At 69.6% G+C, this 115,343-nt stretch carries 90 protein-coding genes and 7 pseudogenes (1 of these 97 running past the window's edge); 50 read left to right on the top strand and 47 right to left on the bottom strand.

From position 1 onward, the window contains the following. Nucleotides 1-57 precede the first annotated feature (57 nt). Nucleotides 58-885 carry an SDR family NAD(P)-dependent oxidoreductase gene (locus QF035_RS03445; protein WP_307518039.1) on the bottom strand — a complete coding sequence of 276 codons (828 nt, stop codon included), beginning with the start codon at nt 883-885 and terminating at the stop codon, nt 58-60. A gap of 306 nt (nt 886-1,191) precedes the next feature. On the opposite strand from QF035_RS03445, the gene QF035_RS03440 reads away from it, so the two are divergent. Next, nucleotides 1,192-1,974 (top strand): helix-turn-helix transcriptional regulator, encoded by a 783-nt coding sequence (locus tag QF035_RS03440; protein ID WP_444968428.1) that lies wholly within the window; start codon nt 1,192-1,194, stop codon nt 1,972-1,974. Nucleotides 1,975-2,004: 30 nt separating this feature from the next. On the opposite strand, the gene QF035_RS03435 is transcribed toward QF035_RS03440, so the two are convergent. From QF035_RS03435 to QF035_RS03410, 6 genes and pseudogenes are all read right to left on the bottom strand, one after another. After that, nucleotides 2,005-2,745 carry a sigma factor gene (locus tag QF035_RS03435; protein WP_307518038.1) on the bottom strand — a complete coding sequence of 247 codons (741 nt, stop codon included), beginning with the start codon at nt 2,743-2,745 and terminating at the stop codon, nt 2,005-2,007. A 58-nt stretch (nt 2,746-2,803) separates the two neighbouring features. Beyond that, nucleotides 2,804-3,679: pseudogene (locus QF035_RS03430) on the bottom strand (FAD-binding protein); the annotation flags it as partial. After that, nucleotides 3,571-4,170, bottom strand: coding sequence for an SDR family NAD(P)-dependent oxidoreductase (locus QF035_RS03425; RefSeq protein WP_373466601.1), 600 nt, complete (start codon nt 4,168-4,170; stop codon nt 3,571-3,573). The pseudogene QF035_RS03430 and the gene QF035_RS03425, both read right to left, overlap by 109 nt. A 91-nt stretch (nt 4,171-4,261) precedes the next feature. After that, nucleotides 4,262-4,944: pseudogene (locus QF035_RS03420) on the bottom strand (acyl-CoA dehydrogenase family protein); the annotation flags it as partial. 395 nt (nt 4,945-5,339) lie between these two features. After that, entirely contained in the window at nt 5,340-8,633 is a 3,294-nt protein-coding gene (locus tag QF035_RS03415; protein ID WP_307518037.1) for a GH92 family glycosyl hydrolase, read from the bottom strand. A 447-nt stretch (nt 8,634-9,080) separates the two neighbouring features. Next, complete coding sequence (locus QF035_RS03410) at nt 9,081-10,031, bottom strand: NAD(P)-dependent alcohol dehydrogenase (protein ID WP_307518035.1); 951 nt, start codon at nt 10,029-10,031, stop codon at nt 9,081-9,083. A 131-nt stretch (nt 10,032-10,162) separates the two neighbouring features. On the opposite strand from QF035_RS03410, the gene QF035_RS03405 reads away from it, so the two are divergent. The 3 genes from QF035_RS03405 to QF035_RS03395 all read left to right on the top strand — a co-directional run bounded on the left by QF035_RS03405 (nt 10,163) and on the right by QF035_RS03395 (nt 12,924). After that, nucleotides 10,163-11,035: a helix-turn-helix transcriptional regulator gene (locus QF035_RS03405; RefSeq protein WP_307518034.1), complete on the top strand. Its 873-nt coding sequence runs from the start codon at nt 10,163-10,165 to the stop codon at nt 11,033-11,035. A 445-nt stretch (nt 11,036-11,480) separates the two neighbouring features. After that, complete coding sequence (locus QF035_RS03400) at nt 11,481-11,615, top strand: hypothetical protein (RefSeq protein ID WP_307532040.1); 135 nt, start codon at nt 11,481-11,483, stop codon at nt 11,613-11,615. Nucleotides 11,616-11,919: 304 nt separating this feature from the next. Next, nucleotides 11,920-12,924 carry an MFS transporter gene (locus QF035_RS03395; RefSeq protein ID WP_307518032.1) on the top strand — a complete coding sequence of 335 codons (1,005 nt, stop codon included), beginning with the start codon at nt 11,920-11,922 and terminating at the stop codon, nt 12,922-12,924. 147 nt (nt 12,925-13,071) lie between these two features. On the opposite strand, the gene QF035_RS03390 is transcribed toward QF035_RS03395, so the two are convergent. Beyond that, nucleotides 13,072-13,911, bottom strand: coding sequence for a helix-turn-helix domain-containing protein (locus tag QF035_RS03390; RefSeq protein ID WP_307518031.1), 840 nt, complete (start codon nt 13,909-13,911; stop codon nt 13,072-13,074). Nucleotides 13,912-14,024: 113 nt separating this feature from the next. Between QF035_RS03390 and QF035_RS03385 the strand changes: the two genes are divergently transcribed. Both QF035_RS03385 and QF035_RS03380 read left to right on the top strand, forming a co-directional pair. Further along, nucleotides 14,025-14,621 (top strand): NADPH-dependent FMN reductase, encoded by a 597-nt coding sequence (locus tag QF035_RS03385; protein WP_307518030.1) that lies wholly within the window; start codon nt 14,025-14,027, stop codon nt 14,619-14,621. A 435-nt stretch (nt 14,622-15,056) separates the two neighbouring features. After that, nucleotides 15,057-15,671 carry a glyoxalase gene (locus QF035_RS03380; protein ID WP_307518029.1) on the top strand — a complete coding sequence of 205 codons (615 nt, stop codon included), beginning with the start codon at nt 15,057-15,059 and terminating at the stop codon, nt 15,669-15,671. A gap of 36 nt (nt 15,672-15,707) precedes the next feature. Here QF035_RS03380 and nhaA read toward each other — a convergent pair whose 3' ends face one another. From nhaA to QF035_RS03360, 3 genes are all read right to left on the bottom strand, one after another. Then, the gene (gene nhaA, locus QF035_RS03375) at nt 15,708-17,606 is read right to left on the bottom strand and encodes a Na+/H+ antiporter NhaA (protein WP_307530868.1); all 1,899 of its coding nucleotides are present in this window, start codon (nt 17,604-17,606) and stop codon (nt 15,708-15,710) included. Nucleotides 17,607-17,681: 75 nt separating this feature from the next. Continuing rightward, nucleotides 17,682-18,581 (bottom strand): SGNH/GDSL hydrolase family protein, encoded by a 900-nt coding sequence (locus QF035_RS55640; protein ID WP_373466600.1) that lies wholly within the window; start codon nt 18,579-18,581, stop codon nt 17,682-17,684. A gap of 606 nt (nt 18,582-19,187) precedes the next feature. After that, nucleotides 19,188-19,976: an SAM-dependent methyltransferase gene (locus QF035_RS03360; protein WP_307518025.1), complete on the bottom strand. Its 789-nt coding sequence runs from the start codon at nt 19,974-19,976 to the stop codon at nt 19,188-19,190. Nucleotides 19,977-20,177: 201 nt separating this feature from the next. Here QF035_RS03360 and QF035_RS03355 point away from each other — a divergent pair. After that, nucleotides 20,178-20,375 (top strand): annotated as a pseudogene (locus QF035_RS03355) (helix-turn-helix domain-containing protein); the annotation flags it as partial. Nucleotides 20,376-20,610: 235 nt separating this feature from the next. Here QF035_RS03355 and QF035_RS03350 read toward each other — a convergent pair. Further along, complete coding sequence (locus tag QF035_RS03350) at nt 20,611-21,804, bottom strand: RNA-guided endonuclease InsQ/TnpB family protein (protein ID WP_307518024.1); 1,194 nt, start codon at nt 21,802-21,804, stop codon at nt 20,611-20,613. A 152-nt stretch (nt 21,805-21,956) separates the two neighbouring features. Between QF035_RS03350 and QF035_RS03345 the strand changes: the two genes are divergently transcribed. The 10 genes from QF035_RS03345 (at nt 21,957) to QF035_RS03300 (ending at nt 32,761) form a co-directional block, all read left to right on the top strand. Then, nucleotides 21,957-22,220, top strand: coding sequence for a hypothetical protein (locus tag QF035_RS03345; RefSeq protein WP_307518022.1), 264 nt, complete (start codon nt 21,957-21,959; stop codon nt 22,218-22,220). Nucleotides 22,221-22,689: 469 nt separating this feature from the next. Then, nucleotides 22,690-23,988 (top strand): extracellular solute-binding protein, encoded by a 1,299-nt coding sequence (locus QF035_RS03340; protein ID WP_307518021.1) that lies wholly within the window; start codon nt 22,690-22,692, stop codon nt 23,986-23,988. A 7-nt stretch (nt 23,989-23,995) separates the two neighbouring features. Further along, nucleotides 23,996-24,916 (top strand): carbohydrate ABC transporter permease, encoded by a 921-nt coding sequence (locus tag QF035_RS03335; protein WP_307518019.1) that lies wholly within the window; start codon nt 23,996-23,998, stop codon nt 24,914-24,916. Further along, complete coding sequence (locus tag QF035_RS03330) at nt 24,913-25,794, top strand: carbohydrate ABC transporter permease (protein WP_307518018.1); 882 nt, start codon at nt 24,913-24,915, stop codon at nt 25,792-25,794. The genes QF035_RS03335 and QF035_RS03330 overlap by 4 nt, the downstream gene beginning before the upstream one ends. A 5-nt stretch (nt 25,795-25,799) precedes the next feature. After that, on the top strand, nt 25,800-27,218 hold the full coding sequence (locus tag QF035_RS03325; protein WP_307518016.1) for a carboxylesterase family protein: 1,419 nt from the start codon (nt 25,800-25,802) through the stop codon (nt 27,216-27,218). Between the two features lie 8 nt (nt 27,219-27,226). Continuing rightward, entirely contained in the window at nt 27,227-28,357 is a 1,131-nt protein-coding gene (locus QF035_RS03320; protein ID WP_307530866.1) for an ROK family transcriptional regulator, read from the top strand. A gap of 76 nt (nt 28,358-28,433) precedes the next feature. Further along, nucleotides 28,434-29,978 carry a GMC oxidoreductase gene (locus QF035_RS03315; RefSeq protein ID WP_307518015.1) on the top strand — a complete coding sequence of 515 codons (1,545 nt, stop codon included), beginning with the start codon at nt 28,434-28,436 and terminating at the stop codon, nt 29,976-29,978. Beyond that, nucleotides 29,975-30,583 carry a nucleoside deaminase gene (locus QF035_RS03310; protein WP_307518014.1) on the top strand — a complete coding sequence of 203 codons (609 nt, stop codon included), beginning with the start codon at nt 29,975-29,977 and terminating at the stop codon, nt 30,581-30,583. Before QF035_RS03315 ends, QF035_RS03310 begins: the two co-directional genes overlap by 4 nt. A gap of 28 nt (nt 30,584-30,611) precedes the next feature. Continuing rightward, on the top strand, nt 30,612-31,556 hold the full coding sequence (locus QF035_RS03305; protein ID WP_307518012.1) for a sugar phosphate isomerase/epimerase family protein: 945 nt from the start codon (nt 30,612-30,614) through the stop codon (nt 31,554-31,556). A gap of 140 nt (nt 31,557-31,696) precedes the next feature. Next, nucleotides 31,697-32,761, top strand: coding sequence for an isopenicillin N synthase family dioxygenase (locus tag QF035_RS03300; RefSeq protein ID WP_307518010.1), 1,065 nt, complete (start codon nt 31,697-31,699; stop codon nt 32,759-32,761). Between the two features lie 33 nt (nt 32,762-32,794). Here QF035_RS03300 and QF035_RS03295 read toward each other — a convergent pair whose 3' ends face one another. Continuing rightward, complete coding sequence (locus QF035_RS03295; protein WP_307518008.1) at nt 32,795-34,135, bottom strand: mucin-1; 1,341 nt, start codon at nt 34,133-34,135, stop codon at nt 32,795-32,797. A gap of 181 nt (nt 34,136-34,316) precedes the next feature. On the opposite strand from QF035_RS03295, the gene QF035_RS03290 reads away from it, so the two are divergent. The 5 genes and pseudogenes from QF035_RS03290 to QF035_RS56215 all read left to right on the top strand — a co-directional run. After that, entirely contained in the window at nt 34,317-35,336 is a 1,020-nt protein-coding gene (locus tag QF035_RS03290; protein ID WP_307518007.1) for a LacI family DNA-binding transcriptional regulator, read from the top strand. Nucleotides 35,337-35,416: 80 nt separating this feature from the next. Continuing rightward, the gene (locus tag QF035_RS03285) at nt 35,417-36,757 is read left to right on the top strand and encodes an ABC transporter substrate-binding protein (RefSeq protein ID WP_307518006.1); all 1,341 of its coding nucleotides are present in this window, start codon (nt 35,417-35,419) and stop codon (nt 36,755-36,757) included. Nucleotides 36,758-36,821: 64 nt separating this feature from the next. Beyond that, nucleotides 36,822-37,829: a carbohydrate ABC transporter permease gene (locus QF035_RS03280; protein WP_307518004.1), complete on the top strand. Its 1,008-nt coding sequence runs from the start codon at nt 36,822-36,824 to the stop codon at nt 37,827-37,829. A gap of 2 nt (nt 37,830-37,831) precedes the next feature. Beyond that, nucleotides 37,832-38,686, top strand: a complete 855-nt coding sequence (locus tag QF035_RS03275) for a carbohydrate ABC transporter permease (protein ID WP_307518003.1) — start codon at nt 37,832-37,834, stop codon at nt 38,684-38,686. A 54-nt stretch (nt 38,687-38,740) separates the two neighbouring features. Next, nucleotides 38,741-38,928 (top strand): annotated as a pseudogene (locus tag QF035_RS56215) (IS256 family transposase); the annotation flags it as partial. Between the two features lie 8 nt (nt 38,929-38,936). On the opposite strand, the gene QF035_RS03265 reads toward QF035_RS56215, so the two are convergent. The 7 genes from QF035_RS03265 to QF035_RS03235 form a co-directional block, all read right to left on the bottom strand. Further along, entirely contained in the window at nt 38,937-39,314 is a 378-nt protein-coding gene (locus QF035_RS03265) for a hypothetical protein (RefSeq protein WP_307518002.1), read from the bottom strand. A 44-nt stretch (nt 39,315-39,358) separates the two neighbouring features. Further along, a complete protein-coding gene (locus tag QF035_RS03260) occupies nt 39,359-40,081 on the bottom strand; it encodes a DUF4389 domain-containing protein (protein ID WP_307518001.1) in 723 nt (240 codons plus the stop codon). A 105-nt stretch (nt 40,082-40,186) separates the two neighbouring features. Then, a complete protein-coding gene (locus tag QF035_RS03255; protein WP_307530864.1) occupies nt 40,187-41,269 on the bottom strand; it encodes an AI-2E family transporter in 1,083 nt (360 codons plus the stop codon). Between the two features lie 266 nt (nt 41,270-41,535). After that, nucleotides 41,536-42,567: a LacI family DNA-binding transcriptional regulator gene (locus QF035_RS03250; protein ID WP_307518000.1), complete on the bottom strand. Its 1,032-nt coding sequence runs from the start codon at nt 42,565-42,567 to the stop codon at nt 41,536-41,538. A 68-nt stretch (nt 42,568-42,635) separates the two neighbouring features. Then, nucleotides 42,636-43,472, bottom strand: a complete 837-nt coding sequence (locus QF035_RS03245) for an ATP-binding cassette domain-containing protein (RefSeq protein WP_307517999.1) — start codon at nt 43,470-43,472, stop codon at nt 42,636-42,638. Beyond that, on the bottom strand, nt 43,469-44,464 hold the full coding sequence (locus QF035_RS03240; protein ID WP_307517997.1) for an ABC transporter permease: 996 nt from the start codon (nt 44,462-44,464) through the stop codon (nt 43,469-43,471). Before QF035_RS03240 ends, QF035_RS03245 begins: the two co-directional genes overlap by 4 nt. A 176-nt stretch (nt 44,465-44,640) precedes the next feature. Then, nucleotides 44,641-45,657 carry a sugar ABC transporter substrate-binding protein gene (locus QF035_RS03235; protein WP_307517996.1) on the bottom strand — a complete coding sequence of 339 codons (1,017 nt, stop codon included), beginning with the start codon at nt 45,655-45,657 and terminating at the stop codon, nt 44,641-44,643. A 247-nt stretch (nt 45,658-45,904) separates the two neighbouring features. On the opposite strand from QF035_RS03235, the gene QF035_RS03230 reads away from it, so the two are divergent. Together QF035_RS03230 and QF035_RS03225 are read left to right on the top strand one after the other, a co-directional pair. After that, entirely contained in the window at nt 45,905-46,867 is a 963-nt protein-coding gene (locus QF035_RS03230; protein ID WP_307517995.1) for a carbohydrate kinase family protein, read from the top strand. Nucleotides 46,868-47,377: 510 nt separating this feature from the next. Further along, complete coding sequence (locus tag QF035_RS03225; RefSeq protein ID WP_307517993.1) at nt 47,378-47,680, top strand: putative quinol monooxygenase; 303 nt, start codon at nt 47,378-47,380, stop codon at nt 47,678-47,680. Nucleotides 47,681-47,875: 195 nt separating this feature from the next. Here the strand turns inward: QF035_RS03225 and QF035_RS03220 are convergent, their stop codons facing one another. After that, complete coding sequence (locus tag QF035_RS03220) at nt 47,876-48,688, bottom strand: LLM class flavin-dependent oxidoreductase (protein ID WP_307517992.1); 813 nt, start codon at nt 48,686-48,688, stop codon at nt 47,876-47,878. After that, complete coding sequence (locus QF035_RS03215) at nt 48,685-49,536, bottom strand: alpha/beta fold hydrolase (RefSeq protein WP_307517990.1); 852 nt, start codon at nt 49,534-49,536, stop codon at nt 48,685-48,687. The genes QF035_RS03220 and QF035_RS03215 overlap by 4 nt, the downstream gene beginning before the upstream one ends. A 96-nt stretch (nt 49,537-49,632) precedes the next feature. Between QF035_RS03215 and QF035_RS03210 the strand changes: the two genes are divergently transcribed. From QF035_RS03210 to QF035_RS03190, 5 genes are all read left to right on the top strand, one after another. After that, on the top strand, nt 49,633-50,535 hold the full coding sequence (locus QF035_RS03210) for a LysR family transcriptional regulator (RefSeq protein WP_307517988.1): 903 nt from the start codon (nt 49,633-49,635) through the stop codon (nt 50,533-50,535). A gap of 296 nt (nt 50,536-50,831) precedes the next feature. Continuing rightward, complete coding sequence (locus tag QF035_RS03205) at nt 50,832-53,600, top strand: PQQ-dependent sugar dehydrogenase (protein WP_307517987.1); 2,769 nt, start codon at nt 50,832-50,834, stop codon at nt 53,598-53,600. Between the two features lie 17 nt (nt 53,601-53,617). Continuing rightward, complete coding sequence (locus QF035_RS03200; RefSeq protein WP_307517986.1) at nt 53,618-55,387, top strand: lectin; 1,770 nt, start codon at nt 53,618-53,620, stop codon at nt 55,385-55,387. A gap of 234 nt (nt 55,388-55,621) precedes the next feature. Beyond that, the gene (locus tag QF035_RS03195; RefSeq protein WP_307517985.1) at nt 55,622-56,698 is read left to right on the top strand and encodes a hypothetical protein; all 1,077 of its coding nucleotides are present in this window, start codon (nt 55,622-55,624) and stop codon (nt 56,696-56,698) included. Nucleotides 56,699-56,718: 20 nt separating this feature from the next. Beyond that, nucleotides 56,719-57,828 (top strand): hypothetical protein, encoded by a 1,110-nt coding sequence (locus QF035_RS03190; protein WP_307530862.1) that lies wholly within the window; start codon nt 56,719-56,721, stop codon nt 57,826-57,828. Between the two features lie 124 nt (nt 57,829-57,952). Here the strand turns inward: QF035_RS03190 and QF035_RS03185 are convergent, their stop codons facing one another. From QF035_RS03185 to QF035_RS03150, 8 genes are all read right to left on the bottom strand, one after another. Then, nucleotides 57,953-59,815: a hypothetical protein gene (locus QF035_RS03185; protein ID WP_307517984.1), complete on the bottom strand. Its 1,863-nt coding sequence runs from the start codon at nt 59,813-59,815 to the stop codon at nt 57,953-57,955. Beyond that, nucleotides 59,808-65,093 (bottom strand): hypothetical protein, encoded by a 5,286-nt coding sequence (locus tag QF035_RS03180; protein WP_307517983.1) that lies wholly within the window; start codon nt 65,091-65,093, stop codon nt 59,808-59,810. Before QF035_RS03180 ends, QF035_RS03185 begins: the two co-directional genes overlap by 8 nt. Beyond that, nucleotides 65,090-68,374 (bottom strand): hypothetical protein, encoded by a 3,285-nt coding sequence (locus tag QF035_RS03175; protein WP_307517981.1) that lies wholly within the window; start codon nt 68,372-68,374, stop codon nt 65,090-65,092. Before QF035_RS03175 ends, QF035_RS03180 begins: the two co-directional genes overlap by 4 nt. Further along, a complete protein-coding gene (locus tag QF035_RS03170; protein ID WP_307517980.1) occupies nt 68,371-69,567 on the bottom strand; it encodes a Kelch repeat-containing protein in 1,197 nt (398 codons plus the stop codon). Before QF035_RS03170 ends, QF035_RS03175 begins: the two co-directional genes overlap by 4 nt. A 145-nt stretch (nt 69,568-69,712) precedes the next feature. Continuing rightward, the gene (locus QF035_RS03165; protein ID WP_307517978.1) at nt 69,713-74,359 is read right to left on the bottom strand and encodes a DUF6603 domain-containing protein; all 4,647 of its coding nucleotides are present in this window, start codon (nt 74,357-74,359) and stop codon (nt 69,713-69,715) included. Continuing rightward, nucleotides 74,359-75,957: a hypothetical protein gene (locus tag QF035_RS03160; protein ID WP_307517976.1), complete on the bottom strand. Its 1,599-nt coding sequence runs from the start codon at nt 75,955-75,957 to the stop codon at nt 74,359-74,361. Before QF035_RS03160 ends, QF035_RS03165 begins: the two co-directional genes overlap by 1 nt. A 9-nt stretch (nt 75,958-75,966) precedes the next feature. Then, entirely contained in the window at nt 75,967-77,145 is a 1,179-nt protein-coding gene (locus QF035_RS03155) for a hypothetical protein (RefSeq protein WP_307517975.1), read from the bottom strand. 296 nt (nt 77,146-77,441) lie between these two features. After that, entirely contained in the window at nt 77,442-80,396 is a 2,955-nt protein-coding gene (locus QF035_RS03150) for an AfsR/SARP family transcriptional regulator (protein WP_307517974.1), read from the bottom strand. Between the two features lie 283 nt (nt 80,397-80,679). Here QF035_RS03150 and QF035_RS03145 point away from each other — a divergent pair, with 283 nt between their 5' ends. Further along, nucleotides 80,680-81,456 (top strand): IclR family transcriptional regulator, encoded by a 777-nt coding sequence (locus QF035_RS03145; RefSeq protein WP_307517972.1) that lies wholly within the window; start codon nt 80,680-80,682, stop codon nt 81,454-81,456. Nucleotides 81,457-81,581: 125 nt separating this feature from the next. Here the strand turns inward: QF035_RS03145 and QF035_RS03140 are convergent, their stop codons facing one another. Further along, on the bottom strand, nt 81,582-82,394 hold the full coding sequence (locus QF035_RS03140; RefSeq protein ID WP_307517970.1) for an acyl carrier protein: 813 nt from the start codon (nt 82,392-82,394) through the stop codon (nt 81,582-81,584). A gap of 741 nt (nt 82,395-83,135) precedes the next feature. On the opposite strand from QF035_RS03140, the gene QF035_RS03135 reads away from it, so the two are divergent. Further along, on the top strand, nt 83,136-83,531 hold the full coding sequence (locus tag QF035_RS03135) for a VOC family protein (protein ID WP_307517969.1): 396 nt from the start codon (nt 83,136-83,138) through the stop codon (nt 83,529-83,531). A gap of 443 nt (nt 83,532-83,974) precedes the next feature. Here QF035_RS03135 and QF035_RS03130 read toward each other — a convergent pair whose 3' ends face one another. Next, nucleotides 83,975-84,472: a peptidylprolyl isomerase gene (locus tag QF035_RS03130; protein WP_307517967.1), complete on the bottom strand. Its 498-nt coding sequence runs from the start codon at nt 84,470-84,472 to the stop codon at nt 83,975-83,977. A 455-nt stretch (nt 84,473-84,927) separates the two neighbouring features. Here QF035_RS03130 and QF035_RS56210 point away from each other — a divergent pair. After that, nucleotides 84,928-85,118, top strand: a pseudogene (locus QF035_RS56210) (hypothetical protein); the annotation flags it as partial. An 86-nt stretch (nt 85,119-85,204) separates the two neighbouring features. Here QF035_RS56210 and QF035_RS03125 read toward each other — a convergent pair. Continuing rightward, on the bottom strand, nt 85,205-86,116 hold the full coding sequence (locus QF035_RS03125; RefSeq protein WP_307517966.1) for a LysR family transcriptional regulator: 912 nt from the start codon (nt 86,114-86,116) through the stop codon (nt 85,205-85,207). Between the two features lie 286 nt (nt 86,117-86,402). On the opposite strand from QF035_RS03125, the gene QF035_RS03120 reads away from it, so the two are divergent. From QF035_RS03120 to QF035_RS03105, 4 genes are all read left to right on the top strand, one after another. Then, on the top strand, nt 86,403-87,035 hold the full coding sequence (locus QF035_RS03120; RefSeq protein WP_307517965.1) for an NADPH-dependent F420 reductase: 633 nt from the start codon (nt 86,403-86,405) through the stop codon (nt 87,033-87,035). Nucleotides 87,036-87,087: 52 nt separating this feature from the next. Continuing rightward, a complete protein-coding gene (locus QF035_RS03115) occupies nt 87,088-88,023 on the top strand; it encodes an SDR family oxidoreductase (RefSeq protein WP_307517964.1) in 936 nt (311 codons plus the stop codon). 81 nt (nt 88,024-88,104) lie between these two features. Next, a complete protein-coding gene (locus QF035_RS03110; protein WP_307530860.1) occupies nt 88,105-88,764 on the top strand; it encodes an NADPH-dependent F420 reductase in 660 nt (219 codons plus the stop codon). 31 nt (nt 88,765-88,795) lie between these two features. Beyond that, nucleotides 88,796-88,915 carry a hypothetical protein gene (locus QF035_RS03105; protein ID WP_373466920.1) on the top strand — a complete coding sequence of 40 codons (120 nt, stop codon included), beginning with the start codon at nt 88,796-88,798 and terminating at the stop codon, nt 88,913-88,915. Between the two features lie 89 nt (nt 88,916-89,004). Here the strand turns inward: QF035_RS03105 and QF035_RS03100 are convergent, their stop codons facing one another. Further along, nucleotides 89,005-90,021, bottom strand: coding sequence for a LacI family DNA-binding transcriptional regulator (locus tag QF035_RS03100; protein WP_307517962.1), 1,017 nt, complete (start codon nt 90,019-90,021; stop codon nt 89,005-89,007). 285 nt (nt 90,022-90,306) lie between these two features. Here QF035_RS03100 and QF035_RS03095 point away from each other — a divergent pair, with 285 nt between their 5' ends. The 5 genes from QF035_RS03095 to QF035_RS03075 all read left to right on the top strand — a co-directional run bounded on the left by QF035_RS03095 (nt 90,307) and on the right by QF035_RS03075 (nt 96,345). Then, nucleotides 90,307-91,620 carry an extracellular solute-binding protein gene (locus QF035_RS03095; protein WP_307517960.1) on the top strand — a complete coding sequence of 438 codons (1,314 nt, stop codon included), beginning with the start codon at nt 90,307-90,309 and terminating at the stop codon, nt 91,618-91,620. Between the two features lie 110 nt (nt 91,621-91,730). Next, complete coding sequence (locus tag QF035_RS03090) at nt 91,731-92,726, top strand: carbohydrate ABC transporter permease (RefSeq protein ID WP_307517958.1); 996 nt, start codon at nt 91,731-91,733, stop codon at nt 92,724-92,726. Between the two features lie 13 nt (nt 92,727-92,739). Further along, a complete protein-coding gene (locus QF035_RS03085) occupies nt 92,740-93,681 on the top strand; it encodes a carbohydrate ABC transporter permease (RefSeq protein ID WP_307517956.1) in 942 nt (313 codons plus the stop codon). 90 nt (nt 93,682-93,771) lie between these two features. Beyond that, complete coding sequence (locus tag QF035_RS03080) at nt 93,772-95,232, top strand: GH1 family beta-glucosidase (RefSeq protein ID WP_307517955.1); 1,461 nt, start codon at nt 93,772-93,774, stop codon at nt 95,230-95,232. A 366-nt stretch (nt 95,233-95,598) separates the two neighbouring features. After that, the gene (locus QF035_RS03075) at nt 95,599-96,345 is read left to right on the top strand and encodes a TSUP family transporter (protein WP_373466919.1); all 747 of its coding nucleotides are present in this window, start codon (nt 95,599-95,601) and stop codon (nt 96,343-96,345) included. Nucleotides 96,346-96,832: 487 nt separating this feature from the next. Here QF035_RS03075 and QF035_RS55635 read toward each other — a convergent pair whose 3' ends face one another. The 3 genes and pseudogenes from QF035_RS55635 to QF035_RS03065 all read right to left on the bottom strand — a co-directional run bounded on the left by QF035_RS55635 (nt 96,833) and on the right by QF035_RS03065 (nt 98,451). After that, nucleotides 96,833-96,922, bottom strand: coding sequence for a hypothetical protein (locus tag QF035_RS55635; RefSeq protein ID WP_373466918.1), 90 nt, complete (start codon nt 96,920-96,922; stop codon nt 96,833-96,835). 82 nt (nt 96,923-97,004) lie between these two features. Beyond that, nucleotides 97,005-97,571, bottom strand: a pseudogene (locus QF035_RS03070) (SDR family NAD(P)-dependent oxidoreductase); the annotation flags it as partial. Nucleotides 97,572-97,584: 13 nt separating this feature from the next. Beyond that, nucleotides 97,585-98,451: an SDR family oxidoreductase gene (locus QF035_RS03065; RefSeq protein WP_307517951.1), complete on the bottom strand. Its 867-nt coding sequence runs from the start codon at nt 98,449-98,451 to the stop codon at nt 97,585-97,587. Nucleotides 98,452-98,542: 91 nt separating this feature from the next. Here QF035_RS03065 and QF035_RS03060 point away from each other — a divergent pair, with 91 nt between their 5' ends. Then, nucleotides 98,543-99,139 carry a TetR/AcrR family transcriptional regulator gene (locus QF035_RS03060; RefSeq protein ID WP_307517950.1) on the top strand — a complete coding sequence of 199 codons (597 nt, stop codon included), beginning with the start codon at nt 98,543-98,545 and terminating at the stop codon, nt 99,137-99,139. Nucleotides 99,140-99,227: 88 nt separating this feature from the next. On the opposite strand, the gene QF035_RS03055 is transcribed toward QF035_RS03060, so the two are convergent. From QF035_RS03055 to QF035_RS03040, 4 genes are all read right to left on the bottom strand, one after another. Next, complete coding sequence (locus QF035_RS03055; RefSeq protein ID WP_307517949.1) at nt 99,228-99,428, bottom strand: hypothetical protein; 201 nt, start codon at nt 99,426-99,428, stop codon at nt 99,228-99,230. Between the two features lie 602 nt (nt 99,429-100,030). Next, the gene (locus QF035_RS03050; protein WP_307517948.1) at nt 100,031-100,528 is read right to left on the bottom strand and encodes a peptidylprolyl isomerase; all 498 of its coding nucleotides are present in this window, start codon (nt 100,526-100,528) and stop codon (nt 100,031-100,033) included. A 252-nt stretch (nt 100,529-100,780) separates the two neighbouring features. Next, nucleotides 100,781-102,058 carry a prolyl oligopeptidase family serine peptidase gene (locus QF035_RS03045; protein WP_307517947.1) on the bottom strand — a complete coding sequence of 426 codons (1,278 nt, stop codon included), beginning with the start codon at nt 102,056-102,058 and terminating at the stop codon, nt 100,781-100,783. Between the two features lie 831 nt (nt 102,059-102,889). Continuing rightward, nucleotides 102,890-103,735: an oxidoreductase gene (locus QF035_RS03040; RefSeq protein WP_307517946.1), complete on the bottom strand. Its 846-nt coding sequence runs from the start codon at nt 103,733-103,735 to the stop codon at nt 102,890-102,892. Nucleotides 103,736-103,841: 106 nt separating this feature from the next. On the opposite strand from QF035_RS03040, the gene QF035_RS03035 reads away from it, so the two are divergent. Beyond that, nucleotides 103,842-104,756, top strand: coding sequence for a LysR family transcriptional regulator (locus tag QF035_RS03035; protein ID WP_307517945.1), 915 nt, complete (start codon nt 103,842-103,844; stop codon nt 104,754-104,756). 94 nt (nt 104,757-104,850) lie between these two features. On the opposite strand, the pseudogene QF035_RS03030 reads toward QF035_RS03035, so the two are convergent. The 4 genes and pseudogenes from QF035_RS03030 to QF035_RS03015 all read right to left on the bottom strand — a co-directional run. Continuing rightward, nucleotides 104,851-105,327: pseudogene (locus QF035_RS03030) on the bottom strand (SDR family oxidoreductase); the annotation flags it as partial. A 374-nt stretch (nt 105,328-105,701) separates the two neighbouring features. Continuing rightward, nucleotides 105,702-106,388 (bottom strand): polysaccharide deacetylase family protein, encoded by a 687-nt coding sequence (locus QF035_RS03025; protein ID WP_307517944.1) that lies wholly within the window; start codon nt 106,386-106,388, stop codon nt 105,702-105,704. Further along, entirely contained in the window at nt 106,385-107,056 is a 672-nt protein-coding gene (locus QF035_RS03020; protein ID WP_307517943.1) for a glycoside hydrolase family 11 protein, read from the bottom strand. The genes QF035_RS03025 and QF035_RS03020 overlap by 4 nt, the downstream gene beginning before the upstream one ends. Nucleotides 107,057-107,205: 149 nt before the next feature. After that, nucleotides 107,206-107,517, bottom strand: coding sequence for a hypothetical protein (locus tag QF035_RS03015; protein ID WP_307517942.1), 312 nt, complete (start codon nt 107,515-107,517; stop codon nt 107,206-107,208). 115 nt (nt 107,518-107,632) lie between these two features. Between QF035_RS03015 and QF035_RS03010 the strand changes: the two genes are divergently transcribed. Next, nucleotides 107,633-107,980, top strand: coding sequence for a cytochrome ubiquinol oxidase subunit I (locus QF035_RS03010; protein WP_307517941.1), 348 nt, complete (start codon nt 107,633-107,635; stop codon nt 107,978-107,980). Between the two features lie 297 nt (nt 107,981-108,277). On the opposite strand, the gene QF035_RS03005 is transcribed toward QF035_RS03010, so the two are convergent. Beyond that, complete coding sequence (locus tag QF035_RS03005) at nt 108,278-108,487, bottom strand: hypothetical protein (protein ID WP_307517940.1); 210 nt, start codon at nt 108,485-108,487, stop codon at nt 108,278-108,280. A 380-nt stretch (nt 108,488-108,867) separates the two neighbouring features. Here QF035_RS03005 and QF035_RS03000 point away from each other — a divergent pair, with 380 nt between their 5' ends. Together QF035_RS03000 and QF035_RS02995 are read left to right on the top strand one after the other, a co-directional pair. Continuing rightward, nucleotides 108,868-110,466, top strand: coding sequence for a hypothetical protein (locus QF035_RS03000; protein WP_307517939.1), 1,599 nt, complete (start codon nt 108,868-108,870; stop codon nt 110,464-110,466). Nucleotides 110,467-110,639: 173 nt separating this feature from the next. Continuing rightward, complete coding sequence (locus QF035_RS02995; protein ID WP_307517937.1) at nt 110,640-110,882, top strand: hypothetical protein; 243 nt, start codon at nt 110,640-110,642, stop codon at nt 110,880-110,882. Between the two features lie 201 nt (nt 110,883-111,083). Here QF035_RS02995 and QF035_RS02990 read toward each other — a convergent pair whose 3' ends face one another. Further along, nucleotides 111,084-111,242, bottom strand: a complete 159-nt coding sequence (locus QF035_RS02990) for a hypothetical protein (protein WP_307517936.1) — start codon at nt 111,240-111,242, stop codon at nt 111,084-111,086. Nucleotides 111,243-111,415: 173 nt separating this feature from the next. Between QF035_RS02990 and QF035_RS02985 the strand changes: the two genes are divergently transcribed. The 4 genes in view from QF035_RS02985 to QF035_RS02970 are tightly spaced (at most 51 nt apart) and all read left to right on the top strand, a layout consistent with a single transcriptional unit that may run on beyond the window. Then, complete coding sequence (locus QF035_RS02985; protein ID WP_307517935.1) at nt 111,416-112,135, top strand: GntR family transcriptional regulator; 720 nt, start codon at nt 111,416-111,418, stop codon at nt 112,133-112,135. After that, nucleotides 112,132-113,145, top strand: a complete 1,014-nt coding sequence (locus tag QF035_RS02980) for an ADP-ribosylglycohydrolase family protein (protein ID WP_307517934.1) — start codon at nt 112,132-112,134, stop codon at nt 113,143-113,145. Before QF035_RS02985 ends, QF035_RS02980 begins: the two co-directional genes overlap by 4 nt. Before the next feature lie 51 nt (nt 113,146-113,196). Next, entirely contained in the window at nt 113,197-114,669 is a 1,473-nt protein-coding gene (locus QF035_RS02975) for a purine-cytosine permease family protein (protein WP_307517932.1), read from the top strand. Beyond that, nucleotides 114,666-115,343, top strand: partial view of a PfkB family carbohydrate kinase gene (locus QF035_RS02970; protein ID WP_307517930.1) — the 5' portion only. 288 nt of this gene lie beyond the right edge of the window; the window shows 678 of its 966 coding nt (coding positions 1-678); it begins with the start codon at nt 114,666-114,668; the stop codon falls past the right edge of the window. Before QF035_RS02975 ends, QF035_RS02970 begins: the two co-directional genes overlap by 4 nt.

Genomic DNA, 115,343 nt, shown 5'->3' with positions numbered 1-115,343 from the left:
ACACCGCCGGGCCCGTCAGAAGAGGGGCCCGGCTCGTGCGTCGGTGGTGTGGGACGGTCAGGCCCGTTCGCCCACGGGGACGCGCGGGAAGGACTCCCAGCGCTCGAGTTCGGCCAGGCGGGAGCGGAGCGAGGCCCGGATGTGTTCGAAGGCGTCCGCGCCTACGGCCAGGCGCAGGGGCGGCTCGTCCAGTTCCGCGACCGCCATGATGGCGTCCGCGACGGTGTCGGGGTCGCCGAACGCCTCGGGCGGCAGCGCGGAGAAGTCGGTGAGGAACTGTCCGACGGTCGGCAGGTAGACGTCGTTCGGGGCGATGACCTGGAGGCTGGTGGAGAACTCGGTGGCGTAGGTGCCCGGTTCGATGATGGTGACCTTGACGCCGGTGGGGGCCAGTTCGTGGGCGAGGGCCTCGCTGATCAGTTCCACGGCGCCCTTGGATGCCGAGTAGAGGCCCGAGGAGAGCCAGGCGAACTGGCCGATGAGCGAGGAGGTCTGCAGGATCCGGCCTCGGGCGGCCCGCAGGGCGGGGAGGGTGGCGCGCAGAACGGCGAGGTTGGCCAGCACGTTGGTGTCGAAGATCGCGCGCGCCGCGTCCGCGTCGACCTGTTCGACGGCGCCGAACAGTCCGTAGCCGGCGTTGTTCACCAGGACGTCCAGGCCTCCTGCGGAACGCACGGCCTCGGCCAGGACGTCCTGTGCGTCGGGTGCGGTGATGTCGAGGGTGTCCGGGGTGACCTGTCCGTGCGGGGCGCTCTCGGCGAGTTCGGCGAGCCGGTCGCGGCGCCGGCCGACGGCGATCACGTGGGCGCCGCCGGCGAGTGCGCGTTCGGCGACCAGGCGGCCGAAGCCGGAGGTCGCGCCGGTGATGAGCCAGGTGGAAGGCATGGCGGAGACTTTCTGTGGTGGGCCGTGCGTCACGTGTACGGCCCGGTGGACGGGACGGGAGCCCCGCTCTCCAGCCAACCGCCGGCACAGGCGTGTGGCGGCCATGGGATTGGCCCGCTGCTTCCTGGGATCCGCAGGGCCACCTTCACCGGGACACGGCGGGCGGGCACCGGCGACCATGGGGTCATGGAGCGCAACGAGGGACTCGGTGATTTCCTGCGCGCCCGGCGCGCGGCACTGGACCCGTAGCAGTTCGGTATCCGTGACGCGGCCCCGGGCAGGGTCCCCGGGCTGCGCAGGGAGGAAGTGGCCGCGCTGGCGGGCGTCAGCGTGGACTACTACACGCGCCTGGAACAGGGCAGACCCATCACACCCTCTGAAGCCGTCCTGGACGCCCTCGGGGACGCTCTGCAGCTCGATCCGGCGGAACGCAGCTATCTGCACGCGGTGGCGCGCCGACCGGCCACGAGCCGGCGCCGCACACCCCGTACCGTGCAGAAGGTACGTCCCGGGGTGCATGCGCTGCTCGCGCGTCTCGGGGACACCCCGGCCTTCGTACTGGGGCGCCGCACCGACATCCTGGCGAGCAACCGGATGGCCCGCGCCCTGCTCGCCGACTTCGGCGCGATGCCGGTCCGGGACCGGAACGCCGTGCGCTGGGTCATCCTCGACGAGGCCGCGCGGTCGCTCTTCGCACAGGACTGGGAGAAGTCCGCCTCCATGTTCGTGGGGACGCTGCGGATGGATGCCGCCCACCACCCCGACGACACACGCACCGCCGAACTGGTGGGGGAGCTGTCCATGAAGAGCGACCGCTTCCTGCGCTGGTGGGCCGGACAGAAGGTCGTCGAGCCCAGCCACGGCACCAAGACCCTCCACCACCCGATCGCCGGCCGCCTCACCCTCCGCACCGAGGCACTGACCTTCCCCGGCGACCCCGACCAGACGCTGTTCACATTCCTCGCCGACCCCGGATCACCGTCGGACGAGGCCCTGACAGTGCTCTCCGCGTGGGCCGCCGACCATGCCCGCGCCGCTCGCTCGACACCCGACACCTCGGAGACACCGAGGGCAACACCGTACGGGTGACGCAGACAGCCGTCGCCGACGAGGAGTCGCTCAGTTCCCTCGACCGGGGCCGCCACCGTCCCGTGCCCGGTTCCAGGAGCGGAGCTTGTCCGGGTTGAGGGTGACCCAGACCTGTACGACATGGCGAGCGTCGATGTCGAGGCTGATGACGACGGCGACCTGGCGGTCGTAGCGCACAACGATTCCGGTGCGGCCGTTGACCGAGTGGGTGTGCAAGGTGATGCGTGGGCGCAGGGCGACCAGGGCCAACAGGCTGCGGGCGACGTGCAGGTTGCCGTGGACGGGCCCCGTCGGCGCGCGGACCTTGCCGCCGCCGTCGAAGAACGCCGTCACGTCGGGTGCCAGCAGAGAGGCGTGAAGAGGCGCGTCCTCGGTGACGCAAGCCTGCCGGACGGTATGGACCACGGCGTCGTGCTGCCGCGGTGTGGTGGGACGCGAGTGCATTGCCCGCAGACTGTGCCGCGCGCGGTCGGCCGGTTCGGCGTACTCCGGTTCTGTGCGTCCCGCGATGTCCACGGCCGTGGACATCGAATCCGGCGCGTTCGGCCGAGCCTGGCAGCAGATGCTGCCCACGACCTCCTCGAGCCAGGCCCGAGGAGTCGTGATCCGCGCCCGCGCCGCGCTGGCCAGCTCGTACCACCGCCGGTAGGTCTCGGCGATGACATCCTCCGCCTCAGAGCGGCTGCCGAGCATCCCGTGCGCGACGTCCAGGAGATGCCGCCGTTCGTCGAGCAGATCGGCGATCGACACCGAATCACCTGCATCGTTCATACGGCGTTCTCCACTCGCACGGCACCGCACGGAACAGGCGACTGCTCCGATCGGTCGGTCACTCCACGAGCTTGCCTTCGGTGGACACCTCTTCCATCACGGCTGCGATCTCGTCCGGGACGGGTGCGATGCTTTCGTGTGTGATTCCCGTCTTCGGGGACCAGACGAGGTTGACCTGCAGTGCCGGATCCATGTCCGGGTAGTCGCTGCGGTTGTGGCAGCCCCGGGTTTCCCGGCGCTCGATCGCCGCTTCGATCGTGGCGCGAGCGGCGAGCGCCGCGGACTTGAGGTCGAAGGCGTGCGCGAGATCCTGGAAGCCGGCGATGTCCGGGTGGATCCCGACGTTCTCCGTGCGCGCGTCGATCTCGGCCAGCTCTGCCAGACCGGTGCGCAGTCCTTCCTCGTCGCGGACGACACCGGCGTGCTCGGTCATGGTGTTGCGGTTGGCGCGCTGCAGGGCACGGACGTTCTCGGGGCCGTCCGCGGCGAGCAGGCCGTCGATCTCGAGCCGGGCCTCGGCCTCCGCGGCCGCCGACCGTGGCTGTGCCGTCAGCCCCTTCGAGTAGGCGGCCGCGGCCTGTCCTGCGATACGGCCGAAGACCAGCAGTTCGATGAGGCTGTTGCCACCGAGGCGATTGGCGCCGTGCAGGCCACTGGAGGCCTCGCCGATGGCGTACAGGCCGCGTACGTCGGTGCTGTGCTCGTCGGGACTGACCCACACCCCGCCCATCGAGTAGTGAGCGGTCGGCGCGATCTCGATCGGATCGCGGGTGATGTCCAGCATCTGCAGGTCCAGCAGCGTCTGGTGGACCCTCGGCAGACGGCTCATGATCGTCTGCCGGGGCAGGTGGGACACGTCGAGCCACACACCGCCCTTGGACGTGCCGCGGCCTTCCCTGATCTCCGTGTAGGAAACGTCAGCGAGGCGACTCCGCCCTTGCCGGCGGCGTACGCGGCTTGCCCTATCTGCCCGTCGTACGCGGCGATGGAGGACGTACAGACGATGATTCCGCGGTCGCCGTCGACGGGTTCGTTGCCCGCCATCACCGCCGCGGCGTTGCTCAGGACGTTGAAGGTCTCTACGAGGTTGATGTCGACCACGCGGCGGAACTGGTCGAGCGGGAGCAGTCCTCGGCTGCCGATGATCCGACCGGGTGTGGCCACCCCGGCACAGTTGACGGCCACGCGCAGCGTGCCGAGTTCAGCGGCCGTGGCGAACGCCGCCCGCACCTCGGACGCGTCCGTGACGTCGGCCGCTACGAAATGTGCGCGCTTGCCGAGGTGGTCGGCGAACTCGCGGCCCGCTCCGGTGGGCAGGTCCAGAACCACCACGGTGGCTCCCTCGAAATGCAGCCGCCCGACCACGGCACGCCCGAGGCCGGAAGCACCGCCGGAGACGACGGCTACGGCATCGCGATACTGCACGGCAGTTCTCCTCACATGTACGCATCGTGGATTGGTGTCTCGGACATGAGGGTTGGCGTCCGGACATGAGGGGTTGGCGTCGCGGCGGTGGTCAGCGTGTGGGATCCGCGAGTTGGCGGCTGATCACCAGGCGCTGGATCTGGTTGGTGCCTTCGAAGATCTGCGTGATCTTCGCTTCCCGCATGAACCGTTCCACCGGGTGGTCGAGCACGTATCCCGCGCCGCCGAGGACCTGCACCGCGTCGGTCGTGACCGCCATCGCAGTGTCGGTCGCGATCAGCTTGGCCACACTGGCTTGCCGGGTGTACGGCCGGCCGTTGTCCTTGCGACGTGCGGCGACCAGGTAGGTCGCGCGCGCGGCTTCGGTCCTGGCGGCCATGTCGGCCAGCAGGAATCCGACGCCTTGGTGCTCGATGACCGGGCGCCCGAACGTCTGGCGCTCCCGGGCGTATTCGATCGCGTAGTCCAGAGCGGCCTGCGCGATACCGACGGCGACCGCGGCGATGCCGAGCCTGCCCGCGTCGAGAGCCGACAGAGCGATCTGCAGTCCTTGGCCAGGAGCGCCGACGAGTCTGTCCTCGGGGATGACCACTCCCTCGAAGTGCATCTCAGTAGTGGTCGAGCTGCGCAGACCCATCTTGCGTTCCGGTGTGCCTGCGACAAGCCCTGCCGTGCCGGCGTCGACGTGGAAGCAGGAGATGCCCCCGCTCGCGTCGGGGAGGTCCGCAGGAACACGGTGTAGAAGTCGGCCTGACCACCGTGCGTGACCCTGGCCCCACCCTGAGCAGCACCGACGCTGACGCGGTCGACAGAACCATCCCACCGGCACTGAGCGCCGCGACCACCGCGGCCATGGCGCCTCGGCGCCGTAACTTACCTCTCATACCTGCCTCCTGATCAAAGCCGACTGTGCACTGCTCCGCTGAGCGTGCACGTGTACCGCTCGCCCGTCTTCCCGCCGTGTCCCTTCTCGTGGTCCGGGCCCGGTGGGGTGTGCATCGCGCCGGTTCTCAGAGAGTGGCTTGCGCTGCTGCGGCATGGCATGAGTAACCACTACTCAACCGCCCCGACACAGGAAAAGCCCCCCCACCTCCGCTCCGGCCGACAGGCTGGAGCGGAGGCGGATGGGGGGCTGGGGAGGGCTTCCGACGGCTGTCTGCGCAAGCCGCTTACGACAGCGTGATCGCGTACACCTCGATCCGCGGATCGTCCGGGAGCGTCAACGAGCGCATCTCCTTGGCGTCGTCCAGCTCGACGGAAGTGCCGAACAGCCGTACCGGTGGCCCGTCGACGCCTTGGCCGGCCTTGATCCGGTGTGGCATGTCGAGGACGACGGTGGTGCCGTCGGGGGCCTGGCCGGCCCAGTCGCCGACCTTGAGCGGGACCTCGGAGCTGCTGCCGTCGGTGTACCGGACGGTCAGCGCGGTCGTCACCGGCCCGTTGTGCGATGCCGCCACCAGGCGCAGGGTGCCGTGGCTGCGGCCGGGCAGCAGCAGCGTCTGGCCGCGGGCCTCGACGAAGTTCGCCGCGGTCCCCGTCGGATCCGGTGCCTCGTACGTCACGCCGTCCCAGGTGACAGGACCGGCGGCCGGAAGGAGACCGGCGTCGTAACTCCAGCCGGATCCGTCGAAGTCACCCTGGCCGGGATTGTCCGTGGTGGCCGTCCCGTCGTGCGCCATGTCCCCGCTCAGGTCCACCGCACACTGCTTGTCCGTGGCTGTCGCACACTTCGCGGCCGGGCGTACCTCGACGGTGGCTTCCCGGGTGACTCGACCCGCTCCCTCCGCCTCGACCGTGAAGCGCACCGGGTAGGAACCTGCGGCGGTGCCGGGAGGCACGGTCACCTTCACGGACACCGTCTTCTGCACGGGCAGGTGCTGGGACCGGATCCGCAGCGGTGAGCGCGGAGTTGTCGTCACCTGCCAGCCGGTGGGCGCCTTGGCCGTCACAGACGCCCGCAGTTCACCAGGGGCCTGGCCGAGGACATCCAGGGTCAGGTGGGCGGTCTGAGCCGTGTCGCCGACCGGGACGACATCGGAGGAGCTCCGCAGGGACGCGTCCAGGTGCCGTCGGCCGTCCGCGTCCGCCTGGTTGACCGACGGCGGCTGGGCACCCGCACCGGTACCCCAGTCCGACGGCTTCGTACCGAGCCGGTGGACCAGGGTGCCGCCGTGCGACACCTTGTCCCAGTCCAGCCAGGTGCGCCGTACGTCGCGGCCGTCCAACGACACATCCTGTACGTACCGGTTGGTGTCGCTCGCCCCCGGCGCCTTGATCGTCAGCGTGCCGCCCTGCCGCTTCCCGTACCGGCCGATCGTGATGGCCGCGGAGTCGAACTGCGGGCTGGACAGCGCGAGGAAGTCGCCGCCGCTCATCGTCGGGTAGAGGCCGAGCGAGGAGAACACGTACCAGGCCGACATGGTGCCCAGGTCGTCGTTGCCGGTCATGCCGTCGGGCCCGTTGGTGAACAGCGTCATCGCGGCCCGCACCACGGTCGCCGTCTTCGCCGGCGCGCCCGCCCACAGGTACATGTAAGGCGCGTGGAGATCGGGCTCGTTGTTGGGGTTGTAGGTCGGCTTGCCGTAGTAGTCGTACGGCTGAGAGATCCAGTCCTTGCGTGCCGTGCCCGCCGGGTCGGTGAGCAGCTTGTCGTAGACGAAGAAGGAGTCGAGCCGCTTCTCCGTGGCCTTCCGGCCGCCCATGAGCCCGACAAGACCGGCGGGGTCCTGCGGCACGAGCCACTGGTACTGGTACGCGCCGCCCTCGTGGAACTGGTGGCCCGCTTCGACCGGGTCGTACGGCGTCATCCACGTCCCCGAGGTCGTACGGGGCCGGAACTGGCCGATCGAGGAGTCCCACAGGTTGCGGTACCACTGGCCGCGGGCCGCGAACATCCGTGCGTCGGAGCCGTGCCCGAGCCCCTTGGCCATCAGGGCCAGTGACGCGTCCGCCGCCGAGTACTCCAGGGTCGCCGAAGCCGGGTGGGTGCAGTCGTTGTCGCCGCCCTTGTCCGCGCAGTCCTTCTTCAGCTCCAGACCGGAGGGGACGTAGCCGCGCTCGCTGTACTGGTCCACGGCGGAGCGGCCGTTGTACGGGGAGTCGGCGGGCGGGGTACTGGTCGCGTTCTTCTTCAGCAGCGCGTAGGCCTCGTCCTCGTGCCCGGCCAGCATGCCCTTCGACCATGCCTCGACGAGGAACGGCGTCACGGGGTCGCCGGTCATGATGTTGGTCTCGCTGTTGGCGAGGGCCCACCGGGGCAGCCACCCGCCGTCCTTGCCGATCGCGAGGACCGACAGCGCCACATCCCGGGCGACACGTGGCTCCACCATCTCCAGCAGCTGGTTCTGCGGCCGGTAGGTGTCCCACAGTGAGAGGTTCTGATACGGCGTGAAGTCGGATGCGGTGTGCACCGAGCCGTCGAACCCCGTGTAGCGGCCGTCGACGTCACCGGCCAGGTTCGGGTGCAACTGCGCGTGGTACAGGGCGCTGTAGAACACCTTCTGCCGTTCCGGAGCCCCGCCGCCGACCTTGATCGAGGAGAGCTGCTTCTCCCAGGTGGCACGCAGCGCGGCGCGCGTGGCGTCGAAGTCGTACGAGTCCCCGGTCTCCTCGGCGAGGTTCTTCCGGGCACCGTCCATGCCGGTGTACGACAGGCCCACCTTCACGACGGCGTCCCGGTCGTCGGTCGCGTCGAAGGTCACCCAGGCGCCGTTGCTGCCCTCTCCTTCGGCATCTCGCGTGCCCGGCTCGGGTGTTGAACCGCGCCAGGTGCCGTGATCCTTGAAGGGCCGGTCGAACGTGGCGGTGAAGTAGACGGTGTGCTTGTCCTTCCCGGCACAGAACCCTCCGGCACGCACCCGCCCCTCCACCGTGCGGTCCCCGACCACGTGCACCTCGGAGTCGAACACGTTCTGGTTGGCCTTGCCGGTGTTGAACAGCACGTTCGCCGCGCCGGTGGCCGGGAAGGTGTAGCGCTGCCAGCCCGTGCGCTTCGTGGCGGTCAGCTCGGCCTCGATGTCGTACGTCGACAGGCCGACCCGGTAGTAGCCGGGGGTGGCTTCCTCGTCGTCGTGCGAGTACTTGGAGCGGTACGTGTCCGGGTTCACGCTGTCGACCGCGCCGGTCGTCGGCATGATGGGCAGCTCCCCGGAGACACCGCAGCCGACTCCGGAGAGGTGGGTCTGGCTGAACCCGTGGATCTTGTCCTGCTGGTAGTCGTACCCGCCCTGCCCACCGGTGTCCGGGCTGACCTGGACCATGCCGAACGGGGCGGCGGCCCCGGGGAAGGTGTTCCCGAAGTTCTGGGTGCCGATGAAGGGATTCACCAGTGCGGCGGGGTCGGAGACCGGCTCCGCGGCGGCCGCGACGGGCGGAAGCACACCCCCGAACAGCAGGCCTGGAATGAGCAGGCTGACGCCCGCGGCGATTGCGCGGGCCGTGATCCGTCTGACGGACAGCCGCATCGGGCAGACCTCCTTGACAACGTTGTCTCGGCTGGACAGACCGAGAACCTGCCATGCCGACCGGATCGCTGTCAATGGTCCAAACGCCGGTGTGCGCGGTTGAGTTCGTCTGCCCGTGGGCGTATGCGGACGCTCGGGACGACGTGCCTCGCCCTCCTGCAGATGCAGATGCAGATGCGGGTGAGGCGAGCGGCCGGCGCTCCGTCCGGGTGATGTGGGGCTGTGCGGCGCCGGCGGCCGCGACGGGTTGGCGGTGGGTGGATGGGGCGTATCGACGGATCCGGCGCCCGACGCTGCGGCCATGGCGGCGCTCGAACGCGAGCGTGACAGGCTGACCGAGCGCGTCGACGTCCTGGCCCGCAACCGGGACGTGATCGGCGGCTACCTCGCCGACGAGTGGCCAAGTCCCCGGACGGTTGCGCGCCGTTCTCCACGAGAGCGACGGAGCTACGCGGACACCGCGACCACGTGCTTGCCGACGACGCCGCCGCGCTCGAACGCCTTGTGCGCAGCCGCGATGTCCGTGAGCGGGTACACGCTGTCGATCACCGGGCGCAGCGCAACTGACGTGACTTTGTCGGCCAGGTCGCGCAGTACGGCGGTGTCGGGGTTGGCGCTGAAGGTGCGGACGCGGCGGGAACCGTACACACTCGACGCGGCGATCGCGGCCAGGGCCGACGCGGAGAGTCCTACGGTGACCATCCGGCCGCCGGCCGCCAACCGGCTCCGGTAGCAGTTCAGTTCCGTACCGACCGTGTCGACGATGACGTCGAAGGGGCCGATCGCGTCCGAGGTGGTCGAGCCGTAGTCGAGGACCTCGTCGGCGCCGAGGCCGGTGAGGACCGGAGCGTGGCGGTCGCGGGCGAGTGCCGTCACGTGGCAGCCCAGCGCGTGGGCCAGTTGGACGACGGCCGTGCCGACCCCGCCCGCCGCGCCCCGGACGAGGACCCGTTCCCCCTTCACCGCGTGCACGGAGTCCCGCAGCGCGAGAAGCGCCGTCGCGCCCGTGACGACCAGGGAGGCCGCGTCGACCGACGAGACCCCGGCCGGGACGAGCGAGATGCGGCCGGCAGGGACCACGACGTACTCGGCGGCTCCAGCGGTTACGTGCCGCTTACGGGGATGCACCATGCCCCACACCCGGTCCCCGGCCCGGTAGCCCTCGACATCCGCGCCGGTCTCGACGACGACGCCCGCGAAGTCCAGCCCCGCCCCGAGCGGGAAGCGGCGGCCGGAGACCATCTTCAACTCCCCGGCGCGGACGATCACATCATGCCCGTTCACGCTGGACGCCTCGACCGACACCAGGACCTCGCCCGCACCGGGAGCGGGCCGGGCGACCTCGTTGACCCGCAGGACATCCGCTGCACCGTAACTCGTGATCTGGGCGGCCTTCATGGCAGTGGTCCTTCCGTGGTCGGCTGGTGTGAGTCCGATCCTTCCTCGGACTGCCCGCATCATGGTCGTTCGCCTTTTCCTGGGACTGGCAGACCCACCATCCCCGGCCGCGCCCGCGCCATACTGACTCCGTGACCGACGACTCCCTCGACGCCCTCGCCGTGACCGACGATCCCCGGCGCGAACTCGCCGAGTTCCTGCGAACCCGCCGCACTCGCCTACGTCCACAGGACGTTGGCCTGGAACCGGGCCCGAGGCGGCGTGTTGCCGGGCTGCGACGGGAGGAGTTGGCCCTGCTGGCCGGAGTCAGCTCGGACTACTACCAGCGCATGGAGCAGGGACGCGACGTACACCCCTCCGAGCAGGTCCTGGACGCCCTGGCGCGCGCCCTGAACTTCACCGCCGAGGAGTCCCGGCATCTGCACGGCCTCGCCGCCGCCGCGCGCACGCCCGCCCGTCGGCCGCGCGAACACGCGCCGGAGGAGGTGCCGCCCACCACGCTGCGGCTGCTGCACACCATGCCCGCGCCCGCGTTGGTCGTCGGCCGCTTCCTGGACGTGCTGGCCTGGAGCCCGCTGGCCGGGGCCCTGCTGGGCGAGTTCACCGAGCGGCCGCGGGCGGAACGCAACCTGCTCGCACTGCTGCTGCACCCGGAGGCAGACCAGACCTGCCCGGAGCGGGCAGCCACCGTCGCCGAGCTGACCGCGATGCTCCGCGCGCAGGTCGCCGCCCATCCGGGCCATCCGCGCGCCGCGGAACTGGTAGGTGAACTCGCAGTCCACAGCGGCGAGTTCGCCACACTGTGGGCCCGCCACGACGTGGAGGAGACGACCCGTGGCCGGATGTGCGTCAACCACCCGCTGGTCGGAGAACTGAACCTGGACTGGGACGCGTACCCGCTGCCCGGTGATCCCGGTCCGATGCTGATCGTCTACACCGCCGAAGACGGCGGCCCCGACGCCGAACGACTCCAACTGCTCGCCGGCCTGCTGGGCACCCGCTGAAACGAAACCCCCGCGCCCTGCATCCGTAGCGACGGCCCAGGCGGCCTCAACCGTCCGATCGCCCGGTGGGCGCAATCCCTGAGTGCTGACAACCCTGGATATCGCCAAGGGCCTCGAAGCGCAGCCCGGGGAACTCTTGAATCCTGTCGCGCGGGAAGAGCGCAGGAAGTCCGCCTCGTATGGGCATCTGGAGACTGCCTCTGCCTCCCTGGCGGTGGGCAGCTGGGAGACACCTCGTGCGGTCTGACGTGGCCCTGACGTTGTTCAGTGGGCTCTGGTACAGATCTTGGACAGCGGTCGCGGAGCGTCATCGCGTTATTCGATTGTGGTGGGTCGCTCCTCCGTGAGACGGCGTGCGCCGTGCCACCGAACAACCGCTACTGACGCCGCCCGACTGCCCGGAATTACCGGCTTCGCCCACGGACTCACCACTGACCTGGAAGCCGTGATCGCCGGACTCACCGTGCACTGGTGCTCCGGCGGCACCGAGGGCGCCGTGAACCGCATCAAAAAGATCAAGCGGCAACTCTACGGTCGAGCCGGGTTCGAGCTGCTCCGCAAGATGATCCTGCTCCAGTAACGGCTACAACTCATCTGGCAGTTGCGGCGTGTGCACCGCACGATGACTGAAGACGCCGAACACTTTCTGCACTGAAATGGGCCGTCGCGAAGCTCCCCGTTCTCGCGTTGTGCGAAAGGCTGATCCAGGTGCCCGTACCCGGTGCTTCCTACCGAGCCCTGATGACTCGTGAACTGCTGCTCTGGGGCGTGGTCGCCTTCGCCAGCAAGGTTCCGGTGGCCATGGCACCGCTGGCCTTGATGTTCCTCGCCCGAGAGCATCCGGCCGGCTACACCCTCGGTGCAGGTCTGGCTCCGTGTACGTCGTGGGCGAGGTGGTCGGCGCGTCCCTGCTCGGAGTCCGCTTGCGCCGCAACCGCATGAAACAGCAACTGTCGGCCGGGCTGCTGACTGGGGCTCTTGCCTTCTGCGGTCTGTCGCTTGCGGGACCGGCACCTGCCTGCGTACTGATCGTCCTGGCCTTCCTGGCCGGCGCCGCACCGGCCGCCTGTCCCGGCGGCATCCGCACCATGCTGACCCAGCTCGTGACCGACGGTGCGGTGCCCCGCGCACTGAGCGCCGAGACCACCTTGACTCAGATCACCTGGGCAGCGGCGCCCGCTCTGGTGGTCTTCCTGGCGCTCCAGGTCCACGCAGGAGCCCCTCTCCTGCTGGGCGCGCTGTGCGCGGCCGCCGCGTCAATCCTGCTGCTCCGGCTTCCCACCGAACCTCAACAGCCCCCACCCGCCGAACGTGCAGCAGCGCCATTGACACAGATCTGGCTTCTCGGCTGGCCCGTCTACCTCACCAGCGCGGCTTCCATGGCAATGCTCGCCGCCGCGGAACTGGTCCTGCCCGCCTTCCTCGAACAGCGGCAGGTCGCGGTCGGATGGTCAGGCCCACTCCTCGTAGCTTTCGCGCTGGCCAGCGCCGCCGGAGCCTTCTGCTACGGCCTGCGGCTCTGGCCAGGATCCGTACAAACCCAGAGTCTGGTGCTGCTGGTCGCCATGGCCGGGTGCCTTTTGCTGATCACCGTCCTGCCCGGTGCGTCGGGCATCACCGTAGGCTTTCTCCTCGCCGGCGTCTTCCAGTCCGGCGTGATGATCACCCGTAACCTCAGCCTTCGCGAACAGCTGCCCTCGCACATGCATGCCGCTGCGTACTCCGTCCTGTACGCCCTCGGAGGCTTGGGCTACAGCCTCGCCGCGGCCCTGGCCGCCGTGGCACTGGACTTGGGGAATCCTTCAGCCGCGATCATTGGCGGAGTCGCCATCACGCTGCTCTTCGCCACTGCCAGTGCGATGGCCGAGAAGCGAAGCTACAGGCATTAAGCGGTCCCATCGCTCCTCAACTCCTCCATTCGAACAACGCGGTGACGCTCCGCGACCGCTGTCCAAGATCTGTGCCAGAGCCCGATGAACAACGTCAGGGCCAGTCTGACGATCTGCCGGCCCGTCGAGCACCTCGCCCGCCACACGTCAGGAGATGGCCCGCAGCGTGCCGTGCCGGCTTCTGCGGCGGAGTTCTTCGACGGCCTCGGCGGTCTCGTCGTCCGAGGGGAGAAGGACGGTCAACTGCTGCGCATCAGTGGGGAGTTCGAGTGTCTCCCGCAGCAGCCGGAGCTCGCATCCGGATGGATGGCTGAGCCGGAGGACTCCGCGTCGCGGAACGACGTGCCGGTTCAGGCGCCGGGTCAGGTCGGGGCCGGCAAGGGGTGCGAGTTCCGCGGTGAGCCACTCGGAGTTCTCGACGGACGGGGCGAGCCACAGGTCGAATGCCTGCTCGTCGGCGACGTCGTCCCAGTCGGTGAAGAAGGTGCGGGCGCGGGGGTCGGCGAAGACGTAGCGGGTGAGGTTCGGGGCTTCGGTGTCGAGCAGTCCGCTGCCGTTGGTCACCAACTGGTACGCGGAGGTGTGGGCGAGGATGTCACCCAGCCGGTTGGTCACCACGGCGATGCCTGGTTCGAGGAGGCGGAGTGTCTGCCGAACGGCGTCGCGCACCTGCCGGGGCGGGGGTGCTGGTCGGGTGTGGGCCGTGCATTCTCCGCCTGTGATCTTCGTGAGGTAGCGCAGGTGGGTGCGTTCGGTGGGGGAGAGGCTGAGGGCGTCGGCGAGAGCGTTCACCACTGCCACCGAGGGGTTGCGGTCACGGCCCTGCTCGATGCGGGTCAGGTATTCGACGCTGATGCCGGCGCGCGCCGCGAGATCCGTGCGGCGGAGCCCCGGTGAGCGGCGGCGGCCTCGGTCCGGGAGGCCGAGTGTCTCCGGCTGGACACTGTCGCGCTTGCTCCGGATGAAGTCTCCCAACGGCGTACCCATGTCTCGAAGGATAGGCCGGGCCGGACCGGTCGCGGCGGGCTCAGGGTGGCCCTGCGGGGGCCAGCCTGAGCCCGGCCTGGCTGTGGCCGAGGGCAGCCCCGATGGTGGTGGGCATGGAGAACAACACACACAAGCTGGTGGTCATCGTCGCGAGCGTCCGCGAAGGGCGATTCGGTCCGGTGGCGGCGTCCTGGTTGGCTGAACAGGCCGAGTCGCACGGCGGTTTCGACGTCGATGTCGTCGATCTGGCCGACGTCGAGATCCCGCTGTCCCTGCCCGCGGCATCACCGAAGTACGCCGGCGACGACTACCCTCGCCCGGCCGGGATGCGGCCCCTGACCACCGCACTGGAGAGCGCGGACGCGTTCGTCGTGGTCACACCCGAGTACAACCACAGCTACCCCGCCTCCTTGAAGTCGGCCATCGACTGGCACTTCACCCAGTGGACGGCCAAGCCTGTCGCGTTCGTCAGCTACGGGGGCGCGGCGGGCGGCCGCCACGCTGTCCTGCACCTGGAGAACGTGCTGACGGAACTGCATGCGGTGACGATCCGCGACGGTCTCGCCTTCCCCAACTACTTCACGGCATGGAAGGACGGCCGTCCGCTCGACCCCGAGACCCCCGGATACGCCAAGACGCTGCTCGACCAGCTGGCCTGGTGGGCGGGTGCGCTCAAGTCGGCACGCGAGGCCACCCCTTACCCGGCCTGAGCGCGGCGACGATGCGCACGCCGACGTGGGGTGCCACCTCCTGGGCCTTGGGCAGGCCGGCGCGCACATGCAGATGAGCTCGTCGGCGATCCCTGGGAGACGTCGTCGGCGAAAAGGGCCTGCAGACCGCAGGCAGCCGACCGTGCGTAATCCGACACCGTGCTCGCGCTGCGAGGCTCCGACACCGTGCTCGCACGGCAAGGCCCCGCGGCAACATTCGGCCGCGCAACACGCAGGACCGCCGCGCACTGATTGACCCGCCCACCCGTTGGTGGCCCGGCCTAGAACCCGCGAAATGGCGCTGGTCGGGACACTGGCGCCCGGTCGGGCAATCCCGTGTGCTCTCCCTGCTGCCCCATGCGTGGGACCAAACGTGGCAACACCGGTCAGGATTCAAGAAGCGCCGGTCACGGATGCGCAGCTAGCGTGAATGTCATGACCTCAATCGATTTCCTCACCCTCGAGGTGGCCGACCCCGCGGCTGCCGAGCGTTTCTACACGGATGCCTTCGGGCTGGGCAAACAGGTACGGCTGCGGGCCTCGGAGGAGCCGACGTCCGGCTTCCGCGGGTTCACGGTGTCGCTCGTGGTCTCCCAGCCGTCGATCGTCAACGGATTCTTCGGCGCCGCCCTGGCCGCCGGTGCCACCGAGCTGAAGCCCGCCAAGAAGTCGTTGTGGGGCTACGGCGGCGTCGTACAGGCCCCGGACGGGACGATCTGGCAGCTCGCAAGCTCGTCGAAGAAGGACAGCGGCCCGGACAGTCGGCACATCGATGAGATCGTTGTCCTGCTGGGTGTCTCGGACATGGCCGCGACCAAGCAGTTCTACGTCGACCGCGGCCTCACGGTCGCGAAGAGCTTCGGGAGCAAGTACGTCGAGTTCGACGGTTCGGCGAGTGCCATCAAGCTGTCGCTGTACGGACGTCGCGGCCTGGCCAAGGTCGCCGGAGTCACGCCGGAGGGCAGCGGGTCCCACCGTCTGACCATCGGTGGCGGCGCCGAGGCCTTCACCGACCCGGACGGGTTCGCGTGGGAGCCCGTGGCGGCATGAGGTTCCACCCGTGTCCGGCCGCCGCGGAACCGGACGTCAGCTCTCCTGACCCGCTCCCGTGAGAGCCGCTCGTGCGCGCGCGGCGCGTACGGCCGCGGACAGGGTGGCGATGTCGTAGGCGCCGTGATGGCGACGGCCGTTGACGAAGAACGTCGGAGTACCGGACACCCCGCTGAGGTCGGCGGACTCCACGTCCGCGGCAACTCGGGCGGCGCCCGTACCGGCATTCAGGTCCGCGCTGAAGCGGTCGATGTCGAGACCGACCTCCTCGGCGTAACGGAGCAGATCCTCCGGCCGCAGTTCTCCCTGATGACGCATCATCTGCGCGTGCATCTCCCAGTAGCGGTTCTGGCGGGCGGCGGCTTCGGCGGCTTCCGCGGCGAGCTGGGCGCCCGGGTGCACGTCGGTGAGCGGCAGATGCCGCCATACGTAGCGCACGTCGCCGAAGTCGGCGAGCAGCTCGCGCACCACGGGCTCGGCCAACCCGCAGTAGGGGCACTCGAAGTCCCCGTACTCCAGCAGCGTCACGGGTGCGTCGAGGGGACCGCGTACATGGTCGCGGTCCATGTCGACGGGATCGCTGAGGTCGACGATCGTGCGGCCGGTGCCGAGCAGGGCTCGGGCACGGGAGGGCCGCGGAAGGGCGCCGATCACTGCGGTGACCAGCCAGGTGAGGAGGAAGGCGCAGAGGACGGCGGCCAGGATGCCGATCTTCGCTTGTTCCAGTACGTCCCCGTCGAAGGCGAGAGTGGCGATCAGCAAGGACACGGTGAAGCCCACCCCGGCCAGGGTGCCGCCCGCCGTGATGGCGCCCCAGCCGACCGGTGGGTGCAGGCGCCCTCCGCTGAGGCGTGTCGTGAGCCAGGTCGCGCCGATGATGCCGAGCGGCTTGCCGAGGACATAGCCGAGCAGGATGCCGAGGGTGACCGGTGAAGTGAAGGCGTGGGCCAGCTGGCCGGCGCTGAGAGTGATGCCCGCGTTGGCGAGGGCGAACAGCGGCACGATCACATAGCTCGTCCAAGGGTGCAGCATCCGCTGGAGGCGGTCGTTGGGGGAGAGCGTCGAGGCGATCTGACGTCGCACCGAGCGCCCGAGTTCGGGGGTCGGCTGTTCACGGAAGCGTCTGAACAGCCTGCTGGCCTGTTCCAGGTCGCGGCGTTCCGCCGGCCGGGCATAGGTGAGCAGACCCATGGCGAGGCCGGTCACCACCGGGTCCACCCCGGACTTCAGGAGTGCCACCCAGATCGCCGTGCCCAGCAGCGCGTACAGGGCGGGGATTCGCATGCCGAGGGTGCGTCGCACCAGCAGGACGACGGCGAAGAGCGCGAGCGCGGTCAGCAGCGACGGCAGGGAGACGGCTCCGCTGTAGGCGAAGGCGATGACGGCCAAAGCCAGGAAGTCGTCGACGACGGCGACCGTGAGGATGAAGACCCGAAGGCTGCCGGGCAGCCGGCTCCCGAAGACGGCGAGCATGCCCAGCGCGAAGGCCGTGTCCGTCGACATGGCGGCACCCCAGCCGTGCACGGAGTCCTCGCCCGCGTTGACGGACAGGTAGATCGCGACGGGTACGAGCATGCCGCTGAGCCCGGCGAGCAGCGGCAGGGTGATCCGTCGGCGCTCCCGCAGCTCGCCCATGTCGAACTCGCGTCGTGCCTCCAGGCCGACGACGAAGAAGAACAACGTCATCAGCCCGCTGTTCAGCCACTCGCGCAGGTCCAGCGACACAGAGCTCGATCCGATACGGACCGACAACTCGGTTCCCCACAGCGCCTCGTACGAACCGGCGGCGATGTTGGCCCAGACGAGGGCGGCGAGGGCGCCGACGAGCAGCACCGAGGCACTGCCGGTCTCCGTCCGCAGGAAGGCACTCAGGGGGCCGCGCGTGTCCTGGCCGCAGAGGGTCTGTCCCGACGGGGGTGAGGTCTCAGGTGGCACGGTCACCCCACAAGTCTGACCCCACTCAGGATTCGGCACCCGGCGAAGTGCGGACGGCCGCCACCGCCTGCGCCGTCAGTGGTGTGCGGTCGACGAGAGGAGCATCGGCAGGGAGACGTAGTCGGCGAGTGCCCGCTGGCCGGCGATATTGGCGTGGACTCCGTCGCCGGTGTCGTAGGCCGGGTTGATGCTGTTCGGCTTGAGCGGGTCCTTGAGCACCTGGTCGAAGTCCATCACGCCGTCGCAGGTTCCGTCGCAGGAGTTCCGCTTCTTGACGTGGCTGCCGACGGTGTGACGGTCGAGGTTGTTCTGATCGGTGTACCCGGGCCGCGACGTGACGGGCGTGACGTAGACCTTGATCCCAGCCGCGTGCAGGCGCTGGAACACCTCCCGGTAGCTGCGCAGGATCCGAGTGGCGTCGCAGCCGTTGGCGAGGTCGTTCGTGCCGTAGTAGTAGAGGACTCCGGTCACACCGTGCAGGTCGAGCACATCACGGTCCAGCCTGGCCGCCGCGTCGAGACCCTGCACCCCGGCGGGAGTGCCCGGGCACTCGGCGGAACTCGTCGTGCCGGCGATGCCCGCGTTGGCGACTGCGAGTTGCCGGGTGCGGGGGAGCTCGGCGGTGACGCGGCGGGCGACGTGGTCCGTCCAGCGAAGATCGGGTCCGTCCGGTGTGCAACCTGGCCCGCAGTCGGTGCTGCGGTCCCGTCGACCACCGAACTCCCGAACACGACGATGGTGCCCCTGACGGCGGGGTTGTCCACGTCGACGGCGCTGACCAGGTACGTGGAGTCGACTGTCTGCGTGTACGCGGAGCCGCTCGCCTCGGCCGTGTGGTCGCCCGACCCGGGCGGAGTGAGGTAGTTGGAGCGGAAGGCGTTGGCGTGCCGCCCCGGGGTGACCGTGCCGGACATGGACAGGGAGACCGCGACGTCGTCCTGAGCGCGGGTCTCCAGGTCCGTGGCGTCGCTCCACACCTCGCCACCGGGCGGAACGACCACCTCGCGCCGGCCGTCGAGGGTGACGGCATGGACGGCACCGTCGATCGCCGGTCCGCCCTTGCCGTCTGTGCTGCTTCGGCCGACGGTGGCGGCGTCGACGGTGAGCGGTGTTCTGCCGAAGGTGTTCTGGATCCGGACCCGCAGTGCGCCTCCGCCCTGACTGAGATGGGTGATCATGCGAACGGACTGGTCACGCAGGGGAGTCGGGGCGAGTTCCTGCTGGGGCTGGGCCCAGGACGTGAACCATCCGTGCTCGGCCGGCCCTGCCGAGGACCGGTCGCCCGAGGCGGACGCGGTGGTGGCGGAAACCGCCGAGCCGGACGCCACGAGCGTCAGGGTCAGCGCTACTGCGGCGCGCCGCAGCGAGGACGGACGGAAAGGATGCACGGGGGTCCCTTCGACGTCGTACGGCCCGGCCTGCCCGAGCCGTCCTTGCTCGTTGACCAGCGGGAGTGTGCCGTCGGTGCGCCTGGGGCTGTGCCGGTCACGTCGAAGCCGCCGGCGCCCCGGCGAGAGCTCGCCGCGCCTTCCCTGCGGTACCGCCGATCGCGGGGCCGGTCCACGCCGGAGACCCCGCGATTCACGAAGTGCGGGCCACTCCCACGTAGATGCCGCTGCCTTCGACTTCCTGCTCCTTGTCCGAGGGAGCCCACTCCGTCGCGGTGACCAGACCCGGCGGAACGAGGTCGAGGCCGTCGAAGAAGCGCTCCACCTCCGCACGGGTGCGGAAGCCGAGCCGGATCCCGCCCTTGGCGTACTCGGCGGTGACCTGTGCGGCAAGTTCGGGATAGAGGTCGGAAGCGGCGTGCGAAAGCACCAGATAGCTGCCCGGCGGCAGCGTGGCGACCAGATCGCGGACGATGGCGTGCGCGTCCTGCTCGTCGGGGACGAAATGCATCAGCGCGATCAGCGACAGCGCGATCGGGCGGCTGAAGTCCAGAATGCGCTGGGCATGCTCGACGATCCCCTGCGGCTGCCGGACATCGGCCTCGATGTAGTCGGTGACTCCTCCGGGCAGACTGACCAGCAACGCCTCGGCATGACGCAGGACGATCGGGTCGTTGTCGGCGTAGACGACCTTCGCCGTCGGCACGATGCCCTGAACGATCTGATGGAGGTTGGGCTCGGTGGGGATCCCTGTCCCGATGTCCAGGAACTGGTCAATGCCCTGCGTGGCGAGCCAGGCAGCCGCTCGGTGCATGAACTGGCGGTTCTGCCGCGCCGCGTCCCTGGCCTCGGGCGGCAGTTGTTCACCCACGGCCTCGTCGACCGGATAGTTGTCCTTGCCACCCAGCAGCCAGTCGTAGACCCGCGCGGGATGCGCCTTGTCGGTGACGATCTGTGAGAACCGCTGTGGGCCGGTCGGCATGACCACTCCGTCGTGTCCGTCGCTTCCAGTGAAAGGTTCAGGCCGAGTACTGATGGCCCTCGTGGAGTAGATCATGTGATCCGCGCGAGACGGAAGAGCGTTGCAGCGCCCGTGGGACCGGTCGAGGCCGGTCCGGGGCCGCCCCCTGGGCACCCTGAGCGGCAGCCAAGATCGTCGCCCAACGAGCTCGTGCCGCGGTGAGCCGTGGGAGCCGGTGCGAAGCACAAGCACGTCTTCGTCGACCGGCTGCCGGCCACCCTGGTGAATCTGCGCCATGGCACCACCCACGACGTGCTCGCCTGCCGGCTCGGCGTGGACCGCTGCACCGTCACGCGTGCCATCGGCGAAGTGCGACCCCTGCTCGCACGGCGGGGCTGCACCGTCGTGCCGGGTTCACGGACGCCGAGGGGCGGTGCTGTCCTGCAGCCCGGTCCGGCCGGGCAACTGCGCCGCCAGGTCGGGCCCCGTCGAGGGATCTCTGCCGCTGCGGCGTCCGCGCCGCGTCCGATGTGCGCTACGTCTCATCCGCCGGCTGTGACACGGGATGCGCGGCCGGTGTCTCCATGCCGAGTCCATCACTCGAGGAGACACAGGGAGACATGTTGACGCTCTCCCCTCTGAAGGGGGGAGATTCTTACGGCTCGCGCCGTGAGACTTCCTGTTTCATCGCCGACTGCCCGCCCGGAGTACTCCGTTGGGGTCTCACGCCAGCTCCGCAGGCTGCAACCGCCCGTCCGGCGGCCAGAAGGTTCTTCGCTGCGTTCACGTCCCGGTCGTGGGTCGTGCCGCGGTCGCACGTCCAGGTGCGGACGTTCAGCGGCATCTTGTCCTGCACGGTGCCGCAGGCGGAGCACAGCCTGGACGAGGGGAACCACCGGTCCACGGCGATCACCTCGCGCCCGTACCAGGCGGCTTTGTACTCCAGCATCCTCCGGAACTGCGACCAGGCGGCATCGCTGATCGCACGGGCCAGGGTCCGGTTTTTGACCATGGTGCGCACGGTCAGGTCCTCGATCACGAGCGTTTGGTTTTCGCGCACGAGCCGGGTGGTCAGTTTGTGCAGGCCGTCCCGTCTGCGGTCGGCGATCCGGGCATGGATCCTGGCGACCTTGTGTCGGGCCTTGTTCCGGTTCGCCGAACCCCTGGTCTTCTTCGCGAGGTTCCGCTGAGCCTTCGCCAGGCGAACGCGGTCCTTGCGCTCGTGGCGCGGGTTGGTGACCTTCTCCCCGGTGGACAGGGTCAGCAGGTGGTCCAGGCCCACATCGATACCGACCGCGTTGTCGTTGGCCCGCAGCGGCGTGACGGACGGGTCGTCACACAGCAGCGAGACGAACCAGCGGCCCGCAGCGTCCTGCGACACCGTCACCGTCGAGGGCTTCGCTCCCTCGGGGAGGGGACGGGACCACACGATGTCCAGCGGTTCAGGCATCTTCGCCAGTGTCAGCTTCCCGTCACGGAACCGGAAACCGGACGTGGTGTACTCCGCCGACTTCCTCGACTTCCGCCTGGACTTGAAGTGCGGGTACCTGGCCCGCTTGCCGAAGAAGTTGGTGAACGCCGTCTGCAAGTGCCGCAGCGTCTGCTGGAGGGGAACCGAGGAGACCTCGTTGAGGTAGGCCAGTTCTTCGGTCTTCTTCCATGCCGTCAGCATCGCGGAAGTGGCGTTGTAGTTGACCCGTTCCTGACGCGTCCACGCCTCTGTACGGGCGGCGAGCGCCAGGTTGTAGACCTTGCGCACGCATCCGAAGGTGCGCGACAGCTCAGCCGCCTGCGCATCACTCGGACAGAAGCGGTACTTGAACGCCCGCTTCACGTGGTTCACGGTCACTCTCACAAACTAGCGGGTTCACAAGTAGGGGAAAAACCTGCTGGTGAGGGCACTGCGATCCGCTCTGATGGCGAATCCCAGCTCGTTGCCCTGCTCCGCAGGAGTCCGTTTCCTCCCCGCCCTGAAGGGCGGAGTATCCACGGAGGAATCCGATGAACGGGGATGTTCTGCCGGTCGTCGGCGCCGACAAGGTGCTCCGCTACATGGCCGGCAGCATCGACAAGGCAGGCGGCACCTTCAGCAGGGAGCCCACGACGGTCAACGGCAACCCCGGCCTCATCCTGCGACTGGGCGGAGTGATCGACGGCGTACTGGCCTTCACGGTGGAGAACGCCCGCGTCACCGCCCTTTACTACGTCCGCAACCCTGAAAAGCTCACCCGCGTCGAGTCGGAAACCCCGCTCACCTCCCGCTGACGCACTCGGTCGCTGCACTTGGGGCCCGACGCGCCCGACAGCGGCGCGTTCTGCGATGGACGGGCGGGCAGGCATGGACCTGTTCGTGTGCCGCAGTTGCCGCATACGCCTCTCCGGAGAACGCTGCTCTCTCTTCCCAGTGAGGTCCGCTCGGATGCTCCCTGGTGGATTGAACACCGAGGTGCCGTCAGCGAAGCGTCCGTGCCGTCATGCCGCAGCCTGAGCCCGCCGAAGTCGGTCGGGCGAGTGGACGGCGGTTGCGACAGAGCGTGACAAATCGATTTCGCTACAAGTTCCGAAATTATTCGGGGCGGCCTCCGGCATGCCGTCGAAACACACCATTCATACGGTCACTCATTATCGGCCGCATAGGACCCATCGGTCGCATTGGGTCCATCAGGCTGAAAAGGCTGCTTTCACCAGAAAGCACATCACTGTCCTCAGCGCCTTCATGTGACAGGAGCCCCGAGTGTCCAACCTCTCCAGACGCGATGCCCTACGGCTGACCGGCGGCATCGCTCTCCTCGGCAGCTTCGCCCTGACGGGCTGTGGCCGCAGTGACGACACCACCGCGAAAGCCGGCGCGGAGCCCATCGCCAGCTCCCCGGCCACAGGCACCGTCAGTGTCTGGGCCGCCCAGGGCGATGCGGACGTGCTCGACAAGGTCATCAAGCCCTTCAAGGCGGCGAACCCTGACCTCGACGTGAAGTTCACGCTGATCCCGAACGCCGACTACTACACCAAACTCCAGTCGGCGATCGCGGCGGGCAAGGGGCCCGATGTCGCCCAGTTCTTTCCCGAGTCGCAGGCGCAGTTCCTGGATCCGTCGATACTCCGGCCCGTTCCGGACGGGCTCGTCGACCCGGACAGCTTCTTCAGGAGCCTGTGGGATGCCGGTGTGGTCAAGGACGTCGCCTACACGGTGCCCTGGTACGCGTACACCTACGCGCTCGTCTACCGCTCCGACCTGGCCAAGAAGGCGGGCGTCGAGGCGCCGAAGACATGGGACGAGATGGTGCCGTTCTTCAAGGCGCTTCAGAGCGCCGGAGCCGCGCACGGCCTCGGGGCCGACATCGGCTGGGACATCTTCAACGGCCAGGACGCCGCGATGTACGCCTGGCAGGCGGGCCGTTCGCTGCTGTCCTCGGGCGGGGAGTGGACGCTCGACACTCCGGCGATGGTCGACGCGATCACGTACAACGCGTCGTTCTACACCTCGGGGACCGCTGACACCGCCGGGCCCGGGTTCCTCGACTCGCAGCCGTACTTCGTGTCCGGCAAGACGGCCACGATGATCACTGGCCCATGGGTCATCGGCCAGCTCGACGCCGCCGCGAAGAAGGACGGCTGGACGGCGTCCCACGTAGCCACGGCGCCGCTGCCGGCGGGGACGTCGGGCAGCGTCTCCTTCTCCGCGGGCGGCAGTTGGGGGGTGCTTGCCGACACCGACAACGCGGACGCGTCGTGGAAGCTCATCCGGTACATATCGAGCCCGAGCACGCAGGTGTCGCAGTACAAGGCGTACAGCTCGCTGCCTGCGGTCGTCTCCGCCTGGAAGGACTCCGCCATCGCGGGCCAGCCGCTGCTGGACGCCTTCTTGACGCAGCTGAAGAACACCAGGGCGTTCCCGCAGGTCAGTACCTGGCCGCAGGTCGCGACCCGGCTGGGCAAGGAGATGGAAGCGGTGGCCAAGGGCGAGGAGACCGCCGCGAAGGCCGCCGCGAACCTCCAGACGTACGCCGAGAGCCTCGGCACGGGCACGGAGTGATCCGCGGATGACCGTCACCGTCCTCCAGAAGGTGCCTCGCAGAACGCGTCGTCCTCGGGGCGCCCGTCGAACGGCTGTGGGTTGGCTGTTCCTGGCGCCGTTCACCGTCGTGTTCCTGGTCTACACGGCGATTCCCACCGTCGCCGCGCTCGGGTTCAGCCTCACCGACCTGCGGGGCGCGGATCTGCGTCATCCGTTCGCGGTGGACTTCACGGGACTGGACAACTATCTCCGACTGTTCCAGGACCAGATCTTCCTGCGGGACATCCTCAACACCGCGGTCTTCGTGGCCGTCGGCGTGCCACTGACGATGGGGATCGGGCTCGCGCTGGCTCTCGCGCTGAACTCCGGCATCCGCCGGCTGCGCGGCGCGTTCCGCACGGTCTTCTTCGCCCCGGTTGTCACGAACGTCGTAGCGGTCGCCCTGATCTGGCAGTACGCCTTCAACGCGGGCGGCACCGTCAACAAAACGCTCGGTGCTGTCGGCTTCGCGGGGCCGAACTGGCTGGACGACCCGAACCTGACCATGCCCGTGGTCATCCTGCTCGGCGTCTGGCGGAACTTCGGCATCGCGATGGTGCTGTTCCTCGCCGGCCTGCAGGCGATTCCGCAGAACGTGTACGAGGCCGCCTCCCTCGACGGGGCCGGCCGATGGCGGCAGTTGAGGCACATCACCCTGCCGCTGCTGCGGCCCACCACCCTCATGGTGTCGGTGCTGCTGACCGTCTTCTACCTCCAGATGTTCGACGAGCCGTACCTGCTCACCAACGGCGGCCCGCTGGGCTCCACCGAATCGGTGGCGCTGTACACCTACCACCAGTTCGGGGCCGGCGAGTTCGGGATGTCCTCGGCGGCGTCCTTCGTGACGCTCGTGCTCGTGATGCTGGTGAGCGTCGTCCAGTTCCGGCTGCTGAGGCCCCGCACATGACCGCCCTCGCCGCGTTGGAGAACGCCGACATGACCACCGACCGGATCGCGGTGCGCCGCCGGTCCGTCTCCCGGCCCCTGCTGTACGGCGCGCTCGTGCTGTGCGCGCTGCTCACGATGCTTCCGTTCGTCTGGGTGATCAGCGGCTCGTTGCGCAGTCTCGACGAGATCCGCTCCGACCCCGGTGCCTGGGTCCCTCAGCACCTCACCTTCGACAACTTCGAGCGGCTGTTCACCACACAGGGCTTCGGCCGGTTCCTGGTCAACAGCGTCGTGGTCGCGGTCATGGTGGTGGTCGGCAACATCGTGGCGGCGTCGGCCGCCGGCTACGCACTCGCCAAGCTCGACTTCGCCGGCAGGCGGATCGCGTTCGCCGCGGTGATGGGCGCGATGATGATGCCGCTCACCTCGGTGTTCGTCACGCAGTTCGTGATCACGGTCGACCTGGGCCTGGCGGACACCCTCACCGGTGTCGCGCTGCCGAGCGTGGCGCTGCCGTTGTCGGTCTTCATCATGCGGCAGTACGCGATGTCGATCCCAGACGAACTGCTCGAAGCGGCCCGGATCGACGGCGCAGGGGAGTTCCGGATCTTCTTCGGGATCTTCCTCCCGCTGGCCGGACCCGCTGTCGCCACGATCACGATCATGTCGTTCCTCAGTTCGTGGAACAACTTCCTCTGGCCGCTCATCGTCGCCCAGAGCATGTCCAGTTACACACTGCCGGTGGGCCTGGCCGCCACCAGCCAGGCCGCGGCGCACGTCACCGACTACGGTCTGCTGCTCGCCGGGGCGATCGTCGTGATGCTGCCGGTGCTGGTGCTCTTCCTGTTCCTGCAGCGCTACTTCGTGCAGGGCGTCGCCGGAACGGGAATGCGGTGACCCCCATGGACTCGTTCGACGCGCGCGGCGAGCGAAACGAGATGAGGATCCGCCCGGCCGAAGTCCGGGAGACCGTCACCGTCCGCGCGCCGGCGGGCACGATCATCGGCCGTCGCACCGGCTCGGTTCGGCGCTTCCTCGGTATTCCGTACGCCGAAGCTCCCACCGGTGCACGGCGGTTCGCAGCGCCGGCCCGCCGCGGCCGGTTCACGGAGCCGTTCGACGCGTCCCGGCACGGTGCCACCGCGCAGCGCGTGCCGCTGTTCGCCACGACCACAGTGCCGGAGCCGTCGGTGCCGGGCGACGACGTGCTGAACCTAGGGATCGTCGCGCCTGACGCCGACGACGACCGCGAGCCCTTCCCGGTTCTGGTGTGGATCCACGGCGGCGCCTTCCTGGCGGGGAGCCCGGCCAGTCCGTGGTACGACGGCCGTGCCTTCGCCCGCGACGGGGTCGTCTGCGTCACCGTCGGCTACCGGCTGGGCGTCGACGGATTCGCCGTACTGGACGGCGTTCCAGCGAACCTCGGGATGCGCGACCTGCTGCTCGCGCTCGACTGGGTGCAGGACAACATCGCCGCTTTCGGCGGCGATCCGGACCGGGTCACCGTCGCCGGTCAGTCGGCCGGGGGTGCGGCGGTCCTAGCGCTGCTCTCGTCGCCCGCGGGCAGCGGCCGTTTCCACCGTGCGGCCAGCCTGTCCGGTGGCACCTTCGCGGCAGACGGGGACGCGGCACGCGACTTCCTCGGACGGCTCGCGCACCGGCTCGGTGTGCCGCCGACGCGAGCCGGATTCGCCGGCCGCGCCGTGGAGCACATCCAGCGCTGCGTCATCGACCTGCGGGACGAACAGGGCGACGACCTGCCCGCGCTCGGCCTGTTCGTCGGCGACGACATTCTGCCTGCGCCCATCGCCGACGGACTCACCCGGCACGGGCACGCCGTACCGCTGCTGCTCGGCGCCACGGGCGACGAATTCGACGGCGACGCCACCATCCGCACGGCAGGCACCCGCGAGGCAGGCACCCGGGTGACGGACACCCTCTTCCGCGCCGCCTGCCCGCGGGTCGCGGCCTCCCGCCGCGACGCCGCCGCCGGCACCTGGCTGTACTCCTTCGAATGGCCCTCCCCGGTGCTCGGCGGCGCCACGCACTGCATCGACATCCCGTTCTTCTTCGACGTGCTCGACGCACCCGGAGTCGGTGAAGCGCTCGGGCCGAACCCGCCAGGGGAGCTGGCCGCACTGACCCACACCGATCTGGTCAGGTTCGTACGTGGCCAGGAGCCGGCCTGGGCCAGGGCGACCGGGACACTCGGCGACGCGGCTCGCGAATACGGCCGTCCCGGCGCGGCGCTCACCGCCGACACCACGGGCTTGTTCGATCCGGTGGTACCGGCGGTGTCCGGGGTGGCGGAGGCGTGCTGATGTCCGGAATGAACCAGAGCGCCGTCCGACGCATCAACACCTCGGTCATCCTGCGCGCACTGGCGGTGTCGGCCGGGCCGATCACGCTGACCGAGCTCGCCGAGCAGGTCGGCCTCTCCCGCCGCACCATCGAGGTCGTCCTGGACTCGCTCGTCGAGGCGGGCTGGGTGACCGAACTGGACCGCGTGCCGACCAGCGGCTGTGCCGGGCGCCCGGCCCGCCGGTACGAACTGCGGGCCGAACACGCGCTGCTGGCGGCCGTGCGCATCACCACCCTGGACGCGTCCGCGGTCGTCGCCGACGTACGCGGCCGTGTCGTCGGCCGGGCGCATCGGCCGCTGCGCGCCTACCAGGATCCGCAGTCCACGCTCGACGACGCGGCGGCACTGGTGCTGGAGGCGTTCGACGACGCGGGCGGGTCGGCGAACCGTCTTCGGGCCGGTGCTGTCGCGAGCGGTGGCGCGATCGACGACGACGGGGTCGTACGACGCCTGGTGCACACGACGCGCTGGGAAGGCGTGAACCTCCCCGAGGAACTCGCGCGGCGGGTCCCGATGCCCTGGTTCGCTGACAACGACACCAACCTCGGTGCCCTCGCGGAGCGTTGGCGGGGCGTGGCCGACGATCACGACAACGTCGTATGGGCGATACTCGGGAACCGGACCGGCCTGGGCATCCTCATCCGAGGTGCCGTGCACAGGGGGCTCGACGGTGCCGCGGGCGAGATCGTCGAAGCGGCGTCGATGCCGACCGGCTCGGTGGAGAACCGCCCGGTGGCAGGGCTCACCTCCCCGGAACCGGATCGACGCAGGGTTGCGCTCGACCGCTTCGACGCGGCTCGTGCCGGTGATGCGACAGCGCTCGCCGAGGTGGACGAATTCGTGGAGAACATCGCGTCGATCCTCACGACCCTGTCGTGGACGGTCGCGCCGTCGCTCATCGTGCTCGGCGGCGGTCTGGAGGACGCGGCCGATGTGCTGCTGCCCCGCGTGCGCAAGGCGATGCACGACGCCCGCACCCCCGCGGTCGAGCTGCGTGCCACGTGTCTGGGGCGCGACGCCGACCTCATCGGCGCCGTCAAGCTGGCACTCGATTCGATGGACACGCAGCTGTTCGGCCCGCTCGCCCCGAGCGCGTGAACGCTCACCACCAGCAGAAGCAGGACAGCGTGGCAGACGTCAGTACCAGGCAGCAGTACAGGACAGGAGTCCCCCTTTGACCGGCACCACTCGCACCAACGTCCTCGTCGTGGGCAGCGGCATCATGGGATCAGTCGTGGCCAGACTGCTGCGCGACACCGATCCGGCGCTGGACATCACCATGGTCGAGGGTGGCAGCGCGATCGGCGAGGTCCCCGGCCTGCACCTGCACGACGTCGACGATCCGGCTCTCTGGTCGCGCTACAACGAACGGGTCGGCACCGGCATCCAAGGCATGTACACCGGCGCCGAGGTGGTGCGCGATGCCGCGGGCAGCCTCGACGATCTGACACCCGGCATGTTCCACGCGCTCGCCTTCGGCGAGGACGCCGAGGCGATGCCCGCGACAGCGCTCGCGTGGAACGCCGGCGGCATGGGCGTGCACTGGACCGCCGCGACGCCCTGGCCCGCCGGGGACGAGGTGTTCGACTTCGGCGACCCGGCCCGCTGGGCGACGGACCTGGACACCGCGCGCCGGTTGCTCGCGGTCACCCCGTCCGCGATCGGTCCGACCGACGTCGGCCGGATCGTGCTCGACGTACTGCGTCGGCGCTTCGACGGCATCGGACCGGACGACCGGCGGCCGCAGTCGATGCCCATGGCCGTCACCACGCCGGCATCGGGCCCCATGCCGCGCACGGCTCCGGGGACGATCTTCCCCGCGATGGCGACCGGCGAGGACCCGGCCTTCACCCTGCTGACCGGTACCCTCGCGACCGCTCTCATCGTCTCGGACGGCCGGGTCGCCGGCGCCCGGCTGCGTCGCATCGCCGACGGCGGCGAGTCGCAACTCCTCGCGGATGCCGTGGTGGTGTGCGCCGACGCGCTGCGCACCCCGCAATTGCTGTTCGCCTCGGGCATCCGGCCCGAGGCGCTGGGCCGCTACCTCAACGAGCACGCGTTCATCACCGCCCGGGTGCTGCTCGACCCCGACCGGTTCGGCATCGATCTCGACGACCTGCCTCTGCCGCGTGTCGGCGAGTTCAGCACCGATTCGCTCTGGCTGCCCCAGAACGGAGCGGCGCAGCCGTTCCACGGCCAGATCATGAACCGAACGTACGTGGACGAGGACGGCCGCCCCCTCGCCCACTCCGTGGGCCTCTCGCTGTACGTGCCTGTCGAGTCGCGCCCCGAGAACCGGCTGGTGTTCTCGCCGACCGAGACCGACCTCGCGGGGATGCCCCGGATCGGTGTCGAGTTCGGCTACTCCGACGCCGACCGAGCGCTGCTCGGCCGGGCACTTGACGAAATCCAGTCGATTGCCGAGGAATTCGGCCCCTTCGATCCCGCGACGGAGCGTGCGCTGCTCCCGCCCGGCTCGTCGTTGCACCTGACCGGCACCGTCCGTTCCGGCCCGGTCGACGACGGCACCAGCGTGTGCGGCCCGGACGGCCGGGTGTGGGGCTACGACAACCTGTACCTCGCCGGCAACGGCGTGATCCCCACCGCGATGGCCGCCAACGTCACCCTGACCGGCGCGGTGACGGCCGTACGGGCCGCCCGGGCCGTCGCCGTACGGACCGCCGCGCTCGCCACGCACCGAGAGGAGGTCCGATCATGATCGACATCGCAAAGGAATACCGGGTGGTGCTCCCGACGTGGATCGACGACGAACTGGCCGCCGTCCCCGCTGCCATTCCGGCCCGTGACGACCGGATGCGCCTCGTGCACCGGCTGGCCGACCGCAACTGGCGTGAGGGCAATGGCGGTCCGTTCGCGGCACTCGTCGCCGAGCGGGACACCGGCCGGATCGTCTCGGTCGGCGTGAACGTCGTACTCGCCTCCGGTGTCTCCAGCGCGCACGCCGAGGTCGTCGCCCTCGGACTGGCCCAGACGACGACGGGCGGCTGGGATCTCGGTGGTGACGGAATGCCGGCGCACGAGCTGGTGGTGAACTGGCGTCCGTGCATCCAGTGCTACGGCGCGGCGATGTGGTCCGGGGTGCGCGGCCTCGTGGTCGCCGGCGAGGGCCCGGAACTGGAGGAGATCACCACGTTCGACGAGGGCCCGCTCGGCGCGGACTGGGCCGGGCAGTTCCAGGCACGCGGCATCGAGGTCGTGCGGGACGTGCTCCGGGACGAGGCGCTCGCGGTGTTCCGCGGCTACCGGGAGGCCGTCGACGCCGACGGCATCGTCGTCTACAACGCGCGCGCAGGCGCCGAATGATTCCGCCGATCCGAATGGAGAGACTCCCGTGGCACCACGCTTCGCCACCGACGTCGTGACCTTCTACCACCCCGGTTTCTGGGGCCTCGAATCCGCGGACGCCTTTCGCGACTGGGCCGTCAAGAACCCCGGGCGCTTCTGGGACCGGACGATGGACGCGTTGGCCGAGGCGGGTGTCACCGGCATCGAGCTGACCTTCGCGCCGGGCGACATCGACTCGGTCCTGCGCGCGTTCGGCGACGCGCCGTCGTTCCGCCATGAGTTGCAGGCCCGCGGCCTGTCCGTCGTGAGCGCCTTCATCGCCGAGAGCGAATGCCCCGACTGGCGGGACAGCGACAGCCTGCCCGCGATAGTCGCCGACGCCGAGCGACGCGCGGCCTTCCTCGCCGACGTGGGCGCCGGACTTCTCGTCGCCGGGCTGCCCATGCGTGCGACGTCGGGGACGCGCCCGCCCTTCTTCGTCGACGCCGCGTACATGACCCGGATGGCAGACATCGCCCACATCGTCGGTGAGGCCGTCGCACAGCACGGTGTGAAGCTCGCCTTCCACACCGAGTCCAACAGCACCCTCTGGTACGAGAGGGACATCGACCTGTTCATGGCTCTGACCGATCCACGCTACGTGTGGCTGTGTCCCGACTCCTGCCACATCGCACTCGGGGGAGGCGACCCCGTCGCCGTCGCGCGTCGCCACTCCCAACGCATCGCACTGGCGCACTGGAAGGACGCGGTCAAGCCGATCGACATCGAACTCACCATCGACGAAACGGTCTTCGCCCAACAGCAGCCCTACATGACCGAACTGGGTACGGGCATCGTGGACTGGAGAGGATGGGCCGCCGCGATGTCAATGACTCCCGGCGCCGACATCGTGCTCATCGAGCTGGACGAGGCCGCTGATCCCGTCGCCGCGCTTCGGACAGGGACGGCCGTGGTGAAGGGGATACGGGCAGACGCCGGGCTTCTCTCCTGAGCCGGTTGGCCGTCGCTCTGAGCGGTGGCTCCCGGAGGAAGCGGATGCCGCGCGACCTGCTCCGCCCGAAACTGGGCAGGGAACACGGGCCGGTCGGCGGCCCTTCGCCAAATGATCACAGTCTGGAAGGACGCACGACAGTGAAGTCTCACATTGCCACCTCCACGCCCATGTTCACCGTGCCGGCCGTCGACATCTCCCCCTACGTCGGAGACGGTACGGACGAGGAGCGGGGGCATGTGGCACGGCTGATCGACGCCGCGTGTGCTGAGGTGGGGTTCATCCAGATCCTCGGGCACGGCATTCCGCAGCCGGCGTTCGACGGTCTGAAGGGGGCCATGGACGCGTTCTTCGCGCTGCCGCTGGAGGCGAAGAAGGCGTACCGCGTCGACGGCGCCAACCGCGGTTACAGCCCGCCGAAGAGCGAGTCGCTGAGCCTGAGCCTGGGACTTGAGTCGGCCTCGCGGATGAACGATTTCTTCGAGGCCTTCAACGTCGGTGTCGAGGCGCGTTCCTTCCCGCCCGAACTCGGCCTTTCCGAGGACGACTTCGGGATCAACGTGTGGCCGGACACCGAGGCCTTCACGCCGCGGGTGGAGGCCTACTTCGGTCACGCCTCGCGGGTGGCACGCACGCTGACGCGGATCTTCGCGGACGCCCTCGGTCTGGCACCGGACTTCTTCGAGGCACTCACCGGACACTCCATCGACGTGCTCCGCATGAACAACTACGCCCTGCCCGAAGGCACCGTGGACCTGGACGGCGAGCTGATGGGTATGGGCGAACACACCGACTACGGGATCGTCACCGTGCTGTGGGCCGACCAGGTCCCCGGGCTCCAGGTGCTCGACCGCCACGGCACCTGGCACGACGTGACGCCCGCGGACGGCGCGCTGCTCGTCAACCTCGGCGATCTCACGGCCCTCCTGACCAACGACCGGTGGATGTCGACGCTGCACCGCGTCAAGCCCCCCGTCGTCGACGGGACGATCCTGCGGCGCCGCTCGGCCGCCTTCTTCCACGACGGGAACCCGGACGCGGTCATCGAGACGCTGCCCGCCCTACTCGACGCGGACCACGGTCTCGCCTACGAACCGGTCACCGTCCGAGAGCACATCAGGGCCAAGCTGAACGGCTCGCGGAAGGGCAAGAAGAACGTGGCCGCGGTCCGAGAGGCCGCACGCGCTCGGGCCGCCACCGAGTGAACGGCCCAACGCCCAGCAGTCGACGCGGGTCACTCAAGGGCCGGGCCAGATGGCCGAGGCGTCGTCGCGGTGGGGGTCGGGCAGGCGGATCGGGCGTATGGGGATCGTACGGCTGTGTCCTTCGGTCACGGCTGTCCACGGGGTGGAGTGCCCGGAGTAGCACAGGGCCGTGAGGGCGAAGACGTTGTCGGCGTACACCTCGACGTATTCGCCGATGGTGAGAATGCGGAGAGTGGCGGCCGGTTCGGTCAGGACGGTCTCGCCGAGGCGGATGCCGCCGGGGCCGGTGACCCAGAGGTTCTTGCCGTCGCAGCCGACGGAGAGGGCGGGGCGGTCGTCGTCCGGGGTGTCGGTGCGGAGGGTGATCTCGACGGGCCCGGTGATGCCGATGTCACCGACCGCGTGGAGGGCGGGCCGGTCGGTCTCCTCGCCGAGCCAGGCGTTCAGGCCGGTCCACCATTCCAGGCGGGGCGCCGAATCCTCCCGTACGACAAGGGACTTGGGCTGGGCCAGCATGCCGCGGCAGCGCTCCCCGGTGTCGGTGAGGCCCACCTGACGGGGCGTGGTGTGCACGACGACCCGGGAACCGTCGGGCGCGCCGACGACACGGGGGGCGTACGAGCCGGTCGGGCCGAGGGGGCCGCGGCGGGTCCAGGGGCCGCGCAGGCGGGGGGCGGTCCACGCCTCGAAGCCGCGGGTGGCGCCGATGGAGCCGAGCAACAGCCAGCTGCCGTCGTCGAGGCGTTCCAGGACCGGGCACTCCAACTCGTCGACGTCCCCGGGTGAGACGAGCGGCGGGTGGACCGTCCAGTGCTCCAGGTCGCTCGACGTGGCCAGCGCCACGCAGCCGCTGACCTCCACCGGCAGCGAGGCGTCGCTCGCGCAGACGGCCATCACCCAGCCCTCGCCCTCGTCGTCGCGTACGACGAACGGGTCGCGCCAGCCCATGCGTTCACCGGTGCGGTACCAGCGCGGGTCCGCCTCGACGACCGGACCGGTGCCGTGGCGCCGCCAGCCCGTGCCGTCGGTGCGGTCGGAGTACGCGAGGCCGACGGACTGCAGCGGCCAGCCGTCCGCCGTCAGCCCGCTCACCCCCGTGTAGAACATGGCCATCCCGCTGCCGTGCCGGAACGGGTGCATGGTCCACACGGCCTGCTGGTCGAATCGGCCGGGCAGCCCGTTGCCGAAGGCGGTGCCCTGGGGCTGCCAGCGGACCAGGTCGGCGGAGGTCGCCCGGCCGTAGGAGGTCTCCATCCGCAGGTGGTCGAACTCCGCTGTCCAGGGCCCCTGCAGGTGCAGCACCGTGTACGTGCCGTCCTCGTCGCGCAGCAGGGCGAAGTCGTTCACGCAGAGGCCGGGCGGGGCGTATCGCATGCACAGTTCCTGTCGGCTCACAGCGCCCAAACGCATGCGCTGACCATTGACCAAAGCGGTATCTCTTGGGAATCGGCCCAAGTAAATCTGAACGCAAACGCTTGCGCAACAGCGAGGTCAGGTTTACGGTCACGTCACTCGCAGATCACACCGCCGTGAAATCAACGGGAGGAACTGAGCCGTGACGGCCAGCATCAACGACGTCGCCCGCGCCGCCGGCGTCTCCGCGTCCACCGTGTCCCGCGCCCTGCGCGGCCGGGCGGGCGTCTCCGACGAGGTGCGGGACCGGATCGCGGCCGTCGCCGCACAGCTCGGCTACACCGCGTCCCGCTCCGCCTCCAGCCTGGCCAGCGGCCGCACCTTCACCATCGGGGTCGTCGTCCCGTACGTGGGCCGCTGGTTCTTCGGCACCGTGCTCGACGCGGCGGAGCAGGTGTTCAGCGCCGCCGGGTACGACGTCCTGTTGTACAACCTGGGCACACCCGAGACCCGCAAGCGCTTCTTCACGAAGCTGCCGGTCCGCAAGCGGGTGGACGCGGTGCTGTCGCTGCTCATCCCCGACGAGGGGGAGTCCGCGGCGCTGCGCTCCCTCGGAGTGCCGCTGGCCAGCACGGTCGGCGTCGCCCGGCCCGGCTTCACCGTGGTCGGCATCGACGACCGGGCCGGTGCGGAGAGCGCCGTACGGCATCTGGTGAACCTCGGCCACCGCCGCATCGGCACGATCAGCGGATCCAGCGGGCCGCTGCACTGGACCACGCCCATCGAGCGCCGCCGGGGCTATCTCGACGTGCTGACCGAGGCCGGGATCGAGCACGACCCGGCCCTGGAGGCGGACGGCGACTACACCCTCGAGGGCGGCGAGCGGGCGATGACCGAGTTGCTGGCCGCCTCCCGGCCGCCGACCGCCGTGTTCGCGCAGTCCGACGAGATGGCGATGGGCGCGCTCCGGGCCCTGCGCCGCCACCGGCTGAGGGTCCCGGACGACGTGTCCGTCGTCGGCTTCGACGACCACGAACTCGCCGACGTGGTCGGACTGACCACGGTCGCCCAGCCGGTCGCGGGCCAGGGCGCCGAGGCCGCCCGGCTGCTGCTGCGCCAGCTCGACGAACCCGGTGCCGAACACCCCGGTCATGTCCAGATGCCCATCCGCCTGGTCCTGCGCGAGACCACCGCCCCACCCCGTCCGCGCGGACCTCAGTAGCACCCCCTGAGCCCCACACCCCCCACGCCTCGAAGCGCTCCCACACCTCGAACCCACGCCACAGCACGGAGGCACAGACCATGAGCTCGACCAACAGAAGGCACCGCCGCACGGCCTGTACGGGCCTGGCCCTGCTCCCTCTCGTGGCACTGGCCGCCTGTGGCGGGGGCAGCGGCACCGACGCCTCGGCGGACGCCGGCAGCGGCAAGGGCACCATCAGCGTCTGGGCCCACCAGGGCCAGAAGAGCGAGGACGCCGCCGTGCAGGCCGCGGTGAAGTCCTTCAACTCCTCGCAGAGCGACATCAAGGTCGAGCTGAAGCTGATACCCGGCAACGACTACACCAAGACCATCACCGCCACCAGCGCCTCCGAGCTGCCGGACGTGATGGAGTTCGACGGCCCGACCATGGCGAACTTCGTCTACAACAAGAAGCTCGCCCCCGTCGACGACTACGTCTCCGCCAAGACGATGTCCAACGCCACCGACGCGAGCAAGTCCCAGGGAGCGATCGGCGGCAAGCACTACGGCCTGGGCATGTACGACTCGGGCCTGGGGATCTACGGCAACAAGAAGCTGCTGGACGCGGCCGGCGTGAAGTACCCGACCAGCCTGTCCGACGACTGGACGGCCGAGCAGTTCACCGCCGCGCTCAAGGCGTTGAAGGCCAAGGACTCCGACGGCAAGACCCTCGACATCCAAGAGGGCAACGGCCTGGCCACCGAGTGGGGGACCTACGGCTTCGCCCCCGTCGTCTGGTCGGCCGGCGGTTCGCTGATCAAGGGCGACAAGGCGGAAGGCGCCCTCGACACGCCGGCCGTCGTCTCGGCGCTGAAGACCGTCCAGTCCTGGAAGACGTACGTCGACCCCAACACCGACGGCAACGCCTTCGCCAAGGACCGCGTTGCCCTGAGCTGGGTCGGCCACTGGATGTACCCCACCTACGGCAAGGCGCTCGGCGACGACCTCGTCGTCCTTCCGCTGCCCGACTTCGGCAACGGTCCCAAGACCGGCCAGGGCTCCTGGGCGTGGGGCATCGGCGCCGACACCAAGAACGCCAAGGCCGCCGGTGCCTTCATGGACTACCTGCTCAACGACGCCAACGTCACCGCGATGACGACGGCCAACGGCGCCCCGCCCGCCACGAAGACCGCGCTCGCCGCGAGCCCCCTGTACAAGGAGGGCGGCCCGCTCCAGCTCTTCGCCGACCAGCTCGCCAAGCCCTGCGGCGACAGCGACATCACCAAGTCCTGCGTCGCCGTCACCCGCCCGGTGACCGCCGGATACCCCACCATCACCGCCAAGTTCAGCGAGGCCCTCAACTCGATCTACGGCGGAGCCGACCCGAAGAGCGCCCTGGAGAAGGCCGCCCGCGCCATCGACCAGGACTTCTCCGACAACGCCGGCTACAAGATCCCGTAGGACCATCGGCCAGGGGCGGGACGGTACAGACCGCGCCCGCCCCCGCCGGGAACAGGACCCATCCGTGACCTCCGTCGAACCGGCGCACGCCGCGCCCCACGCCCGGGAGAAGGCCCCACCCGTGACCGCCGCCAAGCCCGCGCGTCCGGTGCGTCCGGCGCGTTCCGTGCGCAAGAACCGCGACTGGCTGCACGGCCTGCTCATGTCCACGCCCGCCGTCGCCGGACTCATCGCCTTCGTGGGCATCCCGTTCGGCTACGCCGTCGTCCTCTCCTTCTACAACGTCCGCCTCGGCTCCCCGCTCGCGCCCACCTTCTTCGGTCTGGAGCAGTACCGACGGCTGTTCACCGACCCCGACCTGTCCGGCCCCTTCCTGCGGGCCCTGCTGAACAACCTGACCTTCGCCGTGGTCGTCGTACCGGTCCAGACGGCCCTGGCGCTGGGGCTGGCGATCCTGCTGAACCGCAAGCTCAAGGCGATCGGCCTGTTCCGGTCCCTCTTCTTCATGCCGGTCGTCTTCCCGATGGCGCTGGTCGCCGTGATCTGGCGGCTCATCCTCGCCCGCAGCGACCAGGGCATGCTCAACTCCGCCCTGCACGCTGTCAGTTTCGGCAACTGGGGAGCCTTCGACTGGCTCGGCGACTCCGCCACCGCGATGGCCTCGATCATCGTGCTGTCCATCTGGCAGGGCGTCGGCTTCCAGATGGTCATCCTCCTCGCCGGCCTCCAGCAGATACCGGGTGAGCTCTACGAGGCCGCGGATCTCGACCGCGCGAGCCGCTGGCAGCAGTTTCGCCACATCACACTGCCCGGCATCCGCGGCACCCTCGTCTTCGTCGCCATGCTCACCTCGGTGCTCTCCTTCCGCGTCTTCGACCAGGTCTACGTCCTCGTCAAGGGCGGCGGCCTCAACGAGGACGCCGGCCGCACCGTGATGTACCAGGCCGTCACCACCGCCTTCGACCAGAACAACGTCGGCCAGGCAGCCGCGATCACCGTCGTCTTCTTCCTGATCGTCGTCGCCCTGACCCTCATCCAGCGCCGCGTCGTCCGGCCCGACAACGAGGACTGACCATGAGCACCCACACGGGCCTCACCCGCACACCCCTGCGCCGCGTCCTCGACTACGCCGTCCTCGGCGTACTGGCGTTCATCTTCGTGCTGCCCGTCCTCTACCTGTTGATAGGCAGCCTCAAGCCGTCCGACGAAGTGCTGAACGGCCTGTCCGGCTTCCTGCCCACGCACCTGTCCTTCGACAACTACTCCAACGTCCTGAGCAGCCTCAACTCCGACAGCACCGGCTACTTCTGGCGCTTCATGGGCATCTCGCTGCTGCTCGCGTTCGTGGTGGTGACGGGTGGACTGTTCGTCAACTCGATGGCGGCGTACGGGCTGTCACGGCTGAAGTGGCGCGGCCGCAACGCCGTCTTCACCCTCATCCTGCTGCTGATGCTGGTCCCGTTCGAGTCGGTGGCCGTCCCGCTCTTCTACATGTTCAACGACCAGCGCAACACGCTCTTCATCCAGGCGATCCCGTTCATCGCCAACGCCTTCTCCGTCTACCAGTTCCACACCTTCTTCCGCTCGATCCCGCCGAGCATCGAGGAAGCCGCCCGCATCGACGGCGCGGGCCCCTGGCGCACCTTCTTCGCCATCATCGTCCCCATGTCGAAGCCGGCCTTCGCATCCGTGGCGATCCTCACCTTCCTCACCCAGTGGGGCTCCTTCCTCTGGCCCGTCCTGATGGTCTCCGACCCCTCGGTACGCCCGCTGCCCCTGGAGATGAGCGTCTTCCAGGCCCAACTCCCGCCGGACTGGGGTCAGATCCTCGCCTTCGGCGTCCTCCTGGTCCTGCCCGTACTGATCGTCTTCGCGTTCTTCCAACGCTGGTTCGTCCAGGGAGTCGCCAGCTCGGCCGTCAAGGGCTGAGGGCTTTTGCTGACGGGAGGGACGTGCACGAGGAGAATCCCCTGGCCTCGTGGCCCGTTGCCGGAGCAGTTCCTCGGCAACTCGGGCGGCCTCTCCCCGGCGACGGTCACCCGGCTGTCCCAGCAGAGCAGGCTGACCATGCCGCGTTCATGGATCGTGACCTCGCGGAGGTCGACCACGTGTACGTGCGGGCCGACGGCATTCACCTCAACGTCCGCCTGGAGCAGGCCAAGGTTTGCGTATGCTGCCGTCACTGGATCCAACGGGCAGCAGCCTCGTAGGTAGTGGCTGGGGTGCTGTTGAAGGCGATGGCCGCGTCGGGTGCGTGCCGCCGAATCAGGTTGACTACTTGCTCGAGGAGTTCAGCTTGATCGTCTGAGTGCCGCAGGCCACCGCCGACGGTGACGCACTCCCACGGATGGGCTCGTAGCGCATTCCCGACGACCGCTTCCACGTCGTCACTTCCATCAAGACCGATGAGGCAGGTCTCGAAGCCCACGTCGTGTTCGGCGAACTTGGCCAGTCCCTCCTCGATCGCCTTGGCTGCCGGCTCGGGATCCCACGGCCCGGGCACTCGATACGGATCGAGCCCGATGACGAGGACGCGGGGTGAAGCAGTGGTGTCCATGTCTGGACGATACGTGCCGAACGGAATCGGTTCCCCCGGTGGATTCAGCTCTTCGTCATCGGGGAGGCCGGCGGCGCGGGCGGCGGTGAGTCCGGCTGGGGGATCGGCGTGGACTCCTGTCCGCCCATGTCGAGGCGGAACGGCGGGTACTGGTCGGTCATCAGCGCGGCATAGGCGATCACGCGCGCCACCCACCGGGCGAGGCCCATGAGGAAGTCGAAGAGGTGCCGCGGGTACCGGGCGGTGAACAGCAGGATGACCACGGCGACGAAGGAGAGGAAGGGCATCAGCCCGCCGCCCCGCCAGCCGTGCCCGTCGCCCCAGCCCCCGCCCCATCCCCAGCCACCCGCGAACATCGCGACGACGATGTACTGCGGGATCGCCAGCAGCCACCACTTCACCAGGACCAGGCCACGCGAGAGGCGCGCGGGGTAGGCGACGTCGAAACGCGCCGGGTAGTCCGGCACATCCGCGAGGGTGAACGGCGGGTACCGGTCGGTGCCGAGCGCCGTGTGGGCGTAGTAGCTGACCCGCCAGTTCCATCGCAGTACGCCGACACTGAAGTCGAAGAGGGACCGGGGATACCGGGCGGTGAACAGAATGGCGAAGAACGCGATCACCGTGACGAGGACGAACCCGATCCACAGGAAGAACAGCACGATGTAGTGCGGGATGGCGAGGAGCCACTTCACCAGCCACAGCCATCTGGAGAGCCGGGCATCGACGGATGCCTCGATACGCACGGGCGACGCGGTGACAGGAACCATGGGAGGCAACTCCTTTCGCTTGCAGATTCGCAAGCGAGGTGGAGCACCGCGACCTGGGAGGGGCCGTTCGCGCGCCCGGCCACGGCCGTCGGCCCGACCGGCAGGTCACCCTTCGGGCACTGGCTCTGGCTCCTGCGACGGCTCGCTGAGCTGCTCGCGCACGTAGTTCCACACCACCGCGATCAGCGCGGCGATCGGTACGGCGAGCAGACTGCCCACGATGCCGGCCAGACTGCCGCCCAATGTCACCGCCAGCAGGATCACGGCCGCATGGAGGCCGAGCCCACGACTCTGGATCATCGGCTGGAACACGTTCCCCTCGAGCTGCTGCACCGCGATGATGATGGCCAGCACGATCAACGCGTCCGTCAGACCGTTGAAGACCAACGCGATGAGGACGGCGACGAAACCGGCGAACAGGGCGCCGATGATCGGCACGAACGCGGAGACGAACGTCAGCACCGCCAACGGGAGCACCAGCGGCACCCCCACAACCCACAGGCCCAGGCCGATCAGAACGGCGTCGAGCAGGCCGACGGCCGCCTGGGAACGTACGAAGGAGCCCAGGGTCGCCCAGCCACGAGCGGCCACGGTGGGGATGTCGGTGGCGAGCCGGCCGGGCAGTTGACGGGCGAGCCACGGCAGGAAGCGCGGGCCGTCCTTGAGGAAGAAGAACATCAGGAAGAGCGCCAGCACGGCGGTGACCACGCCGTTGACGATGGTGCTCACTCCCGTGATCACGGTGGTGACCATGCTGCCGAGGCCGTCCTGAGCGCGGGCGACCGCGCTGTCCATGGCCTTGGTGATGTCGTCGTCGCCGATGTTCAAAGGCGGCCCGGAGGCCCAGTCACGCAGCTTCTGGATGCCCTCGACCACGCCGTCGGTCAGCTCACCGGACTGGGACGCCACCGGTACGGCGATCAGCGCCACGACACCGCCTGCGACGAGGAGGGACAGCACGGTCACCGCCGACGCGGCGAGAGCGGGCTTCCACCCGTGACGACGCAGAAAACGAGCCAGGGGCCAGGTCAGTGTGGTCAGCAGCAGGCCGACGACGAGCGGCCACACCACCGACCACATCCGGCCCAGAAGCCATAGAGACACCGCGAGCATCGCGAATATCAGCAGCAACTCCGCAGAAAAACGTGCCGATGTGCGCAGCGCGGCACGGGCCTTCGTGGAACTCATGGTGGCAGTCACGGAGGCACCCTATTGGCACGGCTGCCGGCCGGAGGACCTGGGCTGTCGAACCCACCGGTCGGCGAGGCACCAGCAATGACTGCATGACCACCGCGGTCAGGCGTCGCCTTCTCCCTTTGCGACATGGACCGCGTCGGCTGGGCCGACAAGGTCGCCTTCGGCGGAACGGTCCCGCACCTTGGCCCCGCCTGTGCCGCATGCGTGCCCTCCACGTGCCTACGGGCGCGCCCGTACGCGGACGGAGGCGGTCCCGGTCAAGCCCCGTGCGTGCCGGGCGCGGTCTGTTCGCCCGAGCCGCGGACGATCAGTCGGGTGGGGACGGTGATGGTGCGGGCGCGAGTGCGGTCGCCGTCGAGTCGGGTCAGCGCGGTGGTCGCGGCTGCTCTGCCGAGTTCTTCCGCGTCCTGGGCGACGACGGTCAGGGCCGGTTCGAGTGCCTCGGCGAGCGAGACGTCGTCGAAGGCGACGACGGCGACGTCCTTGCGCTTGCTGCGGGCCAGTTCGGCGACGATGCCCAGCGCCATGATGTTGTTGCCGGCGAACAGGGCGGTGGGGGGATCGGCCAGGCCGAGGAGTTGGGCGGTCGCGGCCTCGGCACCTTGCTGGTCGTGGGCGTTGGCGACGAGCGAGCGGTCGTAGGGAATGTCGGCCTCCTGCAGAGCCAAGCGGTACCCGGCCAGGCGCTCGCGGCGGGTGTACAGCTTCACGGGCAGGTCGCCGAGGAAGCCGATGCGCCGGTGGCCGTGGGCAACGAGGTGGGCGACACCGTCATGCGCTCCCGCGCGGTTGGAGCTGACGATGCTGTCCGTGGCGAGGCCGACTCCGGGTCGGTCGAGGAAGACCACGGGCAGTCCCGCCGTACGGTGGGACTTGAGGTGGGAGTGGTCGGCGCCGACGGACGGCACGACGATCAGGATGCTGACGCGGCGGGCGAGGAACTTGTCCGTCAGGGCGCGTTCGCGGTCGGGGCCGTCCGCGGAGGAGCCCATGAGCAGCGTCAGTCCGCGTTCGATGACGGTGTCCTCGATTGCGCGGGCCACCGCCCCGAAGAAGGGGTTGGCGAGGTCGGGGATGACCAGGCCGATGGTGGTGTCGGGGCCGCCGACTCGGATGTTGCGTGCCATGAGGTTCGGCTGGAAACCGAGTTTGGCGACGGCGGCGAGCACCTGCTCCCTGGTCCGGGCCGAGGCGGGCCCGTCCTCGTTGAGGACGCGGGAGACCGTTTTGGCGCTGACGCCCACTTCTCGGGCCACGTCGGCCAGGGTGGGGCGGCGGATCGCTGCCATGGGGGACCGTTTCTTGTGGGCTCGCCGGTTCCGGCCGCGACAGACGGCCGGAACCCGGGAGCGCTGAGTCAGTGGGCTTGGACTCCAGCAGCCTTTGCGGCCTTGGAATCCGCTACGACAGTATCTCCGGCCTCGTCGATGCTGAGTGCGCCGGTCATGATGGCGACGACCTCCGCCATGGAGTAGTCGGAGGGCTTGATCACGGCGGCGCGCCGGCCGAGACGGTGGACGTGGATCCGGTCGGCTATCTCGAAGACGTGCGGCATGTTGTGGCTGATGAGGACGACCGGCATGCCCTTGTCGCGGACGCGGCGGATGAGGTCCAGAACCTGCCCGGACTCCTTGACGCCCAGGGCGGCGGTGGGTTCGTCCATGACGACGACACTGCTGGCCCAGGCGACGGACCGGGCGACCGCCACGGCCTGCCGCTGTCCGCCGGAGAGCGTCTCGACCGACTGCGTCAGCGAGCGCAGACCGATCTTCAGGTCGGCCATGTGCTCGGCGGCCTCCTGGCGCATGCGCTTCTTGTCCAGCATGCGGAAGACACTGCCGAGGACACCGGGGCGGCGCAGCTCGCGCCCGAGGAACACGTTCGACGCGATGTCCATGGAGGCGGCCACTGCGAGGTCCTGATACACCGTCTCGATGCCGTGGGCGCGAGCACTTTGCGGACCGGAGAAGGTGATGGGCTCCCCGTTGAGCCGTATCTCGCCCGCGTCGGGGATCAACGCGCCGGTGAGGGCCTTGATCAGGCTGGTCTTGCCGGCTCCGTTGTCGCCGATGACGGCGAGGACCTCGCCGGGCAGCAGATCGAAGTCGGCGCCGTCGATGGCGGTGACCTGGCCGTACCGCTTGAACAGACCGCGGGCCTGCAGCACGGGCGTGGGGGAGGAGGTGGCGGTCATCGGGCCTTCTTCCGGGAGAGCTGGTCGACGGTCACCGCGAGGATCACCAGGACTCCGGTGATCAGGGTCTGGTAGATGGAGGCGACGCCCATCAGTTGCAGGCCGTTGCGGAACACGCCGACGATGAGGACGCCGATGAAGGTGCCCAGGACCGAGCCGCGTCCGCCGAAGAGGCTGGTGCCGCCGAGGACCACGGCGGTGATGCTGTCGAGGTTGTCGGTCTGGCCGGCCTGGGGGTCGCCGACGCCGGTGCGGGAGATGAGCAGCAGGGCGGCGATGCCGTACAGCAGGCCGGCCACGGTGTAGACGCCGATGGTCAGCCGGGAGGTGCGGATGCCGTTCAGCCGAGCCGCTTCCGGGCTGTTGCCCAGCGCGTAGACGTGCTGGCCCCAGCCGGTGCTGCTCAGCGCGTACGCGAGGAGGAGGAACAGGGCGATGGTGACCAGCGAACCGTAGGTGATGTCGGTGTTGCCGAGCGGGAAGGTCTGCCCGAGGGCCGTCAGCGGGCCCGGCAGGCTGCTGACGGTCTGCTCCTCGGAGTAGATGTGGGTCAGCGCGAACGCCACGTTGAGCATGCCGAGGGTGACGATGAACGGCGGCAGCGGGATCTTCTGCACCAGCAGTCCGTTGACCAGGCCGAAGCCGCCGCAGACGACTATGCCCAGAGCGATGGCGGCGAGCGGGGGCAGGGAGCCCTCGGCTGCCATCTTGGCGATCACGATGCTGCCGAAAGCCATCACGGCACCGCACGACAGGTCGATGCCCGCCGTGAGGATGATCAGGGTCTGTCCGATGGCGAGGGTGCCGACGACCATGACCTGCTGCACGATCAGGGAGAAGTTCCCGCCGGTGAGGAACTGGTCGGTCGAGAGGGAGAAGAAGGCGCAGGCCAGGAGGAGGGCGACCAGCGGGCCGGTGGTCGGTGCCGTGAGCAGTCTGCGGGCCGTCGTCGGCGCTTTGAGCTCGGCGTACGGCGTGGTCGTGGCTGTCATGCGAAGTCCTTGTCGGAAGACAGTGGTCGTTGTCCTTACCGGTCGGAGGACAAGAGGACGAGCGGGCGGCCGTCACCCGGTCGGGGAGGGAGGGACGGCCGCCCCGCTGAGGGGGACGTACGTATCAGGCGTACGGATCAGGCATACTGATCAGACGTACGGATCAGGAGGACGGCTCAGCCCCAGCAGTTCTCCAGGCCGTACGCGGTGTCCTTGGACGTGACCCCGTCCTGCGCCTTGTCGGTGATCAGCGTGACGCCGGTGTCGGTGTAACCGGACGCCTTCTTGCCGTCCTTGGCGAACGTCACGACAGCCTTGACGCCCTCGGCGGCCATCTTCAGCGGGTACTGCTGCGACGTCGCGGCGATCTTGCCGTCCTTGACGGCCTTGGTCCCGGTGCAGCCTCCGTCGACGGAGACGATCAGGACGTCCTTCTCCCGGCCCTTGGCCTTCAGAGCGGTGTACGCGCCCAGGGCCGCGGGCTCGTTGATGGTGTAGACGACGTTGATGCCCGGTTCCTTCTGGAGGCAGTTCTCCATCGCGGTCTGGCCCTTGGCCTGGTCGCCGCCGGTGTCCTGGGCGCACACGACGTCCTTGTCGGTGGCGCCGAAGCCCTTCAGGAAACCGTTGTGCCGCTGGACGCCGACGGAGACGCCCGGCGCGAGGTCGAGGGCGGCTATCTTCGCCGACTTGCCCTTCATGGCGGCCTTGGCGTACTCGCCGATCAGCTCGCCGGCCTTGAGGTTGTCAGTGGCGAAGAGGGCGTCGACTGCGCTCTCCGGTTCGGTCGGGGTGTCCAGGGCGATGACCAGGACACCCTTGGCGCGGGCCTTCTCGATCGCGGGCACGATCGCCTTGGAGTCGCTCGGGGTGATCAGGATGCCCTTCACACCGGCGGCGACCATGTTCTCGATGGCGGTGACCTGTCCGGCGTTGTCTCCGTCGAACTTGCCTGCGGCAGTGGACAGTTGGGCGCCGTTCTCCTTGGCGGCCTTCTCCGCGCCCTCCTTCATCTTCACGAAGAACGGGTTGGTGTCGGTCTTGGTGATCAGACCGACCTTGACGCTGCCCGATCCGGAGCTCGCGGTGTCCGATCCGGATCCGGATCCACAGGCGGTCAGGGCGAGGGCTGCGACACCCGTGCAGGCGGTGACTCTGAGCAGGGAGGACGGCAGACGAGAGATGCGTGACATGAACGACTCCTGCGGGATTGCGGGCGATCGGCCGGCATCGGGGCATGCCGTCCCTCGGTGTCATCGTTGACTTATGTCATCGTTGACACTGCTTGGCGAGGATGATGGACTCCGGTCCCCGGCAACGTCAATGCCTTGTACCCGTCACAAATCGGCAACGCCCGCGGCCATCGCCTGCCCGAAGCCTTTCGGCGGCTGCCCGGGACGTGCCCGTTTCTGCCCGTGCCTTCCGAGAGAAGAGCAGCCCATGAGCCCGCGTCGGATCACCGTCCTGGGGGAGTGCGTCGCGGACGCCTTCGCCGAACCGGCAAACGCCTCGAACGAGCTCGCCCTGCGGGTGCTGCCCGGCGGCGGACCTGCGAATACGGCGGTGGCCCTGGCCCGGCTGGACACGCCGGCCCGCTTCCTCGCACGTCTGTCCGGCGATGTGTTCGGCCGCCTGTTCCGGGCCCACCTGGAGGCGTCCGGCGTCGACCTGTCGTACGCCGTCGCCGCCGCCGAGCCCAGCACGCTGGCCGTGGCGGAGCTGGATGCCACCGGGCAGGCCGCGTTCTCCTTCCACGCGCAGAACACGGCCGACTGGCAGTGGACTTCGGGGGAACTGGCGAGGGTGGATCTGTCCGGAACGGCATGTGTGCACACCGGGTCGCTGGCGCTGGTCCGTGAGCCCGGCGGGGCAGTGGTGGAGGAGTTCCTGGATGCTGCCGCTCCGCGGGCCACCATCAGCATCGATCCCAACGTCCGGCCGCTGCTGGTGCACCCCGAGATCTACCGCGCAAGGCTGGCGCACTGGTGCGGCCTCGCCGACATCCTGCGGCTGAGCGAGGACGACCTGGAACTGCTGCTGCCGGGCACGCCGCCGGAGCGGGCGTGCGACATCTGGCACGCCGCTGGAGCGCGGCTCGTCGTGATCACGCTCGGAGCCGACGGCGCCCTGGCCTCGCTCGACGGCGAACGGCTGCGGGTGCCCGCGGTGGCGACAGAAGTGGTCGACACAGTGGGCGCGGGGGACTCCTTCAGCGCCGGGCTGCTGCACCACCTCGGCAACCGCGGACTCCTCGGCGGCCGACTGACGGACCTCGGTGTCGACGATGTCGCGGAAGCCTGCCGGTTCGGCACTCAGGTCGCCGCTCTGACCTGCTCGGTCGCCGGCCCCAACCCGCCGTGGCAGAGCCAGTTGGAGCAGCTCACGAACGCCGACGGCGCCTGATGGGTGGGTGGGCGGCGCCGGGCAATTCCGGTCGAACCGTTGACGCGTCGGCCGGAATGCGCTCATCATCGGGCCCACTCGATGTCATCGATGACGCCCTTGGTAGGCGATGTGGACGACGACGCCGACCAGGGCGTCACTTCTCGGTCCGTAGGCGCCGGGGCAGCAGGCACCGTTGCGCGGACGGCCGCGGCACAGGAGACCCTCATGAGACCTGGACGTGTATCCCGGCATGTCCGCATCCGTCCACCGGTGGCGGTGGCGACGTTCCGCGCCCCGTCCTCCACACCTCTCGCCCCGTAGGCCGTAGCGTCCGCCACCCCGCTGCGCTCCGCGTCGACGGCAAACTCGTCCGCAGTGCAACCGGCGACGTGGGCTTCAACACCCGCCAGCCAGGTAGTGCGAGTCCTCGCCGAGAAGGGCTCGGCGAAGCCGGCCAAGGCCGTCGTCCGGAACCTTGACTCCGCCCATGACTGACGCCCCACCCACGACCGACAAGGACACCAGACCGTGAAGAAGACCCTGCTCGCCGAGTTCACCGCCCGCGAGGGAACGGAGGGCGAAGTCGCCCGCCTGATCGGGGACTACGCCCGGACGGTGCGCGAGGAAGAAGGCAACCTCGCCTTCGACGTCTACACCAGGGCGGCCAACCCGCGCGCCTTCTGGATCTTCGAGGTGTACCGGGACGAGGACGCCTTCCAGGCGCACCTGAACGCCCCGTACGGAGGCCCTTTCAACACGGCCCTCACCCCGCTGATCGAAGAGGACGCCTCCGTGCTGACGTTCCTCGATCCGCTGGCCACGAATCCGTAGCGGGCCGTTGGCCTGGGCCACCTGAAGCAGCTCCCGTAGTGCCAGTCGAAGCGGCTCCACGGCTCGCGAGGTTTCAGTCCCATGAGGGGGAGGCGCCGCAACGGAGTTTGACAGGAGCCGCCGGCATCGAGGGCTCCCACCCTGCCGTTTTCGAGGACGAACCCTGAGCCGCAGTCGAACAACGCGACCGCGTCATCACGCCGCTGGGCCGTCGCGAAGCAGGCCGCGCACGGTGTCGAGCCGTACCCCCGGTTCCAGTTCCGGCAGCCACCACGTCGCGCCGGCCTTCGCGTACGGTTCGGGATCGACACCGAGCGGCAGACCGACGGCGATGTCGTACGCGGCCATCTCGCCGTGGCGCAGTTGGGTGAGGGTGCCGACGGCCTCGGCGAGTTGGTCCGGGTGCTCGAGATTCGCCGGAAAGAAGCCGTCGAGCCGGGCGGCCCGGCGGATCGGCTTTGCGTTGCCCGGGAATCCGGCGGCCCACACCGGCACGCCGGGCCGCTGAACCGGCCGCGGGAGGAACGCGATGTCGTCGACGGTGTAGTGCTCGCCGCGGTGGCGCACCGGCTCGCCGGACCAGGCGGCGGCCAGGATCGCCAAGGACTCGTCGAGCATCTGCCAGCGCCGCCGGTCGTCGAGCTGCTCACCGGTCCTGGACAGCTCGCCGGCGAACCGGTCGCTGCCGAGGCCGACGCCGAGGGTGAGGCGGCCGTCGCTGAGCCGGTCCAGTGTCGCGGTCTCCCGCGCGACCTTGGCCGGCCGTCGACGGGCGAGGGGTGACACCATCGGGCCGAGCCGGAGCCGCTCGGTCGCGGTCGTGATCGCCGCCAGCGCGATCCACGGGTCGGCGACCTGTCGGACCGGCGCCCGCCAGCACAGCTGATCCCATACGAAGCAACCGTCCCACCCGGCTTCCTCCGCGTCGGCTGCGAGACGCGCAACCACCCGGCGGTCCGCGAGGTCGTCGAAGAGGGGCAGCCAGAGTGCGGACCGCAGCCGGTTCATGGGCGGGCTCCTGCCGTGTGCCGCACCAGGGCCGACACGAAGTCGTCCCACACCGGCCTCGGCAGGTCGTGTCCGGCCCCCTTGAGGACCAGCAGCTCCGCACCGGGGATCGCGTCGCGCAACGCCTCGCCGTGCGGCAGCGGCAGGAACGGGTCGTGGTCGCCGTGGACCACGAGCGTCGGCGCCGCGATGTCGCCGAAGCCGCCTCGGGCCGGACCATCGGGCTCGATGGCGTAGTGGTTGACCAGAGTCGACGCGTAGTTCCTGGCGCGCGCCACGTCCCGTTCGACCAACGCGCGGATCGCGGCCTCGTCGAAGTAGGGCGAGCCACCGGCGAACGCCATCGCGCCGGCGACCACGTACTCGACGACCGCGGCCGCGTCGGAGGAATCCGGCTCGGCCGGCATGGCCAGGTCCCTCGGCGGCGGCAGGTCGTCGGCCCCGGTCGAGGTCGAGACGAACGTCAGCGATGCGACCCGGTCGGGATGGTCCACCCCGAGGATGAGTCCGCTCCCGCCGAACATCGACTGACAGACCACGTGGGCGCGTTCGATGCCCAGGGCGTCCTGGATGCCGAGCACGTCGAGGGTCAGGTCGTTGAACGAGTACGCCGGCTGTCCAGTCGGGTAGCAGGTCGACCGGCCGGTGTCCCGATGGTCGTACCGGATCACGTGCCGGCCACGGGCGGCGATCTGTTCGCACAGTTCGGCGTCCCACCAGAGCATCGAGGCGGCCGCCCCGGCGACCAGCACGATCGCCGGGGCCGCGCGGTCACCGAAGGGCTCCACGCACAGCTCGACGCCGTTGATCTCGAGGAGTTGTTCGCCGTGAGATTGATGTGAGGTCATGTCTGTCACGCTAGAGCGCATGAATCCATTGCGAAAAGCGATGGTTTTCGATCAATTTGATCGCTCGCGGCGATTGTGGTCGCTACGGTGGAGCGTGTGACCGACGTCGAGCTGCGCCATCTGACGGCCTTGGCCGCCATCGCCGAGGAGGGCTCGTTCGGCCGGGCGGCCGCCCGCCTCGGGTACACCCAGTCAACGGTGAGCCAGCAGATCGCCGTGTTGGAGAGGGCCCTCGGCGGTGCGGTGTTCGACCGGCCGGGTGGTCCCAAGCGAGTGCGGCTCACCCCGCTCGGCTCCGTGGTCCTGGACCACGGTCGTGAACTGCTGGCGAAGGCGGAGGCACTGGCCCACGCCGTGGACCGGTTCAAGGCGGGGGACGGACGGATCGACATCGGCACGTTCCAGAGCGTGTCCAACGTGATCCTGCCGTCGGTCGTACGCCGGCTGCGGGACGAGCACCCCGGCTGCGACATCAGGTTGTCCGAGGAGGAGCCGGAGCAGCCGCAGATCGGCGACCTCGATCTGCTGTTCTACGACGGCCGCGTCGACGGGGACGTCGAGCACCGCAAACTGCTCGACGATCCGTACCTGCTGGTGGCAGGCGCCGACGCCTTCCCCGAAGGCCCGGTCCCGCTGGAACTGCTCGACGGTGCACCGATGGTGGCCTGGCCGCTGACCTGCGACCAGCCCGCGATGGAGCAGGCGGTCGCCCGCAGCGGCGCCAGTCCACAGGTCGTGTTCCGCAGCGCGGTCAACGACACCCTGCTGTCGATGGTGCGAGCGGGCCTGGGATCGGCGGTGCTGCCCTGGCTCGCCATCCGCGGCGCCGACGTCCCGTCCGACGACAGGCTCCGCATCCACGAGCTACGGCCTTCCCTGCCGCCGCGGGAGATCTACCTGCACTGGCGGGCCGGACGTACCCTCTCACCACTTGCCGCCCGGGCCATCGAGATCGCCGTCGAAGTCGCGGCCGAGCTCGCGCCGCCGGCCAGTGCTTGATGCCTGCTGGCGTTCCAACTTTGTCCCGCGCGTGGAAAAAGCATCGAGATCTTGTGTGAAACGGGTTACGGAGCTCAACAAAGCTCGCTAACTTCCTTGAAATGAACCGGTCATAGAGCCGCGGCCGGTCATGACGGCGCGACGGCGCGCGCCTGTGCACTGCTTGGCAGCCCGACGAGGGCTGCCGTCATCCCACCCCACTTTGGGAGACCTCTGTGCGCAACAAACCGCTCAGACACAGACGTGTCCGTTACCTGCTGACTGCCGTGGCCTGCGCTTTCGGCTGTCTGCTGCCCATGCCTCAGGCCGCCGCCCAGCAGGCGGATCCGGCCTCCGGGTCCAAAGCGGCCGCCGTCGAGTTCCAGCAGGTCACGCTCGCCAAGGGTGTGGCCGAGACGGGCGAGCCCATGACCCTGGCGGTGCTGCCGGACCGTTCGGTCCTGCACACCTCCCGTGATGGCACGGTCCGGTTGACGAACGCCGCGGGGACCACGGCCGTCGCGGGCAGGCTGGACGTATACAGCCACGACGAGGAAGGCCTGCAAGGCGTCGCCGTGGACCCCGGCTTCGCGTCCAACCGGTTCGTCTACCTCTACTACGCCCCCAAACTCAGCACTCCGGCCGGTGACGCCCCCTCCGACGGGACGGCCTCCGACTTCGCCCCCTTCGACGGGGTCAACCGGCTCTCCCGGTTCGTGCTGAAGACCGACGGCACCCTGGACCTCGGCAGCGAGAAGAAGATCCTCGACGTGCCGGCCTCCCGCGGCATCTGCTGCCACGTGGGCGGCGACATCGACTTCGACGCGGCCGGAAACCTGTACCTGTCCACCGGCGACGACACCAACCCGTTCGCGTCGGACAGCTACACCCCGATCGACGAGCGTTCCAGCCGCAACCCCGCCTTCGACGCCCAGCGTTCCTCGGCCAACACCAACGACCTGCGCGGCAAGGTCCTGCGGATCAAGGTCAACGCGGACGGGTCGTACTCGATCCCGAGCGGCAACCTCTTCCCGTCCGGTACCGCGAAGACCCGCCCCGAGATCTATGCGATGGGCTTCCGCAACCCCTTCCGTATGAGCGTCGACAAGGCCACAGGCATTGTCTACCTCGGCGACTACGGCCCCGACGCCGGCACCGCCAGCCCCACGCGCGGACCCGGCGGGCAGGTGGAGTTCAACCGGATCACCAAGGCCGGCAACTTCGGCTGGCCGTACTGCACCGGCGACAACGACGCCTACATCGACTACAACTTCGCCACCGGCGCCTCCGGTGCCGCCTTCAACTGCGCGGCGCCCACGAACAGTTCACCGAACAACACCGGCCTCACCGGCCTGCCTCCCGTCCAGCCCGCCTGGATCCCCTACGACGGCGGATCCGTACCGGAGTTCGGCAACGGCTCGGAGTCCCCGATGGGCGGCCCGGTCTACCGCTACGACCCCGCCTCCACCTCCGAGGTCAAGTTCCCGCAGGAGTACGACGGAGACTACTTCGCCGGGGAGTTCGGCCGCCGCTGGATCAAGCGCATCGAGTCCGGGACCGACGGCACCGTACAGTCCATCAACCCCTTCCCCTGGAGCGGCACCCAGGTGATGGACATGACCTTCGGCCCCGACGGCGCCCTGTACGTCCTCGACTACGGCACCGGCTACTTCAGCGGCGACGAGAACTCCGCCCTGTACCGCATCGAGCACGTCACCGACGGGCTCGCCCCGACCGCACAGGCGAAGGCCGATGTCACCTCGGGCAAGGCGCCCCTGGCTGTCTCGTTCTCCTCGGCCGGCAGCACCGACCCGGACGGCGGTGCCCTGAGCTACGCCTGGACCTTCGGCGACGGGGCAACCTCCACCACCGCCAACCCCTCCCACACCTACGCGACCAACGGCCAGTACACGGCCACGCTCAAGGTCACGGACACCACCGGCAAGTCCGCGACAGCCTCCGTGCAGATCACGGTGGGGAACACCGCGCCGACGGTGAAGCTCGACCTGCCCTCGGACGGAAGCATCTACGACTTCGGCGACGCCATCCCGTTCAAGGTGACGGTGACCGACCCCGAGGACGGCACGATCGACTGCTCCAAAGTGAAGGTCACCTTCATCGTCGGACACGACAGCCACGGCCATCCGCAGACCTCGACCACCGGGTGCAACGGCACGCTCCAGACCCTGGCGGACGGCGAACACGACCCCAACGCCAACATCTTCGGCGTGATCGACGCCGAGTACACCGACAAGGGCGCCGGCGGCCAGCCCGCGCTCACCACACACGACCAGCACGTCGCCCAGCCCAGCCACCGGCAGGGCGAGCACTACGGCGCCTCCGCCGGTGTCGACGTCATCTCCCACGGTCCCGCACACGGCGGGAAGACCGTCGGCAACATCGAGAACGGCGACTGGATCTCCTTCCAGCCGTACGCCCTCGGCAACGCGACACAGTTCACCGCCCGGGTCTCCTCGGCGGGCGCGGGCGGCACCATAGAGGTCCGCGCCGGATCCACGACCGGCACCCTGCTCGGCACGGCGACCGTGCCGGTGACCGGCGGGTGGGAGACCTTCCAGGACGTGACGGCCGGCCTGAGCAACCAGCCCAGCGGCTCCACCTCCCTCTACCTCGTCTTCAAGGGCGGCAGCGGCGCGCTCTTCGACGTGGACGAGTTCTCCTTCACCACCTCGGGCGGCACAACTCGCTCGGGTGAGGTGAAGGGCGTGAACGGCAAGTGCCTGGACATCGACAACGCCCAGACCACCGACGGTACGAAGGTGCAGATCTGGACGTGCAATGGATCCGGTGCCCAGAAGTGGACGGTCTCCGGCGACGGAACACTGCGGGCTCTGGGCAAGTGCCTGGACGTGTCCGACGCAGGCACCGCGGACGGTACGAGGATCCAGCTCTGGACCTGCAACGGTTCGGGCGCGCAGACCTGGGCGGCCCAGGCCGACGGCACGGTCCGTAACCCGCAGTCCGGCAAATGCCTGGACGCCTCGGGCGGCACCTGGAACGACGGAACCGCGGTCCATCTGTGGACCTGCCACGCCAACGCCAACCAGAAATGGACCCTGCCGTAGGAGGGAGGAGACCGACCATGCGTACTTACCTGAAAGCGGCCCTCGGCCTGTTCGTGGGCGCCACGCTCTGTCTGACCCCGCAGGCCGCGGCGTTGCCCGGAGCGGTGGGCCAGTCAGTCACCGGTTCCGCAACCGCTGAAGCACGGCCACTCGCGGCGGCCGACCCGGCGTACAAGATCCTCGTGTTCTCCAAGACGGCGGGCTTCCGCCACTCCTCGATCGACGAGGGCATCGCGGCCCTGCGCGGCCTGGGCACCGCGAACAACTTCACCGTGGACGCGACCGAGGACGCGGGGACCTTCACGACAGGCAACCTCGCCCAGTACAAGAGCGTCGTCTTCCTGTCGACGACGGGCGACGTGCTGAACGCCGCCCAGCAGACGGCCTTCGAACAGTACGTCCAGGGCGGCGGCGGATATGTCGGCATCCACGCCGCCGCCGACACGGAGTACGACTGGCCCTTCTACGAGGGTCTGGCAGGCGCACTCTTCCACTCGCACCCGGCCATTCAGCCCGCCACGGTCAAGGTGGAGGACCGGACGCACGACTCCACCGCCCACCTGGGCAGCACCTGGCAGCGCACCGACGAGTGGTACAACTACCGCACCAATCCGCGCACCACCGCCCGCGTCCTGGCCTCACTCGACGAGTCCAGCTACTCGGGCGGGAACATGTCCGGCGACCATCCGATCGCCTGGTGCAAGGACTACCAGGGCGGCCGGGCCTTCTACACCGGCGGCGGACACACCGAGGAGTCGTACGCCGAGCCCGCCTTCCGGCGCCACCTCCTCGGCGGCATCCGCTGGGCCTCCGGGATGACCGACGCCGACTGCCGCCCGGAAACCGGCTACACGTCACTGTTCAACGGCTCGTCCACCAGCGGCTGGAAGCAGGCCGGTCCCGGGCAGTTCAGTCTCGCGGACGGAACCCTCACCTCAGTGGGCGGGATGGGGCTTTTCTGGTACAACTCCCAGGAGTTCACCGGCGATTACTCCCTCAAGCTCGACTGGCGGATGGCCGGGGACGACAACTCCGGTGTCTTCATCGGCTTCCCGGCATCCGACGACCCGTGGACTGCGGTGAACAACGGCTACGAGATCCAGATCGACGCCACCGACGCCGCAGACCGCACGACGGGCTCCGTCTACGGCTTCAAGTCGGCGGACATCGCCGCACGGGACGCGGCACTGAATCCGCCGGGGGAGTGGAACACCTACGAACTCCGGGTCACCGGCGAGCGGCTGGAGATCTTCCTCAACGGCCGGAAGATCAACGACTTCACCAACACCGACCCGGTACGGAGCCTGAGACAGGGGCACGTCGGCATCCAGAACCACGGCGACGGCGACGACGTGTCCTTCCGCAACATCCGCGTCAAGCACGCCGGCGGCCAGGAGCCCGGCCCCCGCTCGGGTGAGGTGAAGGGCGTGAACGGCAAGTGCCTGGACATCGACAACGCCCAGACGGCCGACGGTACGAAGGTGCAGATCTGGACGTGCAATGGATCCGGTGCCCAGAGGTGGACGGTCTCCGGTGACGGCACGCTGCGGGCGCTGGGCAAGTGCCTGGACGTGTCCGACGCAGGCACCGCGGACGGTACGAGGATCCAGCTCTGGACGTGCAACGGTTCGGGCGCGCAGAGCTGGGCGGCTCAGTCGGACGGCACGGTCCGTAATCCGCAGTCCGGCAAGTGCCTGGACGCCTCGGGCGGCACCTGGAACGACGGGACCGCGGTCCATCTGTGGACCTGCCATGCCAACACCAACCAGAAATGGACCCTGCCCTGACGAACCGACCGATTGCCACGGCGCGGTGAACCAGCGGCTTTCCTCACGTCTTCGCCCCGCTCACTGGTGTGAGCGGGGCGAAGACGTGGTGCCATCAGTCGCCGGGAGGGGCCTGTCATTGCCCGGTTGCGCACGAACCTCGACCGGTTGCGCAGCAGTGTCGGCCGAATGCCGTCTGTTCACGGGTGTGTGCATGCCAATAGCCTGTGCGGCCTTCGCGTTCTGGGGGGTCTCATGAACGGTCTCCGTGCGGTCATTGCCTGCCTTGTGATCGCGTGTGCCGCGGTGGTGTCGCCGGCCGCGGCCGCGGCTGTGACGCCTGCCGCGGCTGCGAAGCCGAGCTGGTCGGCGCTGCCGGTGCCGACGGCGGCCCCGCCGGTGACCGTGTTGGATCTCGCCGCCCGCGGGCCGGACGAGGCGTGGGCGACCGGGTACGAGCAGGCCGCCGATGGACTGCGGCCGATGTTGCACCGGTGGGACGGCGCGGCCTGGAGCCGGGACACCACCTTCCCCGGCGCCGCCGAGCCGGGGTGGCTCGGCAAGGTGCAGTTCGTCGGCGAGGAGGTGTGGATCTTCCACAACCGCGCGGGGGCGGGGGAGATCCTGCGCCGGTCGGCGGGAGGGTGGAGTGCCGTCCCACTGCCGCAGACCCTGTGGACCTACCAGGACTTCACCGCGGTGCCCGGTGCCGCGTGGGTGGTCGGCGAGGACGACACCGGGCTGAAGGTGTTGCACTACGACGGCTCCACCTGGACCACACAGGCCGCCCCGGACGGTGTGCTGTACCTGATGGGGATCACCGCGCGTACTGCCACCGACGCCTGGGCCTGGGCGGACACCAGCACCGGGGCCGCCGTCCTGCGCTGGGACGGCACGGTGTGGCGGGATGCGCAGGTTCCGCTGCCGCCGAACAGCAACGTACACACGATCCTGGTCGAACCGTCCGGCGGCCGGGTCACGATCGGCGGCAGCCAGTACACCGACGGCGTGGCCCGCACCTACCTGATGACCTTCAACGGGCACGCCTGGCGCACCACTTACCCACCGCTGGGCGACACCTACACCGAGGCCATGGTGCGCGGCCCGGACGGCGCGCTGTGGCTGCCGGTGCGCAGCGACCGCGCGTTCCAGTCGAAGTACGCACGGGTGGACGGCCCCCGCACCACCTTCTCCTACGGCCCGGAGCGCACGAACGCGATCGACGTCAAGCCGCGTGCGCTGGCGAGGGCCGGGTCCTCACTGCTGTCCTTCGGGACCGTGGAGATCTACGGCTCGAAACCGAACCTGATGAGCGAGCGGCTTGGAGGCTGAGCATGGCACGCCGACTTCCCATGGCACGCAGATTCTTCGTCGCGGCCCTCGCTGTCGCCATGACCATCATGGCCGTCATGTCCTCGGCCGCAGCGGAAACCCTGTCCTGGCAACACGTTCCGGTCCCGGCACAGGTACGCCCGCAGGCGGGGCTGAACGAGGCCGTGGCGTTCGGTCCGGACCGGGCGTGGGCGGTGGGTGCCGACGCCGTCGGTCGCGAGGCGCCGGGCTTCCCGCTGGTGCTGCGCTGGGACGGAACCGCGTGGCAGCGCCAGAGCCTGCCCGGGATCGGCTGGCAGGGAGAGCTGCTGTCCATCGCCGCGACCTCACCGACCGCGGCCTGGGCGGTCGGCCGCGACTCGGCGGGCGGCACCCACCTGCTCCGCCACTACGGCAATTCCTGGCACGAGAACCGGCCGCCGCGCGGTGTCGTGCTGACCAAAGCCGTGGCCGGCGGAGGTGAGACCTGGCTGATCGGTTCGCGGGACGGCGCGCAGGTGTTGCTGCGCTGGGACGGTCGCGGCTGGCGGGACGTGCCGGTGCCGCCGGGATCCGTGTACGGCCTGCACATCCTGGCGGCCGGCGACGTCTGGGCCGCGGGCGCCACCGACTCGGGTGCCGCCGTGTCGCACTGGAACGGGCAGGCGTGGCAACAGACGATCGTGGACGGATTCCCGCGGTCCGCCGTGAGCAGTGTGCTGGCGGTCTCTCCGACGGAGGTCTGGGCGGGCGGCACGGCCGGGTTCGTCGGCGGCCCACCGGGCCGGCCGATTCCGCCGCTGCTGGTCCGCTTCGACGGGCAGGCGTGGAGCCACGCGAGCGTGCCCACCGACTTCGGCTCGATCAGCTCACTGACGCCCACCACGTCCGGCGCGCTGGCCTGGATCTCGGTCGCGCGCTCGCAGAAGTGGGGCCCGCCGGGTAGCAGTCCCCCGTTTGTCCCCGGGCCGGACTTCCTTGCCTGGAACGGACAGTCGTTCACCGAGTACAGCGAACCGGCCGTGGCCGGGGAGGGTGACTCCTCGGTGCTGCGGCTGGCACCGGTACCGGGTACGACGACGGTCTGGTCGGTCGGCCGCGCCGCCGGCCCCGAGGGCACCTTCGCCCCACGCATCCTGCGGTTCGGCTGAGACGACGAGCAGGGCTCCGCCCGAAATGGACCAAGCCGTGTTTCTCCTGGAGTTGAACCCCATGAGCCGCAGGATGCCTTGGCTGCGCAGAGAACCCGAACACGGGCCGACGACCGTGGTCCTGTCAACTGCCCGGCTCGGCAGGGGGCGTGAGGAGGTCGAAGGACAGGCCGCTGGAGCGTTCGCCGCGGCCGACGGTGCGGTGGACGCTGAGCCAGAGCACCACGCGGCCCGTCCTGGTCCGGGTCCGGTTGTAGGCGACGGTGAGGCGGGTGCCGGAGCGAGGTACCTCCTCCTCGTTGACGAAGTACGGGCACCCTGCGTCCAGGCCCTCCCGCAGCAGGGTGGTGCGGGGGCGGACCGGCGTGGCGTCGACCTCGCTCGGCATGGCGGCGCGCTGCAACTGGACGGCGCGGTTGTCACCGGGGACGTGTACCGGGATGAAGGGGATCCAGTTCTCCGGGACGGCACTCATCACCTGGTACGCGACGGGCGTGTGGGGGTCGTCCGGGGCGGCCGGGGGATGCAGCCGACGGCGGAAGGCCAGTGTCTCGGCCGCGGCCTCGTCACCGCTTCGGCCCTCGCCGGTCGCCTGCCGCACCGTCTGCTCGACCCCCCAGACCAGGTTCGCGCTCTCGTCGCGGACCAGCACGACCTCCTCCAGCGCCGGGCCGGTCGCGACCTTCGGCGTACCGGGCGGCAGCAACAGGCCGGCGTCGTCGGCCGGTTCGCCATCGCGAGAACCGAGGGAGTTGAGGGTGTACATCGACCAGTGCTGCCGGTTCTGCCCGACGCCGCCGTCGGCGGGTGTGATCCAGCGGCGCTGCCCGAAGACGTCGGTCACCGCGAGGCCCTGGATCGAGGCGAGGGTACCGGCCGGCAGGTCGCAGGGGAGCTGGTACCAGTCGTTGCTGTAGACGAGGGCGAACTCCAGGAAGATCAGCCGGGCCAGGTCGGTACTGTCCGGGGTGACCGCCGCGAAGTTCGTACGGCCGTCCTCGACCGCCCACCACCGGGGCAGCGGCATGCCGGAGAAGCGGACGGGCGCCGGGAAGACCGTGCGATTGATCGGCGCGGGCGCCGGGGCCGTGCCGCCGAGTGAGCCGCCGGGAGTGACCGAGAACGCATGCCAGTCCAGCTCGCCGCCGGGGTATTCCGGCGCGGTGAGCACCTGCTCGCCCCCGGCCGGCACGGCGGCGGACACCGAGAAGCGGTGCTCCAGCCGTCGCGCGTCCCAGGTCGAGTCGCCCTCCGGGCGTTGCGCGGTGGCACCGGACGGCTGGTCGATCAGGTCGTCGAACCAGCCGGTCAGCCGAGGGCCGAGCGCGTTCAACTCGTTGCGCTGCCCGCGCGCGTCGATGCCGTCGGCCGCGTGACCGCCGGCCTTCAGGTGCAGGTAGAGCAGATATCCGTCCAGGCGTCGGCCGGCGACCGCCTGGGTGGCGGCCCACACCTCGGGATGCGCGACGCGTGCGGAGTCCGCCGGATTCGCGGGGTCGGGCAGCGCAATCGGGTACAACTCGACGTACCGTTCGCCGAAGCGCCGCGACCGCAGCTCGGACGACCGGGCCAGCAGTTTCAGCCAGCGTCGGCCGAGCGCCAGCCGGAGGTCGAACGAGATCGGCTCGGTGCCGAACGTGAACGGCAGCGGCCGCCGTTCCGCGACCGCCTCCAACGGCCGGTCGGGCGGCAGCGGCCCGGACGGCCCGGGCACCTCGTCCGGGCCGGTGTCCGACCGGAACCGGCCCGGCGGGCTCGCGGTGACTGAGTAGGTCGCGGTCACCGGTGACCCGCCGTCCGTGCCGCGGAACTCGCCGAGCTGCCACTGCCGGGCCAGCATCCACAGCGGGTCGCGTACCTCCACCCGCAGCGCGCGGCCGAAGTCGGTGGTGCGCGGGCGGCCCTCCAGCCTGTTCCACACCCCGACCGTCGGATGGTCGCGCCGGCTCATCGCGCCGGGAAGATCCTCGATGCGGGTCTCAGTCATGGTCTGCCTTCCAGCGTTCGTTGGCGACAGCGAGATCGGTGCTGATCGTGATCGGCCGCCGGGTCGCCGACATCAGCGTCGCCGGCAGCAGTTGCGCGTATCCGCCGCCGTCCAGCTGGTGCGGTTCCACGAGCCGGGTCCGAGCCAGGTCGAAGGTCTCGTTGACCGCGGCCAGCAGGTCGTCGATGTTCCAGGTGCCGGTCCGTACGGGCGGGCTGACCAGGAGCATCGCCTGCGGTGGTTCGGAGTCCGGGCTGTCGGCGTGCACCGCGATCCCGGTGGTCTCGCGGTCCGCCGGGATCACCTCGGTCCACTCGTCGAACAGCACACCGCACTGGGGGTCATTCCGCGACGACGGCTGGTCCGCGTAGTGCGCGGTGAACAGCAGCCGATCCTCGGTGATCGTGGTTCCCGTGGCGAACTCCATGCCCAGCCAGTGGTCGTCGGCGTGGTACGGCAGTTGGACCGGCACCAGTTGCGGATCGTCGCCGTCGGGTCCGCTGTCGAGCAGGCCGTCGCGGCCCCGGAGCGCGTCGGCGAGCAGCACGGCGCGCTCCCACAGCCGGGGCATGTCGCGCACCCGGGCGATCCCGTGCAGCCAGTCGTCGACCGGGAAGTCCCGCGTCACCGGCGGCCGGGTGAGGTGTCCGACCAGTGCCTCGCGGTCGCGGAAGGCTTTGCGCAGGTCGGAGGCGAGGGTCTCGGACGGCGTGTACTCGGGTACGACGAGGACGTCGGTGCCGAGCATCGCGCGCAGTGCCTCGGTCCCGGACCGGACCTGGTCCGGTCCGGGGGCGGCTCTGTCGTAGTCGGCCAGCGCGGTGGCGCCCGCCGCCAGCCGGCCGGTGATCTCGCTCCGCAGCGCAGCGGCCCGGTCCAGCAGCTCCCGGCCGAACGCGACCACCCGGTCCTGGGTGTCGGTCAGGTCCAGGCCGACCGGGTCGATGTCGGTCAGTGGCAGCAGGCGGGAGACCTCGTCGAGCAGGCCGTTGAGCGACCTCTCCTTCGTCTGGGCCTGTTTCCGAAGGTTTTCCAGACGGCGTGCGAAGCCGCGCCGCTTGGACTGCAGTTCCGACAGGAACCTGGACGGCGGATCCGGCGGCACGGCGACCGGCGTGGTGGTCAGCAGCCGCTCCGTCTGCCGCAGAATCCGGTACCGCTCGGCGTTCGGGGTGGACCGGGGCAGTGCGTCGTACTGCGCCAGGATCGCGTCGGCGTCGGCGAGCGCCCGCGCCAACCGGTCCGCCGTGGCCGCCACGGCAGTGAGTACGTCGGCGTAGACGCCGCGGCGCCATGCGGCGAGTTCGCCCCATCCGCTGAGGACCATGCCGAAGCCCGCCGCGGTGGAGACCAGCCCGGCGTACCGGCTGAGGAACGTGTCGATGCGGTCCAGTACGTCGCCCCGGCGCGGTGGCGCGGGCGCGGCGGGGTAGAGCCGCCGCAGGTCCTCCAAGCAGTCGTCCACGTCCTCCGCCAGGTCCGCCAGCGAGGAGCGGACGGTGGCCGGCCGCTCCCGGGGCAGGGACACGGCGTCGTCGGCGGTCCGCTCCACCGGGGCGGTGCCGGCGGCCGGCACCAGATCGGTCGGGCGCAGCGGCCGGCCCGTCGTGAGCAGCGTCCGGAGCGCGGCGACCAGTGGGGACAGCTCGAAGAAAGTGATCTTGTCCTTGATCCGCTCGGTGTAGCGGATCGTCAACTCGCGGTCCGGACGCGGTCCGTCGTCGTCATCGTCGTCGACGACGGCGCCGATGATTCGGTCGTCCAGGTCGGTCATCGCGGTGTCCCCGGCCGGCCGCACCGCCCACAGCAGGTCGATCGGTGCCAGGTCGAGGTCGTCCTGGGTGACATCCCGGTGGCGAACGCCGCCGCCGACCGGATCGGTCCAGGTGACCCGTGCGGCCACGGACCGTGGCGACGGCAGGAGGTCCGACAGCCAGTCGTCGACGGCCGGTTCGGCCTGCGCCCGCGGCGGGTCCCCGTGGTCCGGGTGCCGTCCCGCCCGCAACCGCAGGCCGAACCGGTGGGTCAGTGTGGTCCCGCTGCGCGGGGTCTCGACGACGGCGGGCTCGGGCGGCAGACCGTCCTTGGCGTACGCGTCCAGGGTCGCCGAGGCACGCTCGACGTTGCCGGCGAGCGCCTGGTGGGCGGACTCGGCGACGGCGAGGTCGGCGACCGCGTCGTTGTCGTCGAGCAGCCGGGCCGCCTCGGCGGTGACGGCATCGATCTGCCCCGAGTCGGCGGGAGGCAGGCCGTCGATGTCGAAGGGGTAGATCTGCGACACGTCTTCGCGGGTCAAGTGCCGGACCAGGGCGAGCCCGTCGATCACGTTGCGGGCTTCGACCTGCCCGATGTCGTCCGGCTCGGTCTGTGGATCGGCCGCGGTCTGTGCGATCTTCCCGGCCAGCAGCGGAAACCGCAGGCGCAGTGCCGAGATGAACTGGTCCACCTCGGCCTGGCCGTGCCGGTCGTGCAGGCCGCGCTCGAACCGGTAGCCGAGCAGCGCGCCGAGCGACTGGCCCTGCCGTAGCCCGTCCAGGATGGTCAGCGCGCCCCGGACCCGCTCCGAGCTGAGGTTCACCGCGAACGCGCCCGGGTTGTCGGGCGTGCGGTTGGCGGCGTACCCGGCCCGCAGCACGGCTGCGGTCCGGGCATGGCCGGGCGACGGCGCGTGTACGAAGCCCTCGTTGCCGGGATCGTGGAGCAGCGGCGAGTTGCCGGCGAAGACCGTCGCGAGCGGACCGGTCAGCGTGACCGGGGTGAGTGTGGCTGTGCTCGGCCGGACGTCCTCCAGCCAGCCGTACGCGCCCAGATGCAGGCCTGGCCGGGCGGTCCCGGTGCCGCCGGGGCCGAACCGCAGCTCGGCGAGCCGCTCGGTGGCCTGGCCCAGACGCCAGGCGTCGAGCCGGTAGGTGGCCAGGTCGAGATGCTCGGCCAGCACCCGTTCCAGCCGGGCCGTCGGCAGACCGGCCAGTTGCTTCAGGGCCTCGACCTGCTCGGCGAGCGCGGTCGTGGCCGCGGCCGGGCCGCCCCCTGTCCCGTTCTGCTCGAGGAGCGCCGGGATGAAGTCGACCAGCAGCTGCTCGGGGTTCCCGGTGACGGCCGGGGCGGGGGAGTACAGCAGCCGGAACCGGCTCTCGCTCTCCAGCACCTGGCCGGGCGCCGGGATCCGGACGTGGATGAACGCCGGGTCCGCGGTGGACAGATCGGCCGGACCGGCGCCGCCGGCCGCGGCGACGAGGCCGCGCGCGGCGTCCGCCCAGCCGAGCAGCACGGCGTGACGCAGCAGCAGATACAACAGTGCGGCCGGCCGTACGTCACCGGTGAAACCCAACTCCAGCCGGACCGTGTGCAGGTCGGTGCCGGCCGCGTCGGCCAGCCACCGCAGATAGTTCCGCTCGTCCGGGGTGTACTCCCGGACCGGTTCGGTCTCCGACAGCGGGCGGTCGTCGACCAGCGGCGCCAACAGAGGCTGCTGGAAGTCCGTGAACAGCCGCCGCAGCAGGTCCGGATCCCGACCCGGCCCGGTGGCGGCGCCGAACCGGTCGAGCAGCGCCCGCACCTGCCCGGGCAGATTCAGCCGGTCCAGCGCGGGCAGCACGGTCCCGCCGAGGCCGCCCAGGTTCTCCCGGTTGAACAGGTCCTCGACGCTCTGCGCGTACCGCTGGTAGTACTCCGCCGACGTCGGGTGCAGGGCAAGGATGTCCAGCAACAGCTGGTGCGGATCCGGCGGAGGCTGCTCATCGTCCGCGGGAGCACCCAGACGCGGCACCTGTTCCGCCGCCGCATTCCAGTCCTGACCGGCGGCGGTCAGCACCCGGTGCAGCGCCCGGCGGTGCGTTGCGGTGGCCGGGTACGCGAGCCGGGAGAACGCGGTCGTCGGCAGGATCCCGTACGGCTGCCGCCCGATCTTCACGGCCGGCAGCGGGCCACGGCCGGAGACGTAGCGGAGGAAGAAGTCCCGGGTCGCCTCGACGGCGGCCGGGCCGAGGACCGGACGCAGCGCGGTCTGCAGGAAGTATCCCCAAGTGGCAGGCCACAGTGCTGTGTTCGCGGCGCGGGCGTCACGCTGGTCGGTGATGTCCGCGTTGGGCATCCCGGCCAGTACGGCCGGGTCGAGGCCGAGCAGTTCGGCGAACCGCTGTCCATCGGTACGTGTGGTCCAGTCGCCGGTGGCCGCGGCGAAGGCCGCCCTGTCCGTGCTCCGCAGCGCCGCGTCGGCCTCCTCCTCGGCGTCCTGCCCGGCCGCTGTCTCCTCCGAGTTGTTCGTGGGTGTGCCCTGCGGCAGCAGGCCGAACCCGTCCGGGCTGCGCAACTGCCGGGTGAACAGGGCGGCCAGGTCCGCGCCGACCTGCTGCGGGGTGGACTGCTCGCGCAGACCGAGCACTATCAGCCGGTCCAGCCCGTTGCGAGTGCGGTCGTCCAGCGGGATCCGCAGCCCCATGCCCACCGCGACGGCCCGGTCGAAGTCGGTCAGCCAGCGCAGCTCCTCCGGTACGTGCAGTGCCCCGGTCTGCTCGTTCACGCTGATCCGGTCGGTGGCGCTCGGATCCGGGCTCACCGGCAGGGTGGCCGGCACCGCGGCGCCGGTCGCCGACAACACCTGCTCACCGCCGACATAGCCCAGTACCCGGAAGCGGTCGGGCAGCAGCCGGGCCCGGGCCGCCTGCGTCCACGACTCGGGCGCCAGGGTGGCGGTGGCGGGTGGCGGCAGCACCAGGAAGGCGACCGTGACCTTGTCGCTCCGGTTCACCGCGGCGGCGTCCATCCCGGACGGACGGCGGCCCCGGATGGCCTTCGCCCGGTCGGTGTCCACGGCGGTGACCAGCGCGTCGTTCGCCTGCCTCAGCCGGCTCCGGTCGCCGTGTGCCCGCCAGACCGCGGTCCAGTACGTGATCGTCGCCTGCCGGTCGCCGGGGGACGGAGCCGCGGTGCCGCGGACAACCAGCACGGTGGTGTCGGCCGTCACCCCGGCCGGTTCCTCGGCCGGGTTGGCCGGAGTACGGGCTTTCAGCAGCCAGGCCGCCCTGCCCGCCGGAATCCGCCCGACCAGTTCCTGCCAGGCGGCCCGGAGGGCGTCCGACCGTCCGCCCGCGGCCCAGCGGGCGGACCAGTACGCGTCCAGCGCGGCCACCTCGGCCTCGGTGGGCCGCGATTCGAACTTGTCGACCTGCCACTCGTCCGGGAACACCCGGACGAGCAACTCGGTCGCGGTGAACCGGGTCTCGATCCGGACCGGGCCGAGCAGCACCGGGAAGTCATCACTGAGCTGGGCGGTCATCGCGGCAACATCTCCTGTGCGTGTACGGCCACCAGGACCGGGACCTGAAAGAGGATGTACGCCAGGTCGGCGGAGCCGAGGCCCGCGAACCAGAGCGGCAGGTTCTCGTCCTCGGCGCGCTGTTCCCGCTTCTCCGGGTCGTCCTCGGAGCCGTCGAAGTTCGCCAGCGCGACGGTGACGTCCGGGGCCAGCTCCAGGAATCCCCGCCGGTGCGGGTCGACGTCGTCCCAGGTCAGGTCGTTCCAGACCTCGACATGGGTCGATGGTCCGTCGTCGACGCCGAATCGCGGGTCGCCGGGGCGTTCCTTGAGTACGAAGAACCAGCCGGCGTCGTCCGGTGCGTGGCCGAGCGCCCGCGCGGTGTCCAGATCGAACCCGAGCAGGTAGATGTCCGGTTCGACCTTCGCCTCGTACAGGGGCAGCAGGACCTGCTCCGGCGACGGCGGTCCGTCCTCGGGCAGTTCGACCAGCTCCCGCTGCCGGCTGGGGTCGGGCCGGCCGTCGGGTCCGGGCGGCCACTGCGCCTTGTGCGCGTAGATCGCCGCCGTCGGGTACTTCTTCAGCAGCTCGCCGCGGACGACGAGGACCAGGTCGTCCGGGCGCGGGCCGTCCCGGGGCGGGCCGCCGGGCCGCCGGTTGTCGTTGTCGCCGAGTCGTGCGGCCGGTGACCAGCGGTGGATGGGCGGCACGTCGTAGCCCCGCTCGCGCCGCTGCTCCGCGGTCTCGCCCGGCGTGGGCAGTGTGGCCGCCGGATCCCAGAACTGCCGGAACGGCGTGCCCCGTTGGTCGGTCGGGTACTCCCGCCAGAGCAGCTCGCGGGCCATCTCGTGGTTGAGCCCGACCAGATAGGACTCGATGAACTCCCGGTTGTTCGCCAGCAGGGTGATGGAGTTCGCCGGGAGCAGGTTCAGGTTCGGCACCAGGGCGTCGACCGACAGGTCCAGCAGCGGCTGGTACGTCGGCAGGTCGAAGACCGGGTAGGCCATCGCCTCGGTGAACTCGGCGGCGAAGGGACGCAGCCGCTCGGGCAGGCTGACCGAGCCGAGCAGCGTCTTCGGAACGGTCTCGTCGGCGCGCAGACCGGCGAGTACCGCGGTGGTGGCGGAGACCACGCCGAGCCTCCGCCGCAATCCGGCCTGTCCGACGGCCGTCCCGGTGTCGAGTCCCTGGTGCAGTTCGCGCAGCGCGGTCTTGAAGCGAGTCGCCTCGGCGCTGTCCGTGCTGCCGGGGTGCGGGGCGACCGGGTCGTCGAGCGCGCGGAGCACGAAGTCGGGGCTGCGTGGAAGGCCGTCGACCGGGTCGGCACCGGTGCCCCCGCCCGGGTGCAGCACGTCTCGCAGGCGCGCGGGGGTGACCAGCGCCCCCGGGGCCGCCTTGGCCGCTGCGGCGGTGACCGGGTCGGTCGCCGCGTCCATCCGCGCCAGCAGTGCCGACGGCGGCCGGTCCTCGGGAAATCGCAGGGACCGCATCAGTCGCGCTCCGGGCCGGGTGATCCGCCGCATCGCCGGCGACACCGGCGCGGCCGCGACCTGACTGGCCGCCATCCGGAACCCGACCGCGACCTTCGAAGCGGGGTCCGCGGACGGCCCGGCCGCGAGGGTGTCGGGTTCGTCGGCCGTGGTGGTGGTCAGCCGGGAGTGGGTCGGCGCGGTCAGGGTGAGGGACCGCCCGGACGCGGCCATGGGGGCTTCCGCCAGCGCCGCCGGACTGCCGCCCTGCGGCGGGTCGAGGTGTCTGGTCTGCAGCACGTGCCCGACTTCCCGGGCGAGCTGAGCGGCGCGGATCCGGCCGTTGGCCACCAGTACGTCGCCGATCTGTGCCCAGGCGGCGGCCATCAGCTCTTCCTCGCGTGCGCGGACGACCTGCGCGCCGAGGTTCGCGGCGACCCGGAACCGCGGGTCCAGGTTGAGCCGGTGGACCCAGTTGTGATTCGCCGGCGCCGGTATCGGCGTGCCGTCCCGGTCGGTGAGCAGCCGGGAGGTGAGCGCGTGCCAACGCCCGTACAGCGGAGGGGTGATGATCGGGTCGGCGCCGCAGTCGCCTGCCGGATCCTCCCGGTCAGATCCCGGGCCCGCAGCGGTCGCCGTGGCGTCGGCGAGCGCGGCCGCCGGGCCGGCCAGGGCGACGGCGGCGTGGGCCTGCGAGGGCGTCCGGTCCTGGTAGTCGTCGGCCAGATTGACCAGGTCGGCCAGCGCCTGCTCGAACGGGTGCGGGTACGGAGGCGCCGGCGGCGGTACGTCGAGGAAGTTGTCCCAGTTCTCCGCCGGGTCCACCGGCGCTCCGGGCAGCTCCGGAACCTTCAGCGCCCCGCCCAGTGGCAGTACGCCGCCCAGTTCCGGCGGTGTCTCGATCCCCGGTAGGCCGAGGCCGGGCGACCGGTGTACGTCCAGGTCGCGGCGCCCGACCCGCGGGTCCGGTCGCTGCGGCTGGAGCAACCGGACCAGGAACTCGAAGTCCCCGGTCGTCCCGGTGCTGAACGACCAGCGGTGGTAGTAGGGCAACTGCCCTGCTGAGGGCCGGTTCGGATAGGGCGGTCCCCAGCTGGAGTACAGGGCGCCGGGCGACACTCCCGGATCCAGGCCGAGCCCCGCCAGCCGCCCGGTCTCGAAGGCCGGTACCAGGAACGCCTCGTACGCGGTGTCCGGCCGCAGCCGCCGCGGGCAGATCAGCCGGGAGCACGCGTTGTCCGCGTTCGTCCGCAGCACCTCGCCCAGCGCGGCCAGCGCGGCGACCGTGCTGTCCGAGGCGACCGGGTTGTCCAGCGACCCGTTGACGTGGACGTGCGCCCAGGCTCCGAGCTGGTCCGGGGACGGCAGCGTGCCCGCCGGATCCGCCACGGTGATGGCCGGCAGTGGGCCGCCGCCCGGGGCTTCGCCGAACTCCGCCGCGCCACCACCCGGGTCGGCGGAGAGCACGATCAGCGCCAGCCAGGGAGCCAGCCGCTTGGTGCCGCTGCCGGACGCCGCCGGGCTGTAACGCCAGAGGAAGTCCTCGTCGGAGAACTCGATGTGGGCCAGGTAGTTCGGCTCCACGTTGGTGACGCCCGGCCGTGGCTCGGTCCGCGATATCGCCCGCGGATCCACCCCGACGACGTCCCCGGGACCGTACAACTGGACCTGACGTGACACGTCCTGGACGAGCGTGCCGCGAGCGAGAGCGTCCCCGGTCACCCTGAGCGTGACGGGGACGCCGGCGCGTTCGGCGGTTCCGGGGTCGTCGGTGATCCGGGTGGCGATGCCGGTCCGCAGCCAGGGCAGGAAGGAGTAGGAGTTCGCGGTCATGACCCACTCCCGGCCACGGGGATCGTTTCGTCGTCGATGGCGAACAGCTCGGTGGCCGCGGTCAGTTCGGTGACGGCGGGGTCGGCGGCGGCCAGCCCGGAGCGGGCCGCGCCGCCGGTGACCAGCGCCCGGCCGTCTGGCAGGGCGACGGTGGCGAACGCCCACCGGCCGGACGCCAGGCCCGCGGCAGGCACCCAGACGTCGGCGTCGTCCTGGTCGGTGGTGTGGAGTGCCGCGCTGCGGTACCCGGCCTCGTCCCGGTCGCTCGCCGCCCCGCCGGCCACCAGCACCTGTCCGGGGCCGATGCGCACCGCCCGGTGGAAGGCCCGTCCGGACGGCATCTCCGTCACCGCCGTCCAGACACCGGTGGCCAGGTCGTACCGTTCCGCGCTCCGCTGACTGAACGGATCGTAGGGACCGGCGCCGGGCGAGCCCGGCGCGGTGCCGCCGGTGACCAGCACGGTGCTGTCGGAGACCCGGGTGGCCTGGTGACGGTGGCGGGCCCGGAGGAGGCTGCCGGTCGGCGTCCACCGGTCCTCCGGGTCGTACAACTCGCAGAAGGCGAGCGCGGGATCGTCGGCGGTGCCGACCGGAGCGACGCCGCCGACCACCAGCACAACGCCCCCCTCCAGCGGCACCGCGGTGTGTCCGGTCCGGGCGTCGGTCATGTCCTTGGCCGGGGACCACCTGCCGCTCGACGGGTCGTACCGTTCCGCCGAGCGCAGCGCGGTCGTCGTCCGGCCGGAGCGGGCGGTGCTGCCCCCGGCGACCAGCACCGAGCCGTCCGGCAGCAGCGCGGCGCTGTGGCCCCACCGGGGTGTGGTCAGGCTGCCGGTCGCGGTCCAGGCGTGTGTGTGCGGGTCGTACAACTCGGCCGACCTGAGGCCGGTCCCGGACGCCGACGAGCCGCCCAGACCGCCGACGACGAGCACTTTGCCGTTGGCAAGCCGGGTGATCGTGTGCAGCTGCCGGGGTGTGCCGAGGGTGTCGACCGGCTGCCAGGAGTTGGCCGTCGGGTCGTACACGGCCGTCTTGTCCAGCGCCGCGGAGGCGGCGTCCGCGCCGCCGGTGACCAGGACGCTGTCGTCGTCGAGCAGTACGGCACCGTCGTGCTGTCCGTACCAGGCGGCGGGTGTGGGCAGGTCGCCGGCGGCCGTCCATGCCCCGGTGGCTGCCACGGTGGGAGTGGTCATGGTGTCGGGTCCTCCGTTGCGACGATGGCCGTCGTTGTCCGGTCGGTTCGGGTTGCTGGGGCGGTCGCGGTCACGACCGTCAGGGCGATTGCCGTCGGCAGGGATGTGGTCGGCAGAGGCGGGGTCGCGTCGGTGCGGGGCGGGGTCATGGGATGAGCACCTCGCCGGTGTCGGCGGCCTGGACGGCGTCGATGCTCTCGGCGGCCGCGCCGGCCGCCGCCACACCGCCGGCGACCAGCACCCGGTCGTCGGCCAGTTCGACCGCGCCGAGGGCGAACCGGCCGAGACCGAGGCCGCCGATCGTGGTCCAGGCGTCCTTCTTGGGGCTGTAGCCGACGACGGAGCGGTGGCCGGCCGTGAGCTCGGGCGCGCCGGTGCCGCCGATGGCCAGGACGATCCCGGATCGGAGCAACAGGTTCCGGTGGCTGCTGCGACCGCCGCCAGGCATGTCTGCCGCCGCGGTCCACATCCCGGTCTCGGGGGCGTACAGCTCAGCGCTGACCAGGCTGTGCGGATCGAGAGTGCCGTCAGGAGCAACCACCGGATCGCCGCCGGTGACCAGCACCCGGCCGTCGGGCAGCACTGTCGTCTGATGACCTTTGCGGGCCTGGGCGAGGCTGCCCGTCGGCGTCCAGCTGCGCGTGGCCGGGTCGTACAGCTCGCAGTACGCGAGTGCGTGCTGGCGACCGCGCCCGGTGGACAGCGCCCCGCCGACGACCAGCACCCGGCCGTCACGCAGGAGTACGGCCTGGTGGCCGGTCCTGGCGTCGGTCATCGGTGCGACCGCGGCCCAGGCCGAGGTGGCCGGGTCGAACAGCTCGGCGGACGCGAGCGCCCCGTCCTCCTGGCCGGGCCGGACACCGATGCCGCCGGCGACCAGCAGTCGGCCGTCCTTGAGCCGGGTCGCGGTGTGCCCGTACCGGGCCGTTCCCATCGACGCGGGAAGCGGCGTCCAGGTCCCGGCGGCCGGGTCGAAGGCCTCGGCCGAGGCGAGCGGGGCCGTGGTGGTGCGCCCGCCGAGCGCGAGCACCCGGCCGTCGGCGAGCGCGGTCGTGGTGTTCCGCCGGCGGCCTGTGGTGAGCGGCGGACCGGACGACCACGCGTCGGCCGTCGGATCGAACAGTGCGGTCGCGGCGAGCGGCGCCCCGGTCGGACCGGTCCCGCCGGCGAGCAGGATGCGGCCGTTCGTCAGCGGTATCAGGTCCACGTCGGACGCGGGAACGGGCAGCAGGCCGGCGTCGGACCATGTGCCGGGAACGGCCGGTGACGCGGCGGCCTCCGACGCCGGGATGACGTGCAGTCGGCCGGTGAGCCCGGGATCGGCCTCGACGAAGTCGGCGAGTGCGTCCTGCGCGGTGGTCAGGCTCCGGAAGGTCGCCGCGGCGCCCCGTGACGGCCGCTCCAGCGAACCGGGCGGGAACGCCTGCCGGTTGCTCTTGACGTACGCGACGACGAACCGCTGCTCGGTCACCCGGACGGTGTCCGTGGTGGCGAACGGCTGCCGCAGTCGCTCCTGCCGCTGGGACAGCGCGGCGCGGCTGGTGCTGCTGCCGCTCAGCAACTCGTCGAACACGGCGCCGCTGACGTTGTGGAACCGCTTCGGCCCGGTGGCGGCCGCGACGGTGGCGCGCGACTCGGTGTTCCGGCGCCGCGCGGCCGTCGGTGAGGTGGCCGTCCCGCTGTCGATGATGTGCAGCTCGTACCGGGCGCTGCGGCGCACCACCCGGGCCGAGGCCAATGTGCCGGAGGTGGCGGTCAGTTCAAGGCCCGCGTCCTGTGTCTCGTACGACGGCCGGGACAGCTTGGCCGCGTCGGACATGGTCTGGAACTGAGCCATCGCGAACCTGTCGCCGGTGTCGGATACCCGCTCCAGCCCGCTGTCCGGCACCGGTGCGACGCTGAACCGCCGTCCGTCGCTCGCCCGTTGACCGCCGATACGGTCCAGTCGGACATTCAGCGGCAGCGCCCGCTGCCGGACGAATAGCGTCCCGAGCGGGTGCAGCACCAGGTCGTCGGTGTCCGGCAGTTGCCGGAGAGTGACCAGCGCCCGGTTGCCTCCGGACGGCAACCGGGTCTCCCAGCCCTCGGTCTTGCGGATCTCGGCCGCCAGCAGGGGCAGCACGGCGATCGGCGGCAGCGTGGTGTCCCGCTCCTCGCCCCAGGTGATGTCGAAGTTCGCGGAGACCGAGAAGAACAGGAACCCGATCGAACCCCGCCCGTGCGCCCGCCATGGCGCAGGGCCCTCCAGCTGGAAGTCCAGGTCGATGCCGAACGCGCCGACCCCGAACGCCTTGAGCGTGACGTCGGCGGAGATGCGGATGGCGAACCGGAACGGGGAGAACTGGAACAGCGCGTCGAAGCCGAGATGCCCCTCGACGCCGAAGGCGCTGAAGCCGAGCTTCAGTTCGGCCTTGGCCCCGAACTGGACGGTGTTGCTGGTGATGGCGAAGTAGCCGCTCACCCGGATGAGTTGGTTGCGCCGGTTCAGCAGGTCCACCGACAGCCGGTCCGGGATCGGGAACGGCAGCGGCGGTGGCCGGTACGCCGGATGGAATCCGCCGACGGTGACGACCAGGTCGGGGTTGTCGCCCCAGGCCACGAGCACGCCCATGCCACCGTCGACAGTCATGGTCAGTATGCGCGACTCAAACAACCGCGCGAAGAACCACAGCCGTGACTTGTCCAGTTCCAGCGCGCCGACGAACTGGGCCTGGACGACCAGCAGCGCCTGGTCCGCGGTGGGGAGCGCGGCCCGCAGCACACCGAGGGCGGCGATGTTGCCGGGGACCTCGATGATCACACCCAGCGAGATGCTCACCAGGGTCGGCGTGCCCCAGCCGATCTTCGCCATCGGGCCGATGAGGAACGTGCCCTGCTCCGGCGGGAAGAACCGGTTGAGGTCCGACAGGATCCGTGGCGCGTTCGCGATCACGTCCCGGGGGAACGCCACGGATTCGATGGACCCGGTCCGTACGCCCTCGACCAGCGCCTGCAGATTCATCCCGCGGTTCAGTCCGATGAGACCGCCGACCGCGAGCAGGGTGAACCCGTACCCCAACTGGATCCCCTTGCCGAACTCGCCGGTCAGCACGATCAGCAGCGAGAAGCCGCGCGACCCGTCCGGCTGCCGGGTTGTGATCAGCCCGATGGCTTTGAGCGCCAGGAAATCCGCGAACTCCAGCTCCAGCGCTCCCGAGTACTCTCCCCGGTCGGGGTGGAAGTCGAGGAAACCGCCGCCGCTGATTCCGCCGGCGTCCACCGCCAGGCCGACGCCGCTCGGCGGCTTGAAGCCGAACGCCAGGTCGGCCGGGCCGAGATTGCCGCCGCCCTCGGGGAAGGTCAGTTCGGCCCGAACACCGATCCGGTCCACGCTCGCCCGCACCGGGCCCAGTGCCGCGGAGAAGGCGGCGGACAGTTCGACGGGGACCGCCCCGTCGTCAGCGATCTCCACCCGCAGGTACACGGCCTGCATCTCGACGGGGCCGAGCGCGGCATGCACCGGGAGCCGGATCTCCAGGCCGCCGCTGCCGTGGAAGCGCAGCCCGGAGTCCGGGGTGAACGAGAACCCGACGCCGAAATCGGACTGGAGCCTCTGGCCGCCGAGGACCGCGGCGATGAAGCCGTCCGCCTCCGCGGTGTCTATGACCAGCCGACCACCGGTGATCTCACCGACGACCTCCGGCGTCGCGGTGGCCTCTCCCGTGACCGGGTCGAGCTGAAGCCTGACGCCGCCGTCCACCCGCGCCGAGGTGAAGTCGAGCCGACTGCCGCCCGCCACGCCCAACAACAGGAACGGCTCGGCGGGTTGCGCATGCACGCTGAAGGCGACCGAGCCTATCAGTTCGGTCGCTCCGCCGGACGGTGGCCTCATGCTGACGTCGAAGGGCGGCCGTATCTCACCGGCGCTCTCGGCCACCACCCTGCCGGTGGCCTCGACATGCGCGGACCAGGTCGGCGGCGAGAGCGGTATGTCGAACCCGCCCTGGCCTTCGGCGGGCAGCACCATGCCGACCCGCAGACCGGCCCCGTCCGCACTCGGTCCCAGGTCGACGGCGAAGACCTGCAACTCCGGCGGGGTGGTCGCGGACCCGGGGACCAGGACCACAGGAAGGCCGAGCCGGGCGGTGACCGACTCCAGGACGGTGAGCAGCCCGGCGGCGTCGAACGACGCCGTACCCCACCCGTACAGACGCCCCAACTGCCGCACCGGGTCCGCGATCGCGGGCAGCAGCCGGTCCAGGTGCACGGTGACCGCCTCGTGGGGCGGCCGGGTGGGATCGGCGGGGTCACCCGGGCTGAACACACGGTCCACGACGCCCAGGACCTCGAGCACCGCGGCCACGGGCCCGGACACCTCCGCCAGGTCCGCGAGGAGCAGGTCGGTGATCCTGCGCGGCAGGTCCTGCACCAGCGCGTCGATCTGTACCTTGCTGACGCCGGGCAGTGTCGCCCCGGCCGTGCCCAGCGCGTCGGCCAGTTGGGAGAAGGACGCGGTGACCCGACCGCACTGGGTGACCAGCGCGAGCGAGGCGGCCACGATGCCGTCGGTGTCCCCGCCGTCGATCGCCGTGAGCAGCTTCGCGGTCAGCCCTCTGAGGTCGGCGCCCCCGTCGAAAACCGTCCGCCGGGCGGCGGTGATCGTGGCGTTGGTCAGCAACTCGTCGGGAAAGTGCACCCCGAGCTGGTCGAAGGTGTCCAGTACCCCGGCGTCGCCGAACTGGTTGGTGACCTGGGTCAGTATCTCGGCCAGCAGAAGGGCCAGGCGTTCGAGACTTCCGGCCTGATCAGGCATTACTGATCAGCTCCTTGCTGGTCGGCGTTCCGCTGGGAGACGTCCGCGAGTGCGTCGACGATCCCCTGGTAGGACAGCCCCGCCAGATCCGGCAGGACAGCGCGCGCCCGGTCCAGATCAGTGCGCAGGGCCGGTGACGCGTACTGGGCCAACCGGCTGTGCAGACGGTCCAGGCAGGTCATCAGAGGCTCGCCGTTCAGCGTCTCGGGCAGCGTCCGGTCCGTATGGGTGAGCATGCGCAGCAGCAACTGGACCAGTGCCGCGCCACCGCCTCGGTGCCACACGATCATGACCCGCCGGTCGCTGGTCACCAGCCTGGTCAGTTCCGTGCGATGGGTCGCCCACAGGGCGCCGAGGAGCCGGCCGGCCGACGACCCGTCGAGGTCGGCGCGGACGTGGGCGAGGGCGTCGGCGGGCGGCGGGACGTCGGTGAACCACGGGCGTCCGAGCGGTGCCCGGTCGCCGCTGCCCTGGAACGTGCTGCGCATCGCGGGGTCGGCGGCGACCTGTTGGGCCACCTCGTGCGGCACCGCGACCGTGGGGCCGCCCGGCACTGTGTGAACCTGGATGGGGACGCCGGGCGGTGAGGTGGCCACCTGGAGGTCGAGTTTCTCGTGCTCGGCGAGCCGGGCGAGAACATGGGTGATCGGGGTGGCCCACCCGCGTCCGCCGCCGTCCTTGTGGTGGAGCAGCCCGACGACTTCGTTCGCGTCGTTGACCAGCACGCTTCCCGAATCGCCGTCGTAGGCGAAGAAGGTGGTGTCACGCGGCCCGGCGTTGGGGTGCGGGTTCGGCGTGATGATGATCATGTTCTGGATTTCGTTCGTCGTAGCGGTGAAACCGGTGATGAATCCGCCGGTCAGGCGGGTGACGGCGCCCCGCTTGCGTACCTGGTACGACTTGCTGTTGCCCTCTTCCCGGGTGAGTTCGTGTATTCCCGCCACCCGTCCGATCCCGGCGATCTCGGCCTTCCACTTCATGCCCGGCGACAACCGGACCACCGCCTCGTCGCGGTCGGCGTTCTTGTCGCCACCGGCCCAGACTCCGATGATGTCGTTGCAGCAGTTCTTGCTGAGGCGATCGCCGTCCGGCTGGCCGATCTCGGTCCGGTCCTTCTCCATGGTCCGGATGTCCGGAGGATGGGCGACGTGCTGATTGGTGAGCGCGTAGCCCACGTGGGGGTTGGCCGCGTCCCACAGCAGACAGCCGAGCGTGCCCGAAGCGCTGCTGCCCGCGGTGGTGAGTGTGCCCCCGCCGATCACCGGTCGGTATGTCTTGGAGTCCAGGGCCAGCCGCGTCGCGTTGAGCACACCGGTGGGAGGAGCGGCCAGCGGGGTCAGGTCGCCGCCGGTCTCCACGTCGGTGGGGACGCCGTCGATGTCCGCCGGGATCAGTTCGTCCGGTGGGACCTTGGCGGCCGGGCGTTTGTCGCGGACGAAGACCTTGATGGAGGGTGTGTCGGTCGGCCGGCCGGCGACCACCTTCGCGCCGAGTGCCACGGCGGTCACGCCGGGGACGGCGAGCAGCCGCGGGGTCGCGTCCTGCTTGATCCGCTCGATGGCCTCGTAGTCGGGACGACCCGGTTCGGTCTCGGGCATGATGCCTCCTCAGCGCTCGGCGGGCGCGCCGGGCGCCGCCGGGCCGGGTTCAGGTGGTGCGGCCGTCGGCTGCGCCTTGGGCACGACGTGGACCTGGCCGTTCTTGGCCGCCGTGGCGAGCTGGACGGGCAGCCTCTCCAGGTCTTGGAACCGCTGGAGGATCTGGTCGATCGGGAGGGCGCATCCCTTGCGTACGGTGACACCGGGGGCAGGCTCGTCCGATCCGTAGTGCAGTGCGACGACCTGTGCGTTGTCGTTGACCACGACGCTGCCGGAGTCGCCTCCGTCGGAGAAGATCAATGTCCCGCCCGGGCGAATCGTGTCGTTCGGGTTCGGCTTCACGACCAGCACGTTGTTGCGCGTGGTCAGGACGCCGTCGGTCCTTGAAGTGATGGTCGTGTTGACGGATTCGACGATGCCGCCGGTCAGTCGGGTGCGAGCGCCCCTCTTGCGCACCTGGTAGGCCAGTCTCCTCGCGTCTTCGACCGTGACCGTGTAAGGGCCGGTCACCGGGCCGATCCCGACGATCTCCGCTCGCCACTTGGTGCCGACATCGAGCTGGACCAGCGCGGCGTCCCGCACCGTGTCCAGACCTCCTCCGGCGAAGACACCGATCCCGGCCTTGAGATTCTTGACCGGGCTGGGGGTCAGGCCCGGATGACCGATCCTGGTGACGTTCACGACGGGCAGTTGCCCGGCGACGATGGCCGCCAGCACGTGGTAGTTGGTCAGTGCGTACACCTTGCTGGGGTCGGTGGAGTGCACCAGCAGGCACCCCAACGTGCCCCGCCCGACACCGATCACATCGGCCTGCAGACGTCCTCCGCCGACCAGCGGGCGATAGCGCTTCGTGTCCCAGTCGATGTGCGTGGTGGTCGACGCGCCCGGAGTCAGCGGATCCTCGGGGGGCAGCGGATCCGTGTCGGCAGGCGCGGGCAGCGCATCGGGTGCGGCAACGGACAGTTCACTCACATCCACGCCGACCCCTTCGAACTGCGGGGGCAAGGTCTCACCCGCAGTGAGTTCAGCGAGTGGCTGTTTGCGGCAGACGAAGACCTTGAGGACGATCTCGCCGGTGGGCCTGCCGGCACGCTCCCGGCCGCCCAGTCCGACGCCGGTGACTCCGGGGATACGCATCAACTGCGCGGCAGCCCGTTCCTTCAACGCGAGCAGGCGCTCATCGGCCATGGCCGGAACCTCCGTGCTCGTGGTGCCGGACCCCTTGCTGCGGCCGGGAGTGACGCCTGTGTTCGTCGGGTCGGTCGTGTAACAGCACGCTGTCTCCCGCTTCGTGTGACGCGAATTGCCGCATCGAGGTCCCTCCAGCTGTGGAAGGACGCGCGGTTGACAGCGTGGCGGGCCGCATCGGGACTGTCGTGCTCTGTTCCGTTCAACGGACCGGACGAAGGTTCTCCGCATCGCCACGCGCACCGGCACCGGCACTCGCACTCGCACCGGCACCGGTACTTGCACCCGCATCGGCCTCAGGTCGATGCGGGACGGGGCGGGTACGGTCCCTGTGCTGGACGGGCTCGGGCACGGGGACGGGGCGTGGCAGCGTCCGCGGCGGCGCGGCCGAGGCGCTGGAGGAGTTCGGTGCGCAGCGGATCCGTATCGGGGAGGCCGAGTTCGCCGATGACGGCCAGGGCCTGGGTCCAGGCGGCGTGGGCCGCGTCGGGGGCGCCGTCGCTGTGGTGGGTGTCGCCGAGGGAGACGAGACCGGCGGCCTCGCTGTGGCGGTCGCCGGTCTGGCGGAACAGGTCGACGGCCTGCCGGTAGCAGTCGACCGCCTGGGGGTGCCGGCCGAGGTGGTGGTGGATGTAGCCGAGGCTGTCCCGGATGTGGGCCTGCCCGTTGAGGTCCCCGGTCCTCTGGGCCAGGTCGAGGGCCTGATGGCAGTGCGCGAAGGCCTCGTCGTGGTGGCCGAGTTGGGCGAGGATCCAGCCGATGTGGTTGAGGGCGGCGGACTGTCCGGCCCGGTCGTCGGCTGCACGGTGGTGGGTGAGGCTGTGGCGGGCGTGGCCGAGTGCCTGCTGGTGGTGGCCCAGGGCCTCGGACATCCGGGACAGGTGCTGGTGGATGCGGGCCTGCCCGGCGTGGCTGCCGAGTTCGCCGAACAGGCCCAGCGCGAGCAGGTAGTGGGCGCGGGCGTCGTCGGGACGGTCCAGCCGGTCCTGGGCGAGCCCGAGCCCTCGGTGGGCGTCGGCCTGTCCTGCCTTGTCGCCCTGGCGCAGCGCGGCCTCCAGGGCGACGGTGTGGACGGTGGTCAGTGCCCTCCAGTACCCGTGCCGGTCGAGGAACGTGGTGAGCGCCGAGGCGAGCCGCCAGGTGTGTTCGTCGAAGCCGGCGGCGGGTGCCTGTTCCACGGCGGAGAGGAGCACGGGGTGCTCGGCGGTGAACCAGGCCTGCGCCTGCCGGTGGTCCGACAGCCCCTCGGGGGCGGCGCCCGGCCGGGCGGGCGGCAAGGGGGCCGGGTTGGGCCGGGGAGTCAGTAGAACATCGGCCCTGTGGGCGGTGTGCAGGTAGTGGTCGAGCATCCTGTGTGCGGCGGCGTGCCGGACGTCGTCACTGTCGTACGTGGCGACCAGCTCGGCCGCGTACGCGCTTAGCAGGTCGTGGAAGGTGTACCGGCCCGGGGCGTGTTCGGTGAGCAGGTGTCCGCGGACCAGCTCGGCCAGCAGGACACGGACGCGTGCCGTCGGTACGTCGGCCAGGGCGGCGACGGCCGGCAGCGCGGCGTCGGGTCCGGGATGCAGGCCCAGTAATCGGAAGAGCCGGGCGGCGTCGGTGCCGAGAGCGCGGTAGGACCAGGAGAACACCGCCCGCACCTCACTGGCCGCCTCCCCGCCGTCCAGGGCGTCCAGGCGGCCGTCGGCCCCGCGCAGTTCCTCGGCGAGCGCGGCGAGTGGGAGGGTCGGCTGGGCGGCGGCGCGGGCGGCGACGATCGCCAGAGCGAGCGGGAGCCCGGCACACCGGCCGACGATCTCCCGTACGGCGGCGGGTTCGGTCTCCACCCGGTCCGCGCCCAGCCGGCCGATCAGCAGTTCCCGGGCCTCATCGGGACCGAGCAGGCCGACGGTCAGCAGATGGGCCCCTTCGGCTGCGGCCAGCCCGGTCAGCGATCTCCGGCTGGTGACCAGGGTCAGACACCCGGGTGCCCCGGGCAGCAGCGGACGGACCTGCTCGGCATCGCGGGCGTTGTCCAGCACCACCAGCATCCGCCGTCCCGCCAGCAGGCTGCGGTACAGCCCGGTCTGCGCTTCCAGACCGGCCGGGACACGGGACACCGGTACCCCGAAGGCGTCCAGGAACCCCCGCACGGCCTCCGCCGGACTCACCACCGATCCGCCCGGATCGAACCCGCGCAGATTCACGTACAACTGCCCGTCGGGAAAGGCCTTTTGAGCCCGGTGAGCCCAGTGGACGGCCAGCGCGGTCTTGCCCACCCCCGCAGTGCCGGACACGGCCGAGATCACCACGGCAGACGGCTGGTCCGCCTCCGAGGCGAGGATCTCCTCGAGCCGAGCGAGCTCCTCACCGCGGCCGGTGAATCCGCGTACGCCCATGGGCAGTTGTACGGGGGTCCCGGCGGGCCACGGTGTTGTCGACGACGGCGGCCGCGGCGGGGGAGAGGCGGTGGGAGCTGAGGCGGCCGGTACCCGGGGCGCCGGCCATGGGGAAGGTCCGGGCAGGTCTCCGCGCAGGATCGCCTCGTGCACCTCCCGCAAACCTGAGCCGGGGTCGGCGCCCAGTTCCTCCGCGAGCCGTTGCCGGAGGGTCGCGTAGCAGTCCAGCGCCTCAGCGCCGCGTCCGGCGGCGTGCAGCGCCTGCATCAGCGCCTCGGTCAGGGGTTCCACCAGGGGATACTCGCCGAGCAGTTCGGTCAGTGGGCCGACCACGGTGACGGGATCGCCGACGCGCGACTCCAGGTGGGCCCATCCGACGACAGCGTCCACGCGTTGCCGCCGCCATGCCTCGCGCACACGCGCAGCCCACTGCCCGCCCAGTCCGGCCAGTGGCTCCCCGCGCCACAGGCCGAGCGCCTCGCGCAGCAGGGCCGCCGCCCGCGCCTCGTCCGCACGCCCCGCCGCTCTGGCCCGGCCGACCAGTTGCCGGAACCGATGTACGTCCACGCGGTCCGGGCGGGCCTCCAGAACGTATCCTCCCGACCGGCGCACCAGTCGTAACCGGACGTCCCCCGCGTCACCGGTCTCCTCGCACAGCCTGCGGATCCGGGCGATGTGGGCATGCAGCGCGCGCCGTGCCCCGTCGGGCGGATCCGTCCCCCAGACCCGTTTGACCAGTACGTCGGCCGCTACAGGCCGGCCGGTGTCCACGGCCAGCGCCGCCAGCACGGCCCGGCGTTGTGGGGGTCCGACCTCCGCCGTGCGGCCCCGTACCGACAGTTCCACCGGACCGAGAAGTCGCAATTCCACCACGACGCCCGCACCCCCTGTGCAGATTTGCTTCACCTGTTGCGCACATGCCGGTGCTGGGCGACAACCTATCGACAACGTCCCGACCCACACCCGGACTTCAGTCTGAATATGCACAGTCGGTGTCCAGGCGCAGGTTGACGAGCCGGTGGGGCGGCAGCCGTGCCGGGACGGAGAACGGCCGGTTCGAGCACGGGCGGCGGGGGCCGTCCGCTCGGCGGCCGCGCGCGAGGCGGTATTGGGGGAGATGGGCTTGAACGAACAACGGGGGGCGACAGCAATGGAGATGGGTGAGTTATCGGTGCGGCAGCTGGATCGGCCGTCCGAACCCGGGTCGGGGTACGTCGCTGTCCAGTCGCCGTCTTCGCCGGACGGCAGTGGGCGGAGCGTACTGGAGGGTGCCTTCGAGCTGCTGGGAGCGGTGGAGCGGGCCGGAGAGGCCGGACTGACCAAGCTGGCGTCGAAGTGCGGGCTGCCGAAGACGACCGCGTACCGGCTGCTGGAACAACTGGTCGAGCTGGGTGCCGTGGAGCGATGCCGTGGGGGGTACCGGATGGGCCCGCGGCTGTTCCGGCTCGGGCAGGGGTGGCAACCGCATCCCGGGCTCCGATCCGCCGCGCGGGAGCCGGCGCGTCGCCTGGCGCGCGCCACAGGTGCGGTGGTGGGGCTCAGTGTGTTGCGGGAAGGCCAGACGCTGGTCCTGGACTGGACGGCCTGCGAGACCGATGAGGTGTTCGGACCCTTGCTCAACGACATGGCCTGGCCATGGTTCACCGCGGCCGGCAAGGTGCTGGTGGCCGGGGCGAGTCCTCAGCTTCCCCTGGGTCCGCTGCCCGCGTCCTGGCATCGGGAGGCGGCGGCGATCCGGGACCGGGGGGTTGCCTTCGACCGGGAGGAGCTGGTGGCGGGTGTGTGTTGTGTGGCGGCGCTGTTGCACGGCCCTGGGGGTGTCCCGCTGGCGTCGTTGTGCCTCGTGACGGATCCGGCTCACAGCCTGGACCGGCTCGCAGGCGTCGTTCAGCACACGGCAAGGACCATCAGCGCGACGCTGCGCGGCCGGTGAACCGGTTCGCCGAGTGCGCAGGGGGCACCCTCGCTTGTGTGGGCGTGCCCCCTGCGCCGGGTCTGCAGGCCCCTCATTCCGGGGACTACGGCTCTCTTGGGCCCGAAGGGCCGTCGTCTGTAGGGCTACGTGCGGGGGAGGGAGGTGTTCGTGACCGGGAGCGGCTGGTGCGCGCCCGCCACGTAGAGGTCCGTCGGAGCGGTGCGCAGCTCGAATGTGTCGTCGTAGCCCGAGACGCGCACGGACATCACGAAGAAGCCGTCGTCCTCTGAGGTGGTCTTCACGTCGTACTCCTGCTCCCAGTACGTCTGCAGGAAGACCTCGGTGCCCTGGGGTTCGACGCCCTTGGGGAGGGTGACCTTGCCCTGGACGGTGAGGATGTCGCCCGCCTTCACCTTCTTCTTGTTGACCTTGTAGGTGACGGAGCTGGACTTGGCGTCGGCGGCCACGGTGGTGTCCGCGTAGTAGCCGTCCTGCGGGGTGTTGAGGTCGCCGTCCTCGTCGTAGAGGGCCGTGATCTGCACTTCGTGCTGGACGTTGAGCAGGCTGCTGCCGGTCACGTGGTCGATGTCGACGTCGGGGATGGTGAACTTCCCGTTGGCGTCGGTGACCGGCTTGCCCAGGTCGCGCGGCTCGTAGTAGGTGGGGTCGATCGGGTCGCCCCACGGATTCCACGTGGTGAAGCGGACGACCTCCTGGATGGTGACGGGGATGTTCGGCGCCGGGGTGCCGTCGGCCTTGGTGACCGTGCCGGTGACGTCGACGCGGCGGTTGTCGTAGTCGGTGCTGGTCGGGTTGGTGCTCACGGTCAGCATGTAGGCGTCGCCGGGGGCGGCGTCCGAGGGCTTCGCCGAGGCGGCGGGCGCGGACAGGGTGCCTGCGGCGAGCAGGAGCGCGGCGGTGGCGGCAAGCCGCGTCGGCAAGGACGTTCTGGGCACGGGTCAACTCCAACTTGGGTCGGGACGTGAGGAGTTGCGCCCGGCAGCACCGGTTCCGCCGTGGCGCACATGTGCGACACATCAGGTGCGACCGGTGAGGTGAGGCGGGAGTTGTATCTGTGCGGCCCCTGTTACGCGGCTGTGGCAGGAGACGGTTTTGTCCGGGTTGCGGGTTCACCTGGACGTCGGCTTCAGGCCGTCCTGCGTTGCCCTCGGCGGGCGGATGGTGGGGACGTGCGTGGAGGGAACGGGGAGCGTGACCCGTCCGCGAACGTGGAACCCATCCCGCAGGGCGCCCAGATGCAGTGTCAGCTCGACCAGCCCGGCGGCAAACTGTTGAGCTGATCCGGATGCGGCCCGCCGTGCCCTTGCTCAGCCCTGGGTGTAGGCGCTCCGCATCACACCGACCGGTGCGCCTCACATCTGCACGTCCACGAACTCCCCCTCGCCGCCGGATTGTTCGCGACCACCCGGGCCCTGCCCGGCAGCGGCTGTGAACCCGCTGCCCACGTACCGAGCAGTCGCCGGTCGACCAGGTGCCAGCCGCTGCGCCTTCGCGAAGTCCTGGCCGGGCCACCCGGAACCTGTCGTTCGCAGACCAGTTCCCACAAGGGGCTTCTCGTGTATCTGATGCCGGGTCAAGCCCGTCTGATGTCCCTGGTCAGCCAGGACGATCTCGGATCTGTCGGACGGACGGCACAGCCAATACTCTGAGCCCCGTCCGCACTATCTGGGAGAGTCGTGACAAGTAGGTTCACCGAGTTGGCCGTTGACTGCCATGGTCCGGAGAGGCTCGCGGCCTTCTGGTGCGAGGTCCTGGACTTCAAGGTGATCGACCGGAGTGAGGGCAAGGTCGAGATCGGCTCCTGGGTGCCGACCGTCGAGGATGTTCGGGCCCGCCAGATGCCGCCCACCCTGCTGTTCATCCAGGTGCCTGAGGGCAAGACAGTGACGAACCGGCTTCATCTCGACGTCAGCCCGATAGACGGCAGCACCGAGGACGAGGTGACCAGACTGCTCGGCCTCGGCGCCACCAAGACGGATGTGGTCCAGGGCTCAGACCGAAACTGGGTGGTCATGGCAGATCCTGAGGACAACGAGTTCTGCGTCCTACGCACCCTGGCTCCGCAGAACTAGGCCGCGAGCGGGCACCCGCACCCCGCCGCAGATCGCAACCGCCACGTTGCCGAGAAGCCCTCATTGAGTTCCGACTCGACATGCACTTCAGTGGCATCAGCGTTCAGGCTGTTCCAGACCAGTTCTTCCACGGCTCCCAGTGGGGTCCGCGCGTCGCCCCCCTGACCGCCACCACCATGAGCACCAGAACCGCGCACCCTGTCCAAAGCGAGGCGTTGCCCGCCCGGCAGCCACGAGGTGTCGCGGTCCGGCACCCGAACGTCAGGGAACGACCGCTCCCTGGAACGCCCTTGACGAGGGATCAGGGCCTCCTGGTAGCTCGGGGGTGCGCCCCCGTTCCGAGCGGTTCCCCAGGCTCTGCTGTGGCCCCGGGCTGGGCGGGCGGGTGGGTGTGCAGCCGGACGGCCTGCGTTGAGCCGGTTCCGCTGCCCGGGGCGGTGGGGCTACTTCTCCAGGGTGCCTGAGGTGGCGATCTCGATTTTTGCGCGGGTGGCGCCGGAACGCGAGCCGAGGGATTCGATCTTCCTCACCAGGTCCTGGCCCTCGATGACTTCGCCGAAGACGACGTGTTTGCCGTCGAGCCATGGGGTGAGGACTGTGGTGATGAAGAACTGGGAGCCGTTGCTGTCGGGGCCGGAGTTTGCCATGGACAGCAGGAACGGCTTGTCGTGCTTGAGTTTGAAGTTCTCGTCGGCGAACTTCTGGCCGTAGATGCTTTTGCCGCCGGTGCCGTCGCCGCGGGTGAAGTCGCCGCCCTGGAGCATGAAGTCGGGGATGACACGGTGGAAGCCCGAGTTCTCGTATCCGAAGCCGTGCTGGCCGGTGGCCAGTTCACGGAAGTTCTGTGCCGTCTTGGGGACGACGTCGTCGTACAGCGTGAAGACGATCCGGCCCGCGGCGGCGCCGTCGATGGTGATGTCGAAGAAGACGTTGGTAGACATAGGGGGATCCTGTCACGGCCCCGCGTACTGGCCTGAAACCGCCCCGGCCCCTTCGTCCGCCCGACGTACGCCGGCTGGCCCTCTGGCAGCCGCAGTCGGAGGCGAGCGCCCGGTTCTGACATTCCTCACGTCCGACCTGTTCCATCTCTTTCTGCCCAGGTATCTGCTGTTCACCGTCCCCGCCTGGCTGCTGCTCGCGGCGGCCGGTGCGGTCCGGTGCGCGGATGTGCTGACCTTCGCGGGGCTGACGGGCCGCCTGGGGCGGGTGGTGGAAGCGGGGTGCTGGTGACCGGCGCCGTGGCCGGGTTCGCCTTCCAGGTTCTGCCCGCCGTCGCGACGGCCCGTCAGGATCTCCCTGGCGAGCCCGACTTTGCGGCCGCGGGACGCATCGCGACGGCCGGACACCGCCCGGCGACGGAATCGTCTACAACGGCGACTTCGGAGTGCGCAAGGCCATGGCGTACGAGCTTCGCGAGGACACCCGGCGCGACGTGCCCGCTGCCTGTCTGATGCTCGCCGCCGCGCTGGAAGCGTAAGTCAACCAGTACGTAGCCGAGTTGGCTGCTGAGATCGATGCGGCCGGGCGCCGTCTGGCAGTCCGCAACGGCACCACCGGCCCCGCACTGTGGTCACACACTGTGCGCCAACATGGCCTCCGCCCCGAGCTCGATGCCTTCGCCATCGCCGTGACCGCGTGCGCCCTGTCGGCGCTGCTGTTGTCAGTCGGACTGCTCAGCCGTGCTTTGCAGCGGCTTCGCCTCCAAGCTGCCACATTTCATAGTTCCCACATTCTGCCGTGATCTGGGCCGTCGCCTGCGCCGCGGTCAAGAAGTCATCGACCAACGGCGAGGTGCGCGAAGCCGCCACAGCGAGGCACACCTGGTCCGGCGCCAGATCAGGGATGGGCACATAGATGACGTCCGGATGTGAGTAGAACACGGTCGCCGAACGGGCCAGGAACGAGATGCCCCGGCCGGCCGCGACATGCTCGAGCGTCTCGTCCACCCCGCGCACCAGGTATCCGGCGTTTGGGTGCGGGCGCCTGGTGGGCTGCGTGCTCGGGTCGGCATGCCAGACCAGAGGTTCGCCGGCCAGGTCGGCCTCGGTGACCTCCTCCTTGCCGGCCAACCGGTGGCCGGCGGGCAGGACCGCCACCCGCGGCTCGGTGTACAGCGGGGTGACGTGCAGGCCGGCCTCGTCGATGGGCAGCCGCACATAGCCGACGTCGATGCGGCCGTCGAGCAGCATCGGGGCCTGGTCGTCCCATTCGATCCGCTGCACGTCGACGACCACGTCCGGGTGCCGGGCCTCGAACGCCTGCGCCGCCGGGATGACCGGGATGCCGGCCCGGAAACCGACCGTCAGCCGCCGGCTGCCGCGGGCGGCCACGGACACCCGGCGGCGGACCGCGTGCGCGGAGGCGAGCAGCGGACCGGCGTCGTCCAGCAGTTGTCGGCCCGCGTCGGTCAGCGCTACGCCGTGGCGATCCCTGGTGAACAACGAGGCGCCGAGATCCTGCTCGAGCGCGCGGATCTGTCGGCTGAGCACCGGCTGCGCGATATGCAGCTCATCGGCGGCGCGGCCGAAGTGCAACCGGTCGGCCACGGCGACGAAGTAACGCAGTTTGCGCAGGTCCAGATCCATGGCGCCTCCCGGTCCGGTGATGCCTTGAGGGTATCACCGCGACTGAAAGAGGTCTTGGACACTCCACTCAGGCCAATGGCAACCTGAATAAGTACCTAACGGGGGGAGAAGTGAATTCGGCATAAGAATTCGACATCGGAACTTGATAGCAGGGCCCAGGCCCAGAATGAGCACATCAGGAATTGAGCGCCGTCCGTCCCGTTATTCGACTGCGTCGACGGCACAACCGTCAACAACGACGGGGTGGGCATGGCGTCCTATCCAGCTCCAGAAAGCAGGCGCACCAATGAGCAGCATCAGCGTTATCGGCCTGGGGAACATGGCCGGCGCCCTGGCCGGCCGCGCGCTCGCCGGCGGCAATGCCGTCGAGATCATCGGCCGCGACCCGGCCAAGGCCAAGGAAGTGGCTGCCGCGCTCGGCGGCGCCACTGTCGGGACGGTCGGCGCCGCCCCGGCCGGGGACATCGTTGTCCTCGCCGTGCCGTACGCCAACGCGGCGGCGGTGGTCAGCGAGTACGGGGACGCACTGCACGGCAAGGTCATCATCGACATCACCAACCCCGTCGCCCCCGATTTCAAGGGCTTCGTCACCCCCGAGGGCAGTTCCGGCGCGCAGGAGATCGCCAAGGCCGCCCCCGCCGGCGCACATGTCGTCAAGGCGTTCAACACCCTGTTCTCCCATGTTCTGGCGGCCGGCCCGGCCGAAGGTCGCCCATTGGACGTGTTCATCGCCGGCGACGACGCGCGGGCAAAGGCGCGCGTGTCGGCGTTCATCGAGAGCCTGGGACTGCGCCCGATGGACACCGGGGAGCTGGCAATGGCGCGGGCCCTGGAGAACGTCGGCCTGATGCAGCTAGGCCTTGTCGCCCACTCCGTCAAGCACACCAACTTCTTCCTCGGCGTCAGCGTTCTCAGCTGAGCGCACCCGCACCACCACTTCTCGCGCCACATCATTCACAAGGAGCAGTAGCGTGCGCGTTTTCGTCACTGGCGGGACCGGCCATTCCGGTTCGTACATCATCCCCGAACTCGTCGCCGCCGGGCACGAGGTCACCGGCTTGGCCCGGTCGGACACGGCCGCGGCGGCGCTGTCCGCACTCGGCGCGAAGGTGCGTCGCGGCGACATCGAGGATCTCGACGGGCTCAAGGAGGCGGCCGCGGATTCCGACGGCGTCATCCACGTCGCGCACAGGCAGGACCTGCTTCCGTCCGGCGGGATCGACGCCGTGGCCGCCGCGGAGCTCCCGATCATGCTCGCGTACGGCGAGGCACTGTCGGGAACCGGAAAGCCGCTGGTCACGGCGGGGAGCATAGGCTCGCCGGGGAACCTGGGCCGGCCGGCCACCGAGGAAGACCCGGCCCTTCCCGGCGGCGATGAGTACAAGGGCACCCTGCGGGTTCGTAACGTCGTGGAAAGCGCCGTAGTCGGCCTCGCCGAGCGGGGAGTGCGGTCTTCGGTCGTGCGGATTGCCAACATCGCGCACAGCACGACCGATCGTGCCGGCTTTCTCCCCACGCTGATCGCGCTCGCGAAGGAGAAGGGTTTCGTCGGCTACCCCGGAGACGGCGCGAACCTGTGGAACGCCGTGCACGTCCGCGATGTCGCCTCCTTGTTCCGCTTGGCGCTGGAAAAGGGGCCGGCGGGCAAATACTGGCACGCGGTCGGGGACGAGGGCATTCCGCTCCGCGAGATCGCCGAGGCCATTGGCAGCCGTCTGGGCCTGCCCGCCGTGAGCATTCCCGCGGACGTACTGATGGTGCCGGGATATTTTGGGTTCCTCGCGAACATAGTCACGCAGAGCTACCCGGCGTCCAACCTCATCACTCGCCGGACCCTCGGCTGGGCACCCGCTCAGCCCGGCCTGCTCGCCGATTTGGACAACGGCCATTACTTCTCCGCCAGTTGACGGCAGGGACTCGAATCGCAACGAGTCCGGCAAACGGCAAGGGTTCGGATCTTCTGGAGGGACGCTGAGAATATGACGACTGTGGGATTGATAGGAAGCGGATACATCGGCAGTACCGTCGCGCGGCTCGCCATCGAGGCCGGGCACCAGGTCGTGCTCAGCAACTCGCGCGGTCCCGAAACGCTCGCGGACACGGCCGCGGAACTGGGGCCGCGGGCGTCGGCGGCGACGAGCAGGGAGGCCGCGGAGGCCGGTGACATCGTCGTGGTCACGGTGCCGGTCAAGGCATTCCCCGATTTGCCCGCCGTGTCACTGGCCGGGAAGACGGTCATCGACACGTGCAACTACGGCCCCGAGCGTGACGGGCACATTCCCGAGCTCGACAGTAAGTCGCTCACCTCGAGCGAACTGCTGCTGCGGTACCTCCCGGACGCCATGGTCGTGAAAGCGTTCAACAACATCTTCTTCAAGCACCTGCTGTCACTCGCCCGCCCGGCGGGGGCGGCCGACCGCTCCTACCTCCCGAGCGCCGGGGACTCCGCGCCGGCGAAGGCGGCGGTGACCGAATTCATCGAATCCATCGGGTACAGCGTGGTGGACGCGGGACCGCTGGCCGATAGCTGGCGGCAGGCGACGGGCACGCCGGTGTGGGGGACCCCGTACGGGCCCTTCTCGAACGAGAAGGGCTGGCCGGTCGGAGAGGACGCCATCCGCGCGGCACTGGCCACCGCAACGCGATAACCGCAAGTTTGGCAGCGGCGTCGGACTCGCCATTGCCGCGGCCATCGTTGCGGGGCACGGCGGCCGCCTCGAACTCGAAACGACCCCCGGCCGTGGCTGCACCTTCCGCCTGGTCCTGCCGGCAACCGACCCAAGCCGGGAACCTCGCTGATTCCGAGCGTACGGGTGCGCGGCGCCCGGGGACCGAGATCGGCAGCGGCTCGCCGAACGTATGGACGGGACCGGGAAGTTGACCCACAGTCACGACGATTCGCGCACGACGAGTTCGGTGGGAAGAACGACGTGCTGACGCGGCTCTTCGGGATTGTTGATCTCTTCCAGGAGGATGCGGGCGATCGTGTTGCCGATCTCCTCGATGGGCTGACGCACGCTGGTGAGGGGCGGGTTGCTGTGCCGGGCGATGATGGAGTCGTCGAATCCGACCACCGCCACATCGCCGGGGACACTGCGCCCCTGCCTGCGCAACTCCGCCAGCGCCCCTGCTGCCATGACGTCCGAGGCGACGAACACGGCGTCGAGCGTCGGAAGTTGTTCAAGGAGTGAACGCATCGCGGTCTCGCCGCCCTCCTCGGTGAAGTCGGCCGAGACCACGAGGTGCTCAGTGGCTTCGTGGCCCGCCTTCTCGAGGGCCTCGCGCCAACCCTGGAGCCGGCTGCGCGCCACGTCCATGTCGAGGGGGCCGCTGATCGTCGTGATGGTCCGCCGCCCGCGAGCGAGGAGGTGCCTGACGGCCGCAGCGGCTCCGCCCGCGTTGTCGGAGTGCACATGGCTGAGCGACTCGGCGGGGGAGCGGCGCCCGGCGAGCACCGTGGGCAGGCCCATGTCCTCCAGCAGACCGGGCAGCGGGTCGTGCTCGTGCACCGAGACCAGGAGTACTCCGTCGACCCGCCGCTCCGCCACCGACTCGGTGAGCTGGTCCCGCTCGGCCTGGTCGCGTACGAGGACCAGTTGGAGCTGTGTGCGGGTCTTGGCGAGCGCGGTGCTGACCCCGCGGATGACCGCCGAGAAGTAGGGCTCGGAGCCCAGTCTGCTCTCCGACTCGGGAATCACGAGGGCCACGGAGTTCGTCCGGCTCGTCACGAGCCCCCGGGCAACCGAGTTCGGAACGTAGTTGAGCTCGGCGATGGCGGCGAGCACGGCGGCCTTGGCCTTGTCGCTGACGAGCTCCGAGCCGTTGATGACTCGTGAAACCGTGGTACGTCCGACTCCGGCGCGCGCGGCCACGGTCTTGATGGTCGGGCGTTGGCTGCCCCCCATGTCGCCTCCTCGCTTGCGCGGCGCCCGAACGGCTTCCACCAGCGCATTGTGCCAGACCCGCCAACAGCGTCAGGCGGGTCGGGGCGTAGGGGTGCGACATCTTCCGGCAACGAAGTTGCTTCAACTTCTTGACAGGACCCTTTTGCGGCGGCCACGCTTCGGGCCTCTGAGTGGGCACGTTCCCATCGCCATTTGGGAACGTACCCACTGGGACAAATCGGGACCTACGGAGCGGACCGTGGGGCCCGAACTCCGGTGCGTCAGCGCCGCCGCTAGGAGGACTGAATGGGCAAGGCCCGAAGGAAGTTGCGTACACGAGCCGTGGCCGCCATATCGGCTGTGTCGGCTCTCGGCCTGGTCGTGGGCTGCGGAAGCAGTGACAGCGGGGGGACCGGTGGGGGGAAGAAGGACGGCAAGGTCACCATCACCATGGGGCTGTTCGGCGTCATGGGCTTCAAGGAGACCGGCCTGCTCGACAAGTACATGAAGGAGCACCCGAACGTCGTCATCAAGGCGGACGTCGCGGGTGACGAGCAGACCTACTACACCGCCCTGCAGACCCACTTGGCCGCCGGCAGCGGGCTGAAGGACATCCAGGGCATAGAGATTGGTCGGGCCAAGGAACTGTCGGACACGCAGAAGGACAAGTTCGTCGATCTGTCCGGCGTGGCCGGGACGGACCACTTCCTGCCGTGGAAGCAGAGCCAGGTCACCACCGCGGACAAGAAGGTCATCGGCCTGGGGACCGACATCGGTCCGATGGCGGTCTGCTATCGCAAGGACCTTTTCGAGCAGGCCGGCCTGCCCACCGACCGCGACGAGGTCGCCAAGCTGTGGGAGGGCGACTGGTCGAAGTACGTCGACGCGGGCAAGGAGTTCAAGCAGAAGTCGAAGGACGACAAGGTCGCCTTCATGGACAGCTCCAGCGGGCTGTTCAACGCCATGATCTACGGCAACTCCCAGCAGTTCTACGACAAGGACGGCGAGCTCATCTACGCCACCAACCCTGTCGTGAAGGACGCGTGGAAGCTGGCCTCCGAGGCGGCCACGTCCGATCTGACCGCCAAGCTCCGTCAGTTCCAGCCCGGCTGGGACCCCGGCCTGGCCAACAGCACCTTCGCCAGCACCGTCTGCCCGGCGTGGATGCTCGCGCACATCAGCGAGAAGGCGGGCCCCAAGAACAAGGGCAAGTGGGACGTCGCCAAAGCGCCGAAGGGCGCCAACTGGGGCGGAGCGTTCCTCGGCGTGATGGAGAAGAGCCCTGTGAAGAAGGAGGCGCAGGAGCTCGTCGCCTGGCTCACCGCCCCTGAGCAGCAGGCCTACCTCTTCAAGGAGATCGGCAACTTCCCCTCGTCGCAGACCGCGCTGGGGATGCCCGAAGTGGTCGACGCCAAGTCCGACTACTTCAGCGGCGCGCCCATCGGGAAGATCTTCAGCGCCGCGGCCCAGGAGATCCCGGATGAGCAGGTGCTCGGCCGCAAGGACGGCACCATCAAGGACATCTTCTCGCAGGGCCTGACCTTGATCGAGGCGCAGAACAAGAGCCCGAACGAGGCATGGAAGACCACGGACAAGCGCATCGAGAAGGCCGCCGGCTGACCTCGGGCCCCGTCGCCCACCTCCGCAGCAGCCCGGCGTCCCACGCACGGCCCCAAGTGGGCCGCCGGGCCCCTGCCCTCCCCGTCACCCTCCAGGAAGGACGCCTTCCGGTGGCCATCTCCACCCCGACAACCCCAGACGGTGCGCCCGGTGCCGCCCCGCCGGCCGGGTCCGGCACCGGCGCGGAGCATCAGCGGCGCAGTACGCTGCTGCACCGTCTCGACGTGCGCGGCGCCCCGTACGCCTTCGTCGCCCCGTTCTTCGTCGTCTTCGCCGCCTTCAGCTTCTACCCGCTCGTCTACACCTCGTGGATCTCCCTGCACCGCGTCGAACTGTCGACCCTGAACCTCATGGAGTGGGTCGGCTTCGACAACTACACGGCCCTGTGGGAAGACGACCGTTTCTGGAACGCACTGCTCAACACGTTCACCATCGGTGTCCTGTCGACCGTGCCGCAGCTGTTGATGGCGCTGGGGCTGGCGCACCTGCTCAACTACCGGCTGCGTGGCTCGACGTTCTTCCGCGTCGCCGCCCTCACGCCGTACGCCACGTCGGTGGGTGCCGCGGCCCTGGTGTTCACGATGCTCTTCGAGCGCGACTTCGGCATGATCAACTGGATGTTGAGCCTGGTCGGCGTCGACAACGTCGACTGGGAGAACAACAAGTGGGCCGCGCAGACGGCCATTTCCACGATTGTCATCTGGCGCTGGACCGGCTACAACGCCCTGCTCTACCTCGCGGCGATGCAGGCGATCCCACGCGACCGCTATGAAGCCGCGGCCATCGACGGCGCCTCGCGGTGGCAACAGTTCCTGACGGTCACCATCCCCGGCATCCGCTCCACCATCGTGTTCACCATCGTCCTGTCCACGATCGGCGCCACTCAGCTCTTCGGCGAGCCCCTGATCTTCGGCCAGGGCCCGAACGGCATCACCGGGGGAGCGGACAACCAGTACCAGACGCTGGGACTGCTGCTGTACGAGGAGGGCTGGAAGAACTATCAGATGGGCCGGGCCGCCACGGTCGCCTGGGCGATGTTCCTGCTGCTCATCGTGGTGTTCGTCGTCCAACGACTTGTCACGCGCGTCACCGCGCGCAAGGGCTGACCGGGAGATCTCCATGACCACTGACAGCATCCCGGTCCAGACACCGGACGCACGCTCCGGCACCGCGCAAAAGGCGCGGAAGGACACCCCGCCCGCCCGGCGGAGCCGACGACTGTTCCGGCACCCGGGTGCCGGACGTCAGCACCACGCGGGTCCCGTCGCCTACATCCTGCTGGGGATCGCGGCGCTGTTCTCGCTCTTCCCGCTCTACTGGACCATGGTGGCGGCGTCGACCGACAACACGCGCGTCACCCAGACGCCTCCGCCGTTCCTGCCGGGACCCCATCTCCTGGAGAACCTCGGCAAGGCCTGGCAGGACGCCGCGCTGGGCAAGGCCATGCTCAACAGCCTGATCGTGGCCGGCGTGATCGCCCTGTCCACGGTGCTGTTCGCCACCCTGGCCGGCTTCGCCTTCGCGAAACTCCGCTTCAAGGGCCGCAACATCCTGCTCATGCTCGTGATCGGCACGATGCTGGTGCCGCCTCAACTCGGCGTCGTACCGCTGTTCATGATGATGACGGAACTGGGCTGGGGCCAGCAGCTGCCCGCCGTCATCTTCCCCACGCTCGTCAGCGCCGTCGGGGTGTTCTTCATGCGGCAGTACCTCAGCGAGGCGCTGCCCGACGAACTCGTCGAGGCCGGCCGCGTGGACGGTGCGCACTCCCTGCGCATCTTCTGGAGCATCGTGCTGCCGATCGCCCGGCCGCCCATGGCCGTCCTGTTCATGATCACGTTCGTGCACGCCTGGAACGACTTCTTCTGGCCGTTCATCGTCCTCGACATGTCCAACCCGACGGTGCCCGTCGCACTCACCCAGCTGAGCGCGGGATACATACGCGACCAGTCGCTGATCATGGCGGGCGCCCTGCTCGGCACGCTGCCACTGCTCGTCATGTTCATCGTCTTCGGCCGTCAGATCGTCGGCGGAATCATGCAGGGAGCGGTCAAGGGATGAGCGCCCCGCCGTCTCCCTGCTGCCGTGCCCCTCCGGTACCCGCCACCCCGCTCCGCCCTCCCACCCCGAAGTACCTTTGGAAGGACTCACGTGACCACCGTTACCCGACGTGTCGCGCCCGCCCCGGGAACCACCGACTCCATCCGATTCCCTCAGGGATTCACCTGGGGCACGGCGACCGCCGCGTACCAGATCGAGGGTGCCGCCTCCGTCGACGGACGCACCCCCTCCATCTGGGACACCTACTCGCACACGCCCGGCAGGGTGCGCAACGGCGACACCGGTGACGTGGCCACCGACCACTACCACCGCTGGCGCGAGGACGTGGCGATCATGGCCGACCTCGGCGTGAGCGCCTACCGGTTCTCCCTGTCATGGCCGCGGGTGCAGCCGACCGGCCGCGGCCCGGCCGTACAGAAAGGCCTCGACTTCTACCGAGCCCTGACCGATGCCCTGCTGGAGAAGGGCATCGAACCGGTCGTCACGCTCTACCACTGGGACCTGCCGCAGGAGCTGGAGGACGCCGGTGGCTGGCCGGAGCGCATCACCAGCGACCGGTTCGCCGACTACGCGACCCTGGCGGCCCGTGCACTGGGGGACCGGGTGAAGACGTGGACCACCCTCAACGAGCCCTGGTGCAGTGCCTTCCTCGGATACGGCTCCGGTGTCCATGCTCCCGGGCGCACCGACCCGGTCGCGGCCCTGCGCGCGGCGCACCACCTCAACCTCGCCCACGGCAAGGCCGTTCTGGCTCTGCGCGCCGAACTGCCCTCCCGCGCGCGGACGTCCATCACGCTCAACATCCATCACGTCCGAGCGCTGACCGAGGCAGCCGAGGACCTGGACGCGGTCCGCCGGATCGACGCGCTGGCCAACCGTGTCTTCACCGGCCCGCTGCTGGAGGGCGCGTACCCGCAGGATCTCCTCCAGGACACGGCCGGCCTGACCGACTGGTCCTTCGTGAAGGACGGCGACCTCGCCACGATGCACCAGCCGCTGGACTTCCTGGGCGTCAACTACTACACGCCCACCCTCGTCTCGGCCGCCACCGGCGAGGCGAGCCACGGCTCCGACGGTCACGGGGCGAGCGAACACAGCCCCTGGCCGGGCGCGGACCGGGTCGCCTTCCACCGCCCCGAGGGCAGCACCACCGCGATGGGCTGGGCGGTCGACCCCAGCGGTCTGTACGACCTGCTGATGCGACTCAAGGCAGAGTTCCCCTCGATGCCTTTGATGATCACCGAGAATGGGGCCGCGTTCGACGACTACGTCAATCCGGAGGGCGAGGTGAGCGACCCCGAACGCATCGCCTACCTGCGCGGCCACCTGTCGGCCGTACAGCGGGCGATCGTGGCCGGCGTCGACGTACGGGGCTACTTCCTGTGGTCCCTGCTGGACAACTTCGAATGGGGTTACGGCTACAGCAAGCGCTTCGGTGCCGTCTACGTCGACTACCCGACCGGTAGGCGCATCCCCAAGGCCAGCGCACGGTGGTACGCCGACGTGGCCCGCACCGGCACGTTGCCCGATCGGGACGGTGGGAATCGGTGAGCTCGTGTGTGACGTCGAAGCACAGCCGGGGATCGGCCGTTCACGGTCCAACGGTGTTGCAGGGCGGTTCCTCCTTCCTTTTCCTTGTGGGTCCATCGCGTGACGCGTCGGGGGTCTTCGTCTGACAACACCGGGCGGACGCTCATGGAGCATCCGCCCGGTGTCATCGGCGGGTTCTCAGGCCCGTGGGTCGCGGACCGCGAGGATTGAGCCTGCCATCGAGCTTTGATCACCCAGGTCGGGAGCGTGCCATGGGGACATGCGGGCGATCTACGCTGTCGCGGGGAGGCGGAAGCGGGACAAGCTCAGGCAACGCGGGGGCATCGGGTGGAGTGGGAGTTGGGAGCGGCCGGCCTTGCCGTCGGGATGCTCATAGCCGTGGTGACCGCGCCGGTCGGAGTGTCCGGGGCCGTGTTCCTGCTCCCCGTGCAGCTCAGCGTCTTCGCCGTGCCCAACCCGGCCGTCACGCCCACGAACCTGCTCTACAACGTGGTTGCGGGGCCCGGCGCCCTGCTGCGTTACCGACGCGACGGCACCCTGAAGGGCCCGCTCGTGCGCCGTATGGTGCTGGGCACCCTGCCCGGTGTGATCCTCGGAGCGGTTATCCGCGTGTTCGCCCTTCCGGGCCCGAACCTCTTCCGGCTTCTGGTCGCCGCTCTGATGCTGCCGCTCGGTACGTGGATCATCACCCGGACCCTCCGCCCCGCACTCCCGGAGACACGACGCCCGGAGCTTGCGCCCCGGACAATCACCGCCCTGGCGCTCGCCGTCGGGGTCATGGGTGGCATCTACGGCATCGGCGGCGGCTCGATCCTCGGCCCCATCCTCGTCGGCCGAGGTGTTCCCGTTTCCAAGGTCGCCCCCGCCGCGCTCGCCTCGACCTTCGCCACTTCCCTGGTCGGCGCCTCCACATACGCCCTGCTGTCCCTGGTCCGTAGCGGCAGCATCGCCCCCGACTGGTTTCTCGGCCTGGCCTGCGGACTGGGCGGTCTCATCGGCGGTTACCTCGGAGCACGCCTCCAGCCACGCATGCCCGATACGTTCCTCCGCCTGCTACTCGGCACCCTGGCCGCCGCACTCGGCACCCTCTACGCGTTCGACGCACTGCACTGACCTGCCGGATCGATCGATGCTGAGGAGGCCCCGCTGCCAGTGCCGGCGCGCCACGAACTCCGAGGAGCTCTGGCCGGGGGCGGGTAGGTTCGGCGCGGGGGCCGTGGCGTGTTGTTGCAGTCGGCACGGCCCCCCATCAACGCATCCATTGTCGGCAGGGGCGTTGGACAGACCCAGCACACCGGCTCCCCGGGCAGGTGCGCTCGTGGGGCCGCACCTGGCCGCAGTGGTCGCTCCGGGAGGTGACTGCCTCGCAGACGCGGGGATGCTGCGGGCCGAATTTCGCGAGCAGGTATGGGAGTTGAGGCCGCGGCCCAGCCTGCCCCTCGGTGACGCTGCCGGCGGACCGCACGCGCCTGCGCCCCGAGTCAGGCATCTGGTCGGCAGGAACGGCAGACCGCTGCTGCTGTACGTCCATGAACCCAGCCCGCGGTCGTGGTCTGGAACTCTATGGAAGCGTTGGGTACTTGTCGTGTCGGGGTGTGTGTCAGGTGAGGGGGCCGAGGGTGAAGCCGCCGTCGGCGATGATCTCGGAGCCGGTGGCGAAGCGGGCCTGGTCCGAGGCGGCGAAGAGGATGAAGCCGGCGATTTCGTCGGGGGTGGCGTTGCGGGGGGATGGCGAAGTCGTCGACGGGGACCAGCGCGTTGCCGTCGGGGCCGTAGGCGAGGGGGGATTCGATGATGCCGGGGTGGACGGAGTTGACTCGGATGTTGTCGCGGGCCAGTCCCTCGGCGGCTGCGCGCATGAGGCCGCGCAGCGCCCACTTGCTGCTGCTGTAGGCGACGAGGTCGGGAGCGGCCGCAAGGCCCGCGACGGAGTTGATGTTGACGATCGCACCGCCGCCGGCCTTGCGCATCGAGGGGGCCGCGGCGCGGATGCCGAGCAGGGCGCCGGTGACGTTGGTGTCGAACACAAGCTGGAACTCGTCGAGCGGGATGCTCTCCACGGTACCGACGCGCAGGTAGGCGGCGTTGTTGATGAGTATGTCCACGTTGCCGAAGCGGACTTCGGTCTGGGCGATGGCGTCGGTCCAGTCGGACTCGCTGGTGACGTCGAGCCGTACTCCCAGCGAGGGGCCGTCGAGCTTGGCGGCGAGCTGGTCGGAGCCTGTTCGGGCGGCGGTGACGGTGTTGGCGCCGGCCTTGGAGAACCGGGCGGACAGTGTGGAGCCGAGTGCGCCGGAGGCTCCGGTGATGAGAACGGTCTTGCCGGTGAAGTCGAACATGAGGGGGTTCCTTTCAGCGGCCGGTGGGGGAGGGGGCGGTGAAGTCGTCGGCGTCGGTGGAGTGGGCGAGGCCGCGTCCGGCTTCGAGGGCTTCGAGGCGATTGCGCAGGGCGGCGGTTGCCAGTGCGTAGGCGTCGGAGCCCAGCGTCAGGCGGAACGGTGCCTTGCCCTGATCGGCGGAGGCGATGATGGCCGCCGCGATCTTGGCGGGGTCACCGGGGGCGGGCAGCGGGGGCAGTTCGCCGGAGAGGACGCCTCGCAACTGCCCTGAGGGGCCGTCGGCGTACTCGGGCAGCGGCGCGCCCAGGACCGAGCCACCGGTGCCGAAGTTGGTGCGGGCGACGCCGGGTTCGACGAGGGTCACGCCGATGTCGAACGGTGCGAGCTCGGCGGCGGCCGACTCCCAGAATCCTTCGATGCCCCACTTGGTGGCGTGGTAGAGGCTCATGGCAGGGAAGGCGACCTGGCCGCCGATGCTGGCGATCTGGATGTAGCGTCCGCCGCCCTGGCGGCGCAGGTGCGGGGTGGCAGCGCGGGTGAGCTGGATCGACGCCGTGAGGTTGGTCGCGATCTGCCGGTCGATCTGCTCGTCGGTGAGTTCTTCGGCGGCGCCGAAGAGCCCGTAGCCGGCGTTGGACACGACGATGTCGATTCGGCCGAGTTCGGCGAATGCGCGGTCCACGACCTCACGTAGCGCGGTCGTGTCGGTGACGTCCAGGCGGGAACGCCACAGTTGTTCGCCGTGGCGGGCCGCCAGGTCGTCGAGGCTCTCCGGGCGTCGTGCGGTGGCGGCGACCCTGTCTCCTCGTGCGAGCAGTTGTTCGGTGAGGTGACGGCCGAAGCCGGAGGACGTGCCGGTGATGAACCAGGTGCGGGCCATGCTTGCTCCCAGGTAGGTAACTAACTGGTTATATTCATAGCCCACGTCGACCCCGCATGTAAATACCTGGATGGTTATGTACGATGACTGCATGCCACCTGATGCCACCGAGACCAAGCGACGCCTCATGAAGGCGGCGGTCGACGAGTTCGCCACCTACGGTCTGGCCGGCGCCCGGATCGACCGCATCGCCGAGACCGCCACGGCCAACAAGCGGTCGATCTACGTGCACTTCGGGACCAAGGAAGAACTGTTCGACATAGTCGTCGCCGACAGCATGATCAAGCTGGCAGAGTCGATCTCGTTCGAGAACGGCTCCCTGGCCGACTACGCCGGCGACCTGTTCGACCGACTGGAACGGTGGCCGCACATCCGGCGGCTGTACCTCTGGGCGGGACTGGAACGCCAGCAGCCCGTCGACGCCGAGGTCCAGCAGTACCGCAAGAGGGCCTCCGCCATCGAGGCCGCTCAGCAAGCCGGCAAGGTCCGCGCCGACATCCCCGCAGCGGAACTCATGGCCATGGTCCTCTCACTCGTGATCAGCTGGGACACCACCACCTGGTCACTCAAGGCGCTGCAACCGGAGAACCGTCAGAAAACCGGCCCCGACCACAGGACCAGGGTCACAACCGCCGTAGCAGCACTCACCCAGCCCCCTCAAACCCGCCTACCTCACCACCCCGGCTAGCGCACCTTCCTTGGCGAGGATGAGGCGCCGGGTCCAGCGGCCGGAGCGTATGGCGCGAAGCGGCCGACGGCCCCGTGGCCGGCGTGGACTACAGCTGCGAACATCGGCGGCCGAGCTTGGGGTTGCTCAGCCCGGCCGGCGACTCCCGCGACGCCTGTTCTGCCACGAGCACGGCCTTGAGCCGACTGATGGCCATGGAGCGGGACTTGACGGCGGAGGTCTTGGCCAGCTTGAACAGCCGGACAGTCTCCACCGGTCCGTCGGTCGTAGTCGCGGTGGCCGCGGCCACCGAGCCGTCCGCTCCACGGATCGGCGCTGGCGGATGTGCCGCCGCTTGCTGAGCGGCAGGGGTTTACCGTTCGGCGGACTCTGGACAGGTCCTCGTTCTCGATCATCCGGGTCAGGAAGACGAGCGCCGCGGAGTCCACTGCTGCGGCGGCATCGGTTGCCGGTGGCTGCGCCATTTCGAAGTCACTGTCGGGAGAGGCACTCGGGGGTTCGGTGGAACAATCGGCCCGAGCAGACCAGCCAGGAGGCATGAGCGGAGCTTTGACGGCCGCGTCCAGCAGCTCTGGACCCTCGTTGGTGGTGAGGGCGAGGGTTCGTTGCCTTGGGGGCCTTGCCGTTGGACCTTCAAGACGCTCAAGTCAGTGTGGATGTTGCCGGCGACGGGGGATGCTCACGTGGTCTCACGTGGTCGATCCCTGCGTTCTTGAGCATCGATCGACGTTCGGGCGTGCTCCCGCTGCTCGGCCGCGGCACGCGGATGGGTGACGCGAGCACAACGATGTTGCGTCCGACTAGGGAGCCCGTGGTGGCCCCGGGCTGGGCGGGTGGGTGCGCGGCCGGACGGCCTGCGTTGAGCCGGTTCCGCTGCCCGGGGCGGTGGGGCTACTTCTCCAGGGTGCCTGAGGTGGCGATCTCGATCTTCGCGCGGGTGGCGCCGGAACGCGAGCCCAGGGACTCGATCTTCCTCACCAGGTCCTGGCCCTCGACGACTTCGCCGAAGACGACGTGCTTGCCGTCGAGCCATGGGGTGAGGACTGTGGTGATGAAGAACTGGGAGCCGTTGCTGTCGGGGCCGGAGTTTGCCATGGACAGCAGGAACGGCTTGTCGTGCTTGAGTTTGAAGTTCTCGTCGGCGAACTTCTGGCCGTAGATGCTTTTGCCGCCGGTGCCGTCGCCGCGGGTGAAGTCGCCGCCCTGGAGCATGAAGTCGGGGATGACACGGTGGAAGCCCGAGTTCTCGTATCCGAAGCCGTGCTGGCCGGTGGCCAGTTCACGGAAGTTCTGCGCCGTCTTGGGGACGACGTCGTCGTACAGCGTGAAGACGATCCGGCCCGCGGCGGCGCCGTCGATGGTGATGTCGAAGAAGACGTTGGTAGACATAGGGGGATCCTGTCACGGCCCCGCGTACTGGCCTGGAGCCGCCCCGGTTCACCCACCATGAAGACCAAATTCCGCGGCTCCCCCACCACGCTGGTGCCCGTCGACCTGGCGAAGTCGAAGCGGGTCCCGACGCCGGCCCAGGAACAGGCCCTGGACCGCGCGATGGCCGTCAGGCGGACCTGCCCTGCGCCGGCTCCTCCCGGTGGTCAGTTGCCGCTGAAGATCGCGTTGCAGACGAACGTGGGTTTCCCGTCAGTGCCGATGCTGGGCGGCCATCCACTGCCAGATGTGCGTTCCGTTGATGCTGGGGTCGTTGCGGGCGACGTAGATCCACGACCAGTGGCCGGCGAACTGGTGGCCGTTCCAGATGACGTGGTCGTAGAGCGTCACCAGCGAGTCGGGGATGAGGTCGTGCGCGTGGGCGGTGTTGGCCTGCGGGTCCACGGTGGTGTCGTCGCGGGAGGTGACGAGCCAGCTGGGGGTGCTGATCCTTGCCAGCTCGCTGTCGGGGATCAGCGGTGCACCGCCGGGCGGGAAGGACGTGACAACGCCGCAGATAGGCACAGAGGCGGCGAACAGGTTGGGGTAGACAGTGGTCATCTTCATGCTCATGTAGCCGCCGTTGCTGCAGCCGACGACGTAGATCCGGTCGTGGTCGACGCGGTTCCTGCGCGTGACGTCGCCGATGATCTCGTGGATGAGGGGGGCGAAGCGGGGGCCGTCCTGCATCCAGGCGGAGGTGCTTTGCGGGGCGAGGACGTAGGCGCCGTCGAAGATGCGCTGTGCCCGGGGGGTGGCGAAGCCCAGTGCGCCGCGGTTCGCTCGTAGCGTGGTCTCGTTGTCGTAGTAGTTGTCGGGTAGTGAGGCGCCCTCACCTCCGCCGTGCAGCCAGACGATCAGTGGGTGCTTGCTCCGTCGGGAGGCGTGGGAGCCGGTGGGTGAGTACAGCCGGTACTTCATTCCCGAGCCGGAGACGTGGGAGCTGAACGCGTCGACCTCGGGGTCCGACAGCCGGCGGTTCTGCACGAATCTTTCGATGGTGATCGGTCGGTGATCGCGTAAGGCGATCGGGGCGCGCTGAGTGATGGCGTAGGCGAGGTCGAGCATGACGTTGCGGGCCTTGCCCCGGATGTAGCCGAGGGTGCCGCCGCCGGTCTGGCCCTCGGCGTGGCTCAGATCGAGGACGATGTTGCCGCGGTGGTCGAGCCGGACGGCGGTCACTGTGCGGTCGAGGTCGTACTCGCCGGAGATGGCGTCGTCGTCGGCGATGGGGATCGGGCTGGTGGCTTTGGCGTGCACGGTGAAGGTGGCGGTGGTCAGGCTGGCCGGGTCGATCGGGCCGAGCCGGGCGGTGTTGAGGGTGATCGAGGTGACCTGTTCGCCGCCGTCGAGCACCTGGGCGTTCAGGGTGAATCTCACAGCGTTGGTCGCATGGTCGTCGGCATACGCGGCGGCGCCGGGCAGGGACAGGCCGGCGGCGGCGCCCGTGCTGACCGCCAGAATGGTGCGACGGCTGATCGGTGTTGCCATGCGGACTCCTCATGTCGTCGGCAGGCTTCATCACGGCCCGTTTGCCGAACCCGGTGGTGCGGCCGCTGAGAGGTGACGGCCCACCACGTACAGGATCAGGGCGGGCTGTGTCGTGAGCAGGACAGAAGTGAGTACCGCCGGCACGTTACCGGCGTTGCCGCGTGGCGGACAGGCGCTGCTTCGGCTTTTCTCCAGGCGGTGACGGCCGGCCCTCAGGTCACGCGGCCCAGCAGTCGTCGAACGCACCCGACGACCGGTCTGTCGACCACCACTCCGCCCGCGGCAGTGACGGATTCACCCGCGGCGATGATCCGACGGGCCCATCCCAGCCCCTCATCGGTCGCAGCGAACCCAGGCCTGACCACCGGGCTGTTGTCCCGTAGCGGTTGTCCCGAGTGACCGTCAGCGGGAGGCCGCCGATGGGGGGCTGATCAACGATCACCAGGACGGTGCTGACCTTGGTTTTCAGCGAGACCCTTACGAGGAACTCCAGGCGTTCACGGCTGGGACGAATCGCATCGTGTGGGGGCGATGCGGAAGTGCCGTGCACGTCGACGGTGTGGTCGGTCGGCTGCGCCGACGGCCCCGAGGGCACCTTCGCCCCGCGCATCCTTCGATTTTGGCTGAGATGACGAACGGAGCCCCGTCCGAAGTGGACGGAGCCCGATCCGTTGACAACCTTGGCTGCGCGGGTCATCGCCCGTTGGCCGGGATTGTGCGATGGGCACTGTTACCGCGACGGTGAGTATCCGTCAGCAGCATGGTGTTCTCGTGGAGGACCGAGACCGGAGTAGGGCGCCTGTCGACCTTCTGCAGTCGGCTGCCCGGCTGTCACTCCGTGTCGAAGTCCGTCCTCCGGGAGACCTCCTCCCACTCGGTGAGCTCGGCCCGCACGGAGTCCAGGTGTGCGGTCAGGAAGTCGACCGCGTCTGCGCCGAGGGCAAGGCGGAGCGGGGTCTTCTCGGCGTCCAGAGCCAGCCGGATCGCCGCCGCGGCCTTCGCCGGGTCGCCGGGCTGGCTGCCGCCGCTGCCCTGCACCATCTGCCGGGTCGCGCCGACCTTCTCCCTGTACGCCGGGTTCTCCTCGGAGAAGTACGCGGCGCCCTTGCCGAACAGGTTGGTACGGAACGCGCCGGGCTCCACGATCAGCACCTTGATGCCGAACGGCGCCACCTCGTCGGCCAAGCCCTCCGACAGTTGCTCCAGCGCCGCCTTGGTCGCGCTGTACGCGGAGAACCCGGCGAAGGACAGTTGCCCGCCGAAGCTGCTGATGTTCACGACCGATCCGCTGCCCCGCTCCCTCATCTGCGGCAGCAGCGCCCGGGTCAGACGCGCAGGGCCGAACACGTGCAGCTCGAACAGGTCGCGCAGCTCCCGGTCGGTGGTCTCCTCGAACGCCCCTACCTGCGTGCGGCCGGCGCTGTTCACCAGCACGTCCACCTTGCCGTAGCGTGCCAGGACGTCGGCGGCCACCACATCGATCCGCTCGCCGTCGGTGAGATCCAGGCTGATCGCCTCGATGCGGTCCGGGTACGCGGCTACCAGGTCGTCCAGCGCCTCGGTCCGCCGGGCGGTGCCGATCACCGTGTCGCCGGCGGCGACCGCGGCCTCCGCGATGGCCCGCCCGAAACCGCTGCTCGCGCCGGTGACCAGCCAGACTTTGGTGTTCTTGCTCATCTTCGTCTCCCTCGTCAACTGGCGTTCTGGGCTCTTCCGTCGACAGGGTCGATCCTTCGCCAGGTACCAGGGCGGCGTCCAAGACCCCTTGTGATAGCCATGAGTTATGGACGTCCATGGGCGTGATCTGCGCTACTTCACCTCGGTCGCCGAGGAATTGAGCTTCACCCGCGCCGCCGAGCGGCTGTTCGTCTCCCAGCCCGCGCTGAGCAAGCAGATACGGATGCTGGAGAAGCAACTCGGTGTGGTCCTGTTCGAACGGGACCGGCGGACAGTGCGGTTGACCGCGGTGGGGGAAGCCCTGTTGCCGCACGCCCGCGCGGTGCTGGCCGCCTGGCAGGCCGCGGAGGCAGCGGTGGAGGAGGCGAAGACCGCCGAGCGGTGCACCCTGGTGATCGGCATGTCCACCAGTCCCGGCCGCGGGCTGCTGCCCGCTCTGCGGACCCGCCTTGTCTCCCGGCATCCGGACGCACAGCCGGTCCTGCGCCAGGTCAATTGGGCGGATCCCACGGCCGGGTTGGCGGATGGATCCAGCGACGTCGCCTTCGTCTGGCTGCCGCTGCCCGAGGATGATCGTTACCAGTATGCGGTGGTAGCCCGCGAGCCTCGGCTGGTCGCGCTGCCGGACGGACACCCCTTGGCGGCGCGGGCCGCGTCCGACCCCGAGGGAAAGGTCGACTTCACCGACCTGCTGGAGGAGCCCTTCCTCGCCCTTCCCCGGGAGGCCGGCCCGCTGCGGGACTACTGGCTCGCCCTGGACGCCCGGGACGGTCGACAGCTGCGGATCGGTGGGGTGGTGGCCAGCGCAGAGGAGACCCACGAGGCGGTCGCCGGCGGCCAAGGGGTGGCTCTGCTGGCCACCGGTAACGCCCCACTGGTCGTCCGGGACGAGGTGATCGCCGTGCCGGTCCGGGGCATTTCCCCCTCTCAACTGGCGGTGGCCGCCTGCCAGGACGACAAACGGACGCTGGTTCTCGCCTACCTTGCCGCTGCGCGGGAGGTTGGGGCCACAACCTGTTGACTGGGCGCTCAGAGCGCGGTGGTGCTCGCCGACCTTGCTCCCATGACAGCCACCCCGGGCCCTTCTGCCGTGTCATTCGTGCGTTGCCGCTGGTTCAGGCGTTGGGGCGCAGGGCGTCCGAGATCGGCTTGGCGCCGCCGTGCGCGGTGAGGCCGCCGTCTACGGGGATCTCGGCGCCGGTGATGAACGATGCGTCGTCGGAGAGGAGGAAGGTGATGAGTGGGGTGATCTCGTCGACGGTTCCGGTGCGGCCGAGCGGTGTTCCGCGAACGTTCGCCTCGCGGAACGCGGGCGCCGCGGAGGCGGCCATGTCCGTCTCGATGAAGCCGGGGTGGATGATGTTCACGCGGATGCCACGGGGCCCCAGTTCCATGGCGGCGGTCCTCGACAGTCCGCGCAGCGCCCACTTGCCGGCCGTGTACGCGACCGGGTAGTGGGCGGTCAGTGCCGCTGACGAACCGACGTTCACGATCGATGCCCCCGGGCGCATCAGCGGGACCAGGTGCTGGATGCCCAGCAGCGGGCCGGTGACGTTGACGGCGTGGACGCGGGCCATGTCTTCGGGGCGTACGCCGCGCGGTCTTCGATGCGCTCATCCCTGAGCAGGTGAGCCAGCTTGCCGAGATCGGCGAGGCGATCAACGCCGCACTGCAACGCATGGACGCCGGCGGGGACGACCAGGAGCCACTGCCTTGGCGCCGACGGTAGGACGGCGTTTGCCGGGCACGAGCTGCGGCGTGGAAGAAGGCCGCGATGGCGGTCTGTAAGAGCACCGGTGACTGGGCTGCCGGCGCGACCGGCGCCCGGGGCGCCGACAGCGCGCGGTGGAAGTGGACACGATGACGACGGCCGGCGCGAGGCCGGCCGTCGCACAGGGCATGTCGCCGGGGCGACCCATCTGACGGGTGGTGCGCAGAGGTCGTACAGGGGACGCCGGACCGACTGTCAGGGGGCTACGGCGCGGCCGGTCTGCGGGGAGATCCTGCCGGCGCACAGGCCGCGGGCGGTCAATCCTTGCGCGATGCGGGGGATCGCGGCCCGGGTGTTGGCGGACCAGTCGTGCATGAGGATGATCTGGCCGTTGCCGAGCCGGCCGGCGGCCTGAACGATGGCATCCGTGCCGGCGCCGTTCCAGTCCTGTGAGTCCACGTCCCAGATGATCTCAGTCAGACCGTACTTGGCCTCGACTGCTTTCACCGTCGAGTTGGTCTCGCCGTAGGGAGGCCGGAACAGCTTCGGTGTACCGCCGCCCGCGGCCGCGATCGCCTGCTGGGTCCGGGAGATCTCCGAGTCGATCTGCGCCTGGCCGAGCTGGGGCAGGTGCGGGTGGGTGTAGCTGTGGTTGCCCACCCACATACCGGCGTTGACCTGCGCCCGTACCTGGGACGGGTTGGCGGCGGCGTACTGGCCCTGGTTGAACATCGTGGCCCGCAGCCCGTTCTGCGTGAGCGCGCTGAGCAGGGCCGGTGTGTTGCCGGACGGGCCGTCGTCGAAGGTGAGCCCGACGTATCCGTTGCAGGCGGCGGCATGCGCCGGGGCGGCGTTGACGGTGAGAGTGCCCGCGGCGACCAGTGCGACGGCGGCGAGCGTCGTCGTCAGGGGATGTAACGCAAGCGGTGTCCGGGTGCTCATGCCGATACCGTGATGTTGGAGCTGCCGCTGCTCTGGTAACCCTCGGTCGCGAGGATCATGTAGTAGCTGAAGCTGCCGAGGCGCATTCCCGCTCGCGCCCAGGCGTCGAAGTGGTTGCCGGTGGTGATGGTGCCGCCGGTCCTTTTCGACTGCCGGACACTCCAGTACTGATTGAAGGTCTTCGTGCCTTCGACGGACGGGGCGTTGTACCGCGTTGTCTGGTAGATGTCGTACGTGCCGCCGTCACTGGTTACGGCGCCCTTGTACGTTCCTGTGGGCCGGTAGGTGCCCCAGTTGTCGACGACGTAGTACTCGACCAGCGGGTTGGACGTCCACCCGTAGAGGCACAAGTAGGCGTTGCCGGACGGGCTGAAGGAGCCCGAGTAGGACACGGTCCTGCGGCTGCCGTTGCTCCAGCCCTTGCCGGCGACGAAGTTCCCCGTGTTCCTCCAGGTGGTGCTGTAGCTGCCACCGGCGCTGAGGTTCATGGAGACCGTGCCCTGTGCGTCGGTCCAGAACGAGTAGTAGTAGCCGTTGTTCGTGCCGGTCTGGTTCGTGGTGACGACCGTGTCGGCGCGGGCCGTGCCGGGCAGAGCCAGCGTGGTCGCGGCGCCCAGCAGCATGGCGCAGGTCTGCCTGCGGCTCGGCTGTGCAGGTATGAGGTTCATGTGCGGGTTTCCTCCGTCTTCCAGGGGCGGGGGTTTGGTCGAACAGTGTTGACCTGCACCCGTCAAGCGTCAATAGTTTCGTACCTGATCACGAAACATTCGCAGAGGGTCTGATGTCTGTGAACGTCATAATGCCTGCTGGTGGCTATCTACTGGTTTGCCGATGTCGTCATGAGGGTGATGTCGGGTTGCTGAAGATCAAATAGACGGACCGCCGCTTCGAATGTTTCGAACTTTCCCACCTCGATGGAATCGTCCTGGAGGATGCTGTGACAGGAGACGGCCTGCGGCACGATCTGATCGAAGATCAGTTCCGAGGTGTTCGCCTTCCGTGCGACGCACCCGCCACATTCACCAGCGAGGAGTGGGCGGCACGGCACCCTGATCACAGGTGTCGGCCAACTCCGCAATGCCGTGATACGGCCGAGTTCGCAGTGAATCGTGGGAGCGCTTTCGGTCATTGATCTGACTCGCTGTCAGTCTCGGGATCCTCCTCCACCTCCCCACGGGCGGGGCGGCAACAGTGAGGCTGCGGCCCTGGATCAGGGCCTGTGAGCCGCAGTCTGTCGTCCGCTCATGCCTGAGGAAGCCATGACTCCCACCTCTCACCTCACCGATATCGCCGCCCGCGTGGAGCGGCCGGCCCCATTCCAGCCGGTCGACCGTCCGCTTCTCCCGGACGCCGGTGCTGCGACGGTGGATATCGTCGTGCCTGTCTGCTTCTTCGTCGCCGGGATCTCGGCCTGGTACCTGGTCAAGGGGCGCGCGAAGGGCTTCGCCCGCCGCTCGATGTCGATCGCGCTCGGGATCGCCGCGCTGCTGATGCCTGTTCGGCTCTACCCCGGTGACGGTGTGGCCGGGCATGAACTGCCGTATCAGCTCTCGAAGTTGGAGGCGATCGAGGACAACTGGGGCCAACGGTGACACCGGCTTCGTCCTGTTCTCCGTCCCGGACCAGCAAGCCGCGCGGAACATCGCCGAGCTCGACATCCCCTGCCTCGGCAGCTACATCGCCAAGGACCTCACCTGCGAGACGGCCATGCCCGGGCTGAAGCTCACCCCGGTTGCCGACCGGCCATGGCCGCGACCTTCTGGGGCTTCCGACCTTCAACTGCTTGAGCCACAGTGGCAGCTTCCGGAACGGCACGTAGTCGACGGCGTTCTCGGCGATGCTCCTGCGGCCGGGGCCCTCCGCCCGCAGCGCGGCGTACAGTTCTGACGTCAACTCCCCGTTGAGCCGGGCCCGATGCCTGCCGCGGTGAAGGCGAAGCCGCGTTGACCGAGGTCCGGCACCTGCATCGCCTTGACGATCCGGGGTGACGCCTCGGCCAGAGAGCAGTTGAACGCCAGCCCGATCACGGCGGAGCCCATTGAGCCCTCGCCGCATTCGTCGGCCGTGTCCCACTCGACGGGGTCGTGGAAGCGAAGCATGGAGCATGGAGACCGCGCTCGGGGAGGCCGAGTTCATTGCGTACTTACCCGTCAAGCAGACCCTCCGGTTGGGCGGAGGACAGGCCGTTGATGTGCACCGAGAGCCCGAAAGCGCAACTCATCTCCCTGCCCCGTCTCCCTCGGCTCCCTCGTGTTTGACGCCCGGTCATTTCGCCCACCACCTTGCGAAAGCAATCGAGCATTCCTTCGTCCGGCTTCACGCCCTCCATGATCAGGGGTTGGGGCGACCGTGCAACGACCAACTGAATCCACCGCACGCGCCCCACAGTCTGCGTGAGGAGTTTCCCCGCCGCTCCCCTTCTGTTTGCCAGGTGTGGCTACCTTCGCCTCGCCCGGTCCGGTACAGGAGAGGCCCATCCATGAGCACCCCGATCCACCGCACCTCGACGCGGCAGTCTGCAGCCGTCCTGACGTCGGCCCAGCAGCGTCGGGAAGGGAGCCGGACCGGGAGTACGTCCGCACGCTCGGCGGAGCACGCCCTCCTCGCGATGCAGTCCCGCGCCGGCAACCGGGCCACGACCGCGGCGGTGCAGCGCGCCCGGGACACCGCCCGAGATCCCGCCCGGGACTCCGAGAGAGACAGAGCCGCGGAGAACGGCGGCGCGTCCGCCGGGGCGAAGAAGAACTATCGCGACCGGATCGCCGCGCTCCTCGACAGGTTCAAGAAGAATCTCGAACCCATCGACACCTTCATCAAGGGCTTCCAGACCCCCACAAACGCGGCCTTCACCCAGCAGGCCGCCGTCTCTGCCAATGAGGGCCTCAAGCACTCCACCGCCGCCTCGGGGACCTCCGCGGCGTCGGGGAACCTCCTCACGGAGGCCGCCGGCACCGTGGTCAGTGGCATGGACGCGTACAAGAACATGAAGGACGCCAAGAAGCACGAGACCGGGGCCAACCACCACACGGCGAAGAAGAGGGCCAAGACCAAGGGGGCCGACGCGGTTGTCGGCGCCGCCAATTCGGGAAGCTACAGCGCCGCCATCGCCAAGGAGGTGACCAAGGTCCAGAAGGCGGCGGACGCCGCGGTGGCGTCCGAGGCGAGCGGTATCGCCAGCGCTTCCATCGGCGCGATCAAGGGCATGCGGTCCGCCTTCCGCGTCGGGGGAGCGGCCCGCAAGTACAAGCAGGTCAAGAACCTGGGAGATCCCCACCTCGTCCACGCGGGGTCACTGGCCCGGCTGAACGAGTCGCGGGAGCAGGCCGGCTGGGCCGCGGCGGAGGCCTACGTCGCGCTGGACGCCTACTGGGCCCACGACGGCCCGGAACGGCTGGAGCTCGTCTCCGAGGCCATCGACGCCGCCTGGGAGGCGATGGGTGAAGCCCGTGACGCCGCCGAGAGCCTCCAGCGCGCCGAGAAGGACGTGGAAAAGCTGAGCACGGTGCAGGGGTACGCGAAGAAGAAGCAGCTCACCAAGATGGGCAAGGAGACGGTCAGCGGCGGGGGCGAGTCCACCAAGGCCGCAGCCGGCATCGTGACGGCGGTCGCGGCGGGAACAGTCGGGCTGGCGAGCAACCCGGTCGGCTGGGGCCTCGCCGGGGCCGGGGCCGGCCTCGTCCTCGGCGTCACCATGTACAAGGCGCTCCGCGCCGCCACGAAGCGCTACGAAGAGGTCCACCACCCCGAGCGCTGGGCGCCGAAGGGCGAGACCCCCGCGGAGGCCGCGTCCCGCAAGGAGTCACTGAAGCATGCCCTGAAGTTCTGGAAGAAGGTGTCGAAGGGCGAACGCCAGGCCATGGCGCGCGAGATCTACGCCCTGGCGGCGGGTCCCAACATCTCCGGGAGCGGCAGCACGACGGCCGAGATGCGGGAGTCCGCCAGAGCCCTGCTCATCGCTCTCAAATCAGGCCCCGCCAAGCACAAGCTGGAGCCGGACGCGTGGGTTGAGACCCTCAACGACCCGGCGAAGACCGGCGACTGGATCCAGGAGATAGCGGAACAGCTGGCCTCGGGGTGACCAGCCCCGTTCTACTGGGCCGTCGACAGGGGCGCCACGAACGACGACCAGGCGGCGGGGCTGAGCGTGAGTCGGGGCGGCGGCGTTCTTGGGAAGGCAATGATGGTGAGGCTGAACCGGATGCGTCGATCTCCGTGTTCGCTCGCGGTACGCAGAGCCGGCTCCTGGACTGTGTGGACAGCGCCAACGCCAAGTTCAGCTTGCCCGGCCCGCTGAGCTTCGTGAACTGCATTGCGAATGCTCCGACGGCGGTGTGGCGGTGGTGGAACCCCGGCACGAAGCGGATCACCTACCGGATGAAACTGCGGGACGGCACCACCAAGGTCCTGTACCTCGGACGCAGCTACGACACGCCCGTCCTGATGGAAGGAAGCTCCAGCGCGAGCGCCTGGGAAGCAATGCCCGTATCCGACTGAGTGTGACTGAGCGCGCGGGCTGGCTGTGACCGCGCCTGCGTGACGACTACGCCGGAAGCGGACAACGCAATACGTCGTCTGACTGGGGCGTCACGAAGACGCGGCCACAACCTGCCAATTGGCCGGTCTGGCCAGGCGGCATGCTCAGCTGACTGATCCTCCGCAGCGATGGCTGAGCACCTCTGGGGGGCTGGCGCCGTGTCATTCACGGACGATGACGGTCCGGTCGTGGTGGAAGGTGGCCTGCCTGGTGCGCGCTCCGTTCCAGGCGTTGCCGGTTCCGTTGTAGAGGGTGGTCTCCAGGGACCAGCGCAGGTTGCCCGCGCAACAGTCGTCGAGGGGGTCGAGGTAGGCGCGCAAGCCGGGGTCGGGGTATCTGCGGCGGAGCCGTTCGCCGAGGTCGGCGCGGTCCTGGTCCGCCTGGCGGATGCGATCGCAGATGAGGTCGACGGCGCGCTGGATGGTGGGGAGATCCGGCTCAATCTTTTGGACAGGTGTAGACAGGTCCGAAGGTCGGAGTCTAGGTTCCAGACATGCCTGGACAGGTTTACAAGCATCATCGTGTCGCTCATGTGCTGGCGGAGGAGATCCGTGCGGGCGTGCATGCCGACGGCAGCAAGCTCCCCGGCGAACACGCACTGCGAGAGCGGTTCGGGGTGAGCCGGACGACGGTACGGCAGGCCCTCGGTGTGCTTGGCGAGCAAGGGCTCATCGAGACGCATGCCGGCATCGGGTCGATCGTCACCTTTGACGGCGCTCCCCTCGACCAACAGCTCGGCTGGACCCGTGCACTCGCCGCGCAGGGCACCGAACTGACGACCGAGACCCTACGTTTCGAGCGGATACGGGACGATGCTCTCGCCGACGAACTGGGCCTGGGGTCAACTGAGTTCATCGCCCTCGACCGTGTCCGTCGGCTGGTCGACGGACACGGCGTCTCGCTGGAGTTCAGCCGCGTGCCCGCTGTCGGGAGCCTCGCCGACCTGCCTGAGCGCGGACTGGACGACGGCTCCCTGAGCCGCACCCTCGCGGCGGTGGGCCGCGTCCCCGACTCCGGTGAGGCGCACATCGCCGTCGCCGGACTCGACACGGACGAGGCCGCGATCCTGCACCGCTCGCCCGGCGAGTCCTTCCTCCGCGTCTCCCAGGTGTTCTGGGGCGCGGACGGGGACGTCGTCGAAAAGGTCACCAGCCTGCTCGATCCGTCCCGGTTCCAACTGCACGTACGGACTGGCCGAGGAGCCCAGCTGTGACCTCCACACCCGATCCCGCCCTGCTCGACCGCGCCCTCGGTGCCTTTTACGGGCTCGCGCTGGGCGACGCCCTCGGGATGCCGACACAGGTCATGTCCCGCGCCGATGTCGTGCGGGTCTACGGCACGCTGAGCGGCTTCGAGCCCGCGCGGTCCGACAACCCGGTGAGCGCCGGAATGCCGGCCGGATCCGTCACGGACGACACCGACCAGGCGGTGATCGTGGCTCGGCTCCTGGTCGAGGGCGACGGGCATGTCGATCCCAGGCGATTCGCCGAGGAACTCCTGTCCTGGGAGAAGGAGATGAAGGCCAAGGGGTCGTTCGACCTGCTCGGGCCGTCGACGAAAGCGGCGCTGGACGCGGTGACACGTGGCGTCGACCTCAAGGAGGCGGGCAAGCACGGCACGACGAACGGCGCAGCGATGCGGGTGGCGCCGGTCGGTATCGCGTTCGACACCGGCGACACGGAACGCTTCCTGGGCCGGGTCGTCGAGTCCTGCCAGGTCACGCATGACACGACCGTCGGGATCGCGGGAGCGTCGGCCGTCGCCGCGGCCGTCTCCACAGGCATTGCCGGTGGTTCACTCGACGATGTCTTCGAGGCCGCGATCACGGTGTCGGCGGCCGGCGCCCGGCGCGGGCACTGGACCGCGGGCGCCAGCATCTCGGCGCGTATCGCCTGGGCACGCGAACTGGTGGCCGGCCTGGACACAGCAGTGGCGCTCGACCGGATCGATGCCCTCATCGGCACCAGCGTCGCCAGCCAGGAGTCGGTCCCGGCCGCGTTCGCGGTACTGGCGCTCACCGACGGCGACCCGTGGCGCTCCGCACTGCTGGCCGCGAATCTCGGTGGTGACAGCGACACCATCGCTGCCATCGCGGGTGGGATCGCGGGGGCCGTGGCGGGGTTCAGTGCCCTGCCCGGCGAAGCCGTACGCACTCTGCAAGAGGTCAACGATCTCGAACTGGAATCTCTGACCCGGCAGTTGCTCACCTACCGCACGCGCTGAACCCTTCCCCCCATTTCCCTCTGTACCGAGCACAGGCAAGGAGGTCCCGCGATGGCTGCTTCAACGAAGAACGACCGCGTCGGCACCGTGGAGACCCGTGGGATCGAACCGGTCCCCGACAGCGAGCGGCACGGTCACGCGAGCCAGATGTTCTGGACGTGGTTCGCCGCCAACATCTCGATCCTGGGTCTGCCGCTCGGCGCGACCCTCGTCGCTTTCCGCGGCCTGAACATCTGGCAGGCCGTCCTCGTCGCGGTCGGCGGTTCGGTGGGCTCGTTCGCGCTGGTGGGAGCGTTGAGCATTGCGGGCAAGAAGGGCGGGGCCCCGGCCCTGACGTTGTCACGTGCGGTGTTCGGGCAGCGCGGCAACCACGGGCCGACCCTGGTGACCTGGATGAGCCGGGTCGGCTGGGAGACGATCACCACGACCACGGCGGCGTACGCGCTGCTCGCCCTGCTCAACACGGTCTTCGGGGTCGGCCGGGGCACCGTCCTCACACTGCTCTGCCTGCTGGTCTTCATCGCCTGCACGCTGATGATCAGCGGGCTCGGCCACGCCACCATCATGTGGATCAACAAGTGGGCGACAGTGGTCTTCGGAGTCCTGAACCTCGCTGTGATGGGCTTCCTCGTGGCGACCGTCGACTGGTCGAAAGTGCTCGACATCCCGGCCGGCCCGGTCAGCGGCGTCATCGCAGGCATCGGCTTCATAGCGGCCGGCACCGGCATCGGATGGGCCAACGCCGGTGCGGACTACGCCCGTTACCTGCCGAGGGCGATCCCGGGCATGCGGCTCGTGCGCGCCTCGGCGTTCGGGGCCGGTATTCCACTCGTGCTGCTGATCTCCCTGGGCTCACTCCTCACGGCCGGTGATCCGACGCTCGCCACCTCCGCCGATCCGGTCGCGGCGATCAACGCGATGCTGCCGTCCTGGATGGCGGTTCCGTATCTGATCGCGGCGTTCGGCGGACTGCTGATGTCCAATCACCTCTCCACCTACTCGGCCGGATTGACGATGATCACGCTCGGGATTCGTGTGCCGCGTGCCTGGGCGGTCGTTCTGGATGTCGTCCTGATGTTCCTCGGTGGCATCTACTTCATGCTCGTTGCGGACGACTTCTACGGTCCGTTCAGCACCTTCCTGACTCTGCTCGCCGTGCCCATCTCCGCCTGGATCGGTGTCATCGCCGTCGACATGCTCCGAGGCCGTCACTACGACCCCGCCGGTCTGATGGACAAGGGACGCGGCGGCCGCTACTGGTACACCGGCGGGTTCCATCTGCCCGCCGTCTTCGCGTGGCTGGCCGCGATCGCAGCCGGGCTGCTCTTCACCAAGGCCGCGACCGGCGCGGACGATGTGTGGTTCGCCGGGCCATTGGCCGATTCCTGGCTCGGTACGAACGGCCTGGGGTGGCTCATCGCGATCGTCACAGCCGGTGCGGCCTACACGCTGCTCGGACGGCGTCCACCCGTGACCGCCGACTCCGCCACCGGTTCCACCACGCTTGAGGAGGCCACTCGATGAACAACGACTACCGCGTCGTCCTCGCGGGGAACGTCATCGTCGACCTGGTCATCGACGTGCCCACTCTGCCCGAGCGCGGTGGCGATGTCATCGGAACCCGCACCGAGATGTACGCGGGTGGAGGCTTCAATACACTCACCGCGGCCCGTCGGCTGGGCGCCGAAGCCGTGTACGCGGGGCTCCATGGCACCGGCCCCTATGGGGAGTTGGTGCGTGCCGCGCTCGCGGCGGAGGGTATCGGGTTGGTACTTCCGGAGCGCTCCGACGGCGACACCGGATTCTGCGTGGCTCTGGTCGACGGAGGAGGCGAGAGGACCTTCGTCACGAGCTTCGGGGTCGACGCACGCATGACATCCGACGAGGCGGAGACGATCGCCGCGTCCGTGCGCGGCGGCGACCTGGTGCAGGTGTCCGGCTACAGCCTGGTGATGCAGGTGAACGGCCCTCTGCTGTCCCGCACGGTCGCAAGCCTCGCGGAAGACGTACGAGTCTGCCTGGACCCCGCGCCGCTTGTGGCGGACATCCTGGCCGAGGTCCTGGACCCGGTCCTGGCCCGGACCGACTGGTTGAGCTGCAACGCACGGGAGGCCCAGCTCATGACGGGGATCGCCGAGCCGCGGGAAGCCGCGCACGTGCTGCGCCGGCGTCTCCGGAGCGGGGCCGGGGTCGTCGTA

Source organism: Streptomyces umbrinus (genome assembly GCF_030817415.1).
In the GTDB taxonomy this organism is placed as follows: Bacteria; Actinomycetota; Actinomycetes; order Streptomycetales; family Streptomycetaceae; genus Streptomyces; species Streptomyces umbrinus_A.
The sequence above is the reverse complement of the archived record's forward strand: the minus strand, read 5'-3'. Positions and strand labels throughout refer to the sequence as shown.

Bases quoted from the DNA above. Each gene is read 5' to 3' on its own strand.
- QF035_RS03445 (WP_307518039.1), bottom strand. From the start codon at position 885: ATGCCTTCCACCTGGCTCATCACCGGCGCGACCTCCGGCTTCGGCCGC.
- QF035_RS03255 (WP_307530864.1), bottom strand. From the start codon at position 41,269: ATGAGTTCCACGAAGGCCCGTGCCGCGCTGCGCACATCGGCACGTTTT.
- QF035_RS03260 (WP_307518001.1), bottom strand. From the start codon at position 40,081: ATGGTTCCTGTCACCGCGTCGCCCGTGCGTATCGAGGCATCCGTCGAT.
- QF035_RS03165 (WP_307517978.1), bottom strand. From the start codon at position 74,359: ATGCCTGATCAGGCCGGAAGTCTCGAACGCCTGGCCCTTCTGCTGGCC.
- QF035_RS03250 (WP_307518000.1), bottom strand. From the start codon at position 42,567: ATGGCAGCGATCCGCCGCCCCACCCTGGCCGACGTGGCCCGAGAAGTG.
- QF035_RS02985 (WP_307517935.1), top strand. From the start codon at position 111,416: ATGCCTGGACAGGTTTACAAGCATCATCGTGTCGCTCATGTGCTGGCG.
- QF035_RS03230 (WP_307517995.1), top strand. From the start codon at position 45,905: ATGAGCCCGCGTCGGATCACCGTCCTGGGGGAGTGCGTCGCGGACGCC.
- QF035_RS03035 (WP_307517945.1), top strand. From the start codon at position 103,842: ATGGACGTCCATGGGCGTGATCTGCGCTACTTCACCTCGGTCGCCGAG.
- QF035_RS03345 (WP_307518022.1), top strand. From the start codon at position 21,957: ATGAACGGGGATGTTCTGCCGGTCGTCGGCGCCGACAAGGTGCTCCGC.
- QF035_RS03195 (WP_307517985.1), top strand. From the start codon at position 55,622: ATGAACGGTCTCCGTGCGGTCATTGCCTGCCTTGTGATCGCGTGTGCC.
- QF035_RS03020 (WP_307517943.1), bottom strand. From the start codon at position 107,056: ATGAACCTCATACCTGCACAGCCGAGCCGCAGGCAGACCTGCGCCATG.
- QF035_RS03155 (WP_307517975.1), bottom strand. From the start codon at position 77,145: ATGGCCGATGAGCGCCTGCTCGCGTTGAAGGAACGGGCTGCCGCGCAG.
- QF035_RS03245 (WP_307517999.1), bottom strand. From the start codon at position 43,472: ATGACCGCCACCTCCTCCCCCACGCCCGTGCTGCAGGCCCGCGGTCTG.
- QF035_RS03360 (WP_307518025.1), bottom strand. From the start codon at position 19,976: ATGCCGACCGGCCCACAGCGGTTCTCACAGATCGTCACCGACAAGGCG.
- QF035_RS03190 (WP_307530862.1), top strand. From the start codon at position 56,719: ATGGCACGCAGATTCTTCGTCGCGGCCCTCGCTGTCGCCATGACCATC.
- QF035_RS03435 (WP_307518038.1), bottom strand. From the start codon at position 2,745: ATGAACGATGCAGGTGATTCGGTGTCGATCGCCGATCTGCTCGACGAA.
- QF035_RS03205 (WP_307517987.1), top strand. From the start codon at position 50,832: ATGCCTCAGGCCGCCGCCCAGCAGGCGGATCCGGCCTCCGGGTCCAAA.
- QF035_RS03330 (WP_307518018.1), top strand. From the start codon at position 24,913: ATGACCGCCCTCGCCGCGTTGGAGAACGCCGACATGACCACCGACCGG.
- QF035_RS03010 (WP_307517941.1), top strand. From the start codon at position 107,633: ATGCCTGAGGAAGCCATGACTCCCACCTCTCACCTCACCGATATCGCC.
- QF035_RS03215 (WP_307517990.1), bottom strand. From the start codon at position 49,536: ATGACCTCACATCAATCTCACGGCGAACAACTCCTCGAGATCAACGGC.
- QF035_RS03320 (WP_307530866.1), top strand. From the start codon at position 27,227: ATGAACCAGAGCGCCGTCCGACGCATCAACACCTCGGTCATCCTGCGC.
- QF035_RS03045 (WP_307517947.1), bottom strand. From the start codon at position 102,058: ATGGCAACACCGATCAGCCGTCGCACCATTCTGGCGGTCAGCACGGGC.
- QF035_RS03275 (WP_307518003.1), top strand. From the start codon at position 37,832: ATGAGCACCCACACGGGCCTCACCCGCACACCCCTGCGCCGCGTCCTC.
- QF035_RS03170 (WP_307517980.1), bottom strand. From the start codon at position 69,567: ATGACCACTCCCACCGTGGCAGCCACCGGGGCATGGACGGCCGCCGGC.
- QF035_RS03040 (WP_307517946.1), bottom strand. From the start codon at position 103,735: ATGAGCAAGAACACCAAAGTCTGGCTGGTCACCGGCGCGAGCAGCGGT.
- QF035_RS03015 (WP_307517942.1), bottom strand. From the start codon at position 107,517: ATGACCGAAAGCGCTCCCACGATTCACTGCGAACTCGGCCGTATCACG.
- QF035_RS03415 (WP_307518037.1), bottom strand. From the start codon at position 8,633: ATGCGGCTGTCCGTCAGACGGATCACGGCCCGCGCAATCGCCGCGGGC.
- QF035_RS03295 (WP_307518008.1), bottom strand. From the start codon at position 34,135: ATGCGATACGCCCCGCCCGGCCTCTGCGTGAACGACTTCGCCCTGCTG.
- QF035_RS03025 (WP_307517944.1), bottom strand. From the start codon at position 106,388: ATGAGCACCCGGACACCGCTTGCGTTACATCCCCTGACGACGACGCTC.
- QF035_RS03325 (WP_307518016.1), top strand. From the start codon at position 25,800: ATGGACTCGTTCGACGCGCGCGGCGAGCGAAACGAGATGAGGATCCGC.
- QF035_RS03130 (WP_307517967.1), bottom strand. From the start codon at position 84,472: ATGTCTACCAACGTCTTCTTCGACATCACCATCGACGGCGCCGCCGCG.
- QF035_RS02975 (WP_307517932.1), top strand. From the start codon at position 113,197: ATGGCTGCTTCAACGAAGAACGACCGCGTCGGCACCGTGGAGACCCGT.
- QF035_RS03335 (WP_307518019.1), top strand. From the start codon at position 23,996: ATGACCGTCACCGTCCTCCAGAAGGTGCCTCGCAGAACGCGTCGTCCT.
- QF035_RS03120 (WP_307517965.1), top strand. From the start codon at position 86,403: ATGAGCAGCATCAGCGTTATCGGCCTGGGGAACATGGCCGGCGCCCTG.
- QF035_RS03095 (WP_307517960.1), top strand. From the start codon at position 90,307: ATGGGCAAGGCCCGAAGGAAGTTGCGTACACGAGCCGTGGCCGCCATA.
- QF035_RS03265 (WP_307518002.1), bottom strand. From the start codon at position 39,314: ATGGACACCACTGCTTCACCCCGCGTCCTCGTCATCGGGCTCGATCCG.
- QF035_RS03310 (WP_307518014.1), top strand. From the start codon at position 29,975: ATGATCGACATCGCAAAGGAATACCGGGTGGTGCTCCCGACGTGGATC.
- QF035_RS03075 (WP_373466919.1), top strand. From the start codon at position 95,599: ATGCTCATAGCCGTGGTGACCGCGCCGGTCGGAGTGTCCGGGGCCGTG.
- QF035_RS03145 (WP_307517972.1), top strand. From the start codon at position 80,680: ATGGGTGAGTTATCGGTGCGGCAGCTGGATCGGCCGTCCGAACCCGGG.
- QF035_RS03380 (WP_307518029.1), top strand. From the start codon at position 15,057: ATGACCTCAATCGATTTCCTCACCCTCGAGGTGGCCGACCCCGCGGCT.
- QF035_RS03180 (WP_307517983.1), bottom strand. From the start codon at position 65,093: ATGACCGCCCAGCTCAGTGATGACTTCCCGGTGCTGCTCGGCCCGGTC.
- QF035_RS03185 (WP_307517984.1), bottom strand. From the start codon at position 59,815: ATGACTGAGACCCGCATCGAGGATCTTCCCGGCGCGATGAGCCGGCGC.
- QF035_RS03285 (WP_307518006.1), top strand. From the start codon at position 35,417: ATGAGCTCGACCAACAGAAGGCACCGCCGCACGGCCTGTACGGGCCTG.
- QF035_RS03220 (WP_307517992.1), bottom strand. From the start codon at position 48,688: ATGAACCGGCTGCGGTCCGCACTCTGGCTGCCCCTCTTCGACGACCTC.
- QF035_RS03125 (WP_307517966.1), bottom strand. From the start codon at position 86,116: ATGGATCTGGACCTGCGCAAACTGCGTTACTTCGTCGCCGTGGCCGAC.
- QF035_RS03160 (WP_307517976.1), bottom strand. From the start codon at position 75,957: ATGCCCGAGACCGAACCGGGTCGTCCCGACTACGAGGCCATCGAGCGG.
- QF035_RS03200 (WP_307517986.1), top strand. From the start codon at position 53,618: ATGCGTACTTACCTGAAAGCGGCCCTCGGCCTGTTCGTGGGCGCCACG.
- QF035_RS03100 (WP_307517962.1), bottom strand. From the start codon at position 90,021: ATGGGGGGCAGCCAACGCCCGACCATCAAGACCGTGGCCGCGCGCGCC.
- QF035_RS03005 (WP_307517940.1), bottom strand. From the start codon at position 108,487: ATGCTTCGCTTCCACGACCCCGTCGAGTGGGACACGGCCGACGAATGC.
- QF035_RS03060 (WP_307517950.1), top strand. From the start codon at position 98,543: ATGCCACCTGATGCCACCGAGACCAAGCGACGCCTCATGAAGGCGGCG.
- QF035_RS03085 (WP_307517956.1), top strand. From the start codon at position 92,740: ATGACCACTGACAGCATCCCGGTCCAGACACCGGACGCACGCTCCGGC.
- QF035_RS03050 (WP_307517948.1), bottom strand. From the start codon at position 100,528: ATGTCTACCAACGTCTTCTTCGACATCACCATCGACGGCGCCGCCGCG.
- QF035_RS03390 (WP_307518031.1), bottom strand. From the start codon at position 13,911: ATGGGTACGCCGTTGGGAGACTTCATCCGGAGCAAGCGCGACAGTGTC.
- QF035_RS03065 (WP_307517951.1), bottom strand. From the start codon at position 98,451: ATGGCCCGCACCTGGTTCATCACCGGCACGTCCTCCGGCTTCGGCCGT.
- QF035_RS03235 (WP_307517996.1), bottom strand. From the start codon at position 45,657: ATGTCACGCATCTCTCGTCTGCCGTCCTCCCTGCTCAGAGTCACCGCC.
- QF035_RS03240 (WP_307517997.1), bottom strand. From the start codon at position 44,464: ATGACAGCCACGACCACGCCGTACGCCGAGCTCAAAGCGCCGACGACG.
- QF035_RS03410 (WP_307518035.1), bottom strand. From the start codon at position 10,031: ATGAAGGCCGCCCAGATCACGAGTTACGGTGCAGCGGATGTCCTGCGG.
- QF035_RS03000 (WP_307517939.1), top strand. From the start codon at position 108,868: ATGAGCACCCCGATCCACCGCACCTCGACGCGGCAGTCTGCAGCCGTC.
- QF035_RS03385 (WP_307518030.1), top strand. From the start codon at position 14,025: ATGGAGAACAACACACACAAGCTGGTGGTCATCGTCGCGAGCGTCCGC.
- QF035_RS03175 (WP_307517981.1), bottom strand. From the start codon at position 68,374: ATGACCGCGAACTCCTACTCCTTCCTGCCCTGGCTGCGGACCGGCATC.